Here is a 91316-nt window from a genome sequence, read left to right on the forward strand (position 1 = left end):
TAAAATCCTCCATGAACATCCTTCCTTTTGTTAATATGGCGGATTGGCGTTCAAACCTATAATAAGAGCATCCAGAAGAAAGGGGCTGCAACATCATATGACTCGGACAAAGAGACTGCACAGCGCTGAAGCAGCGGAGGGTTGGATCAAATTATGACAATGAAGACGAGGAGAAGCCTGTTTATTGCCTTATGCCTGCTGCCGGGGCTGGTCTTGTTTCTGTTGTTCAAGGTGTACCCGACGGTGCAAATTTTTCAAAAATCATTGTATCTGTGGACCGGACTCAGCGATAAGCCGAAGTTTATCGGATTGAAGAACTATGTGGACATGTTTCAGGATGACACGTTCCTGCTGTCCCTCAAAAACACCGGGCTGCTGATGCTGGTCGTACCGGTAATCACCTTGCTGATCGCCTTGGTGAATGCCTCCATTCTGACGAAATCCAAGCTGAGGGAGCGCAGCCTGTACCGCACGGTATTTTTCTTCCCGAGCATCTTATCGTTTGTGGTTATTGCCATTCTGTGGTCGTTTATTTACCATCCGACGATGGGCTTTCTGAATGCCGGACTGGAAACGGTCGGACTTGGCAAATGGGCGCTGCCCTGGCTCGGAGACCAGCGGGTCGTGCTGTGGGCGCTCGCGGTCACACTGATCTGGCAGGCGGCAGGCTATTATATGGTCATCTACATGGCCGGAATTGATGGCATTTCGCCCGATCTGTATGAAGCGGCAGAGCTTGACGGCGCCACGCGTATTCAGCAATTTTTCCATATCACCATCCCGATGCTCTGGGAGATTATCCGGGTGACGATTATTTTCAGCATTAACGGTGTGCTCAGCATCAGCTTTGTCATTGTTTCAGTCATGACTGCGGGCGGGCCGGACCACCATTCTGAGGTCGTTATGACCTACCTGTATACCCAGGCCTTCGCCAATTCGAACTTTGGTTATGCGATGGCAATCGGCGTGTTTATTTTCATCATCTCCATGATTTTGGCGTTACTTAGCAACAGGCTGACCGAAAGGGGATCGCACTAACTATGGCTGCTGAGCAGACTTTTCACCGTCCCAAAAGAACCTACGGCGCTCTTATCGGCAAAACCCTTCTCCGCCTGCTGCTCATTGTGCAAACCATCGCGGTGGTCTATCCGCTGCTGTGGAATGTGATGGCATCTTTTAAGACGAATGCGGAAATTATGGATAATCCCTGGAAGCTGCCGGGGGGCATTGAATGGATCAACTATGTGCATGCCTTTACCACTGCCAAGATCGGGGACTACATGCTGAATTCCGTGCTGGTTGTGATCCTGTCGATGTCCATCCTGCTGGCAGCCGCTGTGCCTTCAGCCTATGTGCTGGGGAGAATGCGGTTCCGCGGACGCTCCTTCTTCAATAATTTTTATATCGCCGGGCTGTTTATCGGGGGCGTGTATGTCATTGTGCCGCTGTTTATCCTGATGAACAATCTGCATATGCTGGACAACCGTTTTTGGCTGAGCGCTGTGTATGCAACCGGAAGTCTGCCTTTCTCTATTTTTCTGCTGACCGGCTTCATGAAATCCATTCCCCACGACTACGAAGAAGCGGCAATGATTGACGGCTGCGGCTATTTCAGCACCATGCTCCGCATTATTGTGCCGATGGCCCGGCCCGGGATTATTACTTTGATTGTGTTCGGCTTTTTCGATTTCTGGAACGAATATGTGATGGCAATGACTTTCATCAGTACAGATGCCAAAAAAACCATTCCGGTAGGCCTGTCCAATCTGATGCAGATTCAGCAGTATGCCACGGACTGGGGCTCCTTGTTCGCCGGTCTTGTGATCGTTCTAGCTCCGACTATCCTGATCTACGTACTGCTGCAAAAGAAGCTGACCGAGGGCATGATGCTGGGCGGGGTAAAAGGCTAGGGGGTTCAGGCTAAAGGCTAAGGGCTTCGGGCTATGCCGGTCAGGGCAATCGCTTACGGAATGAACCGCGAGATCGCGAGAGTGGATGAAGTGGAAAAAGTAAACCTAATTTGCGGATTTCACCGATTTTGTGGTGATTAGATGGAAAAAGTAGACTTAATTCTCTCCATTTCCATCCATTCAGTGATTTTGAGAGGAAATAAGTGGAGTTTTTCCCGCTAATCATCCGGGGGGACGTCAGTCAACACAATAAAGTGGAGAAATTCCACTTCGGTTATTTATTCCTGAAACTTTAAAGGCAAGGGTTTAAAAAAATCCGTAAGTGATTGTTCTGCTATACCGGTATGAGCGTTTAAGAAGTCATGCGGCGGGAGGAAGCGGAAATGAAGGTCATCAAGTGGGTGTTCTGTTTCAGTGTTCTTGCAGCAGTGATCATCATCGGGGTTATCCGGCTGCCTGCCTCATCCTCTGAATCTGATGCAGCGGCTGAACCGGGACCAGGCAAAGTTATTCTGTATGTGAATGGCGCACCTGTAACGAGGCAGGAGTTCCAATTGTATATGGACAAGGAGCGAGGCTCGGTTACCAACTATTTCAGTGTCCAGCATAACGCCGAGGACCGGGGGAACTACTGGACTACCGAGTTTGGCGGTGAGCGGCCCATCGACAGGCTGAAAAGCCGTGCCGCCGAAGAAGCGGCCAAGGGCAAGTTGCTGCAGACCCTCGCGCTGGGCAAAGGTGTGGCGAAGCATACCGAGTTCGAACAATTATTGAAGGATTGGGCAAGCGGCAACAAGCAGCGTGAGCAGGACATAAGCAGCAGCAAAGCTGTTTTCGGTCTGGGTCAATACAATTTGAGCCAGTACTATCTCTACACTCTCAGCAATCTGAAGCTTGAGCTGGAGGAGCTGCTGGGCAAGTCGGAATTACAAGTAACCGCAGATGACATTAAGAGGGTCTACCAGGCGCATGCCAAGGAATATCAGAACCGGACCCGGCTGGACATCGAGGTGCTGTCCGTTCCTTATGCTGATGCGGAGGCGAAAAGCCAGGCGCTGCAAGCCATTCAGGCTGCGCTGGAGCGGCTCAATAAAGGGGAATCGCCGGAGTCCATCAGCCAGACCAATACTCAAATCCGGCTGCTCAAGAACACGGCGGTTGTCGATGAAGGGTCTAATCCGCTATCCTCGGAAGCTGTAATTATCCAGACTGCCATGAAGCTTGAGAAGGGTGGCTACTCCACCATTGGAGACAAGGGCGACAGCTATTCCATCGTCAAGCTGGTGAATAAAACCGCGAATTATGCCGTGCCCATAGAGGAAGTGGAGAGCCAATTAAAGGCGGAAGCGTTAAGCCGGAAATTCGCGGATTACTTGGAGCAGCAATATAGCCGGAGCGACGTGAAGCTGGAGCAAGAGAATTATGATGCAATTACAGCGCCTTAATGCGGATGCGATGTGTGGTTTTTAAGCTAAAAAGGCAGGAGTGGCGGAGGGGAAGTTTGGAACTGTAGGAGCGAATGCGTCCGCCTTTATGTTTGGATTTCTACCGCGAAGAGCGGTTTCAATCAAAGAAATCCAAACATAACAGCGGCCGGAAGTCCAAACATTCCCCGCAGTCACGGCTTAGCCTTTTCATATCATCTTTTCATTTCATTTTAACAATAAGGAGAGACATAGATGACCAAGCCTAAAGGAAGAGTAACCCTGCCAAGTGAAGAAGGCTTTGCAGCAGAGACCAGGGAAATCATGCAGCGCTGGGGCGCAGATGCCATCCGCGACAGTGACGGCACCAAGCTGGATGCGGAAATTAAGTCGCTGGATGCCAAAATATATACCGCCTATTTTCCGACCAGAGGCCATAATGAGTTCATCGGGCAGCATATGGAGGAGTGTCCGCAAATCTACCTGATGTCGGATTTCACGCTGGCACGGGCGGATGAGCTTGTGATAGATTTGCTTGAGTCGTATTACAGTGAGCAACTGGATGTGGACTATATCCATGACCCCAAGCAGTATTGGCAGGTAATGGACAGAACCTCCGGAGAGCTTGTGCCGGTGGAGAATTGGGCGGTTCAGCAGCCGAATAACAAAGTAGTCATTCAAAAAACTACGCCCTGGCATGAGTACACAGTCTCTTTTCTTGCTTATATCAAATGGGACCCGGTTCAAATGTACAACCACATCACCAACAACTGGGGCGACAAGCCGCATGAGATCCCGTTCGATGTGAAGCAGCCTCACTCCAATGCGTTCATACTGGATGCCATGAAGCAGTGGCTTCGGGACAATCCCGAGGTGGATGTGGTGCGGTTCACGACCTTTTTCTATCAATTCAGTCTTGTGTTCAACCAGTACGGGAAGGAGAAATTTGTAGACTGGTTCGGCTATGGGGCAAGCGTCTCCGTGGCTATGCTTGAGGACTTCCGCAAGGAGAAGGGCTATGCCCTGACTGCGGAGGATTTTGTGGACCAGGGGTATTACAATTCCTCCTTCCGTGTGCCGACAAAATCCTATATGGAGTATGTTGACTTTGTGTCCCGGTTTGTTTCGGTAGAGACGAAGAAGCTGGTGGATCTGGTGCATCAGAGCGGCAAGGAAGCGATCATGTTCCTGGGAGATCAGTGGATTGGCGTGGAGCCTTATGGGCCTTATTTTGAATCCACCGGTTTGGATGCTGTTGTCGGCAGTGTGGGCGACGGCACGACGCTGCGGATGATTTCCGATATTCCCCATGTAAAATATACCGAAGGACGGTTTCTGCCCTACTTCTTCCCGGATGTATTCTATGAGGGCAATGATCCGGTGGTGGAAGCCAGAGAGAACTGGATCACGGCGCGCCGGGCGATTCTCCGCAAGCCGATTGACCGGATGGGCTACGGCGGCTACTTGAGTCTGGCCTACAAATTCCCGGAATTTGTAGAGTATGTGGAGCAAATTACGGATGAATTCAGAGACATCCATGAGTATATCCGTGGGACCAAGCCGTATGCGGGCCTGAAGGTGGCCGTGCTGAATTGCTGGGGAGCCTTGCGGACCTGGCAGGCTTTTACGGTAGCACATAGCTTGTATTCCAAACAGGCGTATTCCTATTATGGAATACTCGAATCGCTGAGCGGAATGAGCGTCGATGTGCAGTTTATCAGCTTCGAGGATGTTCTAAGCAAGGGGATCGACCCTTCGATTGACGTGATTATAAATGCGGGCGATGTGCATACGGCATTTTCCGGCGGAGAAGTGTGGAAAAACACCCGCTTGATCGAACTGCTGCGGAAATGGGTGTACAGCGGCGGCGGGCTGATCGGGGTCGGCGAGCCTTCAGCTGTGTCACATCAAGGCCGGTTCTTTCAATTGGCCGATTTGTTTGGGGTGGACAAAGAGCAGGGCTTCAGCCTGTCCACGGACAAGTATTTCAGCAAGCTGACGGAAGGGCATTTTATCACCCGGAATATTACGGAATTCAGCTTCGGTGAAAGCATGAAGAACGTATATGCGCTTCATGAAGGGGTGAGCATTCTGGAATATTCCAATGGCGAAATCCATCTGTCCGCCAATCAGGCGGGCGAAGGCAGAGCAGTATACATCGCCGGTTTGCCTTACACTCCGCAGAATAGCCGGCTTCTCATGAGAAGCCTGTACTACGCCGCCGGTAAGGAAGATGAGCTGCAGAAATGGTACGCCGACAATCCAGCCTGCGAGGTGCATGCATATCCCGAGAACGGCACGTATGCTATTGTCAACAATTCACATGATCCGCAATCTACCACTGTCTACGACGGCGCGGGCAACACCTCATCGGTGCAGCTTGAAGCCGGGGGCATTTTGTGGAAAGAAATGTAGGCAGCGAAGCAAAAAGATACAAAGTGAACTGGAAAGCTAATCTAAATAAATTGAACTTAAAAATATCATAAAGGTAAAAGTAACGGAGGGGATTTTGGAACTGTAGGAGCGTCAGCGTCCGCCTTTGTCTGCGGATTTCTACCGCGAAAAGCGGTTTAAATCAAGAAATCTGCAGACAACAGCGGCCGGAAGTCCAAATATCACCGCAGTTACGGCCAATACCGGAAATGAAGGCTTTTAGTTAATTTTTATACATCTTGATGAGCAAGGAGGACCGCTCAAATGAAGCAGACAGAAATTTTCAATGTGAAGCCCTCCGGCAGGCAGCTTCGTTGGCAAAAGCTGGAGTTCTACGGGTTCATTCATTTCGGCATCAATACGATGCTGGGCGTGGAGTGGGGCGCAGGGCATGAGGATATAAGCCTGTTCAATCCGGCGAAGCTCGATGCTGCGGAATGGGTCGCGATCCTGAAAAATGCGGGAATGAAGGCGGTCATTCTGACCTGCAAGCATCATGACGGCTTTTGTCTCTGGCCGAGCCGGTATTCCGGGCATACGGTAGCCAATACACCGTGGCGGGGCGGCAAGGGCGATTTGGTCAAAGACCTGTCCGAGGCCTGCCGGGAGCAGGGGCTGGTATTCGGGGTGTATCTTTCGCCGTGGGACCGGACGGAGCAAACCTATGGCGAAGGCAAGGCCTATGATGACTTCTATGTCAACCAGCTAACCGAGCTGCTCACCAATTACGGCGAGATCGGGTGCGTCTGGCTGGATGGCGCGAACGGTGAGGGCCCCAGCGGCAAAAAGCAATTTTATGACTGGGACCGTTATTATGAGACAATTCGCAGACTTCAGCCGGGGTGCGTGATCAGCGTATGCGGCCCGGATATCCGCTGGGTGGGCAATGAAGCCGGACATACCCGGGCAGAGGAATGGAGCGTAGTTCCAAGGCTGCTGCAGGACGCGGAAAAGATTGCCGAGAAGTCGCAGCACGCCGATGACAGCGGGTTCTCGCGTTCTTTGAATTCGATGGAAGAGGATTTGGGCAGCCGTGCGCTCTTCACTGCCTATGAAGGGGAGTGGGTGTGGTACCCGGCAGAGGTCAACACCTCCATCCGTCCCGGCTGGTTCTATCATGAGGAAGAGGACACTCAGGTCCGCAGCGGCAAAGAGCTGTTCGATATTTATCTCAATGCCGTAGGCGGCAACGCCACCTTCCTGCTCAATATTCCGCCGAATAAAGAAGGAGTAATTTCAGAACCGGACCGGCTGGCGCTGGCAGATTTGGGCGGCAGAATTGCGGAGCTGGAAGAGGCTTCACTAATGCGGCTGGCTGCGGTGACTGCCTCCAGCTCTGCGGATATAGCCTCGCGCCTGCCCGAAGGCGAAGACGGCCTGATCTGGAAGCCTGCGGAAGAGGATGGAGAGCCATGGATCGAAATCGCATTCCCGGAAGCCATCACCCTGAACAGTGTGATTCTGCAGGAACAGATCATGGAGGGACAGCGGGTAGAAGCGTTCGAGCTGTGGAGCGAAGATCAGCAGGAGTGGAGCAAAGCGGCCGAAGGAACAATTATCGGCTACAAAAAAATCCTCCGCCTGCCGCAGACCCGTGCAGACCGCCTCAAGCTTGTGTTCAAGCAATACCGCGGCTTTCCGACCCTGGCCCATATTCGGGTTGTGAATACAGAAGATTGAGCAGTGATGCTTGATTGCCCGCTCTAGTGGAACTTTTCCCGGCAAGGGGAAGATCCGCTAGGCGGGCATTATTTTATTCTAAGTGAAGTCTCGTATGTGTAATTTTCTTTCCGATAGGGAAGGCGGAACTGTACTTTTCGAGATTCTATATAACTAAACGTATCAGCGCAAAAAATCGCGGCCCGAAAGCCGCGAATCCTTAAGTTTGTATGGTCGAGACGACAGGATTTGAACCTGCGACCTCTTGCTCCCGAATTTAGGGTGGGACTTCTCGTTAATACGAGATGATGCTGAGAAAACTTATATATTAAGGGTTTGGGCAATATTTATTACTTGCTAGCACTCCATGATGTGGAGTGTTTTTTTCTATTCAGACACCAAATGTGACACCAATCGCAGGGGATAAATATTCTCCTTTTTGAATGATTATGAATTCATTGAATCTATTACCGACTTGGTTCAATAAAGAAGTTCTGTAACGGATTGTAAGAATGCTGAAAAATTAAACATCGACTCGGATAGAGGAGTGGTTGTACACATTTGATTCAGGGAATCCTTTATGCCAATAAATCATTATACTATAGCATTACTTTAATGATCTCAGTTATTTATAATATAAGTAATATAATTTTTCTAGGCTGAATGGTAAAATAATCAATAAAGTATTTTGTGGAATGTGGGGATTACATCAATGTCAGAACATAAAAATACAACTTCATTGTATAAAAAAAATAAAACAATTAATAATTTTCTGAAAAATGTTGATTTGATTCGTATTGAAGCGAGTGGTTTGCTGAAAGAAGAGTCCAAAGAAAAACTTGGACAATTCTTTACAAGTGTTGAAGTTGCAAAAAAATTAGTGACAATGTTCCAAATAAATGCAAAGCATTACAAAATACTGGATCCAGGTGCAGGGGTAGGAATATTGTCAGCAGTATTCATTTCAAATTTATGTAGTAAGAAAAAAGATGTGAATCAAATTGAACTAACTTTAGTAGAGAGTGATGCAAGTTTGATTCCTTTTTTACAAAGAACGATGGCTCTATGTACCAGAATATGTATGGACTTTGGCATAAATTTCACCTATAGCATAACTAACTCGGATTTTATAAGTTTGGGAACGAAATTTATTAACGAAGGAGATAACCCCGCTTTTAATTATATAATTATGAATCCACCTTATAAAAAGCTTTCTGTTAAGAGTGATCAGAGGAATTCACTGGAAAGTGTAGGTATACACAGTCCTAATTTATATACAGGTTTTCTATCTTTAAGCTTTAGGATGCTTGAATCAAATGGGCAAATTGTAGCAATTACCCCTAGAAGTTTTTGCAATGGCCCTCATTTTCAATCCTTTAGAAGAGATATGTTGGAGAGGATGACATTCAAAAAAGTTCATACTTTTGAGTCTAGAAAATGCATCTTCAAGGAAGATAGAGTGCTCCAGGAAAATATAATATTTCAATTGGTCAAGAATAAAAAAATTCGTAAGGTTTTAATCACTTCAAATTCAGGAATTAAAGAGGAAAAAACATTAAGATATAAAATTGACTTGAATCAGTTAATACACCCTAATGATCCAGAACTTTTTATCAGATTAGTTAAAGATGATAACGATTCAAATATTGTTAGGACAATGCATTCACTACCATCTTCTTTGAAAGATCTAAACATTGATGTTTCAACAGGGAAAGTTGTAGATTTCAGAAACACTGATTACACAAGTCAACATCTTACTGCTAATAACTTCCCACTAATACACCCTGGTAACATCCAAAACGGAAAACTGCAATGGCCATCATCTAAAATATCGAAGCCATTTGTAATTGAATATGCCGATAAGACGCGAAAGCTTTTATTACCAAGTGATGTTTATGTAGTAGTAAAGCGATTTACAACTAAAGAAGAGAGAAAGAGAGTTGCGTCTGCTGTTTATTACCCAAATGATTTCCCGGATTATGATAAAGTTGCATTTGAAAACAGAATTAATTATTTCCATAAAGATAATCGAGGGTTGGATTTAACATTTGCAAAAGGTTTATCTGCTTATTTAAACTCCACCTTAGTGGATTCTTATTTTAGGCAATTTAATGGGCATACCCAAGTAAATGTTGCAGATCTTAAATCAATAAAATATCCGACAGCAGAGAAAATAAATACTATAGGAGCATTAATAAGTGACGGGCATACACAACTGGAGATTGATGAACTGATTCAAAGTATCTTGTTCACTTAATAATATGGAGGTTACTATGCCTAAAAAAATTCCTTTTAAAGTTTCTGCTAGGACCGCGAGATTAATAGGAAGAGAAAATGTAAGTAATTTTGATGGTGCAATAATTGAATTGGTTAAGAACAGTTACGATGCAGGGGCAAAGATATGTCTGTTGTATTACAATAACAAGTTTAGTACAGTACCAGACAGTTTGACAGTTTCTGAATTTGAAAAATTTCAAGCTGATGATTTATTGTCTTCACTTATCCAACAAAGCTATAAATATCAATTAAAACATGATCAGTATCAATTAAACGACAATATTGATAGTGAATTATACGTTCGACTTGCGAATCAGTTTTCTAGTAAAAACGAATTATACATAATTGATAATGGCAGTGGAATGAACCAGCAGACGATTGAAAATTATTGGATGACTATTGGTACTAATAATAAAGAAATAAATTTTCTCTCTGATGATGGAAGAATTAGAGCAGGAGCAAAAGGGATTGGTAGGTTCGCACTGGATAGATTAGGTGATAAATGTTCGATGTTAACTACATCTAAAGACTACCATAAAGCTATACGTTGGAATGTTGAATGGAATCAATTCGAAAAACAAAACGCTAATATTGATGATGTATTTGCTGAAATAGAAGAAATAGATAAATCGGGGTTTAAGGGACTTGTTACTAAAATTTTGAATGGTCATAAAAAAATATTGAAGGATTACGATTTTTCAAATGGTACTATCTTTACTGTTACTGGATTGAGAGATGTATGGAATGAAACTTCAGTAGCTAATGTTTTTTCTAATCTTCAAACATTAATACCTCCGACAGAAGATAATATATTTAGTGTATATCTGTATAGTACTCTTGAACCAACAAAATACGGACAAATACGTTCTTATGTATGTGATGATTTTGATTACAAAATTCATGCAAAAGTTAAAGATGATAAAACTGTAACTGTTAATATCAGTAGAAACGAATTTAATTTTAATTTATTCGATAGGGATATATTCAAATATGAAGACATGCAAAAGAAACAATTCGATGTGAAAACATTCGAAAGAGGCTATTACCAAGAAGTTAAATCAATTAATGAAATAATGCCAGGGTATAACAGTGAAACATTATTATCAGAAATTGGTCCATTTGAGTTTACTTTATATTTTTTGAAGAGGTCCATTAGCAATAACGAAGATAAAGTAAAGTTTAAATATAAAGATATAACAACAGGAAGAGGGAAATGGCTTGAAAAGTTTGGAGGAGTAAAATTATATAGGGATTATTTTAGAATTAGACCTTATGGTGAACCAGGTGGAAGCTCATTTGACTGGCTTGAATTAGGAGAACGCGCAGATAAAAGTCCTGGAGGCCCTACTCAATCAGGAGGAGGTAGATTTAGACCTAATCAGGTAGTCGGATTAATTAAAATATCAAGATTGACAAATATTAATTTTGAAGATAAATCAAGTCGAGAAGGGCTTCAGGAGAACGGGGTTTTTATCAATTTCAAACAATTTATTATTGCACTTATCGGATTGTTGGAGGATGATAGATCAACTGTAATGACCAATTTATTAAAGTTTCACAATGAAATAAACAGAACTGAACAAAAGAAAAACGAAGGGAAGCAACTTGCACAAACAATCATTAAAGAAAAGAATAATGCAAAAAAATCTAGCAAAGTTAAAGCAAGGAATTATCAGGTCGAATTTGCGGTTACTGATGGAAGTGAGCAAAAGGAAAGAGAACTATTAGCTGATACCGTTGTTATCATTCAAGAGGAAAAAGAGCAACTTTTAACAGAAATGCAGCTAATGAGAACTATGGCTAGCACAGGATTGGTCATAACTTCTTTTGCACATGAACTTCAGAATCTGAGCGAAAAAATTTCACGACGAACAAATGATTTTAATAAAGTATTGGAACCGCTAATTGATAGAGAGGCACTTAAAGATCTTGAAGATTTTGAAGATCCCTTTGTATTAGTTGATGATATTCGGCGGCAGGATGAAAAGCTAAAATACTGGTTGGATTTTGCCTTGAATTCGATTAGAAAAGATAAGAGAGCATTGAAAAAACAAGATCTATATCCAATGATAGAGGAGATTAAAAAAACTTGGTCAACAATACTTGACTCAAAAGAAATAGTCTATAACTTTCCAGAAACAAAAAATGACCAAAAGATGCTTGTTCGTATGTTTCAAGTAGATTTGGATACTATTTTTAATAATCTTATAACTAATTCTTTGAGTGCATTTACGAGACGAGATGCTAGTGGAATTAAACAGATTGATATTGGAATGTATCAGGATAAGAATATATTGTTTTTAACATACAGTGATTCGGGGCCGGGCCTGTCTAATGATATTTCAGATCCAAATATTATTTTTAAGCCGTTTTTTACTACAAGGAAAGATGTTACAGGTAAAGAAATTGGGACTGGTCTAGGAATGTGGCTAGTAAAGTCTTCTGTTGAGTATTATCAAGGAGAAATATCAATTCAAAAAGTTAGGCCTGGGATAAGTATTAATATTAAAATTCCACTAAAAGATGATGAAGGTGTTGTAAATGAGCATCTATAAAATTGCTATAATAGATGATGAGGCAGACAGAATTAGGGCGTTTAAAAGAGACAACTCTGATTTTTTTAATGTCATCAGTATTGAATTAAAAGATTCGATTGATGAAATTATTGAAGAATTGATTGAAAATCAAATTAGGGCTTTAGTCGTTGATTTTGATTTACAAACTCATTTATATAACGGGATAGATATAATAAATGAAATTGAAAAATCGATGTCTAATTACCCATCGTTCGTTCTGACAGCGTTTGAGCTAGAAGCGGAAAATAATATCGTTGATGTGAATAAAATTTATCGCAAACAAGATGGACCAGATCAGTTAAAAAGAAGAATTAAGAAACAAATTGAAATTTATGACAAAATGATTGATGAAACAAAGAAAGAGTTATTGTATTTACATTCTAAAAAAATGGACTTAACACTTAAAGAAGAAGAAACATTACTTGAACTCGACACAATTATAGAAAGTAGCATTTTTAAAAAAACTAGTGTACCTATTGGCTTAAAGAAAAGTTTAACTTTTGATAAACGTCTTGTAGAACTTCTTGAAAATACCGAGGAGTTATTAAAAGAAGTGAAGAGAGATAAAGATGGAAAATAAACATAAAGAATATAAACCATCTAGAACATGTAATCTTAAATTTAAAAATTATAGACAATACAAAAAGCACTTGAGAGAAGACTTCAACCGTAGATGTGGATACTGCGATTCATATGATAAATGGAGTGGAGGATCTAGGTACTTCCATATTGATCATTTTAAACCCAAAAAGAATTTTCCTGAGTTAGAACAGGAATATTCAAACCTAATATATGCTTGCTCTTATTGCAATATTTTTAAGAGCGATGATTGGCCGCCTGAAGTTAAAGGAAGGTATATTGATCCTTGTAACGAGGATTATAATGATTTTTTTTTGAGAGATGAAATAGGATTAATAAAGTGTAAATCGGAACAAGCAGAATATATGTATAATAAATTGCATTTTTATCTCATCAGACATAATGTGACATGGAATTTAACGAGGGTATTTAACTTGCTTAAAGAGATTGATAAAGTACTTTTTAGTGCTAGCAAAGAAGAATGTATTAGTCCCAAAATAGTAGAATTAAAAGAAAGACAACTTCAACTAACCGGTGAGTTTCTACGTTATTTAGACCAGTTAGGAGAAGATTAAGTTTCTCCCGAAAAATAACTGATTAATTTCAATTGCAATATTATTGCCTCAATTTTTAAATTGGTTTGCCATAAAGCGTTAAATAATTCATCTATAGACACCTTTTTTAGTGAATAATTATCAATAACTTCATCGTTTTTTTTATGCGCCTCTTCTAAGTGTTGTATTACAAGCTCTATTTTATCCATAGAAGCCTCCTAAATATTGTGTGTGCTATTTGTTTTTATTGATTTCTATATGCCAGTTGTTTTATACGTAAGTCATCCACTAATAAATGTTTATGGCGGATACTATGTTTTTATTGCTATGAGTGGACTATTTAAACTAAGGAGTGATTTACTCATCATCAGGAAATAAGAACGCACCAAAATCATCGGCCAGTTCTTTCTGCTTATTAGGTAGTAAGTGGCTGTACGTATTAAGAGTCATGGTTACATCAACGCGGTCAAGTCATTCTGCCACTTTTTTGGGAAGGACACCTTGGAATAGAAAAAGGGTAGGATGTGTATGTCTTAAGTCATGTACAGTAATTTTTGGTAGCCCACTTTTTTAGTTAACACATATCCAATTATTCGATGACAATTATTGAGGTCTCGCGGAAAAGTACAGAACATAATGTCTTTCAAGAGATCATTCAGCTCGATTATGAACAAAGGGAAAAATGCTCCTAGGGTAACTCCTTAGGAGCATTTTAGCTTCAGATTTCAGATGACACTGAATAGAGAGGATTTATTAAAGTCCAACCGAGGGTTTAACCCGAATAAAAATTTTAATCAGGAAAGAGGCTACTTCTTCTATTCAAGGGCATGAGGTTAAAGTCGTGGCGATTTATTTAATGATCAGGTAGAATACATTTATATCCAAGTTGCTTTGATGCTCACTTCTATCCATAAAAAAGTTCAAAAAGCGATTTCGCTAAAAGGATGGTTACGAATGCCGAATCTTGCGAGTATTACCGATGAGCAAATATTCATTGGCGCTAGAGATTTAAAGAACGAAGTTATCAAAATCATGCCAACTTATGATTTATTTAAGGACCAGATCGAACAGATCCGAACGAATGCCAAACAAGAGAATCTTACACTTGATGACATCAGACTTGACCGACATCGCAGCAAAGATATGAATCATACTTTAGGCGTCTTCGGCGTTCGTGGGACGGGTAAAACGTCCGTTCTCCATACGATTCGAAATCACTTAAAAAGTGAAAATAGCAATGAGTACAGCCAGCATAATATCGTTCTGCCCTTCATTGAGCCGGATCAGTTTGGCGTTAATACGAAGATTATGGGGGCCATTGTAGGCTTGATTAAACAAGCCGTAGAGGATCAAATTGTTTTTATCAGAGGGACGGGTTATTTGCCTTCCGGTATAGAGAATCCGTTTCGAAGAGATGATAGCTATTATAACAAAGGGAATTATCGGTCAGATAACCCTCTGCAGACAAGCATAAACAAACTAATCGAATATCACATGTACACTTCCAACGAATATAGGAACTTACTTGTTCATCACTATGATGATCTGGCTACACATATAAAAAAATCGTCAAGGCTACTAATTCCGGATATCGAATTCAGGACTCGCTTCCATGAACTCATTACGCTAATGATTCAAAATCAGCGGCGCATTCTTGCTGCTAACAAACTGGAGTCAGTCAAGGAGCCACTGATCTTTCTGTTTATCGATGATATCGATCTAAAGATGATCCGCATTCGAGAATTGATTGATGCGTTACTCCAGTACGCCAATCATCCCAATATCGTAACGGTGTTAACTGGCGATTATGAGAATATGCAAGAGTCGCTAATGCTGGCTCTAATACAGGATGAACGATTGCAAGATAATCGGATGACTCCTTACTTCAAACCTAATGGAAGAATAGCACTGAAAGACCGAAAAAGCGAGTTGGCTCACGAATATCTGAAGAAAATAATACCATCAGCCAGAAGACATCAATTGGTTTATTGGCACAATAACATGATCCCTTATTTTGCTTTTGGTAATCGAACAATGGCGATGCAATTGAACGAATTGCTTGGTGAGAATAATGTATTTAATTTCAAAATAAATCCAATCGAATTAAGTTATAGCGTATTTGACCGCACCCCTCGAGGTATTGTTAATGTATATTACCAGATAAACGAACTTAATCAGAGATTCCCGAGAGCGAGTCGACTATCCGATGGGATGGATGAACAGTTGTTATTTAACTCGGTCAAATCGTTGACTGACACTATTATTGCCTCTTCAAGACGTTTGTTACCATATCAGAAGGATATCTTCGAGAAGTTTATTCAATGGGGTCACCGAGCGGAGAGTTCTTATCTCGATTACTCTAAAATCATTGAGATCTCACACTCTCAAGTTGAACGAAAGAATAGAACTACAGATGAATATGACGAAGAAGTGAATATAATCCAACTCTTATTATTGATTATTGGCGAGATGATTCGAAAGCTTTTGATTACTATGCGTTTGGATCAAAATGTTTATTCTCTTACGGTAAGTAGCTTTTTAAGGGAGTTATTGGAAGTAGAGTATGACAAGGAGATGCCATTATCCGAAATGGGCAATGTCACGGCTATCATTGTAAAGAACACTTCTTTTGAAAATGCATTGTTATTCAATGAACTTATTTCTCGCAGAGCGGATCTAAAAGATGCATTCAAAAAAAATGTACATTCACATATGCTTGAGCAAGAGAAATTAATGATCAAATCAATCATGGTCTTACTAAGTGAAGGAAGCCAGCCTGACTTACTCACCCATATGTACTATATTGGAAATATTCAGAGTACAAGTGAGGTCCGTAACCAATTTAGTGCATTCTTTGCATTTCTTCAGAACGCTAGTTTAACAACTGAACGATTTTCTTTCCTTGAGAGTGTTTACGGTGACGTAATTAAAAGAATTGGAGGTGCTTTCAACAAAGCATTAAAAGTTATGCGCACTGATTTAAAATTGGATGTTTTTGGGGTTAAAGGGAATGATCTGTTTGAGTTAAAATACTACCCTTTAAGGGAACTATTCATCAATATGCTAGGAAGATTACAGGCGAGTGATTTCGTTCCATTTGGTGAATCTGATCCTAGACTTGTTCGAACGTACAACATTTTAAAAAAATTTAATACGAATAAAGAACTTAGCGATGCGATAAAAGCAAAGCAAAAGCAAACCATCGATAACTTAATTCAAGAATTCTCAGACTATATCGGACAAATGTTAAGTAGATCTATCGAGCAAAAAGAAAAACAATTATCCGTTCAAATGAGTGACTCGACGGTTTATGAGAGTGCGTATGAAGTTTTTTTAAATGGCAAGAGTGGAATTTCGGGGAAATCAAAATATCGTAAGCTGATAATGGAATTACCAGGTTTGTTGCCAGTGAGATATAAAGCTCCGATTGATTTTAAAAACTATGTAATTGCTTATATCAAAATATACGAACTGAGTATTGATCCGTACATTTGGTTCGGTAGAATGAATGCTTATCGATTCCTGCAGACCATAAAAGAGCAAGCTTTTTTAAATAATGAGGAATTTGGAATTGCTAATTCAATTTTGCAAGAACTCTTCCAATTCTTGCGTTCAAATAATTCGTCTGCTCAGGAAGACGATAAATATGAGAATGTGAAATCGAGTTTACGAATAAAATTGGAAGAAGCCTTTGCGCGAGCTAGGGAATTGACTGAGACAGAATTACAAGCTATGGATCTTACGCTGGAGGATGACGAAGAAATTAGTACTACTAGGGATATGGAAAATAATTGATGTTATTTCGAGGGGTTTCGATGAATCAAAAAATGTTATTAATTCTGCATGTGGCATTTATGCCTTATAAAGATTTAACTTTTTTTCAAGACAAGTTATGGTTTGATATGCTATTTCATAATAAACGTCCAAATAGCGATCGTGAAGAAAAAATGAAAATGAGGCAAACATCGAATTCTTTACAGGATAAAATTTACCGCAATTTGTTGTCCTATTGCGAGCCTTCGAGTCTGGACGAAATCAATCTGTTACTTGAGAAGCTTCATCCTGACTATTTTTTGCCTCATTACGAAATCGACCTTTCGACTACAGGGAATGCTGAATTGGAAAGAAGCATGTATGAGCATTTTTTTAAAATTATCGAACAATTCACTCGGGCATTGCTTTCTCACCGGGACGGAGAACTCGTGTTGAAATATTGGAAACATGAACGAAAGGAAAACGAAGAGAATTACAGCGATTTGTGGGAAGCGTTTAGCGAACTTGATAAAGTTCAAATGTTCAATATGATTAGTCGATTTATTCCACTCGATATATTAGCTGCATGTCATTTCGTAGCCAACAATATTCTGGAGCCTGAGCAGCTTGAAGGCGTTTATCAACATGTCAATTTAGCAGATGCTCCTCTAAATGATGTTCTACTTCGTGGGGTTGCGGAGAATCATGTTCATGCGAGCGCAGCGTTCAGCTTCACCTATTTGTGGCAGAAGTGCATGAATTATAGCGGAAACTCGATTAAAGAGCATATTGGGCCATACCTTCATCAATTCAAACAGACCTATAACAGCTCTTCGCTACAGTTAGAACCTTATATCCTCACCGCTCAGATCATTCGAGTCGTGCTGGGAAAGTTTCTGGCGACGAACCGAACTGAATCTTTTGCAAGATGGTTGGATGGTTTGATGTCCCAAGTTAATAAGTTAAACATCATCTTTTCGGATCAAAAGCAGATAGCGACACTTGATGATATTAAAGAATGCCTCGAGGTTCTAAAGGGAGATTTGGTAGAATCGGAGGATCATAACGGCGAGGATTATATCTTTACTTTATTACGACCAAATACCTTTCTAAAGACCTATGGTGAGAATGTATTTCTTCAACAAGTGATGGGTTATAGGTCTTCGTTATCCCATATGCATGGTTCTGAAGAAGATAAATCGTACAACCTATTTTTTTGGATGTTCTTTCAGTATTTAAGAATCAAGAACGAGTTCTACCAACAAGTCAATCAATCAAATCGCTTGAAGGGACTTGATTACTTCCGTGGATACTTTAGCCGTGCAACTGATGGGTTTAAGAACGATGGACATGCCTATTATTCGGATTTACTACGATCCCTTTTTCAGAATCAATATTTGAGAAAAGTAGAGCTGCGAATGTCAATTCAGAAGGATGCGGCCAAAAACAAGAAGCATATAAGTAACCTGCTCCGAGCCTATCGGCAAGTTCTCGTTGAAGATTACAACATAAAGGAAGACAAAGCGGCCCAATTCCCACGTATAGGAATCGTCTACCATTTGATCAAGAACAAAGACAACCTTAATAAGGACTGGAAGCTTTATAAAGCGAATGATGAGAGTACTCTAAAATACTTGCATTACGGCGAACAGCAACTTAGTTATGAATGTAAAGTTAAAGTTATAACGGATCTGAGGAACACGGTGCCTTATTTAGCAAATTTTATCGTTGGTCTAGATGCCGCAAGTTTAGAAAATAATACACCTGTTCAAGTGTTCGCACCAGTATTTGAACAAGCACGCAATAGTGATCGTGACCGCTTGGCGATGGTTGATAAGGAAGGCATCGTTTTTAAACAGCAAAGCTTGTTTTTTACCTTCCATGCGGGAGAAGATTTCCGACATCTAATTTCGGGTTTAAGAAGAATAGACGAGGTCATCCATTATTGCAAGCTACATTCGGGAGATCGCATAGGTCATGGAATTGCACTGGGTGTAGATGTGGAGAAGTGGGTGGCGGCTAATCGGATTGTTCTCATCCCTCGCGGCGAGTATTTAGATAACTTGCTGTGGGTCTGGGGCGTTTATTCGCGGTTCTCTGATATTAAATTTGACACGTTCGCTTATCTGCAGCATCGAATATTGCGTGTCGCAAAGGAAGTTTTTAATGAGTCTTTTACAAGTGTTGAGATGTTGTTTGAAGTGTATAAGTGGAGATTTCAGCCTTTACATACTTGTGATTTAGATGGCACTATGAATTTGGCGATGGATGAAGATAAGAGAGAACGCGTAATTCTGCATCGAAAGTATCACGAAAAGCAATATCTAGAAAAGATGATGGAGCCCGTCTATGCTAATACCACAGGAATCGAGCGACAAATGACAATTGATATGCAACGATATTTACGTGAAAAAATCGTTATGAATGGGATCATTGTCGAAGTTAATCCTTCTTCCAATTATGCAATTGGCGGGATAGATTCCATCTTTAACAACCAGCTATTCAACATTGCGAGCGAAAACGATGCTGATAGCTCAGACATAATGATTAATATTAATTCGGATGATCCGATTGTGTTTAACACGAACGTAAGCAATGAAATCGCCTATATTTATTATGGTATGCAGCAGCGAGGATTAGGTAGAGCAGCTGCGCTTAAGTGGATCGAAAAGCTGCGGCGCGCCGGAATGGACACTTCCTTTATTCGCGACAACGTCAGCAACTATGATTACCTTCGTCAACTGGATAGCTTGATTGATTCATTAAACGATCCTCAATATTGTCTGGATTAAAGGCAGGGACAAATAAGGTCTGAAAAGAGGGACTATCAAGAACCATTAGGTTCGATTCAACATTAACTCATGTGACTCTGATACTGGATTGGCCCCGAGATGCAATGTAAATCTTAACTTTGAGGATTGTGAAGCAAAGTACTTTTGGTGCAGCAATGGTATGGTCAACACTGAGTCTTGTTAGGAAACAATCGCAATTGTGATTTGAATAATACATCCGAAGTCGCTCATTTTTGAGTGGCTTTTTGTGTTGCTTGGATCGTCAAAGAGTTGGTGGCTCATCTTTTCTTATAGCTGGAGTGGTAGGTATTTATATTTCAGGTGGAGTATAATTTCAAAGCTACCTATTAAAATCACACTGCTACTTCCCTTTCCAAAAGAATATCACTTTATTAATATGTGAGGGTTGAAATGTATAAATATACAACACCCAAAACGCTTTACTATAATAAAAGACATCAGACTGACACCAGTTTTTATGTATATCTAATTAATTTAGGGGATGGATAAAAGCACCTAACAAAAAAAACCTTATATATCAAGGGTTTTTGCGATATTAGTATGGTCGAGACGACAGGATTTGAACCTGCGACCTCTTGCTCCCGAAGCAAGCGCTCTACCAAGCTGAGCCACGTCTTAGAGAGAAGTCCTTATGTATAAAGGGTTTTGATAGATATTCTGAGTGATAAACAACAACCTGAATGAATCATTTAGATTAAGTATAGTTGTAGTCTCACAAATTGTAAAGTAGTCATAATCATGAAAAAGGTAGTGGTGTTTTTCGGTCTGACTTATACATGTGCTTATAACGTTGATACCGAAACTACATATCGTACTATTAAGTATGGTAATATAATCCTATATAACTGAATAGAAAGGGGATAGACCAACATATGACGAACAACAAATACAATCTTCTTACAGCAACTCTAGCGGCCTTATTTATCATTTATGTAATCTGGACGTTTTTGTATAACGATGCTGACTTTTCGTCTCTTACAGATATACTGGTGGATTCTGTGAAGAGGTTAACAGAATTTGTAGCGGCCTTGAAGCCTTCGTTCTAAACTACGAACGATCTTTTTTAAATAAAAAGGGAAGGGGATAGATTATGATTGAAGAAAAATGGTTTTATAAAGTAGTCATTGTATCTAATTCGCCTCATTACAGCGAAGCTGTCAATCCGGATTTTAGGTTTAATGAGAATGAAAAGGACAAGATGATGGAATTTTTATTTACTTGTTTAGAAAATGGACATGAAGTTTCAATTGTACATACAACTGATGAATTTGAAGAGAAATATAATGAATAACCATAATTGACCACTAATATAATACTCATCTCCTTGTTATGATAGTTACATTACATCATTATAAGGAGCGACGACAATATGAAAAAGTCGAAAAAAGATTTTGAGTTAGTTGTACATTATGCAAGTCCAGAAGAATCGGTTTCAAGGGAACAGTTAGAAAATGAATTTTATAATATATATAAAAATTTAGTAAAAAAATATTCAGGTAAAATCTCCTCGAATACTTTATGTGAACCACAAAAGGAAAGCCCTTGAGATCATCTCAGGGGCTTTTTTTGAGTTCTATGACGTTATGTTTTTTCCCATTAATTCTCGTGCCATACGATTCACTATGAAACTCACTGTTCGTTCTTCGTCTTCCGCTATTTCTTTTAACCATTCATGAACATCTGGATCAAAGTATATACTTTCTGGTTTCTTTTTGTCAGGGTTTTTTGGTCTAGCCATTGTACTATCTCTCCCCAATGGTTTCTTTTTCACGTTACTTATGATAAAGCCATAGTAACACATTAAACTACGTGTTGCAATTTTAAAATATTTAAAAAGTTACAAACAGTATTGCAATGTGTAAAACCATGTGATATATTTAGCACATGGAAGCCAATCAAATTAAGGGAGACGACGAAAATGGCAAAACCAATTAAGCAAGTATCGATTGAGGATGTTTTGACACACTGCGAAATATCGAAGAAGGCAATCATAGTAGTGAATGAACTTACCTTTTTCCTAAAAACTAATGAAGACAGAATGAAGTTTTTACATGAATACGAAACTCGTATGGTTTGGAGGGAAGTGAAAAAAACATTTATTATGATGAAGTTAGCAAGAGAAATCTGCTCTTTCCACTATACATATTCCAATTATTCTGAGCTTGAGCAAATGGATGTGTTTGATGCTCTAGAAAGATTATTCTTGCAGCCGATCAATTATGGTATGAGAGCACAATTCAAGGAAATCGGAGCAAGCCTGAAGGCTTTGTACGACCTCAAACAAGCAGATAAGGGATTGTGGTTCATGACAGCTTTGGCAGCGGTAAGATAGCCGCCTGATGATGGCTCAGGGGATAATGGAAGCCAAAACAGTACCGCTGAGAAGCGTGGCTGTCGTGGATATCCGCTATTGACCTTAACTGACTATTGGTGGTAAGGCCAAGAAAAGTCAAAATTATGGAGGCAGAGTTAATGAATTTAATTGAGGTTCGAAACCAAGAAGAAGCAGAATTTGTGAAAATAATCAAAAAGCAATTTGAGGAAGTGGATGTAACAGAAGGGAAGACATATCAAGTCTTTAGGACAAATAACCCTGAATTCGTGAACGGCGAAGAGTACCTTATTAACGATAAAGGCGGGGAATTCTTCGGGGTATTCAATCTTCGCGAACTGTTATGTATAAAACAACGAAATAATTTACTTGTCATCTTTACGTTTCTGTACATTTTGAATTAGAATGTACAAAGTGATATAAATTCAGAAACGAAAAATAACGCTTTACTATTATTAGTAAGCGTGTTACATTTAAGAATGATACAGTCTACATATTAACTGTAACTCTATCAACAAACAGTATTTTCTTGAAAGGATGTGGTCAATTTGCTTGTTCTACCTCTCTAAATGCATTACAACTATGGTTTCATTGCATTTAGCTTTCTCACGTACATAATATTAGCACACTTTGGTTGTGTAGCACAACTCTTTTATTAAAAACTTAAAAGGAGAAATGATTTTGGATAATAGCATATTGGAAAGTAGATTGGATTTTATTGAATTTCGGCAGGAATTACTATTTAACAACACTGAAGTAGATCGTTCCCTTTTTGAAAACAAGATAACACGTAACCAGTATCAAGAAATACTTGACCTTATGGATGAATATAGAGATTTAATCGAATCAAATAAAAAAGTAAACCATCATGGTTTTGAACAAAAAATTTACGATATTGTTCCACAATGCAATACAAATTACCACTTTGTTGAATGGTTAGTTCAAGCATTCCATAAAACTGGCCGCTATGAAGAAGTGTTTGAAACACTCTATGGAGATATGCCTAAATACCAAAGTTACTTAAATCAGTAATAACCCTGGGGAGTATTCAATCTGCGTGTCTACTCCCTCCACCACCAACCCAGCGCTCAAGCGCAGAAATGGAAGGTAATCATAATGGAAACAATTAAAATGATCTACTGCAACCAACTAAAAGGAGAAGATATCTATTACAAATGAATCAAATAAGTACCGTTGGAATGTTAATAAAAAGCATTTTCAAAAGCTGAATCCAAATTTCAAGCCTACACACGACCTTATTCAGATTGAATCACAGCAATGGATATATGTTTCTGAGGAAAATGTGCCAGAACATATAAAGAAGAAATCAGAAACACTGATTAAGCGATATACTCATAAGTCACAACTTGATCGAAACGCACTAAATAAATACTCAATAGAAAAGCAAGAACCTCAATTTCTACCTATCCCTCTCTATTACGTTCGCCAGATAATTCAAGATTTCTTGCGACACGAGGCTCAAAGAGGTATCAAAACAAAGGAAGAGCGTTTGCGGATTGTTGAACTCATTTTTGATAGACACACAACGTTTGAAAGTCTTAAGCCAGCTAACAGCAAAATAAGCAGGACTACATATGACGATTCTTATGTCGATGATTTTTTTGTGGATTACATATCGAATTACCAGTATCTGTTTTTATCAAAAAAAGGGGCTGGAAAAATGCCATCACAAAGTGAAGGTTTAAACTTGTGGGGCTATAAACATAATGGATTTACATATGCATTGCACGAAATTGCTACATATCTATTGAAAGTTATAGGTGAGGACGAAACGGAGTACGGTAATAAACAGTACAACAAATTAGTATCATCCTATGATGACATCATTGGGAAGTCGGATCTAGAAAACCCAGATTGGAGTATTGACGACTACATAAAGCCGAAGTCGGAAACGGGATCTCAAAGAGCGGATTACTGTTTCATTGAAGAAAAAAAGAGCAAACGATATCCTCTTTCTCCTTCATGGGAAAATATAAACGCGATAAAGACAGATTGCGAAGATATGCTTATTGAACAGCGGGAACTGTTCGATGAGTTGAAACAAATTCGTTCTATGGCAGGGTCATTACCAAGAGGAAGTAAACAACAACGGGAATATTATAAAATAGCTAACGAACTCCAATACAAATATACATTAATGTATGAGCCTAGAACTGTCAATTATTCTCCTAACAAAAACAGAGCTAATGACGATGAAAGTCTTGAAGTCTGTGTTGAAACAATTTTAGACATCTTGGATTATACTAATCCGCTACATATTCATGCTCTAGTTCTAAATTATCATACACTATGGACTAAATACAGATACTTAACAGACAGCCCTCTCTTTACGATTCTTAAGGAGTTTGAGGCAAATACTCAGAATGTTGAATTTAGAGATCTATCACATAGGGATATTTTAGAAGCATTTTTATATAATTCGTCTCTCTGCAAAAAGAACTCTCAATACTTGAATCTGGACACTGAAAAGATGAATCGGACACTTAAAGGCAGCATTTCAAAAAAAATTGCTACGCATTTCAAAAAACATGTCGGCTTTTAGTGTTTGCTCACCATACTATATGGAAGGGTAAAACTTCCAAGTTCAATAATGTTTTATTCATTTAATTTTAAATCCCTTATCCCCCTCGTCGGTGTTAAAAACGCCGACACCCTTTTATACGGGATTTAACAACTTAAACAAAGAAAGGAGAAAATGAAATGGAGATTACCCCTGAAATTCAAGCACATATTGATCAAGTTCTTACAGATGCTAAATCAAGTTGGGAGACAGATGTTTTGATTCCACTGACTGCGGAGCGTGATCAATTGCTTCAGTTCAAACCTGTCGATAAGTCTGATGCAGAGAAATCGTTGGAACAACGCGAAGCAGACTTGTTCAAGAAGGAAGTAGACATCGAATTAAAAGCCAACAAATTGGATGATTTCGTAGAGTTTTTGAATGCATCCAATACCCAAGAACTGAAAGACAAGGTAACACAACTAACCAAGATTCTTGATGCTCGTAAACTTAACAATGGCTATGTCCCAAGCAATCATAAACAAACTGACAAATACGAGCAAGCTCTCAAGTCAGGTAACATTACTGAAGCAATTGATGTCAAGTTGTCAAAGCTATTCAATTAATTAAGGAGAATGAAATTTGATCAAATCTAATAACTATTTTACACAACATGAGGCCATTAGCCTTTCGAAGGAAATTGTATCAATCGCCCCCACAGACACACCATTGACCTCGCTTCTACTCAATCGAGGATTAACTGAAAAAGCTTCCTCCACCATTCATACATGGAGAGAGCGTTCACTGTCTCTTGATGATGATATCAGCACAATCGAGGGAAATAAAGATATCCAAACATATCAAACAGGCAGAGCAGAACTTAACAATGTACTGGAGCTGTTCCAAAAGGGTGCAGAGGTCTCAGGTACTGCTATGGCTATGAAGTCAACAACCCTGTCCCAAGAAGTAACTGACCGCCTAACGGAACTGAAAACGAATCTCGAACGTGCCATAACTCGTTCAGTGCGCAATGATGGAAGCACAACTCCTTTCATTCGTCGTATGCAAGGATTAGAATTATGGGTTGATTCAGCCAATATCGTTCCTGCTTCAACTCCTACAATTTCAGAATCAGATGTAAAGGCTGTTGTTAAAAGGCTTTGGGATGCTGGTTTGCCAAGCGGTGAATATTTCGGCCTAGTTAATAGCGATATGAAAGAGCAAATTGACACTCTTTATAAAGATAAGTATTCATACATAGCGCAACAAAATGTGTTTGGTATTATCGTTGATACCATTCGAACAAATTATGGTAACTTGAATTTGATTTTGTCTCGTCATGCCTCCCCCGATAAGCTTACAGTTTTTGATCCGAGTTTTTTGAAAATCGCCTATCTTCGGGAACCACAGTTCGAAGCATTAGCTAAAACGGGTGATGCTGTTTCAGGAATGGTACTTGCAGAAGCAACTTTGAAAGTGGCTTCGAAAAAAGCTCTAGCTCAACTTACGATTTAAATTCACTACATAACTGAAGGGGCATAAATCCCCTTCTCTACTATATAAAAAGGAGTACACATATGAATAAGGACGAACGGATGGAATGGAAAATCCTTCGTATCCGAAAAAATATTAAGGCAAAAGACGTTGCCAATGCTATGAATATCAGTGCAGCATATGTTTCGAGATTTGAAAATGGAGCTTTTGATTGGGATCATGTCTTGATTAGAAGATATAAAAATTTCATCAATAACAATTAAAATTATAACCGGGGGAAATAAATAAATGAGTTTATGTATTTCGGCTTCAAAGCCAAATGAACACTATATTGCAGTTGATACAGCTATTAGTTTCACCTTTAACGGTATTCTATACCGTGATGTTAAAGGAACGGACAAAAAAATTATTATCATTGACAATGAAGCATACTTTTTCTCTGGCGATCTGGAATTAGTAACAAATTTACAGGAACGATTTAAGAAGCAACCTGACAGAAGTTTCGAGAAACTCACAGAGTTAGGAAGACAACTTTTTAGGCAATATGCCGATGACGGTGACGAGTTAGCTTTCAGTAAATACGGATTTGATAACAATAGCCTAGCATATAGTCAGTTCACTAATAATCACTTGAACTTTAAACCGACAGATAAATATTACGGTCACAAGAACAACTCATTTGTAGCATATGGAAAGAACATGAAAAAAGCAAGTGAACTATTTGATCTAAGAACCATTCATATCACACCTAACTTTTTTATTCCTATTTATGAAGCAGTCGCAGACGAAGGTGTTGGTGGGGAGGTTGTTATTTATCACTTAACTCCTACTAAATGGGGGAAAACTGAAAAAATCAGACTTGAAGAACCAAATACGATTAACAAACTGGATATCCAAACGATAAAAAGGCATTTTACATTTGTGGGAAGTGGTCAAGATGCTTTTCCAGTCACGATATATGGTGAAGGAGATGGGGCTACTACTTTTCCAGCAGATAATTCAATTGATCCTTTGTTTACAGGAGAAGCCATGAGTGGTAAAGGCTTTATGGCTAAACCTAATGGAAGTTTTGATATTTTATACTATTCTTCAAACTATGGAAAAGAAAGGTCTGTTCGTCTTAAGGACGATGGGATTTTCATTAAATCCGAGAATAGTAAGATACATGTGACAGCAAAAAACTATGAGATTGAAGCAGATCAAGGTGGAGCGAAAATTTCTCTCTCTAATGGAACAAGTTTTGAGTTAACACCTGATGGTGACATTATTGGTAAGGCAAGCAGAGATTTAAAACTAGAGGCTGGTCGAAACATGAGTTTTACCGCACCTAGTATTAATCTTAACTAACTACTAAGATCAATACATAGAGAATACATAAGGGGAAATGAATAAAGAATGAAATATGAACTTGGACAAATTACATATGATAAATATGGTAATAAATATAACGTTGGAGATTTTAGGAAAACAAGCAATGACAATAAAGAATTTTGGAATGGCGAAAACTGGATAGAAGATTTTTTGTGGAATAAAGATGATTATAAAGAGCCTTTCTCAGACGATTCCTTCGAGAACTGGGCCAACCAGTATCAAGATATTGACCCGGACAATCCCTTTTTTGAATCACTCCCAAGACATCAACAATTGATGAATGAGATCCGGGAATTTACCAAGATTCGGGATACTGCCGAAACAGAAATCAAAAAGCGCCAAGAAGAACTATTTCGCTTGATTGGTGGTGCTAAATTTGAATAGCAGTATCACAGACCTACAAAGTAAACTGAATAAGTTGAAGGGCAATACAAGTATCACAACTAATAAAGAATCTGAGTTAACAACGAAGGTACTCTCTCCGTACTTTGTCGATAAGAAATTCCAACACGCTAGACATAGCGAGGATATGATAGCGAGGTACAATTTTGTATATGACGCTCAAATTCTTTGGCGATATCATCCTGATGGTTATTATAAACCCGATGGCGAGGCCTATTACCGAGCTATCGGTCAAGAGCTTTTAAGTAAAAGCAGCAAACGGATATACATTAACGAGTCATTGTACTACACGCAGAACCAAAGACAATTATTAGAGGGTCAGATGATGAACCCTCCTTCCAATCTGATCAATGTTAAAAATGGAATGCTCGATCCTCTCACTGGACAATTACATCCTCATTCATCCAAATATCTGAGTACATATCAGCTACCCGTTACTTATGACCGCAATGCAAATGATCCCGTTATACATAATTTTGTTGCCAGTGTTCTACCTGAAGACAGTGAAAATTGTTTCTACGAAATGATAGGCTACATATTAACGAACGATTTACACCTGGAAAAAGCGTTTATGTTCACTGGCTCAGGCGGGAATGGCAAAAGCGCGGCTATTGATTTGATCTCTGCCTTAATCGGCAAGGAAAATGTATCAAATATCTCTCTCCAAGACCTTGACCACAGATTCAGAGTTGCAGGATTAGAGGGTAAACTCTTAAATGCATTCTCAGACTTGCCACAAAAGCCAATTGAGGATACTGGAGCATTCAAAGCAATTGTTTCCAATGAATCAATTACTATTGAGCGTAAAAACAAAGACCCCAAGTCATTTCTAGCTTCTACCAAATTACTCTTCTCCTCGAATCACATGGTCGTGACTCCCGATATGTCCGATGGCTATTTTCGTCGATGGATAATTTTTGATTTCTGTAATAAATTCACGGATGAAAATAGAGATATTAATTTGCTCAGTAAATTGACTACAGATAATGCTCTCTCAACATTGTTAAATTTGGCAATCCAAGGATTACAACGGCTTCATCAAAACAAGAAATTCACTAATGGAGAAAGTCTCACGAAGGCTATTAATCAATATCGAATCAACGCTGATTCTGTAGCTGGTTTTCTAGAAGCGAATTGTGTCCTAGAAGATGGACACACGCTCTATACAAAGGATGTTTACAGGGTATATCGACAATGGTGTGAGGATAGTGGCCTAAGACCTGTTAGCACAATTAAATTCAGTCAGCGGCTGGGACTTCAAAAAGGACGGAAATACAAGCAGCCTGAACATTGGGAAGGTATCAGATGGTCAGAGGACAGTGAATTTCCACGTTCTCCGTTTTAAAACTCATACACTACTTTTCATTTCATACACTACTCATACACCCTTTTAAAAAAGTGGTGTATGGAAAAACCCTTGATACATATAGCTTTTTTGCACTTCATTCACCCATACACTACTTTTACCGATTTTCTGAGAAAAAATTAAAATGGATAATTATAGATTGTATGAACAGTTAAGTAAAATCTATAAAAATGGGTGTATGAGTGTATACATAGTATAGTAACAACCGAGAACCCTTGATACATATGGCTTTTCTTGTTCGGAACTCATACACTACTTTTTTCAACATACACCAAAGTAGTGTATGGAATCTCAAACTGGTGTATGGGAAGGAATTGATTAAATTTGAATAACATCTATGAAGCGTTAAAAAACATACCATCGAAGAAGAGATTATACTTTTTATGGAAGCACAACCTTTCCTTCGATCAGACGAAGGCTCCAAAATCTGAAGCTGAGTTTTTGCAAACGATTGGTCTTTCTACTCTAAACACATTTATTCGATGGGAGCGTTCAGAGGAGTACAGGGCATTGCTAGCCATCCTGCTCAATACTCGTTTTGACAGTGATTTGGAGCAACTTTACAATTCACTCTCCATTAAGGCTAAAGAAGGAGATGAAAAATCAATAAAATTGCTACTTCAAATTGGAAAAGAGGTTAAAGGGTATGCCAAAGATGCAGCTAAAACGCTTATTAAGGACGATGGAATTGAAGAAGAGGATAATTTAGAGTTGTAAGATATTCTGTAAGATAAAATGTAATTCATGTATTACAAAATAAAGCTATATGCTGTATACTATAGTCAAAAGGTGTCGCAATTGCGACACGACTCCCAAAGCAATAACCACTTGAAGGGCGTTCGGTTTTATCAAAAGGAACGTGATAACAAAAAGTAGAACATTTACCTTTGGCGAGGGGTGTCTACTTTTTGTTATGAAAAGAAAGTATGAGTACAACAAGAGTTGCAAATGAAATCATTAGCGTTAATGATTGATATACTTCCACAGGCATTACCTCCCTTCCGGGAGAGTAGCCGACACGCCCTTGCAAGCTTATGCTATTGCATGTTCGATTATATCATATTTTGTAGATGAGTGGCATTTATTGCTACTCTTTTTTGCGTTGTTTTAAATTCAGAAAGGACAGTGTGAATGGCAGTTACGTTAACAAAATCTCAGAAAATCAAAAAAATAATGAGCACGTTTGAATTATTCTCCAGAAACTTCATCAAAATCACTGATAATGATGGAGAGCTTGTTCCATTTATGTTAAATGATCAGCAACAATATTACATTGATAATGCTGGTAAGTATAACTTGATTCTCAAGCCACGCCAGCTAGGTTTTACAACTGCAAGTTTGGCTTACTGTTTGTGGATGGCTGTAAATAACTCCAATACGAACTATTTGATTGTGTCCTACAAAGGGGATTCGGCAAAGGATCTATTCGCCAAACTTAAACGGATGAATCTACATCTGCCGAGATTAAAGTATGATGTCTTCCCTTCTGTTGTTCGTGATAATCGAGATGAACTGGTATTTAGTAATGGGAGTACCATTCGCAGCACGACAACAGGAAACAAAGATCTGGGTCGAGGAATGAATCTGATGTATGTCTTATTGTCCGAAGCGGCATTTTATGATGACCTTAACGGTATCTTGCTTTCCTTAGAGCCAGCACTACAGAAAACAGAACGAAGCAAGATTGTGCTTGAATCTACTGCTAACGGATTCAACGATTTTCAGAAGCTCTATGACCGCGCTAATAAAGGATTATCCAAGTACAAAGCATTCTTCTACCCCTTCTTTTCTTCCGCATATGAGAAACAATTCGCCTACGATATCCAAGAAGCAATTAAATGGTTTAAGACCAGCAATAAAGGACAACGGCTGAGCGCAAAAGATTTAAATAAAGAGCAGAAGCAACTTCATGAATCTGGCTGCAGCTTAAACATGCTGATGTGGAAAGAATACATATTGCAAGACAAGGATAAAAACCAGTTTTATCAGGAGTATCCAGCTACCGACATCCAAGCATTTATCAATACTGGACAATCCGTATTTGACCAGACGCTTATTGCAGAAGCAATAAATTACATTCTCCCTCCAAAGCCAAAAGAAGAGCTTGAGCATGTTCCTGATATTCTGAAGCAACATATCGGAAAAGGATTAGATATCTTCCGATTGCCTAAGCCGAAACAACGGATGTTCGCTGGAGTAGACGTAGCATCAGGAAGCGGCAATGATTACTCTACAATCAGTGTATTTGATGAAGATGGACAACAATATGCTTCATTTTATAGAAATGATGTTCCTGTATATAAATTCGCTTCAATAGTCCAAGAAGTTGGGTTGTTTTTTAATTATGCGTTTATAGCGATTGAACGTAACGGATTTGGAACCTCTGTTTTGGAGCGTCTAAGAGAAGGTGAAAATCCATATCTTAACCTTTTTAAACATAGGCATTTTGACAAGGGGAAATCCAGATTGCAATTAGGTTGGAGTAGTAATAGCGTCACCAAGAATAAAGCTGTGACCGATGCAAAGGAAATGTTCGAGTGTCAGTTGGTACAGATTGACTGTAAAGAAACCTTGAAGCAGATGCAGACATTCATCGAGAAGGACAACAAAATGGAAAACAAAAATCGATCCAATCATGATGATTTAGTCATATCCTTTATGCTTGCGATTCAAGCGATAAAAGCAAATAAATATTACGTTGAGGTGGCTTAATTGTACGAAAATGAAAAACCATGGTTTGTCGAGGAAGTTAACAGAGTTTCAAATCATCAGAGGATTAATGATGTCCTTAACATAAAGGAGTACCTGAGTGGCAAACACAAGATTCTGAAGAAGCCGAGTTACAATTACAATGGTCAAGTATATGAACCACGTAAAATCATTCTCCAGTATGCCAAAACAATTCTAAATTTTAGCGTTAGTTACGTTATGGCTAATCCAATTACACTAACAGGCGATAAGTCTGTTACGGACGCTTATAAGCGAGTATATAAAAGAGGGAAATACAATCAGCTTGATTATGATATCCTTGATAAGATGTCCAAGTATGGATACGTTGCAGAGTATGTTTACATAGACAATCAGCAGAAACAAATCAAATCTAAACTTCTTGACCCTGCCGACAGTTACCCAGTCTTTGATCATCACAATGAATATACGGCATTCGTTGAACATTATTGCGTTGATAACGTGAATTATTATAACGTGTACTATCCAGATAGAGTTGAAGATTATACAGATGAAGGCGGAAATTTACGGATGACAGGAAGTTTCAACAATCCTGCTGGACTGCCTGTTCTATATCATAACCAATCTGAGATCGGTAATCTTGGATGCTCTGACCTAATTGACATCCTGCCTATCTTGGATAACATGGAAGACTTGCTTAGTAAAGCTGTGGATGGCTATTATCATCATATATCTGGTATCCCGATCTTAAGGGGCCAACAGCTTAAAGGTGATGGATTACCTAAAGATATTATTGGTGGTGGTCTTGTGTTGGATGATAATGCAGAATTCTATTTTGCTAATAATGAGTTTGATCATCAGGCCTTTGAAACGTTGTATAAGACTCTGACAAGCGCTCTGCTTGATATAGCTAATGTTCCAGCCGTGAGTATGAGTAAGACGGATGTGAGCAATCTGAGCGAGGTCTCTATTCGCCTCCTCTTCTCTCTAGCGGATATGAAAGGTGCTTTGAATAGCAAGTTCCTGCGTGAAGGAATGGAACAGCGCTTTGATAAGATTAGGGAGTTATTGAGACGTAAAGGACTTGCATTTTCCGATGATGAATATGATACATTGGGCATTGTGTTCCAATTTGCAAGACCATCAAATGATAAAGAGATTGTCGATAACCTGAAGGTGCTAAAAGATATTGGTGGTATGAGTCTGGAAAGCATTGTGGAGCGCAATCCTTATGTGACCGATGTTCAAGGGGAGATGGAAAGAATTGAGAGTGTGAGTAATTCGGTATGAAAATACATAATAGTGAACATAAAACTATTCGGTGATTAATGTTAATACATAAAGGCATGTGTTTTAAAGGGTTATGCAATTTCGCGCACACATTACCGTGTATACGATATTAACAGGCTGCTATTATTAAAAAGGGACATGTGCGCGAATTTTTTTGTTAGAAAATCTCTAAATTTTTAAATTTAATATTACATATTATGTAAATTATCTAATCTGCCTACTGTAGATCACTACCTACCGTAGTTTGTAGTCTGATTTTGTCCGTTTTGGAGCCGATTTTCTGAATTTTCGGCTAGAATACGGTTTATTTGCACTATTTGTATGATTTACTGTGTTGCGGTGGACTTCAGATTGGATAAAATACCCCTAAATTGGAAAATAGTCCGCTAGCAAGGCATTTTACACACGCCCGAAAAATAAATTTCCGTTTATTCATCTGAACCTTTTAGACCATAACCTACATATTTTTCTAAATCTATAGACCTACAATGTCGATAAATGATAAGATGGTGGAAAATATTAGGGGGGATTATGTTAATGGGAAATAAGATCAAAATTGTTTCGGCTTTTCTATGTGGCGCGGTTTTTTTTAGCGGTGTATCATATGCGGCTGAGAGTTTGAAGGCAATTGCAACAAACTATAAAGTTTCAGTTAATGGTGTCACGCAAAAATTGTCAAAACCTGTTATTTCAATAGATGGTTCCACTTATCTTCCAGTGAGATCCTTGGCTGAGGCCATTGGATACAATGTGAGTCTAGATAGTGGGAATATTAATTTGATTTCCAAAGACAGTCAAAGTTCCAAGCCTTCAAGTTCTACTTCAAGTTCAAGTTCTACTTCAACGAGTTCTGTACCAGTAGCAAATACCAATAAAATTAGTGCGCCAACAACATTTAATTATAGTGTTAATTCAGCAGCTGGAGTTAAATTGACTTGGTTGGCAAATAATTTGACGGGCAAGACAATAAAGTATTATACATTAAAAATAAATACATATAATAGGGTTGGCGATCCATCATACGATCAAATTAGTGGTGAAAGTACTTTTTCTCAAAAATATGTTGGTCCGATAGAACCTAACGGTCAGTTAGGTATGTATAATTTGTTTACTTATCAATCAGCTTTACATACTATTAAAATATCTGAGATCGCTCTTGAGTATAGCGATGGAACCAAAGAAACTATTTCATATAACCACTCTACGTCAGATTCGTCTGGACTGTAGAATTATAAAAATTACGTGTCTTAGAATAGAACCTTCTTTATTGAGGGTTCTTTTTCTTATGAGAAAAAGGAGCAATCAAAATGAATTACATACAACGCCTTAAACTTGAAACACAAGGCATCACATTAGCAGAACAAGAATTAACCATCTACCTTGAAGAAGAAGGAATTGCTGTTCCAGAAGTGGATTACTCCCCTGCTTTATCCTCAGATAAACGTAGAATATACTCAGCAGCCCTATCAATCCTAAACAGTGTGGCAAACAATCCATCACTAATGAAGTCATATAAAAGTGATGACATTACTATTAGCGATTTTGCCGAGTCGATTCAGAATCGCATTGATCAGCTTGAACGAAAAATCCGTATGATGGCCTCAAACGATACTCAGGCCAGTAGCAGCACTTTTATGCTGTTTAACGGAATGTGAAACATGATTAATTTATTTGATAACAGCAACACAACCGATTTTAAATTTCTTCTCTCTCAAATGGGAAGCGAAGTATTAATAAGCGATGACGCTGAACCAGTAAAAGCTCTGATCACGAATACGAATCTGGAACAAAACTTTGATGACAAAAAGATTACCTCACTGTCGCCTCTTAATCGGGGCGATATTGTTTTGTTTCAGGACAAAAAGTATTTGATTATCTCCGAAATTACCGGACAACGTTATAACAAATTTAAAGGGATCATGCGTTATCTTCCTTATTCAATAATCGTTAATTCGGAATGCCGATTCTCCACTCTGGATTGTTATATTTCTGTAAGTAATTTAGGTGTAGCTAATGGACAGGTAGTATCTATCTCGGATGGGGATATAACTGTTTATTCTACAGATTATTATAAGGATTTGGAGCTTAGGATAGATGCTCGATTCTTACTTAACGGTCAGGCATTTAAAGTTACGGGGATAGATCGCTTTAGCAAACCTGGTATGCTTATTCTGTCATGTGAAAAAGATTCAATTAACACATCCACAGATGATTTAGTCAATGGAATTGCTGGTGGATTAGCCTGCCCTGTAGACATTGTGAGCGAATCAGTAGAACTATTTGTTGGAGCTACAACACAATTGAGCTATTCAAGCGCTAAAGACGCTCCAGTGAGATTTGAAAGTTCAGATAAAGGAATTGCTGCGGTTGACAGTAAGGGGCTTGTAACGGGCCTTAGTGAAGGAGTAGTAACGATTACCGTGCATAACGCAACGAACAAGAGGATTAGCGATACCATTGAAATGAATGTCTTAATGCCTGCTGCCACATACTCACTGAAAATAACAAGCGCATCCACAACACCAAATGAAATCAAAAGTAATCAGTCCAAAATATATAATGTCGAAGTGTATAACGGCTCGGAAATGATTACAGATACGAATGAGCTTGTAACATGGCAATTATATGCTGACGATCAAGTGAGTTCTTCAACACTTGCTAGTATCACAATTCAAAATGGAAGTTCTTGCACGGTAAAAAACAATGCTGCATCAAGCGGATATGTCCAGTTAAAAGCAACATTGAATAGCGACAATACAATAATTGCATGGATTAGAATACGGATGAGACCGTTGTTTTAAAAAATAAAGGAGTAGGAAATCCTACTCCAATGTTTACCTTAAAGGTTCAAATTATTAAGTGGGTTGTGTCGTTCATTAATCTCTGGTAGGACATGTCCAAATGCTGAGAGATAACGTTTAGTCATATCCAAGGTGCTATGTCTTAATAAGTGCTGTAAACTAATGATATCTCCACCATCACGTAGGAAGCGAAAGGCTAAAGAGTGACGGAAGGTGTGCGCTGATAAACGGACATCTTTAAAATTCATTTTTTTCTGTAGGCGTTTAAATATTAATTTAATACCATTATCGGTTAGTTGCTTATTATCGCTTGTTGAAAAAACATAAATAGGCTTTTCTCCAAAAAAACGCTCTTGAAACAGTTTCCATTCTGCAAGTTCCTTCAATAATTTATCCACTAAAGGTACGCTTTGTTGCTTGCGACCTTTACCAAAAAAGATTGCTGCTTTGTTGTCGAAATCGATTTCATTCCATTTAATATTGCTTACTTCTCCAACTCTGGCACCTGTGCTTATTAAAAAAATAATCAAAGCATAATCTCTATATGCAAAATAGGACTTTTCTCTATTCTTAAGTTGACGATAATAGGCAAGCATCTGCTGGATGTGATAATCACTATAAACTTGAATTACAATGTCTTCCTTGGCGTAGTTAACTTTTTTTGCTGCATTCTGTTGAGGAGTAATAAATTCACTTTCAAGCAGATAATTGAAAAATGTCTTAATTACTCTAAGCTTACTGTTCTTAGTGACAGTGTTATTGTTACGTTGATTTTGGCAATACAGAAGATATTTTTTTATCGTGTTACTAGATACTTCCTCAACATTGATAATCTCTTCACTAATACAGAATGAATGAAATTCACTTGTCGTTCCTACATATCTTTCCATTGTAGCAGAGGAAACATTGTTCAGTTCTTTCTCCTCCAAAAAGTTCTTGAATGCAAATTTTAGCAACATAAAAAGACAACTCCTTTCAGGATTAATAATCCATCAGGTTGTTGTCTCTAAGTTCAGAACAGTTTCTGCCCCTGACCACTAAATCTAATGATCATCAAAATGTAGGCTGAACCCTTTATTTCTATACATCTATCGAGACGACAGGATTTGAACCTGCGACCTCTTGCTCCCGAAGCAAGCGCTCTACCAAGCTGAGCCACGTCTCGTAATTACGGGTTAACCCGGTGTTAACCGCAGAATTGTTCTGAATAATCCACATTATACGCCTGTAAGTAAGCGGTGTAAATAATCTTTTGAGCTGAATTTAGAGCCGGAGTACATAGAAAATAACGGGGATAAAAGGAGAGATTTATACACGCGAATAAGTGTAAATTACAAGCCGGGTTCTCAGCCGCTTATCTCTATAATGATCCTATACACACAACCTGCAGGGTGTAATAGGAGGTAGGATCAAGATGTCTATGGCGGTCCAGCGAAGTGAAGATCGGCCGAAAAAATGGTGGAATCAACGCCGGAAAGAAGGAGTAATCGGGTGGATCTTTTTGGCACCGGAAGCGATAGGAATTATTGCATTGGCTATTTTTCCGCTTATTTTTTCTTTATTTCTCAGCTTTACCAATTGGAATCTGGTCAGCGGCTTCGAAGGCATGAAATGGGTGGGGTTTGACAATTTCATCAGACTGGCAGAAGACTCCAAGTTTCTGAAGGCATTGCAGAACAATATCTTTTTTACGGCAGTAACCGTGCCTGTGGGCTTAATGGCGGCTATGATTATGGCGGTTATTATCCATACCAAGGTGTACGCCAAGGATTTGTTCAAGGTGCTGTTTTTTATCCCCTATATCTGCTCAACGGTAGCTGTTGCAGCAGTGTGGGCAGCCTTGTACCACCCGTCGAGTGGACCAATCAATCGCTTTTTAATGCAAATAGGCCTGGATAATCCCCCGAAATGGCTGGTGGATTCACATTATGCCATCATAGCGATTATGATCATTGCGATCTGGCAGGCGTTGGGATACCAGATGATTATATTTTTGGCGGGACTGACTCAAATCTCGGAGGATCTGTATGAAGCCGCGGATATTGATGGGGCAAACGGAATGAAGAAATTCTGGTTTCTTACGATGCCTTTGCTGGCACCGACCACGCTTTTCCTGACGATTACGACCATTATCAGCTCCTTCAAGGTGTTTGATCTGATTAAATTTCTAACCGATGGAGGCCCTAACGATGCCTCTACTGTCATTGTGTACCGGATCTATGAAGAAGGCTTCGTGAACTTCAATATGGGTTATGCTTCAGCAATGTCATGGATTCTGTTCCTGCTCGTAATATTGGTAACTTCTGTAACGTGGATAGTTCAGGCGAAGGAAAAGAAAGCATAGAGAGGAGGTCTGTATCCATGAAAACTCAAAAATTGAACTGGAGCCGTACGGTATATTCTGTTGTTCTTGGCGGATTGTCGATCTTTTTTATTACCCCGCTCATCTGGATGCTCTCTGCATCTGCAAAATTTGAACGTGATGTTATGGTATATCCCATTCAGTGGATTCCAACGGATTGGAACTGGGTGAACAATTTTCAGAAGGTGTGGCTTGAGAATGTTCCATTCAGTCTATTTTATTGGAATTCTCTGAAGCTGTCTGTAATTGCTACCGTGTCTACCCTTATTTTTTCGTCCATGGCCGCGTTTTCTTTTGCCAAATTGAGAGCCCCCGGAAAAGGCCTGATGTTTGGAATGATGATGTCGTTTATGATTATTCCAGAACAAGCCACGCTGGTCCCCAGATTCATAATGATAAAATGGCTGGGCTTATATAATACACATACAGGTATTATTCTAATGCTGATGTTCTCGATGTACTTTACGTTCTTAATGCGGCAGTTTATGGCAGGTGTGCACAATGAATTTATTGAATCGGCAAAAATCGACGGTGCGGGTTATTTTCGCATCTATGCCCAAATCATGCTGCCGCTTAGCAGGCCTATTCTCGCCACCGCCGGAATTATTAAATTCATCTGGACCTGGAACGATTACCAGAACCCGCTCATCTTTCTGTTCACCAAAGAGCTGTATCCGCTTCCGCTCGGTATTCAGTTCTTCCGCCAGGAATATTCCAACAACGTGTCACTTATGATGATGGCCGCAGTGTCAGCGATCATTCCGCTTATCATCGTGTTCGTGGCGTTGCAGAAGCAGGTGATCAACGGCATTACCGTCGGTGGTGTGAAAGGCTAGAAATCAGGGTGATGGTGAAATTACACACGCAAAAGAGCACATCAGGATACACGGTAAAACGCTTTCAAATGAGTATGATTAAGATACAACACATTCTATTTATAAAGGGGATACAGCGCATGAAAAAGGCATCTCTTCTTCTGGTCCTGAGCTTTCTGCTGATTCTGGCCGGCTGCGGGAATAATTCCGCGGGTAATGCCGGAAATAGCGTAAACGCTACCAATAAGCCGGAAAATCAGGCTTCCGGTGACAATTCGGCGGGCGGCAAGGTTACGATTAAATTGTACACCAATGCCAAGGGCGATCCGGACGAACCGATGATGAAGCTGGTGAAGGCTTTTAATGAGCAGAATGATAAGATTCAAGTAGAGCATGTGGCTCTTGTGCAAAACAATGACTCCAGAGAAATGCTTCAAAAGCTTGATGTGCTCTCTGCTTCAGGAGAAGAGGTGGATGTGGTTCTTCTTAATAATGAGGGCTTTGTGCTGGAACGTGCAGGCAATGGAATGTTGTATCCTCTGGATGAATTCTTTCAGGCGAACAATATCAACCCTGAGGACGAATATTACCGTAACCCGGTTTATGAAGGCAAGCATTATGCAGCAATGACGGATGCCAGCTTCTGGTTTGTTGCTTTGAATGAGAAGCATCTGAAGGAGGCCGGTCTTAAGGTTCCGGGGTTTGACTGGACATGGGATGACTTCCGGGAATATTCCAAAAAGCTTGCAGCCAGCGGTGAGAACCGCTACGGTGCGTACTTTCATACCTTTGGCGAGTATGCCAATCTGATTGCTTATACGGATTTCAAGAATCCCCAGTTAAAAGAAGACGGAACCCTGCTCTTCAACGATCCGTCCTTTGAATATTGGTTTAATCTGCGCCGGGCAATGGAGGTGGAGGACAAGTCGGTAAAACCGCTCGCTGATGTACTCGCTGCGAAGCAGCACTGGGCTACTGATTTCATGAACGGAACTACCAGCATGCTCCCTATTGCAGGCTATGCATTGGACGAAGCCTTTTTAAACACAGCCAGCTATCCGCGGGATTTCAAGATTACCTTTGCGCCGTTGCCGCGCTCCTCTGAGAAGGCAGAACCCGGCTTGACAAGTATAAGCGGAAGCTTTCTGACTATGCACAAAAACTCCAAGCACAAGGAAGCCGCATTTGAGTTCATCAAGTTCGCAACGATGGAAGGGGCAAAGCTGTCGGGAAGAATCCCGGGCTGGAAGAAGGCGGATGGCAAAGCGGTGCTGGAGAAAATTATTGGCGACAAAACAGACTTGGTGGATAAGCAAGTACTCTCAAATGTACTGTTCGACGAACGTGTGCACACCGCAGGCTCATCGAGTGTGAGTGTATCTTACCAGCAGCAGTTGAAGAAAGTGGCTGAGGCCGGAATCAATAAATTTTTATTGGATAAATCCACCTACGAGCAGGCAGAGAAATACATGATGGATGAAGGGCAAAAAATCATTGATTCCAATCCATAACCAACGCTGCAGGGGGAGTCGGATTTGCTTCGATTTCCCTGTTTTTCTTTTGATCATCCTCGTGTAGTATCAGAAGAAAGGCAATCTTTGGGGGTATACAGCATGGGTTGGTTATATCGGATATCGTTTTACCGGAGGATTCAGGCCGCGCTGCTGCTGTTTTTGATTATTCCGCTGCTGTTCATTTCCGGTGCCTCCTATCTTGCAAACAAGCAGTCCAGCGAGGAAAACGCACATGCAAATATGAAAGGAATCACCGGCATCATGGCAAATGATCTATCCAAGACTGCAAATGATATTTTGTATACGGTAAACCAATTTGCCACGCCTCAGCCGAGCGGCATATTCCACAATTTAAGAAAGCTGAATCAGCTGCAGCATTTTGACCATTTTGAGGATTATCAAAATTATACGGCTTTAAACGAGAGCACGACTATTCTGGTCGGGAAACTCTCGCTGCTGCACGTCAATACCTTTTTTATTAATGAGGCTGACTTTCCGGTTGTGGGGACAATAACCAGCAGCGATATCAAAGGGCTGAGATCGGATAAGAATTTTGCGCATATGACTGCATCCGAGGCCGCTTCCGGGGTCGTGCAATGGTTCCGGTCAGAGCAGCCGAAGGCAGTGCAGAACCGGACGGCGGAGCGGTACTATTATTATTGCAAAAAGTCTGTCTATGATCCTGTGCAGGACAGAATTCTCGGCACCTTATTTATTGGCATTCCTGAGTCGTATTTCAACCAGCTGTTCCAAAATACAACAAACGGGAAATTCTCCCTGTATAGTGAGGATAATCTGCTGATTGCCGGGATGGAGGGGAGTGCTCCCCATCTGCCGGCTGCTGCGCACAAGGGCTGGCTGATGGAGCAGACACCAGTGTCAGGAACACCGTGGAAGCTGACTTTTGAGGTGGATAAAAAAGAGGTTACGGGTGAAATTACCCAGCGGTTTTCCTTTTTGCTCATGGGGATATTGATTGTTCTGTTCTTATTTCTATTCATGTCTATCGTAATTGCAAGGGGGCTCAACCGCCCGATAGGCAAGCTGATGCGCGTGGTTAAACAGTATGGCGAAGGGAACACCTCAGTCCGCTACAGTGTCAAGGGGCAGGATGAAATCGCTCAGCTTGGCGGTGCGGTTAATCATATGCTGAATAACATACATTCTCTAATGGCGAAGATTGAAGCAGAGCAGGAGGAGAAACGGACGATAGAATTGTATGCGCTTTTTTCGCAGATTCAACCGCATTTTCTGCTGAATACCTTAAATTCGATTAAATGCAATCTGGCTCTGGAGGGGGATGCAGCAAATAGTGAGAATATTGATTCCCTGATGATATTATTGCGTGCTCATTTGCGGGTTAACGAGCCTTTGGCTTTATATGAGGAATGTAATCTGCTGACAGAGTATATGTCCATCATGCGGCTGCGGAACCGGATCAACATCAGGCTTGAAATCGACCTTCCGGAGTCACTCCGCACCTTGATTGTGCCAAGGCTGCTGCTTCAGCCATTGGTTGAGAACAGTATTGTCCACGGAATAAAACGGAACATTGCAGACCCCTGTATTCGTGTGATTGTCGAAGCCGTTCATCAGGAGATCGAAATCCGGGTAGAGGATAATGGCAGCGGGATTAGTGAGAAGGAAGCGCAGGAGCTGAATGACAAGCTGCTTGCAGGCATGCAGCCGAAGGACGAGAAGGGCGTGGGCCTTCACAATGTGCAAAGGCGTTTATTTCTAAGCTATGGCGAAGGGACCGCGTTTACCGTTGCACCTAACTCCCCCAATGGTTTTATAGCTATTTTACGGATACCAGGAATGAATAGCTGGAAAGGAAATGTAACATGGCCAAAGTGATGCTGATTGATGACGATGTGCCTGTTGTTGAATATTTGCAGAGGCTTGTTCCCTGGGAGAATCATGGCCTGTCGGTCTGCGCCTCGGCATTTTCCGTTGACGAAGCAAAGGAAATCTTCAAGACAGAGCGCCCGGATATTCTGCTTACCGATATTGGGCTGCCTGACGGGAACGGGATTGAGCTCGCCTGTTATTTCCGCACCCTTTATCCCGAGCTGCGGGTCATTTTTTTAACTTGCCATGAGGATTTTCATTATCTGAAAGAAGCTATGAGAATTGAAGCGGATGATTACATCGTCAAAGCTGAGCTAAGCTCTAAAAAAATTATTGAGAGTGTCGGCAAAGCGGTATCCAAACTAAAATCAGCACAAACAGAGCTCGAGAAGCTTGCCTATAAAAGTGATGTGGAGCGGAACAAGGATCTGTTAATCCAGCGTTTCTTTCTTGATATTCTCAAAGCTCCGGAGCCCGCGTTATTATTGAAGCAGGGCGAAAGGCTGGGAATTGAGTGGACGCAGCCCTATTTTAAGGTGATCCTCTGCCATCTTGATATTGGCTCGCTGCTGAGCGTTTATCACCGAAACAATCTGGAATTAGTAAAATATGCAGCCTATAACATTGCCAAAGAGCTGACCGAAGGAACCGGAATTACGCCTATTCAAGCCAAAGGTCCGCAGTTATGGCTGATTGCCAACCTCCCGGGAACCGCAGCGGAAAGCTCTGTTGTCAGCGGGGTTGTAAGTGAAATTCATGATAAAATTTCGCAATTCTTGAAAATTCAATGCTGCTTCATAATCTCCCCGCAGCCGGTTGTGCTGAGTCAGCTGAAAGCCAAAGTCGATGACATTAGCAGGAGACAGCAGAGCGCGTTCTACGGAGCTTCGTGGCTGATTACACTGAAAGCACCTGGCAGCCCATCTGAAACGGGGAACGAGTTAAATATTTCGGCAATTGAAGCGTATTGTGAGAAATGGGCATCTGCATTAGGCGAGTTTAACAGGTCGCTCGTCCAAATCTATTTAAGCACTATTGAGAAGCTTATCCGTGAAAAAAAGCCTGGAGCCAGGCAGGTTCAGGACCTGCTGATCCGTATGCTGCAGCAGGCTGCATATCAGTTAGGGAGTACGATGGATGAGCGGCTGCAGAAAGAAATCAGGCAAGCGCTCAGCTTTGGAGAGGCGCTTCATATAGTCAGTGTCTTTTCAGACGATTTCTTGGAGAAGAAGCACTCCGCTTATACAGACAGCCAGAATACAAACCCGGATCTGAAATTAATTAACGCTTTTATCCATAAATATATCTACAAAAATGTAACATCCATTGATATCGCGCGATATCTTCACCTCAACCCGAACTATTTCTCACGATATTTCAAAAAGCTGGCCGGCTTGAATTTTACAGATCATGTGCATCTTCTGAAAATGGAAGAAGCCAAGCGGCTGCTGGGCGGGCAAAATGAGACGGCAGAAAATGTGGCTTACATGCTGGGATATTCAGACCGTGCGTATTTCTCCAAAGTATTTAAAAAATACACGGGCATGAGTCCAAGCGAATTCAAACAAAAATAACAGGACTTAAAGGAGGAAGCCAAAACTATGGAGAAGCCAGTCAACCCCCCAAAAGGACTGGAGTCATGGATTGCTGACCAGGGGGACGGGACATACAGAAATCCGGTTCTGCATGCCGACTATTCGGACCCCGATGTCATTCGGGTAGGTGAAGATTTCTATATGACCGCTTCAAGCTTTGGACATGTTCCGGGACTGCCCATTTTGCATTCCAGGGATCTGGTGAACTGGCGGCTGATCAATCATGCCATTCAGCAGATGCCGCTTGCGGGTTATGACATTCCCCGGCACGGGAATGGGGTATGGGCACCGAGCATCCGGTATCATGACAACCGGTACTGGATTTTTTATGGTGACCCCGATGTAGGGATTTTTATGACGACCGCCGAGGACCCCGCAGGAGAATGGTCCGAGCTTCATCTTGTTCAGGAGGGAAAAGGCCTGATTGATACTTGTCCTTTGTGGGATGACGATGGGCAGGCCTATCTGGTTCATGCATATGCCAAAAGCCGCAGTGGCCTCAAGCACCGGCTGCGTCTGTGCCCCATGTCTCCCGACGGAAAAAGCCTGCTGGGCGAAGGGAAGATTATCTACCATAATGCTGATCGGCATCACACTCTGGAAGGTCCCAAAATGTATAAGCGGCAAGGGTTTTATTATGTGTTTGCCCCTGCCGGCGGGGTGGAGAACGGGTGGCAGGCTGTATTCCGGGCCACCAGTCCTTACGGTCCGTATGAGGAGCGGATTGTGCTTGTGCAGGGAGCGTCGCCAGTCAATGGCCCACATCAGGGGGGCTGGGTAGAACTGGCATCCGGCGAATCCTGGTTTCTGCATTTTCAGGATAAAGGCGCTTACGGCAGAATTGTGCATATGCAGCCTGTTGTCTGGGTTGATGGCTGGCCGGTCATGGGGAATGCGGTGAACGGTGGCGGTTTGGGTGAACCGCTTGAAGTATGCCGCAAGCCTGATGTAGGCAAAGTGTATCCGCGCGAAGCTCCGGCTGCCTCCGATGATTTTTCAGGCTCCACTCTCGGCTTGCAGTGGCAGTGGCAGGCCAATCCGTCCGGCAGTTGGTATTCTCTCACCCAGCGGCCAGGCTGGCTGCGACTCATTGCCCAGCCACGCCTGAATATTGAAGATACATTATTTCAGGCGCCTCATTTGCTGCTGCAGAAGTTTCCTGCCCCTTCATTTAGCGCCTCTGTTTTTCTGGACACTACAGCTTCACCGGAGGGAGTTGAGGCCGGATTAATTGTGTTTGGCTACCAATATGCCGCCCTCCGGGTTTGCGGGAGCAATTCAATGAATATACGGAAGCTGCAACTGGTCTATGGCAACGACGAGCAGGAAACGGTGGTATGGGAGGCTCCCCTGGGATCAAGCCAGGTTGTGCTGCGGGCGGAGGTTCACCGCGAAGCCCGCTGCTCCTTTGGATACAGTATGGACGGGGAGCACTTCGAAGCTCTGAACGTGCCTTTATTTCAGGCAACGGTCAGCAGATGGGTTGGCGCAAAAATAGGCGTGTATGCCAAAGCGGATGCCGTCAAGGATCAGGAGACAACCCCCGCTATGGAACAGGCATTACGCGGATGGGCTGATTTTGGCTGGTTTGCACTTAGCGGCCGGGAATATGGATTTGCGCCTGTGTCCCGTCGCCCAGCTGACTCTTGAAATGAAGCCCGCGGCTACCATAGATATAACAGGCTCCAGCTCACCGCTCTGAACACCTGGAAGTAAGCGCTAAATAATATGGATCAATTTCATTTCACGGCACTGTTCGATTCATGGACGGTGCCGTTTCTGCTTGATACATACCGTTTCGCTTCAAAATAAAATTGGTATGGTACATTGGTCGGTAATTGGTAATTTATAAATAAAGTGTATATAAGGTATAATATTCCATGCAGCGCTGCAATGCAGTGAAGTGTTCTGAAGGAGGAGCAAGATGAAGCAAATTCATAACAGGAAAGTTGAGAGCAGCAGAGCGTTTAAGGTGGAATTTTCGGAGGATGTCTTTGAGGTTGCCCCTGATTTGCATGTTGGGTTGATCGCGACTTCTCATATTGCAAACTTAGACAAGGATCATGAAGTGAACGCGCTGCTCGCTCATATGGAACAGGAAATCATGAACTCAGGATTGCAGAAAGATACGATAAGTGAAATTCCGACCATTGCAGCCTGGAGAAAGGTCTATAGTCAATTTGGTGTCAAGCCCGCAAGGTATCCTTGCGCTGCAGAATCTCTCATAAGGCGTGTAGTTGAACAGGGGGCATTGGCCCGAATCAATACGCTTGTGAATTTATGCAATGCCATCTCCTTGAAATGCCGCACACCTATAGCTTCCTGTGATATCTCTGACATCCAAGAATTTGTGATTAGAAGAGCTGTGGGCAATGAACAGTTCTTGCCGATTGGAAAAGTGGATGAGTATGAGCTTCCTTCGGCCGGTGAGATTATTTATGCGGATGATTCCGGGAGAGCACACTCCCGGCGCTGGAACTGGAGGCAGAGCGATCATATTAAGACAACCGCCGAATCCTCACAAATGCTGTTTACGATTGAAGCGGTTCATAAAGAAGCTAAAGTGCTTGTAGAGGCCACTACGTTTCTTTTAAATGAATTGCTTCAGCCATTCACCGGAGCAGGGAGATCTGAATGGGCGTTTATTCATAAGGATGCTCCTGTGCATACCTTTCAATTACATACCGGGGAGGTTTTCGCGAATCGTGACAGAGCCTATGAGGCAAGTGAAGAAAGGTATCATTGACGCCGTTCCTATTGTTATCGGATATATCCCGGCATGCATTACCTTCGGCCTGGTCGGCAAAGCCCTTTCCTTAAGCGACCTGGAAGTCTTCCTTCTATCCGCTGTGGTCTACGCCGGAGCAAGCCAGTTCATCGCGGCCAAGCTGCTCGCAGTGGGAACCGCCGCCCCTATTATTTTGCTGCTTACGTTCGTCATCAATTTACGGTACTTTTTTATCAGCATGTCATTCTCTTCCAGAATGAACCGGAATACACACCCCCTGCACAAAGGGCTTGTCGGATTCGGGCTAACGGAAGAGGTGTATGCGGTCAGTATGATGTCTGACAAAAACCGCAGAGAGGCAGGGAACCATTCCCTTCCTTATTTGCTGGGGCTGGAAGTCCCGCCCTACGCCGTCACTCTAATCTCAACGTATGCAGGGATTATGCTCGCAGACTATATTCCCGCTAATATTTTGCCGGCGCTAAATACTTCCCTGTACGCTTTGCTTATTGCACTGGTAATCCCCCAGATCCGGATCAGCAAAAGAAATCTGGCGATCTGCATTTCAGCCGCTGCTTCCTCCTGGTTGCTGCAGCCATTGTTAGGAACAGCTACTGTAGTGGCTGCCATGATCATAGGAGCATGTGTCGGCGGAATATTCCCTTCTAAAGAAGAAAAGATCAGGAGTGAAGTCATGTGACAATAATTTTGATCCTGGGAATGGGCATGCTTACCTTCTTATTCCGTTTTGCACCGCTGCTGCTTGTGCGGAAGGCAGAGCTGGAGGAGCGAAAGAACTGGTTCCTGGAGAATCTTCCTCTGGCTGTACTCAGCGCTCTAATTATTCCCGGCATATTTCAGGTGGATCAAGAAGCGCCGATGGTCGGGATTGCAGCGGGTGTGGTTGCTATTGTTCTCGTGCTGGTCAAAAAAGTTCCTTTGTTTGGTGTCATTATTGCTTCTGTCGCTGTTGCTGTTCTTGTTAAAATTCTATAATCCATTAAAAGTGGGAGGATTATGCGCCTATGGATATAAAGCCGGTAGAACTGCTAGCGATATGCGGATCAACCCGCATTGGTGGGAATACAGACCAGATCCTGCAGTATAGCAAGGAAATAGCCATCCGCAGAGGAGCAAATCTTTCAGTACTTAATTTAAGAGATTTTAACATCTCATCTTCCGGGACCTGCGGGGATTGCAACTACCGGGAGAAGGCTTGCGAGCTGACGGATGATATGCCGTATATTGTGCAAATGATGCAGAAGGCTGAAGGGATTATTTATGCAGTTCCTGTTCATGGTTTTGGGATGGGGCACCTGATGCAAATATTCATAGAACGATCAGGGGTATGTTATCTCCGGTTTGAGCGGCCTCTTACGAACAAGGTCGGAGGAGCAATCATTACAGGCCGGCGCTACAATCACCAGCACGTTCATTCGCAGATTGTGAACAATATTCTGCTGAATCGCATGATCCTGGTAGGGAGCGGTTTCCCCGCTCTTCTGCACGCTGGACAAGCAAGCGAGGCATTCAGTGATTTGGAAGGGCTGGACTCTGTCCGGAGAATGATCAACCGAATGATTGATATGATTTCTGCCATGAAGCATTATTCGCAGATTACGAATCATTCCTTTTTGCAGTGCGAGGAAGAGAATGAGCGGAGAATATGTGAGAACGAGCTTCGGCGTCTGCAAGCACCGCTAGTGTAAGAGATTCACCCATAATTGGTTTTCATACAATAGAAAGTGGAGGTTGATAGCTGTGACGAATAAGGAACTGGAAGCTCTCGGAGGAATTGATTTTCCTAACATGGAATGGACAAGCTGGGAAAAGCCCGGTGCTAACGGGCGCGTGAAAATCAGTTATATCGGCAATAAGCGGCTTCGTTTGCTGGAGCTTCCTCCGGGATTCAATGAAGAGCATTGGTGCCTGAAAGGGCATGTGGGTTATGTGCTGCAGGGGGAATTCACGATACATTACGAGGACAGAAAGGTATCCTGCAGACCCGGAATGGGTTTTGTTATTCCTGATGGGGACCCGCATCGGTCACAGGGGATGGAAGGCAGCCCGACTCTAGTGTTTGTTATTGATGAAGTGGACTAAATCAGACCCGGGAGTGTGAAGAATCTTGCATCCTATTCAAGTAGATACTGAAGTGCATGATATTCCGTTTCACGATTCCTTTGAGACCTATTTATCCTTGCGGGAACATCTGGGGGAGCAGAATGCCTACCTGCTGGAAACACTATCCGGGCCTTCAAAGAGTGCGCAGAGTACTTTTATAGGGTTCAAACCACTATTTACGATTACAGCATTCGCAACAGTAATACAACTGACGGGAATAGAGTCCATTGTAGAGCGGGTAAGTCAGGGAGGGCTGAAGGCAGGGCTGCTTGTCTCCCGGGATGGGGCTTTGCATTTGCGGGACCGCAAGGGCTTGTGGGATTTCCTGCGATTCGTTCAGTCCCAGTTCACCGTTTCCGTTCCGGATCGGGGCGAAGCCTTCTATTTCGGATTTTTTGGATACTTGGGTTATGATACGGCGTGGTCTGTTGAAAGTCTGCCGAGTCATATTCCGAATGATGGAACGGTCCCGGATCTTGCCTTGTCCCTTTATCAAGGGTTAATTGAATATAATTTGATCGACAAGACCGTCCGGCTGATTCTCAACCAATCTGCTGAGGGATGGGATGACCTGTCCAAGGCGGAGATTTGCAGTATGCTTCACAAGGGTGATTTGCAGGTAAACCGGACGTTAGCAGAGGCTATAGAGCCTTTATCTGTGGAATATACGATAGATCGTCAGATGTATCAGAATAATGTGAAGAAAGCTCTCTCATATATTTCCGCCGGAGATATCTATCAAGTCCAGCTAGGCAATCAAATCAATATTGACAGCCCTATGACTCCAGTTGACGTGTATCGGAGACTAAGGGTGCGTAATCCATCGCCATATATGTATTTGGCCACTTTTGGAGGGATGACGCTGATTGGCGCCAGTCCAGAGCTGTATATTAAAATCCAGGGCGGGTACATCACGATGAGGCCTATTGCGGGTACTTGCCCTAAGGGTTCCACTCCAGAGGAAAATGAGAGACTCATAGAAGCTCTGAAGCGGGATGAAAAGGAAGTAGCGGAGCACATTATGCTGGTAGATTTATGCCGTAATGATATTGGCCGGGTCTGTCAGACAGGGACTCTGGAGGTAGAGGAACTGATGGTGATCGAGAAGTACTCGCATTTGAACCATCTGGTGTCAAGTGTAGGAGGGACGCAGAAGGTCACGAAGGACATGTATGACATTATTGCGGCTACTTTTCCGGCAGGCACAATGACTGGAGCGCCCAAGATTCGGGCTATGGAAATTATTGAAGAGCTTGAAACCACGCGCCGCGGGGCTTATGCGGGGGCTATGGGATTTATTGATTTCAACGGGTATGTAAATATGGCGCTGTGCATTCGGACAGCGGTTCACCGGAAGCCCGGTTCGTATTCCATCCGCGCCTCTGCGGGAGTGGTGGCTGATTCCGTACCGGAGAAGGAGTGGAGTGAAACTTTTCATAAAATGGGTGCATTATTCTGGGCGGTCACAGGCAGGGAGGTGCTGCATGAGAGCATTAGTCGTTGACGCATATGATAGCTTTGTATATATTATTTGCCAATATCTGATGAAAGCCGGAGTAGAGCTGGAAGTGGTGCGTAATGATCAGTTAAGCCCCGGTCTTGTGGAGCAGGTGGCTCCAAATTTTGTAGTGCTGGGTCCAGGCCCGGGCCATCCGGCTGATGCGCGGTATATCGAGCTGATCCGGCAATATGGCGTTTATCTTCCGATCCTTGGCGTATGTCTGGGTCATCAGGCGATTGGACTTGCTTTTGGCGGCAAGGTTATAGGGGCGAAACATCTGATGCATGGCAAAACCAGCGAGATTATCCACGACGGCAAAGGCTGTTTTGCAGGCCTCCATAATCCATTTCGGGCTACACGGTATCATTCCTTGATTGTGAGCCGGGAAGGGCTGCCGGATTGTCTGGAAGTCACTGCAGAATCAGCGGATGATGGATATATTATGGGAGTACGGCATAGGGAATTTCCAATCGAATCTATTCAATTTCATCCTGAAAGTGTATGCACTGAAAGCGGATTTCAAATATTTCAGAATTTCATTTCGACCTATGTACCATACTCATATGAATCTCAAATTATCTAGGGGGGATTTGTAATGCTGAAGGAGAACCTTGCGTTTCACCGTCAAGAGATTGATATCATTGACCGGCAGATTGTGGCTTTGCTCGCGGAAAGAACCTCGGTCGTTAAGAAAATTATGGTCTTGAAAACGGATGAAGAGTCCGTCCGTTCCTGTGACCGGGTCCAGCAGGTACTAGACAAGGTAGCCAAGCTTGCAGAGGATGCAGGTCTTGAACCACAGATAGCAGTGGCTACTTATAAGACTTTAATTACGGTTTTGACGGATATGCAGCTTGAATATCTGCGCAGCCGTCAGCAGTCAGACGAGCCGGCGGTGTGAGCGCAGCCGCGATTCATGATCTGAAGTCGGCGCTTATTTACCTGGAGGAACATGGTGAAGGACCCCGGCGGTATACGGTGCCTGTGGACGCTAAATATGAGTTAGCCGCTCTGTACGCAGCGCAGGGAGGCGGGGTTCCTGTCGCTTCACCAACCGGCCCCGGAGTGCCGATGTTATTCGAACAAGTGCTGCCTGTGAACAAGACGGCGCTGGCGGGGATCTTTGGAACCCGGAAACGGTGTGCAATGCTTCTCGGGGCGAATGAACAATATATGGCTGATTTCCTGCTGGATGCCGCCCAGCACCCTATTGAGCCCGTAAAATGCGAGAAGCCGCCCTGTCAGGAGGTGATCCATCAGGACGTTGACCTGGCCCGGCTGCCGATCCCTACAATGAGTGTGAAGGATGCGGGACCCTATATTACACTTGGCTTAGTAGTTGCTAAGCATCCTGTCACTGGTGACAGCAATATTTCCATTCACCGGCTATGGGTGAAGAGCAGCAACGAGCTGACGATCTGGATGGTCCCGGGCCGCCATTTGGAGGGCTTTTACCTGGCGGCACAAGAAATGGGCGTGCCGCTTCCGATCTCCATTAACATCGGGCTCGACCCTGCCATATATATTGCCTCCTGCTGCACGGGTGCTGTAGCGCCCGAGGGGTTCAATGAGCTGGCTATTGCAGGCGGATTACGGGGACAGCCAGTCAAGGTCTCCTCCTGCATATCTGTTGCTGCAGACTGCTTGTCCGAAGCGGAGTATGTACTGGAAGGCGAGATCACCCATGAGTATGCTGCTGAAGGAGAGCCTGGAGGCCATTCCATGCCGGAGTTTCTGGGATATGACGGCAAGGCTCACCCCCATTTGCCAGTCGTTAAGATTACGGGAATCACCTCCTCAGCTCATCCCATATTTCAAACCGTGATTGGTCCAGGGTATGAACAATCCAATCTTTTAGCGGTAGGGATGGAAGCCGGAGTGCTCCAGTATGTACGCAATCAAGTGACCTCCCGGATTACCAATGCCTATTGCAGCTCTGCCGGGGGAGGCCAACTGCTGTTATTTGTCCAATTTCATAAAATAGATGACGAGGACGATCTCGCTGTCAGGCGCGCCGGAACGATGATTCTTCGGTCTTTTCGAATGATCAAACAGGTAGTTCTGGTCGATGAGGATGTTAACCTGTTCAGTGAAGAGGAAGTGTGGTGGGCGATGACGACCCGTTTTCAGGCGGATGTGGACATTATTGCCTTGCCGGGGCTTGAAGGCTTCCATCTGGACCCGTCGCAAATGCCGGGAATGTCCCCGCAGATTACAAAGCCTGGCATGACCACAAAGGTCGTGTTTGATTGCACAGTACCCTATAGAATGCGGGACTCGTTTATAAGAACTTCTTTTGGCACACCTAAAAATATGTAGGGGGTTACTCTATGAGTATTATCAAGGTAACTGCGGATGGTGTATTTGGCGAAGGAGATCAGGAGAAGTTTGGCGGAAGCTACGTTCCGGAAGAGCTGAAGGCCGCGCTTCATAAACTGGATGAAGCTTTTCAGCGTTATAAGGATGACGAAGAGTTCGAGCGGGAGTTCCATTACTATCTGAATGAATATGTAGGCCGGCCGAATCCGCTGTATTATGCACAGCGGCTGACGGATCAATTGGGCGGGGCCAAAATTTATCTCAAGCGTGAGGATTTAAATCATACCGGAGCTCATAAGATCAATAATACGATCGGCCAGGTCCTGCTTGCCCATCGCATGAAGGCCAAAAGAATTATTGCAGAGACTGGTGCAGGGCAACACGGTGTAGCCACTGCTACCGTATGCGCCTTGTTCAATATCCCTTGCACCATTTATATGGGAGAGGTAGATATTGAACGGCAGGCTCTCAATGTATTCCGCATGCAGATGCTGGGAGCGGAGGTTGTGGCTGCGAAGTCCGGCAACAGGACATTGAAGGAAGCCGTGGATGAAGCGCTAAATGATTTCGCTCAGAACTATGAAGACACCTACTATCTGATTGGATCTGTTGTTGGGCCGCATCCGTTTCCCCTGATGGTCCGTCATTTTCAGGCCATCATTGGAAGAGAGGCCAAGGAGCAGATTCTGCAGAAGGAAGGGCGCCTTCCTGATCTGATTACTGCCTGTGTAGGCGGGGGTTCCAATGCGATTGGGCTGTTTCATCCCTTCGTGGATGATCCTGAAGTCACGATAGTGGGCGTAGAGCCTGCAGGAAAAGGGATCGAGACCGGCATCCATGCGGCTCCGCTTAGTACAGGCAAGCCGGATATTATTCATGGGTTCAGATGTTATGTGATGGACGATGCCGAGAATTGCCATTCCATTGCTGCAGGGTTGGATTACCCTGGTGTAGGCCCGGAGCATAGCTATTACAAGCAGATTAAGCGGGCGGAATATGTCTCAATTACTGATAAAGAAGCACTTGATGCCTTCCTGACCCTTTCCAAGACGGAGGGAATCATCCCGGCCCTGGAAAGCTCTCACGCTGTCGCCTATGCGATGAAGGTTGCAGGAGCTATGAGCAAGGATGAAATTATTGTGGTTAGTCTTTCCGGCCGCGGGGACAAGGATGTTGCTCAGGTCTATGATATGCTTAAGGAGCGCCCTGCACTGCAAGAAGTATAGGACAAGCTAATATACAGCAAGCCTTCGGTGTTTCAAAACCCGGAGGCTTAAATCCATTTATAAATTAGCCGAGAACACTCGTGATTTTAATCATGAGATGAATCGGCTTCGGACAAGGCGTGTCTTTTGACACGTCAATTGTCCGACATATGTTAACTTATCTGTTGACAAAAACACTGATATTTAGCTGTAATATCTTAAAAAATATTTGACATATGTTATCCTGTAATTGAGGTGGATAACATGGCAGAGGATATGTGTACTCTATCCAATATCATATTGTATGGTGTGTGAAATATCGCCATAAAGTGTTGCTTGGTGATATAGACATAAGGTTAAAAGAAATACTGAATCAATTTGCTACAGATAATGGTTTCACGATTTCAGAAATTGAAAGTGATTGTGATCATGTTCATCTCCTAATGGATTGTAATCCACAACATTCAATACCAAATATGATCAAAGCGTTAAAGGGTGTTTCGGCAAGGTTGCTATTTAAAGAGTTCCCCCAGTTAAAAAAGAAGCTATGGGGAGGGAATCTTTGGAATCCTTCTTACTTTGTGGCAACCGTAAGTACACACACGGAAGCGCAAATACGACAATACATCCAAAATCAGAAAGTGAGGTGAAAAGCGATGTTAGTCAATAAAGCATACAAATTCCGTATCTATCCAACCAAAGAGCAGGAAGTATTAATTGCTAAAACGATGGGTTGCAGTCGATTTGTGTTCAACCACTTCTTGGCGAAGTGGAACGAAACATACAAAGAAACAGGTAAAGGATTATCATACGGAGGATGTTCTTCCGAACTGCCGGATCTGAAAAAAGAATTACCTTGGCTAAAAGAAGTAGATAGCATTGCGATTCAATCATCCGTAAAGAACCTCGCAGACGCCTATTCACGATTCTTCAAGAAGCAGAATGATGCACCATGTTTCAAGTCAAAAAGGAATAAAGTTCAGTCGTACACAACGAAACACACAAACGGAAATATTGCGATTGAAGGAAATAAGATCAAACTCCCTAAACTTGGACGTGTTCGTTTTGCGAAATCAAGAGAAGCAAAAGGTCGTATTTTAAATGCTACGATTAGACGCAATCCTTCTGGCAAATACTTTGTTTCGTTGTTAGTAGAAACGGACGAACAATCATTGCCAAAAACAAACAGAGAAGTCGGTATTGACGTTGGATTAAAGGATTTCGCTATTCTGTCTAACGGTGAAGTGTTCGAGAATCCGAAATTCCTACGGAATATGGAACAAAAACTTGTTCGTGAACAACGTACCCTTTCCAGACGTGTGAAAGGTTCTTCAAACTGGAATAAGCAACGAATTAAAGTTGCCCGAATCCATGAACGTATCACAAATGCCCGAACAGACTACTTGCAAAAAATTTCAACGCATATTGTCAAAAACCACGACATCATTGCAATTGAAGATTTGCAGGTATCTAACATGATGAAGAACCACAAACTCGCCAAAGCGATTAGCGAAGTGTCCTGGTATCAATTCAGAACGATGCTTGAATACAAAGCAAAGTGGTATGGTCGTATTGTCGTTGCCGTAGGCAAAACCTTTGCCTCCTCTCAAATATGTTCGTGTTGTGGATACCAAAACAAAGAGGTTAAAAACCTTAACTTGCGGCAATGGAAGTGTCCTTCTTGCCATAGCGAATGGGATAGGGATGTGAACGCAAGTTTGAATATTCTTGCCGAAGGCAAAAGACTACTATCTGCATAATCGCAGTAACCGCAGGAACTGCGGGGATAGCTTGGTGGTACATCATGTACTAATTCTGCTCAGTAGAGTAGACTACCCAAGAATCTCGTGGCTTTAGCCATGAGAGGTTCAAAGAGAAAGATCTCATAGGGGCTGGGGGGCTTTACTTGGCATATGAATTGTTAATCACAATAGATAAGACATTGGATACATCCTTATCCAGACAGGTGTATGAGCAGATCCTGCAGGCTATTAACAGCGGTTGCTTAAGAAGCGGAGACCAGCTTCCTGCCACGAGATTGTTGTCTGAGCAGATTTTGGTCTCCCGCAGTGTCATTCTTCAAACCTATGAGCAGCTGCGGGCGGAAGGTTATCTGGAGATGAGGAGAGGAGCGGGAACATTTATTGCCGCTGGTGCAGCGGGCGCAGACACAGACCCCGGCAGTGTGACGGACAATTATTGTGCTGTGGCGACCAAAGCACCGAATTTCGTATCGGCTCCTCCCTCTCCGTCAGCGGTTCCTTATGATTTTCGTCATGGTGTACCAGCTTGGGATGTATTTCCGATGGACCGGTGGCAACGGGCCTTGACTGAGGTCTGCCGGAGGGCCACGCCTGACATGCTTACATACGGACCGGCGGAAGGCTCCCTGGCACTTCGGGAAGAGATTGCCCGGCTCGTGCGTTCTACCCGTTCCATTCCGGCACTTCCGGAGCAAATTGTGATTACGACAGGGGCTACACAAGCTCTTGATATTCTCGCTAGGCTCTGCCTGAGTGAAGGAGATCAGGTACTGGTTGAAGACCCAACCCATAACGTGCTCAGGGAAATATTCAGCTACTCAGGGGGTGAAGTGATTCCTGTACGAGTTGATCAGGAAGGAATATGTGTTCAGGAGATTGATGAATGTCTCGCGGTTCACAGTAAAAGAAAGTCAAAAACCCCCAAGCTGCTCTATGTAACCCCTTCGCATCAGTTTCCGATGGGTGTGACGATGTCATTTAACCGGAGAATTCAGCTTTTGGAATGGGCAAGAAGGTCAGGAGCACTCATTATTGAAGACGATTATGACAGTGAATACCGGTATGTTGGGCAAAAGGTATCAGCGCTCGCAGGGCTGGATTACTCTGGACGGGTCGTATATGTGGGAAGCTTCAGTAAAATTCTGTTTCCTGCACTGCGCATTGGCTATGCAATTCTCCCGCCTTCCTTGATAGAGCCCTTTCTGGCGATAAAATGGATTACGGACCGGATGACCCCTACGCTGGAACAGGAAGCGCTGACGGATTTCATCCAGTCAGGACAATATGCCAAGCATGTAAGCCGAATGGGAAAAATATATGCCACCCGCCGGGCCTGTCTGGTAAATGCACTGCAGCATGAGTTTGGCGAACGGGTCAAGGTTTTCGGAGACGAGGCTGGATTACATCTGCTCATTGAGCTGGATACAACGGCTGATGAGCGGTTGATTGCCGGGAAGGCTCTGGAGTATGGAGTGAAAATATATCCGGCATCCGATTATTTTCTTAACAATGTGCCTCAGAAGCCTACATTTATTTTGGGCTATTCCAATCTGTCTGAGAATCAGATCAGAATGGGCATCAAGCAGGTGGCGCTTGCCGAGAAAGAATGCCGAAGAATAAATCAGGTACCCGAGATTGACAGATATAGGAGCGCTGGCTATACTTGAAATGTCAAAATGCAAATTGTGCAAAACGTTGATGAAATGAAGTACGCCGGAGGATGGCTTGATCAGAGAAGAGGTTCCTTTACGAGATTCTTCGTAATTGGCTGTGAGAACCTTGAAGACAGGCCGGCGGAAAGCTGATTTCGGAGTGCGGGGCAATCCCGCCGGGAGGCTCCCGTTAACAGCCGCGACAAGGCGATCGTCTGCAGTTGTCCGTGATTTCACGGGTCAAGGCGATAACCAGGGTGGTACCGCGATAATCATCGTCCCTGAATTTATTCAGGGGCGTTTTTTTGTTTCCGGCAAAAGTGCCGCAATAACTATGAGACAGGGGCTGTACATGATGAAAGCAAGTGAAATCCGTTCCAAATGGCTGAAGTTTTTTGAGAGCAAAGGCCACCGAATTGAGCCGAGCGCATCGCTCGTGCCGCATAATGACCCGTCGCTGCTGTGGATCAACGCCGGGATGGCGCCGCTGAAGGCGTATTTTGACGGCCGGGAAATTCCCGAGAATCCGCGCTTGACCAACTCGCAGAAATGCATCCGCACCAATGATATCGAGAATGTGGGCAAGACGCGCCGCCACCATACGTTTTTTGAGATGCTGGGCAACTTCTCCATCGGCGATTACTTCAAGGAAGAAGCGATTACCTGGGCTTGGGAGTTCCTGACGGGCAAGGAGTGGATCGGGTTCGAGCCGGACCGCATCTCCGTTACTGTATATGCCGAGGATGAAGAAGCGTTCAAGCTGTGGAATGAAAAAGTCGGACTGCCCGCAGAGCGCATCATCAAGCTGGGCGACGACAACTTCTGGGACATCGGCGAAGGTCCTTGCGGCCCTTGCTCGGAGATTTTCTATGACCGCGGCGAAGCCTACGGCAGCGACATGTCCGATCCGGAAATGTACCCGGGCGGGGAAAATGAACGCTGGCTCGAGGTGTGGAACCTCGTGTTCTCGCAGTTCAACCACAACAAGGACGGCAGCTATACACCGCTTCCGAATAAAAATATTGATACCGGCGCAGGTCTGGAGCGTCTGGCATCCATTCTCCAGGATGTGGACTCGAACTTCGATACCGATCTGTTCCAGCCGATTATCCAGAAGACCGCAGGGCTTGCAGGCGTAACCTACAAGGACAGTCTGGAGCAGGATATCGCGTTGAAGGTAATCGCTGACCACATCCGTACGGTTACTTTTGCCGTGGGTGACGGCGTGCTTCCTTCCAATGAAGGCCGCGGCTATATTATCCGCCGTCTTCTCCGCCGCGCTGTGCGCTACGGCAAGACGCTGGGTCTTGACCGTCCGTTCCTGTTCGACCTTACCGAGACGGTGGGCGAAGTGATGGGCGTGTATTATCCGTCGGTGGTGGAGAACCGCGAATATATCGCCAAAATCATCCGCACCGAAGAGGAGCGTTTCCACGAAACGCTGTCCGACGGTCTGGCGATTCTGGGCGAGATCAGTGCCAAAGCCAAATCTGACGGGCTTAGCGCCATCGCCGGAGCAGACGCGTTCAAGCTGTATGACACGTATGGCTTCCCGTTTGACCTAACGGAGGATTTCGCTTCTGAGCAAGGCCTCAGCGTAGACCGTGAAGGCTTCGACGCCGCGATGCAGGAGCAGCGCGACCGCGCCAGAGCTGCACGCCAGGACAATGCCAGCATGAAGATTCAGGGTGGCGCGCTGGCCGAGCTGACGGTTAAAAGTGAATTTGTTGGATATAATGACACGGTAACAGAGTCGAAGGTGCTTGCCATTGTAGTTGACGGCGCGCTGGTGGATGTCGTCAGCGAAGGTGCTGAATGCCAGGTTATTCTTGAAGCTACACCGTTCTACGCTGAAAGCGGCGGTCAGGTCAGTGACACAGGTCTTCTGACAGGCGGGTCGGTTACAGCGAAAGTAACTGGACTCTTCAAGGCTCCGCACGGACAGCATGTACACCTCGTTACTGTAGAAGCCGGTGAGCTGAGAGTAGGAGACAGCGTCCGTGCCGAAGTGAACCGCGAGCAGCGCGAGGATATCGTGAAGAACCATACCGCTACCCACTTGCTGCATAAAGCGCTCAAGGAAGTGCTTGGCGGCCATGTTAATCAGGCAGGCTCTTTAGTAGAAGGCGCACGCTTGCGCTTTGACTTCTCGCACTTCGGCGCGATTACGCCGGAGGAGCTGAGCGACATTGAGCACCGGGTAAATGCGCAAATCTGGCGCGCTCTTGATGTTGTGATTGAGAACAAGCCGATTGATGAAGCTAAGGCTATGGGAGCAATGGCCCTCTTCGGTGAAAAATACGGCAACATTGTCCGTGTGGTTCAGGTTGGCGATTACAGCCTGGAGCTGTGCGGCGGTATCCATGTATCGAACACTTCACAGATCGGCATCTTCAAGCTGGTCAGCGAGAGCGGCATTGGCTCCGGGGTACGCCGGATTGAAGCGGTAACCGGACGTTATGCCTATCAGTTCACTGAAAGCCAGCTTGATCTGCTCAAGCAATCGGCAGGACTGCTGAAATCCTCGCTGAATGATGTGCCGAAGCGCATCGAGGCGCTGCATGCCCAGGTGCGTGAGCTGTCCCGCGAGAATGAATCGCTGCAATCCAAGCTGAGCGCAACCTTTGCTGCTGAGCTGACCGGCAGTGTGAAAACTGTGGGCGGCGGTACACAGCTGCTCGCGGTTCAGGTGCAGGCCGGCAATATGGACGCGCTGCGTTCTACTGCCGATGAGCTGAAATCCAAGCTGCCTGGTGCTGTGCTTGTACTTGGCGCTGCGATGGACGACAAAGTTAACTTTGTCGTGTCTGTGCCGCAGGAGCTGGTCAAAAAAGGCTTCCACGCCGGCAAGCTGGTGAAGGAAGTTGCTGCGGTATGCGGCGGCGGCGGCGGCGGACGTCCGGATATGGCGCAGGCCGGAGGCAAGGACGCCTCCAAGCTGGGCGAAGCGCTCGCGAAGGCTGAGGAGCTTGTAGCTGCTCTGGCGTAGAGCGAGGGCGGAATACATCCGGCGCAGCCGGGTGAAGTGAGGCCGTACCGGATGATGCGGTTCAAGGCCGATAAATCGGGGAATACCATTAAAGTGAAGCCGCAGCGGTACTGAGAGCTACATATCAGTACCGCTGCTTTATTCAGCATTCACTTTTGGCAACAATTGCAATAGCTTAAAAACCAAAAAAATCTCTATTTTTGTAGACAAAATGCCAAAAAAAGCGTTATCACTTGGGCAGGATTTCCTCGCAGGGCTATGAATATGTTATGATGAGGGCAGCAAGTAAGCTGTACAGCAGCAACTTTGCGAAGCCGCCCAAGAAGCGGGTGATTTTGCAGAAGGAAGGTGTCACAAATGGACTCCATGGACAAAACGGTCAAATTCAATGTGAAGGGCGACGAGAAGGAAGCTTCTTCCCAGGAAATACTGCTCGCAGTATACGATGCGCTGGTGGAGAAGGAATATCATCCCATCAACCAGATCGTAGGGTATCTTATTTCCGGAGATCCGGCTTACATTCCGCGTCACAACAATGCGAGAAGTTTGGTCCGGAGAAAAGAACGTGATGAGCTGATTGAGGAACTGGTTCGGTTCTACCTCGCTAGTCACCGGGTGGACAATCCGAAATGACGAAGAAGATGGGTCTGGATTACGGCGACCGCAGAATCGGAGTCGCCACAAGCGATATTTTTGGATGGACGGCTCAAGCTCTGGAAACGATTGAGCGGCGCGGCAACGGGAATGAATTCGAACGTATCCGCGAACTGGTCAAGGAACACGAAATTGGCGAGATTGTAGTTGGACTTCCGAAGAATATGAACGGCTCAGTAGGACCCCGTGGAGAGATCTGCATTGAATTTGCCGATCAGCTGCGGGAGCAACTGGAAATGCCCGTACACCTTTGGGATGAGCGTCTGACGACGGTATCCGCCGAGCGGATGCTGATTGAAGGGGACGTCAGCCGGAAGAAACGCAAAGGGATTGTGGATAAAATGGCCGCAGCCCTGATTTTGCAAAATTTTTTGGATGCTAACAGTAAAAGGTGAGGGGTGCGCTGAAATGACAAACGAGCAGATTGGCCAAGAAGAAGAACCGGAAATTATCTATATTCCCGACGAGGAAGGTAATGAAGAGGAATTCGAGGTCATCATGAAGTTTGAAGTCGATGGTTCGGACGCAAAGTATATGATGGTGGTTCCGCTGGATTCCGAGGATGAAGAGAGCGATGAGGTGTATGCATTCCGTTATGAAGAGGACGGCGATGATCTGCAGCTCTTTATGATCGAGAATGATGAGGAATGGGCGATTGTTGAAGAAACCTTCAATACTTTGGTAGATGAGCTGGACGGGGGAGCGGGGAATGACTGATTTTTCCGCCGAACACGTGGTTTGGACTTCAAAGCTCAAAGAGGTATATGGAGAAACAGTTGAACTGGAAGACGAGCAGGGCAAATCTTCCGTTTACGATATTATTGCCGAGTTTGAAGTCGGCGGCCGCGCCTATGCGGTGCTGGCCGGTTCCGCAAAAGGGGCCGAGCAGGAGATTCTGCGGATTACGGTTTCACCTGACGGGCTTCCCGAGCTGGAGACCATCGCTGATGACGAGGAATGGGAAGATGTCTCCGAGCTGTATGATGAGCTGACTTTTCCCGGCGAAGATAGTGAATAAGCTGGCTATATCTGCGTTAGGCACGGAAGAGGGCGGAATTTTTCCGCGCTCTTTTTGCTTGGAATTGAGCAAAATATTTTCAATAACAGCATTCTGCCGAAAATATATGTTGAATTTGAGACAATACAATTTTATACTTTATAGTCGGAAAGTGAGGAGTGACCTTTGAAAGCTGCAATCCGCACCATGCTCATTTTGTTTCTTTTGCTGGCAGCATTAGGAGGAGGAGGGGCATGGTACATTTGGAATGGCATGCAGCCGGTGGAGCCTGCAGGACCGGCAGTTACTTTTACGATAGAGAAGGGCATGGGCAGCTCGGAAATTGCCGATCTGCTTGAAGACAAGGGAATTATCCGTAAAGGATTGTTTTTTAAAGGCTATTTGAAGTGGGTCAAGGAAGGGTCCAGCTTCAAGGCAGGCACTTATACCGCGAGTCCCGGCATCACCTATGATTCACTGATTACCCGCCTGAATGCAGGCGATGTTGTGAAGAAGGATACCGTCCAGTTCACCATCCCGGAAGGGTATACGGCGAAGCAGATTGCCGGCAAGCTGGCCGCTGCCTGGAATCTCAAGGCCGATGTATTCCTTAAAATCATCGATTCGGGCGACGGATTGGCAGCGGTAGATAGGCTCGGTATCCCCAAAGACAGCAAGCTGCGGCACCGCCTGGAGGGTTATTTGTTCCCGGAGACGTATGAGCTGGTCAAAGAGAGCACGCCGGAGCAGATCATTGAAGCGATGCTGGAGCAGCTTGAGAAGAAGCTGGACAGCATTCCGGATTGGCAGGCGAAGCTGAAGGAACGCGGTTCATCCCTGCATGAGCTGCTGACGGTAGCTTCGCTGGTGGAGCGTGAGGTAGTGGTGGACAGTGAGCGTCCTATTGTGGCGGGAGTAATCTATAACAGGCTGGATAAGGGACAGAAGCTGGAGATTGATGCGACCGTGCAATATTTGCTGGATAAGCAAAAGGAGCGGCTGTATGATAAGGATCTGAAGGTGGACAGTCCGTACAATACCTATAAGAACGAGGGTCTTCCGCCTGGACCGATCAGCAGCCCGGGGCTTCCCTCTATCAAGGCTGCGCTTGAGCCGAAAGCTTCGGATTATTTCTTTTATGTAACCAAAAAAGACGGTTCTCAGGGCCATCTCTTCAGCAAAACCTACAAGGAACATTTAGCCAATATCAAAAAAAGTCAACAAAATTCGCGGTAACCGATTAAAATAGAGTGTGATGCGGTTTGAACCGCGAAGTAGGAGGGTGCAACATGAATAACAAACCGGAGCTGCTGGCGACAGCCGCTTCCTTGGAAGAAGCAGCTGATCTGCTGGAGGCCGGGGCAGATGCGCTGCTGATTGGGGATGACCGCTTCGGCATGCGTCTCGCCGGGCATTTTTCACTAGAGGATACAGCGGCAGTTGTCAAGCTGGCTCACGATAAAGGCCGCAAGGTCTACGCAGGCCTGGGCGGCCTGATGTCGAACCGGCTGCTGGACGAGCTTCCCGCATACGTGAAGGCTATCGGTGAGCTCGGTGTGGACGGCATCGAATTCGGCGATCCGGCCGTGCTGGCGGCAGTGAAGCAGGAAGCGCCTGGACTGAAGCTGCACTGGAACGCCGAGATGACCTCGACCAACTATGCAACAGCTAATTATTGGGGACGCAAAGGCGCCTCGCGGGTCGTTCTGGCCCGTGAGCTGAATATGGATGAAATGACCGAAATGGTGCCGCTGCTGGAGGTTGAAGCCCAGGTACAGGTACACGGCATGACAAATATTTATCATTCCAAGCGCAAGCTGGTGGCGAGCTACATGTCCCACCAGGGCCGTCCGAGCGATGGCGGAAGCCTTGGCAAGGAGCGGGGGCTGTTCCTGATCGAGGCGGAGCGTCCAAATGAGAAATTCCCGATTTACGAGGATGCGAACGGAACGCATATTATGAGCTCCGATGATATTTGCATCCTGGAGGATCTGCATTTCCTGCTGAAGGCCGGGGTGCACAGCCTGAAGATTGAGGGCCTGCTGAAGCCGGTTGCCTACAACGCGGCAGTGGTCAAGGCTTACCGTCATGCGATTGACCTGTATGCCGCCGATCCGGAGGGCTACGCCTTCCAGGAGGAGTGGATGGACAGCATCCGTGCGCTGCAGGACCCTGAGCGCGAGCTGTCCTTCGGATTCTTCTACAAGGAACAGGTGTATTAATTAAAATAAAAATAAGCAATGGCTCACCTTTTTAAAATAAGTTGATTAGGCGACATTAAGGTGTAGCGGCGGAGGGGAAGTTTGGAACTGGAGGAGCGGTAGCGTCCGCCTTTAGGTTTGGATTTCTACCGCGACAGCGGACTAAAATCAGGAAATCCAAACCTAACAGCGGCCGGAAGTCCAAACATTCCCCGCAGCTGCGTTTAACACCTAAATGTAAGACTTTCAGGTTGTTTTAACTGGTGAGGACAATGGAGGGGAGAACAGGAATGGGAACCATGACAAAGCCGAAATACAAAGGCAAACGTTACCGTCTGGACAAACCGGAGCTCCTTGCTCCGGCGGGTAATCTGGAGAAATTGAAATTCGCCGTGCACTATGGTGCGGATGCAGTATATATCGGAGGCCAGAAATACGGCCTGCGCTCGGGAGCGGATAATTTCAGCTTCGAGGAAATGCGCGAGGGCGTCGAATTCGCCAAAAAATACGGCGCCAAGGTGTTTGTCGCCACGAACATCTATGCTCACAATGAAGATATCGCCGGGATTGAAGAATACCTGCGCAGCCTGTATGAAGCAGGCATTGCCGCCATCATCGTAGCCGATCCTGCCATCGTCGATACCGCCCGCCGCCTGGTGCCGGGGCTTGAGGTGCATCTCAGCACCCAGCAGTCCACGCTGAACTGGCAAGCCGTGTCCTTCTGGAAGGAAGAGGGGCTGCCGCGCGTCGTGCTGGGCCGTGAAACGAGCCTGGAGGAGATTGCCGAGATCAAGCAGCATGTCGATATTGAGATCGAGAGCTTTATCCACGGGGCAATGTGCTCGTCGTACTCCGGCCGCTGTGTGCTGTCCAACCACTTTACGGACCGTGATTCGAACCGTGGCGGCTGCTGCCAGTCCTGCCGCTGGAAATACGACCTGTTCGAGGATGCCCGTCCCGAAGGTACATGGGTCTCCGAGGAAGAGCAGGCCATGACGCCGCTTCCGCTGCAGCCTGGGGTGACCCAGCTTCCGCTGCATCAGCCGGAGGATAACCAGTTCTCGATGGGCTCGAAGGATCTGTGCATGCTGGAGAGCATTCCCGACCTGATCGAAGCCGGTATTGACAGCTTCAAGATCGAGGGCCGGATGAAGTCCATCCACTATGTGGCGACGGTCGTCAATGCTTACCGCAAGGCTATCGACGCTTATATGGCTGATCCGGAAGGATATGTGCTGAAGCCGGAATGGCTGGAAGAGCTGCAGAAGGCGGCGAACCGTCCGCTGAATACCGGATTCTTCTATGATACGCCGGATCACGAGGATCATATTTACGAGCCGGAGGAAAAGGCCGCTCCTTATGATTTTGCCGGACTGGTGCTTGAGTATGATGCCGTGAACGGAACAGCGCTCATCCAGCAGCGCAATCACTTCAAGCCGGGACAGGAAGTTGAATTTTTCGGACCGGACAATACGTTCTTCAAACAAACCGTAGGCGAGCTATGGGACGAGGCAGGCCAGCCGCTTGATGCCGCCCGCCATCCGCTGCAGAAGGTGCGCATGAAGGTGGATCAGCCTGTTGCCTATTTCGACATGATGCGGAAGAAAAAATAAATATTTTCAAAAAAACTCACCAACCCATTGTGGATTCGGTGAGTTTTTCTTTTACCCTTATTCCTATTCCCTGCTCAAGGACTGGTGTTTCTCTTCAATCGTCTCCAGCAAACCAAACAGCAGCTCATTCGATTGGCTTAACAATGTTCCGCCCTGCGCCAGCATTTCCGCCGGTTTCTGAACGTATATGCCTTCTTCGAGATCATCTTCCCCATGCTTGATTAATTGTTGAATGCTCTCTCTGCTAGATTCCAGATGAAATTGCAAACCAATTACATGCCCGGCATAGACATAAGCTTGATTGGCGCACCCCAGGCTTAAAGCCGTCTTCTGCGCTTCCGCAGGCAAACGGAACGTATCCCCGTGCCAGTGAAAGGGGGTGAACTCCTGTGGAAAGTGGCGGAAAAAAGCCGATTCACCGGCACAATCCGTTAACTTAACCGGAAACCAGCCGATCTCCTTCAGATCATTTTTGTACACCTCGCCTCCGATTGCCTCTGCAATCAGTTGAGCACCCAGACAGATTCCAAGTACTAGCTTCCGGGCTTTGATTGCTTCCTTGATAAATTGCTTTTCCACCTTAAGCCAAGGATAATCGCTCTCTTCGTAGACTCCCATCGGACCGCCCAGGACAACAAGTAAATCGAATTCTGAAAGGGAGGGAAGGCGCGGCTGATCGTAGAGCATCGTGATTGCCTGTTCGTGGCTGTTTTTGCGTGCCCATTCGTCAATTCGCCCCGGTCCTTCAAAATGAACATGCTGTAAATAATGAATTCTCATATTTTCACCCCCGTTGTATTACGAACCATACTTTGTTAGTATATCAATCATTGGAATGCTGGAAAATATCCATCTGTCATATTATAGAGCAATCCATATTATTTGGGGGATGTAACCCTGGGGGTAAGCGGAGTGTTGACAATCAATCGTAATGATGAACGGCCCATATGGCAGCAATTGCTTGACCAGGCGATTCATAATATCACAACCGGGAATTGGCCTCCGGGTGAATTGCTGCTTCCGTCGCGGGAGCTTGCACAACTGGTGGGGGTCTCGCGTTCAACCATTCAAATCGTCTATGAGGAGCTGTTCAGCCGCGGCTATACCGTGACCTCCCGGCGTGGAGGAACGCGGGTGAGTGAGTGGAACCACGTCACAAGCTCTGCACAAGATGTTACGGCACAAGGGCCGTTGCCGCCCGAGCTTCCTTTATTAAATGCCGCCGTTGATCAATTGCAGGATTGGTTTAGAGGCAAGGAGCATCAAAGCGTGGAGATTGATTTTAGTCCTCATGAGCCTTATTTGGACGAGCATTTTCAAAAGAATTGGCGAAGGTCGTTTTTGCAGGCTTCAGCAATGATGGATTTGAGCAGTTGGTCGTACGGCGATGCTTATGGTTTCGAACCACTCAGGGAACAGATCCAGCGTTATTTATCGCTTGAACGGGGCATTCATGTGCAAACGAACCAAATATTGCTTACTTCAGGGGCTCAGCATAGTATTGACTTAATCGCGCAGTCGCTTTTAAGAGAAGGGGATACCGTAGCCGTTGAAGATCCCGGCTTTCCTGCTGCCTGGATGGCGATGAACTATCGGGGTATGAATGTTATCCCTGTTCCTGTGGATGAGCACGGACTGCAAGATGAGCATATCCCTCCAGAGTCCAGACTGGTTTTTGTTACGCCTTCTCACCAGTGCGCGGTTGGAGTCATCATGCCGGAATCACGCAGGCAGCAGTTGCTGCATCTGGCCGTTCAGAATCAGGCGTGGATTGTAGAGGACGATTACGACAGTGAATTCCGGTATCACGGGGGGCCGCTTCCAACTCTGTTTAGCCAGCAACCCCGGAACACTTTGTACATGATGAGCTTTTCCAAAATGATTGCCCCCGGCATTCGGCTGTCAGCCATTATCGGTTCAGTTGAGGCGATTGCCCAGCTTGCCCGGGTACAGGAGTTGACTTACCGCCATTTGCCGATTATGGAGCAGCTAACGCTTGCCCACTTCATCGCACATGGCCATTTCATGCACCATATGAGAAGGGTCCGAAATGTATACCGCCGCAGGCACGAAGCCATGACGAAAGCCATCATGACGAGCGGTCTGGGCGACCGGTTCACACTCAGTGGCGTGGAAACCGGACTGCATATGCTGCTTGAAGCCGGGGAAACGTTCGATGAGCACGCTGCAACTTTCCGGGCGCTTGAACAAGGGATCCGTGTGTACCCGCTTAGCTCCTATTGTTATAAAAGCAACCGTAAAGGATGGGTGCTGGGCTTTGCCAAAGTAGATGAAGCTGCGATTCAGCAGGGGATTTACCGGCTTGCTGAGGTATTAGCACCTTAGCAGGGCCGGCATCCTTTGGTCTATTCCTCTTGGTTCGCTTTTTCATTCCAATAATAGCTATCCGGCAAATAACGCTCGCCAAATACTCTTGTTCCTACCCGTATAATTGTAGCCCCTTCTTCGATTGCGACCTTGAAATCTCCGGACATTCCCATGGAGAGGATGTCCATTTCCACACCTGGAAAGCTTCTTTCAATTATTTGTGCCTGAATTTGTTTCAATAACCGAAAACAATGCCGGGTCTCGTCGTTAGTCGCATTCAGCTTGCCGATGGTCATCAGGCCTTTTATCCTCAAGGTTTCGAACTGGGATAACTGCTGGACCAGCTCCAGCGCTGCTTCCGGTGGAGCGCCAAATTTGCTTTCTTCGTAAGAGGTATTGATCTGAACAAGAATGTCCATGGTCTTGTTTTCCTTCATCAGTTGATTATGCAAGGCCTGGCCCAATTTCAAGCGGTCTACAGAGTGGATTAAGGTTACATATTTGACAACGTCTTTTACCTTATTTGTCTGGAGATGTCCGATAAAATGCCATTCCACTTGGTTGTATTGCTGCATAAGCGGAAACTTATCCCTAAGCTCTTGCGCTTTGTTCTCACCGAATAAAGTCTCTCCTGCTCTCATTGCCAGCTGCAGCTTTTCAAGCGGAACTGTTTTGGTAGCCAGCAGCAGCTTCACTTCTTCTTTCTTTCGCCCCGCCGCCTGGCAAGCTTGCTCCATTTGTTCATGCACCTCTTTAAGATTTTCTTCGACTAAATGGCTCATTTCTTCCCTCTTCCTCCTTTTTTTATCCAGGAACATGATTTAGCTTAATGTAATTTGGATTGCAATAAAATATCCAAAAAACATATTTTACAAGGTCCATAATGGATGGACATCATCGTTTTATTTCGCTGAAGATCAAAAAGCTGCTGCTATATTTGGGTTTATATGGGAATTGACTAAAAAATATAAAGAATCAGAGGTAATTTCTAAAGAAAACTAAGTAATTGGACCCATACTGCCGATATATAAAGAGTGAACGCTTACATATTTCTTCTAATCTAACTGGCAGGTGATTGTGATGGGAGCTCCGAAAAAGGAGAACGATGGAGAAAAGCAGAAAGAGAGAAGGATGAACGTGAAAAAGAAGAATAAAAGCAATAAAATGCCACCGCTCGTCCAAAAAGCAGAAACAGACCTCTCCGAAGATGCACAGACAACTGGCAAAGGTGAGGTTAAGAAGAGCAGCAAGTTATCCGGCTTGACCCTAAAGGGTGCGCTACATAGTTCGGTACGTCAGGTAAAGAGAGTCAACCCGATGAAATCGGTTGGCGTTAAGCTGTTCCTTATTTTCTTATCCTCAATCATAGTGGTGGTACTGGCACTAGGGTTGCTGTCCTTTAATAAGGCCAAGAATACCATCAAGGCTAATGTATCGGAAGCGAATCGCCAGACGATTATTCAGGTTTCGGAGAAGCTGGATATTACCTTGAAGCAATATGAGAATTTGGCGCTGCAGCTGTTTTTTGATACGCAGATGCAAAGCACCATTACACAGCTGGCAACTGCAGAATCCAGTTATGACAAGTTTGTTGCGACAGATGTCATCAGCAAGAAGCTTTCCAGCCAGACGACTACGGACTCTAACATTGTCGCCATTTCCCTGATTCCGACTTCGCCTGATTATGATGTTATCACAAGCGGAAGCTCCGGACTGAAGATGGACGGCATAAGAGATCAGGCATGGTTCAAAACGGTAGTTGCCAATGCTGAAAAATATCAGTCCCACTATTCCAAGGAAGAGAAGACTGCGCAGAATTACTGGTTCCCTACAGCCGTATCAGGCAACAACGGGAAGAATATCGCGATGGTAAGATCGCTCAAGAATCTTTCGGCTGATTCAGGATATGTGATCATGCTTGAGCTAAAGAATACGCTCCTGGAGGATTCGTTCAAGAGTGTTATGCTCGGAACCGGTTCACGGATTCAGCTCGTTTCACCGGAAGGTACTGTTGTAGCTTCTTCCATCCCTGAAGAGGACGGCAAGTTATCGGAGCTTTCTTTTATTAAAGAGAGCAAGGACAGCAAGGAAAGCCAGGAGGCCAAATTTCCAAATGGCGATGATGTGCTGGCTGTCTACAATCCAATGGCGAATGCGGACTGGAAGCTGGCGGGTGTTGTTCCGACCGGTTCACTGGTAGAAGCAGCTACTCCAATTCTGTTTACCACCTTCCTAGCTGCTGTAGTGGCGGCTCTGCTTGCCGTTGTTCTCGGCGTCTGGATGGTGCGCATGATTGCCAATCCTCTGGCCCGCCTGAAGGATCTTATGATTGTAGGCGCAAAGGGCGATTTAAGCGTACGTACCGAATATGTATCGCGCGATGAAATTGGACAATTGTCCGCATCGTTCAATACGATGATGGAGCGGATTACCGAGCTGGTTGCCCAGACAACGGATACAGCCCGTGAAGTGCTGGGTACGGCAGGCGAGCTTGGGGAGGCTTCCCGCAAGACTGCTATTTCCGCGAAGGAAATTGCTGCGGCTACGGAAGAAATCGCCGGTGGCGCTGGAAGTCTTGCTCAGGAGGCTGAACGCGGAAATGAGCTGACTGATTTGATCGCTACGCAAATGCAGAGTGTTATTGCTGCAAATGCCGAAATGGATGAGGCTGCACGCGGAGTTGGTGAAGCCAGTGGACATGGAGCGAAGCAATTGGAAGAATTGCTGAAGCAGACCAGCCGTACCGGAGAGATGACTACAGCGCTGGTCGACCGGGTCAACAACCTGAAAGATACGGTATTCTCGGTTATCAAGGTGCTGGATGTGATGAAGAACATCACGCAGCAGACGAACATTCTGTCGCTGAATGCGACCATTGAGGCGGCAAGAGCAGGCGAAGCGGGACGCGGCTTCATGGTGGTTGCCGATGAAGTCCGGCAGCTTGCTGAACAGTCCAAGGAGTCGATTGCCCTTGTAGCCGGAATTACGGATAAGATTATTACAGAGATGAATGAAACTGTAGCGGTATTGTCTGAAGTTGCACCGCTCTTTAAAGAGCAGATGAGCTCTGTAAAAAGCACCTCTGATATCTTTGTATCCGTGAAGGGACAAATGGAGGACTTTATTACCAGTCTGGAGTCGGTTACTGGAGCCATTAACACCTTGAACCATTCTCAGGGCGTCTTGTCGGATGCGATGGGCAACGTGAGTGCAGTAGCGCAGCAATCGTCAGCCACCTCGGAAGAGGTAGCTTCACTGAGCAACGAGCAGCAGAATGTGAGCGATCAGCTCGTTGCATTGTCGGGCAAGCTGGAGAGCGTGTCTACTCAGTTGAAGGACAAGCTTTCGCTGTTCACGATTAAATAAAGCGTCAAATAGTAGCGTTATCTTCTTCAGAGGCGTTCTGCAGCCATGCAATTGGCTGCGGGGCGCCTTTTTGCTGTGGGGGCGTAGCTGGAGAACACGAAGTAATTTCCTTGTGCAACGGCACACTAACACGTATAATAATTTTGTTAGGTAATTGTTATGATGAAGGAAATTGTTAGGTAAAGCTGAGCCAAGGAGAAGGACCGGATGAAAGCAAAACGCAGCCACAACTGGTGGTCCTACATTGGGGACATGAGCATGGAACGCAAGCTGCTCTTAGTGTTCCTGATTATCATTACACTGCCGCTTTCTTTTATCAGTGTGATCAGCTTCAAGAGTTATTCTGAATCCATACAGGCTAACACGGTTGCCTACTCGGAAAAGCTGATTGATCAAATGATGGATTCCATTGATGACTACATAGAGGATATGAAGCGGATTTCTTCCATGCCCGCCTATGTAAACGATATCAAACAGAATCTGATCCGCTCTAACCGGTATTATGAACAAAAAAAGATGATGGAGAGCAAGGGGAACAGCCCGGGGCCTGCTCCCGGCGACTTCGATCTGCTGCTGTCCATTCAGCGGGGGATTGAAGGGAATATCTCCTTCATTAACAACATCAAGCGGGGGACGAACTCTGTCTATATATTCGACGGCTACGGCAACGGATATTATTCCGCCAAGGATGGCGGCGTCCGCCTGGACCTTGCGCAGAGCTACAAGTTCTGGAGCGAGCAGTCCAAGGATTCGAGCGGAGAGGCGCTGCTCTTCGGTACTCAGGCGTATACAAGCAATCTGCAGAGCACTCGCTACGCATTCACGGTTGTCCGGAGGATTGTCGACGGCTTGTGGAATCCGATCGGACTGATTGCGGTGGAAGCCAACGTCAGCAATCTGGAGAACCAGGTAGCCGAGCTGGACAAGGTAACCCACGGCAAGTCGGTGATTGTCGATGCGGACGGCAAAGTCATTTATGACAGCGACCAGAAGCTGCTGACCACGGATATTTCCCATTCTACGCTGTTCCGCCAGGCCGAGGGAAGTGCCGGAAGCTTTTATGATACCGTGTCGGGCAAGGAGCGGCTTAATATTTATTCAAGCTCTGCCAAGACGAACTGGAAGGTCATTATTTCGATTCCTGTCGATGAATTGACCCGTGGGGTACAGCTTACCCGTAATGCGACTATCGTTGCAACACTGATTATTATCGTGCTGGCGCTGATCATCTCGATCATTTTGTCTTTTGCCCTGACCAAGCCGCTGAAGCAAATGATTCAATTGATGAAAAAGGTGCAGAACGGCGATCTGGATGTGAACTTCCGGGTACAACGCCGGGATGAGATCGGCTTGCTTGGCCATCAGTTCAACCGGATGCTGGGCCGCATCAGGCAGTTGATCCAGGATATTTACCGGATTGAGGAGCAGAAGAAGGAGGCGGAGCTGCAGGCGCTGCAGAGCCAGATCAACCCGCATTTTATCTACAACACGCTGGAATCCATCCGCATGACCGCGGAGATTAACGACGATGTAGAAGCTGCTGACATGATCTCCATTCTGGGCAAGCTTCTGCGCTACAGCACCAGTGAGCTGTCCGGCACAACCACCATGAAGCAGGAGCTGCTGTATGTAAGCAACTATGTCGAGCTGCTCGGCTGCCGTTATCCAGGCAGATTCGTGCTGCAGATCGACGTTCCAGAGGAGCTTGACAACTACTCCATGATTAAGCTGGTTTTTCAGCCGATTATTGAGAATGCCGCCTATCACGGGCTGGATGATACCAAACCCCAAATGCATCTCAGCATCAAATGCGAGATTGCGGAGCAGAAGCTGCTGTTCCACATTCGCGATGACGGCTGCGGGATGGATAAGGCCACTCTGGATAAGCTTAATGACAGCCTGAAGCATGAAATGCCGCCCAAGAAAAGCATCAACGGAGGCATCGGCATGAAAAATGTGCATCAGCGGGTACAACTGCATTATGGTGCGGCTTATGGCATCGAGGTTTTCAGTGAACCCGGGGAGGGGACGGATGTTATATTATCCCTGCCGCTGCCAGGACCGCAAGGTTTCGGAAAAGAATGGAAGAGAACAGAGGGGGAATCCGCTTGAAACGGATGAAGTTACGTTGGTCCATGCATATCATCCTGCTGCTGTTCCTGCTCCTGCTGTCTGCCGGCTGTAAGAACCGCAGCAATAATGGAGCACTGCCGCCGCCTTCGCCTGCGGGAGAGGAGGGCATATCCAGCCTGTCCGGCACAGTTGTTATGCTGACGAACCGGATTGACCTGATTGAGAATGGCACTTTCAAAGGTTATGCGGAGCAGTTCAAGAAAAAATATCCGCAGGCGAATGTGGAGTTCGAGGGCTTGTCCAATTACGCCACCGATATTCTGGTCCGCTTGTCCACCAAGGATGCCGGGGATGTGCTCCTGCTGCCGGTCAACCTGCCGGCGAAGGAGCTGGGCAATTTTTTTGAACCGCTGGATAAGGCGTTGTCTGCACAGGAAAGGTTCACTACATTTTCAACGTATGACGGTAAAAGATACGGGCTGTCCACGGGCACGACTACAAGCGGAATCGTCTATAACAAGCGGGCTTTTGAAAAAGCGGGTATTACAGAGGTTCCACGGACGCTCGATGAATTCTACGCAGCCAGCGCCAAGCTGAAGCGGGCGGGGATTACGCCGCTCTACATGAATTATGGCGCGGTCTGGCCGCTGCGGGAATGGGGCAACAATCTGGTCAATTATATGACAGGCAATCCCGATTATATGAACAACATGGTTCAGGAGGACAACCCCTGGAAGACCAGCAATGAATGGGGAAAGGCGCTTGAAATTGCCAGAACCATGATTGCCAAAGGGTATGTGGAGGAAGAGCTGTTCTCGAACAATTGGGAGATTTCCAAGACCAAGCTGGCAAAAGGAGAGGCTGGCATGTATCTCCAGGGAAACTGGACGATCCGCCAGATTCTGGATGCCGGAGCATCGTCCGATGATATCGGATTTTTCCCGTTTCCCTACGACAATAGCAGCACGCGCTACGCGCCGCTCAATCCCGATTGGTTCATAGGGGTCAGCAAGTTCAGCAAGAACAAGGAGCTGGCGATGGCATGGATGAAATTCTTTTTGAAGGATACTTCGTATGTAGCGGATTGGGGATTCCTGCCCCCGGATGGCTCAGAGGAGCCCACTATGCCGCAGTACCGCGAGTTCCTCTCCTACAATCCCAAGCTGGTAGAGGCTACAGTGCAGACTGATGCTTTTATTGATATGGCGAACCGGTCGAAGCTGAGCTTCTGGTCGGGCGATTATATTCAGGAGCTGATTGCCGCGCCAGATTTGCAGAAGTCCTTTGATGAATTAAATAGGAAATGGAAGGAAGCGCGGTCAGGACAGCAGGCATCACCCCAGCCGTAGGGAATCAATACAGAGTCAAGATAATTTTTGTGGAGGTATTATATATGGCTAAAAAGGTTACTATGCAAAAAATCGCCGATCATCTCGGTGTGTCCAAGTTCGTCGTTTCCAAATCGCTCTCCGGCAAAGGCGGCGTCAACGAAACCACCCGGGAGCGGGTGATTCAGGCGGCATCACAGCTGGGATATTTTACACAGAAAAATGCCTATGTGCAAAATGTCAAACGTCCCTCCCAGGCAGCGGGCAGTGACCGGAACAAGCAATCTGTCCTCGTGCTGATGCCGAATATCCGCTCACAAACCCAGGATTCGCTCTATTGGGGCAAAATTGTCGATGGAATCGCGCTCGCCCTGGATCAGGAGGGCCTTGGGATGGTTATTGTGTCTGAGCACCGTGCCGATAATTTCATCAATGTCCTCAACCCTAGCGGCCTGCTCGGCCTTATCGGTGTGGGACAGATTCCCACTTCACAATTGTTGGAGGTGCATCGTATCGGCCTGCCGATGGTGCTGATAGATCATGAGGACCCGCTAATTCCAAGCGATACGGTGTTCGCGGGCAACATCGACTCCATGACCCGGCTCAGCAATCATCTGATGGGGATCGGCCATACTTTGTTTCATTTTATCGGCAATATCCGCTATTCCCGCAGCTTCCGCGACCGCTGGATCGGCTTCCGCAGCGCGCTGGAGGAGAGCGACATGAAAACTCCTGCCGGCAATGACGAGATGCTGCTGCTGGAAGGGATGGATGACGGCAGTTTCCGTGAAGAGTTCAAGCTCTGGATGATCAAACGCAAAAAGAACAAAACCTTGCCGACCGCCCTCCTCTGCGCAAATGACTCCACTGCGCTTACAGTCTGTGAGGTGCTGCGGGAAGAAGGGCTTGCCATCCCGGCTGACATTTCGGTGACGGGCTTTGATAATATAGAGGATGCTGCGCGGGGCGTGCCGCCGCTCACCACCGTGCATGTGCCCAAGGAAGCTATGGGCCGGGCCGCAGTAGAAAAGCTGCTGAACCGTATCCATAACCCGTCTACGCCGCTGGAGAAAATCCTGATCTCCGCTGATATCGTCCATCGGGATTCTGTGGCGGGGCCTCGGGGGTAGCATCCATGAGCTATGATGTACATATCACAAGGGCGGATCATTGGAGCAATAGTGAGAGCAAGCCGATTTCTTTGGAGGAAGCCAAGGTTTATTTTGCCGCAACAACCGGTTTTGAGTATACGAATGAACTCTCTCACCAGACCCCATTTGGAACTTTGACCATAGGCGGTGAATTTTTCATCTGGAGTGATGGGAATAAGAAGATTCCTTTCCGCTATCATGAGGGACGAATCACAGTTTCTGGAGCGGATGATTTTGCAATTTGCAGGATGAAGAAAGTGGCTCAAGCGCTTGCAGCGGTCGTTCAGGGCGACGAGGGGGAGATTTACTAATTTGGCTAATTTTATGGACACAGGAGATGATCTATTGAGCGCTGTATTGACAGACCCGACGACACATAAGGATTGGATTGTGCCGCATTCGTTTCAGTGGTATGCCGGACTGGGGAGCCTGACCGGGAAATACGCTTATCCTTGGAAGTCGACGGTTGCGGGACCGGATGCGGAGGAGATTTTTGCCCAGGAGGTTGCCGGACTGGTTCCAGGAAAAAGAGTGCTCGACATCGGCTGTGGTCATGGAGATTTTACCATTCAGTGGAGCCCTGTCGTACAGCACATTGTCGGACTCGATGTCACTGCGGATTTTATTCATACTGCGAGCAGAACGGCTCTTGCCAATGTGTCATTTGTGACGGCTAACACCAAGCACAGGCTCCCTTTTGAGAGCGATGAGTTTGATTGCGCCTATAACCGCAAAGGCCCTGCCTCCGGGTACCCTGAGCTTACCAGGATCATCAAAAAGGGCGGCCGGCTAATCGCTCTTCACCCCGGCGACAGGCAGTCGCCTGAATTGTCACTGCTTTTTCCGGGTCTTTTTGGTCCGCAACAGGAGGGGACTCCGGGATTGGATAAGATTGAGCAGTATGTAAAAGCAAGCGGGTTCGCCGCAGCTAACATCGAGACGGTCACCGGCACATATTATTTGCACGAACCAATCGACGTTGTACGCATGCGCTGCTTCGGGCAGACATCTGCGGTGCATGAAATGGTGATAAGGGACAACATGCCCGAGATCAACCGGATCTTTGCCCGGCATCAGACCGATCAAGGCTTGCCAACCACAGCAGACTATTACATACTCCGCGCAACAGTTTAAGCTAAAGAAAGGCGGCCCCAGTGAAATTCCACTAGGGCCGCCTTTCTTTCTGCTAACTCTCCCACAAAATGAACTTGAGAAACAACACCATTAAGGGTGAAGTGACGGAGGGGAGGTTTGGAACTGAGGAGCGGTAGCGTCCGAAAGTCCAAACACTTCCCGCAGTTACGCCTACCACCCAAAATGCACGGCCCTCAATTCCATCCTGCCAACACCCCACAAAATGAACTTGAGAACCCCCATTAAGGGTGAAGAAACGGAGGGGAGGTTTGGAACTGTAGGAGCGAACGCGTCCGCCTTTGTATTCAGATGTTATCCGCTAAGCGATATAATAAAAACATCTGAATACAACAGCGGCCGGAAGTCCAAACACTCCCCGCAGTTACGCCACCACCCCAAATGCAGCTCCCTCTCAAGTTCACCTTAACCCTACTTTAGATTCCGCTCAATCAAAGCAATCCGCTGCTGCACGCAGGCGTAAGAGCGAAGCGGGTCCTCAGGTGTGTTCAGCACATAATCAAGCATCTGGTCAACCGTTGTAGTTGCCACATGGATGCGGGTGTCGGAGGAAGCGTAGTAAATATAGATGTCTCCATTGTCACGGGCGATTACGCCGTTGCAGAAGACTACGTTGGATACGTCACCGATGCGTTCTTCACCGTCTGGAGCGATAAAATGTCCGCCCGGAGCATGGGTTACTTTATTAGGCTCTTCCAGGTCGGACAGGAAGGCATACAGCACATAACGCAGTCCGGCAGCAGTGTTGCGCACGCCGTGGGCGATGTGCAGCCAGCCGCGTGGTGTTTGGATAGGTGCCGGGCCTTGGCCGTTCTTCACTTCTTTAATGGTGTGGTAATAGCGCTGGTCCATGATGGTCTCGCTGGTGATTACAGCATTCTCGATGGTATCGGACAAGCCCCAGCCGATGCCGCCGCCGGAGCCGGCGTCGATGAAGCCGTCCTGCGGACGGGTGTAGAAGGCATATTTGCCGTCGACGAACTCAGGGTGCAGCACAACATTGCGCTGCTGGGCGGAGCCGGTTTTCAGGTCGGCGAGACGTTCCCAGGTTTTCAGATCCTTGGTGCGGGTAATGCCGCATTGGGCAACAGCGCTGGAGAGATCGCCATGAGGAGCATCGGGATCTTTGCGTTCGGTGCAGAACAGGCCGTAAATCCAGCCGTCGGCATGTTTTACCAGACGCATGTCATAGACGTTGATGTCCGGATCTTCGGTCTCAGGCAGCACGACAGGGTGATCCCAGAAGCGGAAGCCGTCCACACCGCTGTCGCTTTCGGCTACGGCGAAGAAGGATTTGCGGTCATTGCCTTCCACGCGGGCGACAATATAGAATTTGCCGTCCAATTCGATTGCGCCCGGGTTGAAAATACCGTTCACTCCGATTCTTTCCATGAAATAAGGGTTAGTCTCCGGGTTGAAGTCATACCGCCAGATAAGCGGCGCGTGCTCCGCTGTAAGCAGCGGGTATTGATAGCGGTCATAGATGCCGTTGCCGTAGGGGGCTTTCTCATTTTTACGTGCGATCAGCGCCTCATAACGTTCTGTTAATTGCTGTTTGCGTTCCTCAAAGCGTGTTGTCATTATTTTGTCTCCTTTATAGTTAGTGTAAGCCGTCCAATCATTTCGAAGCAGGCTCTGCTGTTATGATAAGGACATTTCCATGCGCTGACCTTCGGCTCGTGAACCAAAGGCTGCAACGTTTCGTCAACGCCCCAGTACCATTCGCCCAGCTTGTGGTCGACGATATATTTATTGGTAAAATTCCAGGAGTTGCTGGCAGCTTCCAGAAAGCGCACATCGCCGGTCATCTGATAGGCATTGTAAAAGCCGACAATGGCCTCAGCCTGCGGCCACCAGTCTCTGGATTTTTCGATCAGGCCTTTGCTGTCAGCCTCATTCCAGATTCCGCCGTCCCCGGCGATTCCTTCGGCAAGCGTAGCTTCGGCCATCGAGACAGCTACTTTGCGCACCCGCTGGAGCAGCGCCTCATCCCCAAGCACTTCAGCCGCTTCAACCAGCAGCCAACTGCCTTCAATGTCATGCCCGTAAGAGATACGTTCTGATTTTACATGCCACTCTTCATCAAGGAACAGGTGGAAATGTTTTCCTTCGTCGTCAATAATGTGGTCCAGCATCGTTGCAATCAGCTCGGCCAGCTTGCCCTTCAGCTCATCCGATTTCCATACCCGGTACAGTCCGGTGTAGCCTTCCAGCACATGCAGATGGGTGTTCATGGACTTCTTCTCGTTCATATCCTTGGTGCTGAGCGTGAGATCGTCAGTCATCTGCCATTCCTGGGACAAAGCTTCAATATAACCCCTATAAAGGGGATCATAGCCGTACTTCTCAACCAGATGGAACAGCTCCACAGCTTTATCCAGCACATCCTTACGTCCGGTAGCATGGTGGAATTCCGACAGGGCATAGATGGCGAAAGCCTGCCCGTAAATTTGTTTTTTGGGCTGGGAAGCTGCACCTTTCGCATCGACCATCCAGTAGAAACCGCCATACTCTTTGTCCGTGAAATACTGGAGCAGATAGTCGTAGGCACGTTCGGCCATCGCAAGATACTCATCTGTGCCGTATAGGCGGTAAGCGCTCGCAAATGTCCACAGAATCCGCGCATTCAGCACAAGACTTTTCTCTGCACCGGCTACGACATTCAATTGGCTGTCGATTTCACCGGCAAAACCGCCATGCTCTTCGTCCAACGTGTGCTCCATCCAGAAGCCCAAAATGTTGTTCTTCAGCTCATTCTCCATTTCTTGCAGCCAAACTTCAGGTGAATTGCTCATATGCTTCGGTTCACTCCCTTATTACAATATTGGTCTTGGAGCTGTAATACTCCCTAACAACGCCCGCAGCCGTTTTGCCGTACATGCAGTAGTCGTCGTTGCCAGCCGCCGCTTCCAGCGGATAAAGTCGCGCGGGCCAATCCCAGAGCATAAAGCCCTGAACCCAATCCCGGCCTTCACAGCTACGGAACATTGCCTGGTAATACCGGCGCTGCTCTTCCTCACAGGGTTCACCCTTTAAGGACCAGTCATTGGGGATGGCGGCGCTGCCTGTACGGCTGGGGCAACCCGCTTCCATGAAGAAGAAGGGCTTGTTATACTGCTTCACCACGGCTTCGATCCGGTCAAGCTGCGCTTCCCAGTCATGCTCGGGATAATAGCCGCTAGAGGAGATCACATCCAGGTCATCCCACCAGGTCACGTTGTCCTCTTGATATTTGTCGCAATTATAAGTGAGGATTCCGCTGTACAGCTTGCGGACTTCGGCAATCAGGGCCCGCCATTCATCCGCCCGCCTGTCTGACATCACCAACTCACAGCCGATGCAGAACATCTCGCAACCGCTTTCTTCAGCAATCGCAGCATAATGCAGGATGAAGTCAGTATAAGAGCGGAACCATTCCGACCATTTGGGCTCGCAGGGAACATCCTTGTCGAAAAAGTTGATGTGGGCCCGCCAGGTGCCGTCTGCACAATTTACAATAGGCTTCAGGCAAACCTTGAGCTCAAGCGACTTCGCCTTGCGGATCGCCCATAGCACCTCTTCGTCGGTAACCGTCGGCTTCTCCCAGTAAGGGATTTCAGTGGATTGTGCAGTGGCCTGAATTGCGCTGAAGGCAATGGCCGTCCAATTCGCACCGGTTACAGATTTCATAAGCTCCATAGAGGTCTCAGCCTCTTCATTTGCCCAAGTGCCGCGTTTCCCCATGAAACCCCAGGTTACGCCTCCGACATATTCGTTCTCTAGTAGCATACTCAGACAACCTCGCTTTATAGAATAGTAGGAGAAAGATCATAGAAACATTTTAGATAATTTGTTATATTGTTATTATTATTTTGTTAGTTATTAATAACAATACAGATTAGTTATAACCCTTTTTATGAAGGATTTCAAGGGTAAAATGAGCAAAGTAAAGAGAAGACTATAAAAGAGCAACACAGCACATTTGCTACCTGAGAAATTGCGCATATAATTGATAATGATAGCGCAATCATTACGGGCGGAAACATAACTGGAGGCGATTAGCTAGTGATCAAGGTTATGATTGCGGATGACGAGGAAGTAATCCGGCGCGGGCTTGAAAAGATTACTTCCAGAATGGATTTGGAAGTTAAGGTTATCGGCTCCTATGGCAATGGGGCGGAAGCCTGGAATCATCTCCGGGAGCTCACCTTGGAGGATATAGACCTTCTAATTACGGACATTAAGATGCCTCGGATGGATGGCTTCGGGCTGATTGAGGAGGCCAGGGGGCATTTGAAGGAGCTGCCCATCGCCGTACTCAGCGGGTTCAGTGAATTCGAATATGCCCGCAAGGCTATGCGGCACGGAGTGCTTGATTATTTGCTTAAGCCGATTGAAAAAGCTCAATTGTACGATTTACTCAAAAGTGTCGCGGACAACAAGAAACTGAAGGAAGCGGCATCCGAGCCGGAAGAAATACCGCATGGCGGGGAGCATTATGTTGTTGAGCAAACCAAGAGCATTCTGGAAAAGGAATACGGCCAGAATTTTGAATTAGAGCGTTTGGCGGAGACGGTAGGCATGAATGCGAGCTATATCAGCCGTTTGTTCAAATATAAGACAGGCCAGACGATTACGGATTATCTGATCGGCATCCGGATCGCCAAAGCCAAGGAGCTGCTGACCGGACAGCCTGATCTGAAAAATTACGAAATCGCCGAGCGGGTCGGCTACAGTGATCCTGTCTATTTCAACAAGCTGTTCAAGAAAATGTGCGGCATGACCCCTAAGGATTACAAAAGCGGTTACAGAGTCCCTAGAGGCTAGCTTCAATTGCAAGCTATATTATAGGAAAAGATTTTCTGCGGAGGGTAACGAACCCTCCTTTTTTTGCTGTCTTTTTCATAAAAATAGATAACAAATTAAAATAACAGAAAACAAAAATAACAAATAGAAGACCAGAAAAAACAATTGAAACCATCGTTTTGATTTTGAAAACGATTTATAATGTGTTTGTAAGCGATAACATCATTACTTTTCAGACGAAGCAGAGAATACATTGATTTTTTCTGGAATTCATTCGTCAAGTTGTGATGATTATTGTTAGTGTTTTGTTATTATCAACGCCAGGAGTCAAAATGAAGAGAGGGGTCAACAAAACTATGAAGAAAACCAAAGCAGTTACAAGTTTGGCAGCGCTGACGCTGATGGCCGGTTTGTTTGCAGGTTGTTCATCGAACAACAATAACACGGACAATGCAGCAGCAACGAACGCAGGAAATACAGGAACTAACACTGAGGCGACAGCCGCTCCAGAGGGCGATGCGGCAGCTAAGGATATCAAAGGCGATATCACGGTAATCACACAGAGAACGGACATTGTTGATACCGTATTCAAAGATTACGCAGCAAAGTTCAATGAGAAATATCCGAATGTCAAAGTAAACTTCGAAGCGTTGTCCAGCTATGAAGATCAAATCAAAATCCGCATGAGCACCAGCGATTACGGTGATGTGCTGCTGCTGCCAACCAGCGTAGCGATTAAAGACCTGCCGGACTTTTTTGAGCCGCTGGGCAAAATGGCCGATCTGGAGAAGCAATATACCGGTCTGGAGGAACGCAGTGTAAACGGCATTTCTTACGGTATTCCGATTACAGTTAACTTCTCCGGTGTCATTTACAACAAACAAGTATTCAAGGATGCGGGAATCACTGAGGTTCCTAGAACCTTCGACCAGTTCATGACCGCTCTGAAAAATATTAAGGAAAAGACCAAAGCGGTTCCGCTCTATACAAACTATGCTGCCGGATGGACATTGACCCAGTGGGAAGCTGATCTGGCAACCGTTGCCGGCGACCGTGATTACGTGAACATCGGCCAAGTGGCTTCTGACGACAACTTCGTTAAGGGACAACCGCACTATGACCTGTACAAACTGATGTATGACGCAGCCAAGAATGGCCTGATCGAAGAAGACCCGACAACAACAGATTGGGAATCCTCCAAGGCTGATCTGGCGAACGGTAAAATCGGTACAATGATGCTCGGATCTTGGGCGATTGGCCAGATCAAAGGGGTTGCTACCAACCCTGACGATGTCGGCTTCATGCCTTTCCCTACCAACGCCAGCAAAGTTCTGGTTCCGCTGTCCGATGACTACAACCTGGGCATCAGCATTCACAGCCAGAATAAAGAAGCGGCAAGAGCATGGGTGGACTGGTTCATCAACGAATCCGGCTATCCTACCACTGAAGGCGGCGGCATGAGCCCGGTTAAAGGCTCTGCACTTCCGGAAATCCTCAAGCAATTTGATGGCACAGACGTAACCTTTGATACGATTGCTCCTGCAAAAGCCGGCCAAGAGGGCTGGGTGGATGCCATCGACAAGGAAGCTGAAATCGGCCTCTGGCAGCCTGACTTCAAGAAGGTCATCATCGAAGCTGCAATCGGCAACAGAAAAGATTCCTTCGACGATATCATGAAAGGCCTGAACGATAAATGGAAAGCGGCAAGAGCTAAAGTTACTGCCGGAAAATAAGTCAGCACTAGACTAGACGCAGGAGTGAAGACAGATTCAAGAGAACGGGAAGATGCCGGAAGGGGCATTTTCCCCTTCACTTTTGCGGATTGGAGCAGGATTTGGAGTCGTAAGCATGTGTTCTTATAGGAGGTGTGGAGAGTGCCCAAATTGTCCAACATGAGCTATAAAAATCAGCGGATTTTGATCATCATTTTATTTTCCTTGGTTCCGGTAGTTTTGCTGCTGACCTTCTCATATTTGCCTGTGTTCAAAATGTTCCAGTACAGCTTCACAAGCTGGGACGGCTTTAGCAAGCATATGGAATATGTCGGGTTCGACAATTACAAGACGATTTTCACCAAACCGGAGTATTTCGCCGTATTTAAAGTCAGCTTGTACTACTTCTTTGCCACCTTTGTCCAGATGGGGCTGGCGCTTTATTTTGCCACAATTCTAAGCTTTAATGTCCGTTTAAAGAACTGGTTCAAAGGAATTCTGTTCTTCCCAACACTCTTGAATGGTGTAGCCATCGGTTTCATCTTCCTGTTCTTCTTCAAGCCGGAAGGAACCCTGAATACCATCCTTGATCTCGTCGGGCTTGGAGCCTTGCAGCAGAAGTGGCTGCTGAATCCTCACCTGATCAATATTTCCCTTGCTTTTGCATCGGTATGGAGATATATGGGGATGAACTTTATTATTTTCCTTGGAGCGATTTCCTCCATCGGCAATGACATTTACGAGGCTTCGGAAATTGACGGCGCCAACCGCTGGCACCAGTTCCGGCACATTATCCTTCCGAGCATCAAACGTATTTTGCAGCTCAATCTGATCCTCGCCGTAAGCGGAGCGATCGGTGTATTCGAAATTCCGTATGTCATGACCGGCGGTTCCAATGGCAGCGGCACGTTTGTCATCCAGACCGTCGATGTGGCCTTCAAATACAGCAAGCTGGGCCTCGCTTCGGCAATGGCCGTTGTGCTTCTGGGTATTGTTGTTCTTGTTACTATTCTGCAGCGTGTTCTGATAAAGGAGGAGAAGTAAGAACTATGCATACTTTTAAATATACCGCAGCTTCTTTCTTCAAATACCTCACTTTAGTTCTGGGAGCGCTGATGGCGCTGATTCCAATCGTCGTGGTCTTCTTCGCCTCCCTGAAAACAAATGCCGAGTACGCCTCGACAGGTCCGCTTACTCTGCCGGAGAACTGGCTGAATTTCTCCAACTACACCAAAGCCTTTGTAGATGGCAACATGCTGCGCGGCTTTATGAATACTATTATTATTGTGCTGATCTCCATTGCCGGAGCTACACTTACCGGTTCGATGATGGCGTACATTCTGGCCCGTTTCAGATTCAAGGGCAGCAAGCTGCTTATGGGAGCTTTTCTGCTCGCAACGCTGATTCCAGGGGTAACGACCCAAGTGGCTACCTTCCAGATCATCAACTCGCTGGAATTGTTCAATACCCGCTGGGCGCCGATCCTGATGTACCTGGGTACGGATATTATCGCCGTCTATATTTTCATGCAATTCCTGGACTCCATTTCCGAATCGCTGGATGAATCGGCGATGCTGGACGGAGCTTCGTATTGGACGATTTACTGGAGAATTATTTTACCGCTGCTGAGTCCCGCGATTGTAACGGTGATTATTGTGAAGGGCGTCAACATCTACAACGATTTCTATACGCCTTTCCTCTATATGCCAAAAAGCAGTCTGCAGGTCGTATCCACCGCGCTGTTCAAATTCAAGGGGCCATACGGCTCACAGTGGGAGGTTATCTGCGCCGCGATTATGATTGCAATCATTCCGACGCTCATAGCATTCGTAGCTTTGCAAAAGTACATTTATAACGGTTTTGCGCAAGGGTCGGTAAAATAAAACCCGGTAAGAGCAAACACCCGCTAAAGATTCTAGCACGCGTAACAATAATCGCAGCCGCTGCTGCGCTAAATCTGGAGGGATTTTATTTATGAAAGAAGTTAAGCTGATTGGATGTAAAAATGTGCCGAACATGCCTTGGCAGGACCGACCTGCCGGAAACGACAATCCGGTCTGGAGACATGACAGCAACCCGGTTATTAAAAGAAATCCGGCGAAAGGCGTTGCGCGCATCTTCAACAGCGCCGTTGTCGCTTATGAAGGCAGCTTCCTCGGCGTATTCCGTGTAGAAGACAACACTACCCGCCCTCACCTGCGGATGGGCTACAGCGCTGACGGTCTGGACTGGAAAATTGACGATAGCCCGATTCAATTTGTGGACGAAGCAGGCAATCCATATATGCCGCGCTATGCTTACGACCCGCGCCTGGTTAAAGTTGAAGATACCTACTACATCATCTGGTGTACAGATTTCTACGGTGCAGCTATCGGCGTAGCCAAAACTCAGGACTTCAAAACCTTCATCAGCCTGGAAAATCCGTTCCTGCCGTTCAACCGCAATGGCGTGCTGTTCCCGAAAAAAATCAACGGCAATTTTGTGATGCTGTCCCGTCCGAGCGATAGTGGACATACGCCTTTTGGCGATGTGTTCCTGAGCGAAAGCCCTGACTTCGTGTACTGGGGCAAACACCGCCATGTTATGACCAAAGGCGGCCAAGGCTGGTGGCAAAGTGTCAAAATCGGCGGCGGCCCTGCGCCAATCGAAACCACCGAAGGCTGGCTGATGTTCTACCACGGCGTTACCGGAACCTGCAACGGTCTCGTGTACAGCATGGGCGCAGTAATCCTGGACAAGGATGAGCCGTCGAGAGTAAAATACCGCTCCAAAAACTTCGTGCTTACACCGGAAGAATGGTATGAGGAAAGAGGCTTTGTGAACAACGTGCTCTTCCCTTGCGCCACCCTGAATGACGCCGAAACCGGCCGCATCGCCATCTACTACGGCGCAGCCGACACCTATGTAGGCGTGGCTTACACCACTGTGCAAGACATCGTGAACTACGTGATCGAGACCCATGAAGAGGTCGGCGACGATGCCGGTCTGGGTAAGATCTAGGACGGTAGCGGGGCCTGTCTCCTGCTTACTGAGCTGAGGGGCACTCTATTGCAGAATGTACAGCAGATAGTTGCTTTTTCACTCGAAAAACTGAATCTGTTGCACTTCCTGCAGCAGATTCAGCCCAAAAGTAACTATATCGTCCTTTCTTGCGATTTCTACTGTACAAAGTGCAACAGAAATCCCGTTTACCTTGTTTGCAGGCGATTCTGTTGTATAGACTGCAATAAAATTGAACGAGGATACTGGTCCTGAGTATTCAGTTTCCAGCAGTTGACCTTGTCTGTAAGTGTTCTGCAGCGAGTGGCGGCCATCTTGGTGGCCTGCCACGTTGCTGCATCAGCCGAAAACCCATGCGTAATGGGTTTTTCGTTCTGTTTTGTTTTTGAAGTGATGCTGCACCGCTCTGAGCACCAGCTAATTGTATTTGCTGCAACTAAAAAGATCAGCAAACCCGTTTTTTTAACGATAAATGTATTCTGTACAGTTAAAAATGGCGGAAATGCTTCTTTAGCTCAATTGCGGTCAAGCTAAGTGTACAGAGTGCAACTAAATCCGTTTCAGTGCAAAAATAGGCTTCTTTAGTTGTATGAAATACAGCTAGAGCTTGGGCGACGAAACTAAATGAAGCGGTTTATGCAGTTGTTTTCAGGTTAAATCCGAGTTATTGGATTTACTTGTTCTTGCAAACCCTGTGGTGAGTGAAACGGAACGGAGGGGAATGTTGAGTGGAGAAGCGTAGCGTTCGCCTGAAAGCTTTCCGAAGGAAAGCTCGCTTCGGAAGCATATGCTGTTCCCGGATTTCTACCGCCCAGCGGTATAAATCAGGAAATCCGGGAACAACAGCGATCGGAACCAACATTCCCCGCAGTGACCCACACTCACCCCCCATTTTGCCCAACACATTCAATCCCAACCCTAAGGAGGATTCACTATGACAAGCGAAAGATCCCTGCCCCAGCTAAAAGCCTACGAAGGCAGCAGCCCAAAACCGGCGGATTTTGATCAATTCTGGGACCGCGCCCTGCGCGAGCTCGATGCCCAGCCGCTGGACTATGAACTGGTGCCGGCGGAATTCACCAGTGAGCTGGCGGAATGCTTTCATCTATATTTTACCGGAGTGGGCGGAGCCAGAGTTCACTGCAAATATGCAAGACCGAAGAAAGCGGCGCAGGAAAAAGGCCGGGGTATTGTAATCTTCCACGGTTATTCCTGCGATAGCGGTGATTGGATGGAGAAGGTCGCGTATGCTGCGCACGGAATCAGCGTGCTGGCGATGGACTGCCGGGGGCAGGGAGGATTGTCCGAGGATAATCTGACCGTACAAGGCACAACCATCCGCGGCCACATCATCCGGGGGCTTGACGACCCGAATCCGGACAACCTGTATTACCGCAACGTGTTTCTGGATACCGCCCAGACGGCGCGGATTCTGATGAGCATGCCGGAAGTGGACCCTGCACGGGTGGGGGCTTACGGTTGCTCCCAAGGGGGAGCTCTGACCGTTGCCTGCGCCGCGCTTGAGCCGCGTATCTCTATGGCGGTCCCGGTCTATCCGTTCCTCTCTGACTACAAACGGGCCTGGGAGCTGGATATCACCACCTCGGCTTATGAGGAGATCAATTATTACTTCCGCTTTTTTGATCCGCATCATGAACGGGAGGAAGAGATTTTTAACCGGCTGGGTTATATTGATATTCAGAATTTGGCAAGCCGAATCCAGGCCAAGGTGTTATGGGTGACCGGACTTGCGGATACGATCTGCCCGCCTTCAACGCAATTTGCCGCATACAACAAAATCACAGCACCAAAAGATCTGATGGTCTATTACGAATACGGTCATGAGTATCTTCCATATCTTGCTGATCGAACGCTGCAGACATTCATGACCTTGTAACGGGTATCTGTGCAAGAAGACAGTGAATCTGACAGTGATTTTTTGAGCAAACAAGCAGCAGGAAATAAAGGTTATCTTACCCGGCTGCATCCCTCCAAGTCGCTAGGGATGCGGCTTTTTCCCGTCTTTTTCATTGCAGAGATGGCGATAACTCTAAGGTTAGACGAATTCACAATCAGCAGGACATCCCAGGTTCCCGAAAACTTTACGCGCGGCAGCATCGACCGGCAGGAAAACCTCAATTTGCGGATATACACGGCTACCTGCAGAAATCGAAACCTGTCTGTAGCGAATGGGAACAAGCTCGCCGGAGCTTTCCATTCTGGCTAATATGGTTTGTGTATGATCAACCTTTTCCTCTGCATCCTGCACATTCAGATATTCGTCCACGTTATATTTCTGGAATCTATGAAACAATTTTTGATACCACGCATCATAACGGGAGAGCATGTGCTCCCTCTTGATCGCGTGTATCCCGTTTATGGCGTGTGCCTTCCACTGCTCGAACGACGCTTTGTCGAAAGTGGAGCGGGGCCGGATAGGCAAATCGGAATTAAAATGAAAATCGACCCTGTTCATTAAGCCATCGTACGAACGGTCGAGCGGGATATCGAACAAACGGCGAAACGGCTCGTTAACCCCCTTGATGTCCTGTGTGTGTGTTACGATCATGGCGGGAAAGGGAATGCCTCTCATCGTTTGATGCGCCCACTCCAATGCATGCTCCAGTGCCCGTCCCTCCAATTCAGTCTGGATCGGAAGATAACCTGCTGCCAAAAGCAGATCGTTACGCTCGTCAAAAGTGCATTCAAGATATTCAGCAATATGGATGATCGTCTGACGATCCGGTATGCGGCGGGAACGCCCAACCAGCAGATTTTTATACGAAGGAAAGGCCTCGTCGTTCAGCTCCTGTTGGGTAAATCGTTTCAAGGACGGGTGAGGCCGATCGGCAAGCATGTGCTGGCGTTTCATCCGCAACGCTTCAATCTCGCCCAATACGATTTTAAGTCTGGAATTCTCTGTATGTATGTCCATCTTCTCTTCCCTTCTTTTACGAAGTGTAGTTCTGCACTTGGGCCGATCATTGATTTAAAGTATACTCCTCAATGAAATCGAAAGTCATCTAATGACACACAACCAATCCATGGAGGAGATACAATATGATTCGTGCCATTGTAGTTGATCCGCTTGCTCCGTCACATTTGGCGTTCAAGGAAGTTGATGCACCACAGGCCCAGCCCTGGGAAGCTCTCGTGCAAGTGAAGACCGTCTCTCTCAATCGCGGTGAAGTGATAGACGCCAAGGATCAGGAAGTATCAAGCAGACCCGGCTGGGATTTCGCCGGAATTGTCATCGAGCCGGCCAAGAGCGGCGCAGGTCCGCAAAAAGGGGCTCGGGTTGCCGGTTTGCTCCCGAAGGGGGCGTGGAGCGAGCAGATTGCCGCCCCTGTATCGATGCTGTCCGAAATCCCGGACAAGCTCACTTTTACGGAGGCGGCGACCTTACCCGTAGCCGGCCTGACGGCGCTTAATGCACTCCGAAAAGGCGGCATGCTGCTCGGCAAGCGCATTTTCATTACAGGCTCTACCGGCGGAGTTGGGCTGTTCACCCATCAGCTTGCGGCCCAGTCCGGCGCATTCGTCGTAGGTACGGCCAGCACGGAAGAGAAGGCCGTGCTTGTTCGAGAGGCTGGAGCCGACGAAGTGGTCATTGGATATTCAGCAATTTCATCAGCCCGCAAATTCGGGCCGTACGATCTGATCATTGATTCGGTAGGCGGCGATACACTGGCGGCGTTGCTGCCGCAGCTTGCGCCACAAGGCATTTGCGTTGCGGTAGGATTTTCCTCTTCGAATACGGCGACGATCGATATGATGAATCTGGTGACCAGCGGAGGAAGAACCTTGTACAGCTTCTTTCTTGGAGAGGAGCTCACTCGTCAATCAGCCGCGAACGATCTGAGCTTGCTGGCCCGGCTGACCGCAGACGGGCGGTTAACGCCCCGGATCGAAGTGGAGGCGCCTTGGACCGAAATTGACACCGTCGCCCGCAATCTGATGGAGCGGAAATTCTCCGGAAAAGCCGTGCTTCACTTAGGTTGATTGTAAAGATAAGTCTTAGGCATTATCTCCGCAGCCGCTTCTTCCATTTGGAAGGAGCGGTTTTTTATCGAAATATAAGATTTTATATGTTTCACACCATAAATTATCCTTATATTTCTCGCTGAAACGGAAACCGTCCTTATAAGGACGGCCAGGCTGTCGAGAAAGTCTCGACGGCCTTCTTTATGTGATCTTGATTTCACACGACACCGCGTTAATGTTATATAATATAGGTAACTATTTATAGAACGGATGGTGTGTCAGCATGCTGCGTTCCAATCGAGAAAAACAAC

82 protein-coding genes and 2 tRNA genes are annotated in these 91316 nt (G+C 45.4%); 71 read left to right on the forward strand and 13 right to left on the reverse strand.

Annotated features, from left to right (window positions below):
• The first annotated feature begins 153 nt into the window (after window positions 1-153).
• The 9 genes from AC0LWN_RS10180 to AC0LWN_RS10220 all read left to right on the forward strand — a co-directional run bounded on the left by AC0LWN_RS10180 (window position 154) and on the right by AC0LWN_RS10220 (window position 13433).
• Window positions 154-1038 (forward strand): carbohydrate ABC transporter permease, encoded by an 885-nt coding sequence (locus AC0LWN_RS10180; RefSeq protein ID WP_474664837.1) that lies wholly within the window; start codon window positions 154-156, stop codon window positions 1036-1038.
• 2 nt (window positions 1039-1040) lie between these two features.
• Window positions 1041-1910, forward strand: a complete 870-nt coding sequence (locus tag AC0LWN_RS10185) for a carbohydrate ABC transporter permease (RefSeq protein WP_474664839.1) — start codon at window positions 1041-1043, stop codon at window positions 1908-1910.
• A 383-nt stretch (window positions 1911-2293) separates the two neighbouring features.
• Window positions 2294-3355, forward strand: coding sequence for a peptidyl-prolyl cis-trans isomerase (locus AC0LWN_RS10190; protein WP_474664841.1), 1062 nt, complete (start codon window positions 2294-2296; stop codon window positions 3353-3355).
• Between the two features lie 234 nt (window positions 3356-3589).
• Window positions 3590-5749, forward strand: a complete 2160-nt coding sequence (gene gnpA, locus AC0LWN_RS10195) for a 1,3-beta-galactosyl-N-acetylhexosamine phosphorylase (RefSeq protein WP_474664843.1) — start codon at window positions 3590-3592, stop codon at window positions 5747-5749.
• Between the two features lie 282 nt (window positions 5750-6031).
• Window positions 6032-7447 carry an alpha-L-fucosidase gene (locus tag AC0LWN_RS10200; RefSeq protein WP_474664845.1) on the forward strand — a complete coding sequence of 472 codons (1416 nt, stop codon included), beginning with the start codon at window positions 6032-6034 and terminating at the stop codon, window positions 7445-7447.
• A gap of 691 nt (window positions 7448-8138) precedes the next feature.
• On the forward strand, window positions 8139-9683 hold the full coding sequence (locus AC0LWN_RS10205) for an Eco57I restriction-modification methylase domain-containing protein (protein ID WP_474664847.1): 1545 nt from the start codon (window positions 8139-8141) through the stop codon (window positions 9681-9683).
• 16 nt (window positions 9684-9699) lie between these two features.
• Window positions 9700-12258: an ATP-binding protein gene (locus tag AC0LWN_RS10210; RefSeq protein WP_474664849.1), complete on the forward strand. Its 2559-nt coding sequence runs from the start codon at window positions 9700-9702 to the stop codon at window positions 12256-12258.
• Entirely contained in the window at window positions 12245-12859 is a 615-nt protein-coding gene (locus tag AC0LWN_RS10215; RefSeq protein ID WP_474664851.1) for a hypothetical protein, read from the forward strand. Before AC0LWN_RS10210 ends, AC0LWN_RS10215 begins: the two co-directional genes overlap by 14 nt.
• Window positions 12849-13433, forward strand: a complete 585-nt coding sequence (locus tag AC0LWN_RS10220) for an HNH endonuclease (protein WP_474664853.1) — start codon at window positions 12849-12851, stop codon at window positions 13431-13433. The genes AC0LWN_RS10215 and AC0LWN_RS10220 overlap by 11 nt, the downstream gene beginning before the upstream one ends.
• On the opposite strand, the gene AC0LWN_RS10225 is transcribed toward AC0LWN_RS10220, so the two are convergent.
• Window positions 13430-13621 carry a hypothetical protein gene (locus AC0LWN_RS10225; protein WP_474664855.1) on the reverse strand — a complete coding sequence of 64 codons (192 nt, stop codon included), beginning with the start codon at window positions 13619-13621 and terminating at the stop codon, window positions 13430-13432. The two genes, AC0LWN_RS10220 and AC0LWN_RS10225, sit on opposite strands and share 4 nt — an antisense overlap.
• A 745-nt stretch (window positions 13622-14366) precedes the next feature.
• Here AC0LWN_RS10225 and AC0LWN_RS10230 point away from each other — a divergent pair.
• Together AC0LWN_RS10230 and AC0LWN_RS10235 are read left to right on the forward strand one after the other, a co-directional pair.
• On the forward strand, window positions 14367-17207 hold the full coding sequence (locus AC0LWN_RS10230; protein ID WP_474664857.1) for a hypothetical protein: 2841 nt from the start codon (window positions 14367-14369) through the stop codon (window positions 17205-17207).
• A 20-nt stretch (window positions 17208-17227) separates the two neighbouring features.
• A complete protein-coding gene (locus tag AC0LWN_RS10235) occupies window positions 17228-19957 on the forward strand; it encodes a hypothetical protein (RefSeq protein WP_474664859.1) in 2730 nt (909 codons plus the stop codon).
• A gap of 562 nt (window positions 19958-20519) precedes the next feature.
• Here the strand turns inward: AC0LWN_RS10235 and AC0LWN_RS10240 are convergent.
• Window positions 20520-20596, reverse strand: a tRNA-Pro gene (locus AC0LWN_RS10240).
• Between the two features lie 254 nt (window positions 20597-20850).
• Between AC0LWN_RS10240 and AC0LWN_RS10245 the strand changes: the two genes are divergently transcribed.
• From AC0LWN_RS10245 to AC0LWN_RS10255, 3 genes are all read left to right on the forward strand, one after another.
• Window positions 20851-21024, forward strand: a complete 174-nt coding sequence (locus AC0LWN_RS10245; protein WP_474664861.1) for a hypothetical protein — start codon at window positions 20851-20853, stop codon at window positions 21022-21024.
• Between the two features lie 44 nt (window positions 21025-21068).
• Window positions 21069-21269 carry a hypothetical protein gene (locus AC0LWN_RS10250; protein ID WP_474664863.1) on the forward strand — a complete coding sequence of 67 codons (201 nt, stop codon included), beginning with the start codon at window positions 21069-21071 and terminating at the stop codon, window positions 21267-21269.
• A gap of 78 nt (window positions 21270-21347) precedes the next feature.
• Window positions 21348-21524, forward strand: coding sequence for a hypothetical protein (locus tag AC0LWN_RS10255; RefSeq protein WP_474664865.1), 177 nt, complete (start codon window positions 21348-21350; stop codon window positions 21522-21524).
• A gap of 27 nt (window positions 21525-21551) precedes the next feature.
• Here the strand turns inward: AC0LWN_RS10255 and AC0LWN_RS10260 are convergent, their stop codons facing one another.
• Window positions 21552-21716: a hypothetical protein gene (locus tag AC0LWN_RS10260; RefSeq protein WP_474664867.1), complete on the reverse strand. Its 165-nt coding sequence runs from the start codon at window positions 21714-21716 to the stop codon at window positions 21552-21554.
• 180 nt (window positions 21717-21896) lie between these two features.
• On the opposite strand from AC0LWN_RS10260, the gene AC0LWN_RS10265 reads away from it, so the two are divergent.
• The 11 genes from AC0LWN_RS10265 to AC0LWN_RS10315 all read left to right on the forward strand — a co-directional run bounded on the left by AC0LWN_RS10265 (window position 21897) and on the right by AC0LWN_RS10315 (window position 30181).
• Entirely contained in the window at window positions 21897-22310 is a 414-nt protein-coding gene (locus AC0LWN_RS10265; RefSeq protein WP_474664869.1) for a hypothetical protein, read from the forward strand.
• Window positions 22311-22450: 140 nt separating this feature from the next.
• Entirely contained in the window at window positions 22451-22714 is a 264-nt protein-coding gene (locus AC0LWN_RS10270; RefSeq protein ID WP_474664871.1) for a hypothetical protein, read from the forward strand.
• A gap of 277 nt (window positions 22715-22991) precedes the next feature.
• A complete protein-coding gene (locus AC0LWN_RS10275) occupies window positions 22992-23342 on the forward strand; it encodes a DUF1878 domain-containing protein (protein WP_474664873.1) in 351 nt (116 codons plus the stop codon).
• 271 nt (window positions 23343-23613) lie between these two features.
• On the forward strand, window positions 23614-24873 hold the full coding sequence (locus AC0LWN_RS10280; protein WP_474664875.1) for a hypothetical protein: 1260 nt from the start codon (window positions 23614-23616) through the stop codon (window positions 24871-24873).
• A gap of 158 nt (window positions 24874-25031) precedes the next feature.
• The gene (locus tag AC0LWN_RS10285) at window positions 25032-25457 is read left to right on the forward strand and encodes a hypothetical protein (protein WP_474664877.1); all 426 of its coding nucleotides are present in this window, start codon (window positions 25032-25034) and stop codon (window positions 25455-25457) included.
• A 16-nt stretch (window positions 25458-25473) separates the two neighbouring features.
• Entirely contained in the window at window positions 25474-26346 is an 873-nt protein-coding gene (locus AC0LWN_RS10290) for an SU10 major capsid protein (RefSeq protein WP_474664879.1), read from the forward strand.
• 62 nt (window positions 26347-26408) lie between these two features.
• Window positions 26409-26588, forward strand: coding sequence for a helix-turn-helix domain-containing protein (locus AC0LWN_RS10295; protein ID WP_474664881.1), 180 nt, complete (start codon window positions 26409-26411; stop codon window positions 26586-26588).
• 25 nt (window positions 26589-26613) lie between these two features.
• Complete coding sequence (locus AC0LWN_RS10300) at window positions 26614-27672, forward strand: hypothetical protein (RefSeq protein ID WP_474664883.1); 1059 nt, start codon at window positions 26614-26616, stop codon at window positions 27670-27672.
• Window positions 27673-27720: 48 nt separating this feature from the next.
• Complete coding sequence (locus tag AC0LWN_RS10305; protein ID WP_474664885.1) at window positions 27721-28080, forward strand: hypothetical protein; 360 nt, start codon at window positions 27721-27723, stop codon at window positions 28078-28080.
• On the forward strand, window positions 28073-29443 hold the full coding sequence (locus AC0LWN_RS10310) for a DNA primase family protein (RefSeq protein ID WP_474664887.1): 1371 nt from the start codon (window positions 28073-28075) through the stop codon (window positions 29441-29443). Before AC0LWN_RS10305 ends, AC0LWN_RS10310 begins: the two co-directional genes overlap by 8 nt.
• Before the next feature lie 345 nt (window positions 29444-29788).
• The gene (locus AC0LWN_RS10315) at window positions 29789-30181 is read left to right on the forward strand and encodes a hypothetical protein (RefSeq protein WP_474664889.1); all 393 of its coding nucleotides are present in this window, start codon (window positions 29789-29791) and stop codon (window positions 30179-30181) included.
• A gap of 184 nt (window positions 30182-30365) precedes the next feature.
• Here the strand turns inward: AC0LWN_RS10315 and AC0LWN_RS10320 are convergent, their stop codons facing one another.
• Complete coding sequence (locus AC0LWN_RS10320) at window positions 30366-30455, reverse strand: putative holin-like toxin (RefSeq protein WP_222860704.1); 90 nt, start codon at window positions 30453-30455, stop codon at window positions 30366-30368.
• A 140-nt stretch (window positions 30456-30595) separates the two neighbouring features.
• On the opposite strand from AC0LWN_RS10320, the gene AC0LWN_RS10325 reads away from it, so the two are divergent.
• From AC0LWN_RS10325 to AC0LWN_RS10345, 5 genes are all read left to right on the forward strand, one after another.
• Entirely contained in the window at window positions 30596-32176 is a 1581-nt protein-coding gene (locus tag AC0LWN_RS10325; RefSeq protein ID WP_474664891.1) for a terminase large subunit, read from the forward strand.
• On the forward strand, window positions 32177-33442 hold the full coding sequence (locus AC0LWN_RS10330) for a phage portal protein (protein ID WP_474664893.1): 1266 nt from the start codon (window positions 32177-32179) through the stop codon (window positions 33440-33442). It begins immediately after the preceding gene.
• 537 nt (window positions 33443-33979) lie between these two features.
• Window positions 33980-34669 (forward strand): stalk domain-containing protein, encoded by a 690-nt coding sequence (locus tag AC0LWN_RS10335; protein WP_474664895.1) that lies wholly within the window; start codon window positions 33980-33982, stop codon window positions 34667-34669.
• 80 nt (window positions 34670-34749) lie between these two features.
• Window positions 34750-35097 carry a hypothetical protein gene (locus tag AC0LWN_RS10340; RefSeq protein WP_474664897.1) on the forward strand — a complete coding sequence of 116 codons (348 nt, stop codon included), beginning with the start codon at window positions 34750-34752 and terminating at the stop codon, window positions 35095-35097.
• Between the two features lie 3 nt (window positions 35098-35100).
• Window positions 35101-36243, forward strand: coding sequence for an Ig-like domain-containing protein (locus tag AC0LWN_RS10345; RefSeq protein ID WP_474664899.1), 1143 nt, complete (start codon window positions 35101-35103; stop codon window positions 36241-36243).
• Between the two features lie 38 nt (window positions 36244-36281).
• Here the strand turns inward: AC0LWN_RS10345 and AC0LWN_RS10350 are convergent, their stop codons facing one another.
• Together AC0LWN_RS10350 and AC0LWN_RS10355 are read right to left on the reverse strand one after the other, a co-directional pair.
• Window positions 36282-37202 (reverse strand): tyrosine-type recombinase/integrase, encoded by a 921-nt coding sequence (locus tag AC0LWN_RS10350; RefSeq protein ID WP_474664901.1) that lies wholly within the window; start codon window positions 37200-37202, stop codon window positions 36282-36284.
• A 132-nt stretch (window positions 37203-37334) separates the two neighbouring features.
• Window positions 37335-37408, reverse strand: a tRNA-Pro gene (locus AC0LWN_RS10355).
• Between the two features lie 249 nt (window positions 37409-37657).
• On the opposite strand from AC0LWN_RS10355, the gene AC0LWN_RS10360 reads away from it, so the two are divergent.
• The 27 genes from AC0LWN_RS10360 to AC0LWN_RS10490 all read left to right on the forward strand — a co-directional run bounded on the left by AC0LWN_RS10360 (window position 37658) and on the right by AC0LWN_RS10490 (window position 66126).
• Window positions 37658-38587 carry a carbohydrate ABC transporter permease gene (locus AC0LWN_RS10360; RefSeq protein WP_474664903.1) on the forward strand — a complete coding sequence of 310 codons (930 nt, stop codon included), beginning with the start codon at window positions 37658-37660 and terminating at the stop codon, window positions 38585-38587.
• A 17-nt stretch (window positions 38588-38604) separates the two neighbouring features.
• Window positions 38605-39441, forward strand: a complete 837-nt coding sequence (locus tag AC0LWN_RS10365; protein ID WP_474664905.1) for a carbohydrate ABC transporter permease — start codon at window positions 38605-38607, stop codon at window positions 39439-39441.
• 119 nt (window positions 39442-39560) lie between these two features.
• Window positions 39561-40931: an ABC transporter substrate-binding protein gene (locus tag AC0LWN_RS10370; protein ID WP_474664907.1), complete on the forward strand. Its 1371-nt coding sequence runs from the start codon at window positions 39561-39563 to the stop codon at window positions 40929-40931.
• 102 nt (window positions 40932-41033) lie between these two features.
• Entirely contained in the window at window positions 41034-42791 is a 1758-nt protein-coding gene (locus tag AC0LWN_RS10375) for a sensor histidine kinase (RefSeq protein ID WP_474664909.1), read from the forward strand.
• Window positions 42779-44359 carry a response regulator transcription factor gene (locus AC0LWN_RS10380; protein WP_474664911.1) on the forward strand — a complete coding sequence of 527 codons (1581 nt, stop codon included), beginning with the start codon at window positions 42779-42781 and terminating at the stop codon, window positions 44357-44359. Before AC0LWN_RS10375 ends, AC0LWN_RS10380 begins: the two co-directional genes overlap by 13 nt.
• Window positions 44360-44386: 27 nt before the next feature.
• Window positions 44387-46030 (forward strand): glycoside hydrolase family 43 protein, encoded by a 1644-nt coding sequence (locus tag AC0LWN_RS10385; protein WP_474664913.1) that lies wholly within the window; start codon window positions 44387-44389, stop codon window positions 46028-46030.
• Window positions 46031-46304: 274 nt separating this feature from the next.
• A complete protein-coding gene (locus AC0LWN_RS10390) occupies window positions 46305-47126 on the forward strand; it encodes a B3/B4 domain-containing protein (protein WP_474664915.1) in 822 nt (273 codons plus the stop codon).
• Window positions 47086-47808: an AzlC family ABC transporter permease gene (locus AC0LWN_RS10395; RefSeq protein WP_474664917.1), complete on the forward strand. Its 723-nt coding sequence runs from the start codon at window positions 47086-47088 to the stop codon at window positions 47806-47808. The genes AC0LWN_RS10390 and AC0LWN_RS10395 overlap by 41 nt, the downstream gene beginning before the upstream one ends.
• The gene (locus tag AC0LWN_RS10400; RefSeq protein ID WP_474664919.1) at window positions 47805-48104 is read left to right on the forward strand and encodes an AzlD domain-containing protein; all 300 of its coding nucleotides are present in this window, start codon (window positions 47805-47807) and stop codon (window positions 48102-48104) included. The genes AC0LWN_RS10395 and AC0LWN_RS10400 overlap by 4 nt, the downstream gene beginning before the upstream one ends.
• A 29-nt stretch (window positions 48105-48133) precedes the next feature.
• Window positions 48134-48817 (forward strand): flavodoxin family protein, encoded by a 684-nt coding sequence (locus AC0LWN_RS10405; protein ID WP_474664921.1) that lies wholly within the window; start codon window positions 48134-48136, stop codon window positions 48815-48817.
• A 52-nt stretch (window positions 48818-48869) separates the two neighbouring features.
• Window positions 48870-49211, forward strand: a complete 342-nt coding sequence (locus tag AC0LWN_RS10410; protein WP_474664923.1) for a cupin domain-containing protein — start codon at window positions 48870-48872, stop codon at window positions 49209-49211.
• Between the two features lie 25 nt (window positions 49212-49236).
• Window positions 49237-50736 (forward strand): anthranilate synthase component I family protein, encoded by a 1500-nt coding sequence (locus AC0LWN_RS10415; protein ID WP_474664925.1) that lies wholly within the window; start codon window positions 49237-49239, stop codon window positions 50734-50736.
• On the forward strand, window positions 50717-51316 hold the full coding sequence (locus AC0LWN_RS10420) for an anthranilate synthase component II (RefSeq protein WP_474664927.1): 600 nt from the start codon (window positions 50717-50719) through the stop codon (window positions 51314-51316). The genes AC0LWN_RS10415 and AC0LWN_RS10420 overlap by 20 nt, the downstream gene beginning before the upstream one ends.
• 12 nt (window positions 51317-51328) lie before the next feature.
• Window positions 51329-51634, forward strand: a complete 306-nt coding sequence (locus AC0LWN_RS10425; protein WP_474664929.1) for a chorismate mutase — start codon at window positions 51329-51331, stop codon at window positions 51632-51634.
• Window positions 51631-53052, forward strand: a complete 1422-nt coding sequence (locus tag AC0LWN_RS10430) for a UbiD family decarboxylase (RefSeq protein WP_474664931.1) — start codon at window positions 51631-51633, stop codon at window positions 53050-53052. The genes AC0LWN_RS10425 and AC0LWN_RS10430 overlap by 4 nt, the downstream gene beginning before the upstream one ends.
• An 11-nt stretch (window positions 53053-53063) precedes the next feature.
• On the forward strand, window positions 53064-54278 hold the full coding sequence (trpB, locus tag AC0LWN_RS10435) for a tryptophan synthase subunit beta (RefSeq protein WP_474664933.1): 1215 nt from the start codon (window positions 53064-53066) through the stop codon (window positions 54276-54278).
• 257 nt (window positions 54279-54535) lie between these two features.
• Window positions 54536-54907, forward strand: a complete 372-nt coding sequence (tnpA, locus tag AC0LWN_RS10440) for an IS200/IS605 family transposase (protein ID WP_474664935.1) — start codon at window positions 54536-54538, stop codon at window positions 54905-54907.
• A 6-nt stretch (window positions 54908-54913) separates the two neighbouring features.
• Window positions 54914-56017: an IS200/IS605 family element RNA-guided endonuclease TnpB gene (tnpB, locus tag AC0LWN_RS10445; protein ID WP_474664937.1), complete on the forward strand. Its 1104-nt coding sequence runs from the start codon at window positions 54914-54916 to the stop codon at window positions 56015-56017.
• A gap of 146 nt (window positions 56018-56163) precedes the next feature.
• Window positions 56164-57687, forward strand: a complete 1524-nt coding sequence (pdxR, locus tag AC0LWN_RS10450; protein WP_474664939.1) for a MocR-like pyridoxine biosynthesis transcription factor PdxR — start codon at window positions 56164-56166, stop codon at window positions 57685-57687.
• A 340-nt stretch (window positions 57688-58027) separates the two neighbouring features.
• Window positions 58028-60661 (forward strand): alanine--tRNA ligase, encoded by a 2634-nt coding sequence (gene alaS, locus AC0LWN_RS10455; protein ID WP_474665010.1) that lies wholly within the window; start codon window positions 58028-58030, stop codon window positions 60659-60661.
• Between the two features lie 357 nt (window positions 60662-61018).
• Window positions 61019-61294 carry an IreB family regulatory phosphoprotein gene (locus tag AC0LWN_RS10460; RefSeq protein ID WP_458964771.1) on the forward strand — a complete coding sequence of 92 codons (276 nt, stop codon included), beginning with the start codon at window positions 61019-61021 and terminating at the stop codon, window positions 61292-61294.
• On the forward strand, window positions 61291-61710 hold the full coding sequence (gene ruvX / locus AC0LWN_RS10465) for a Holliday junction resolvase RuvX (RefSeq protein WP_458964772.1): 420 nt from the start codon (window positions 61291-61293) through the stop codon (window positions 61708-61710). The genes AC0LWN_RS10460 and ruvX overlap by 4 nt, the downstream gene beginning before the upstream one ends.
• 13 nt (window positions 61711-61723) lie before the next feature.
• Entirely contained in the window at window positions 61724-62032 is a 309-nt protein-coding gene (locus tag AC0LWN_RS10470; RefSeq protein ID WP_019912423.1) for a DUF1292 domain-containing protein, read from the forward strand.
• A complete protein-coding gene (locus AC0LWN_RS10475) occupies window positions 62025-62333 on the forward strand; it encodes a DUF1292 domain-containing protein (protein ID WP_474664942.1) in 309 nt (102 codons plus the stop codon). Before AC0LWN_RS10470 ends, AC0LWN_RS10475 begins: the two co-directional genes overlap by 8 nt.
• Window positions 62334-62519: 186 nt before the next feature.
• Window positions 62520-63548, forward strand: coding sequence for an endolytic transglycosylase MltG (gene mltG, locus AC0LWN_RS10480; protein ID WP_474665012.1), 1029 nt, complete (start codon window positions 62520-62522; stop codon window positions 63546-63548).
• A 53-nt stretch (window positions 63549-63601) separates the two neighbouring features.
• A complete protein-coding gene (locus tag AC0LWN_RS10485; RefSeq protein WP_474664944.1) occupies window positions 63602-64534 on the forward strand; it encodes a peptidase U32 family protein in 933 nt (310 codons plus the stop codon).
• 269 nt (window positions 64535-64803) lie between these two features.
• Window positions 64804-66126, forward strand: coding sequence for a peptidase U32 family protein (locus AC0LWN_RS10490; protein ID WP_474664946.1), 1323 nt, complete (start codon window positions 64804-64806; stop codon window positions 66124-66126).
• A gap of 63 nt (window positions 66127-66189) precedes the next feature.
• Here AC0LWN_RS10490 and AC0LWN_RS10495 read toward each other — a convergent pair whose 3' ends face one another.
• Window positions 66190-66906: a type 1 glutamine amidotransferase gene (locus AC0LWN_RS10495; RefSeq protein WP_474664948.1), complete on the reverse strand. Its 717-nt coding sequence runs from the start codon at window positions 66904-66906 to the stop codon at window positions 66190-66192.
• 132 nt (window positions 66907-67038) lie between these two features.
• Here AC0LWN_RS10495 and pdxR (AC0LWN_RS10500) point away from each other — a divergent pair, with 132 nt between their 5' ends.
• On the forward strand, window positions 67039-68472 hold the full coding sequence (pdxR, locus tag AC0LWN_RS10500; protein ID WP_474664950.1) for a MocR-like pyridoxine biosynthesis transcription factor PdxR: 1434 nt from the start codon (window positions 67039-67041) through the stop codon (window positions 68470-68472).
• 20 nt (window positions 68473-68492) lie between these two features.
• On the opposite strand, the gene AC0LWN_RS10505 is transcribed toward pdxR (AC0LWN_RS10500), so the two are convergent.
• Complete coding sequence (locus AC0LWN_RS10505; protein ID WP_474664952.1) at window positions 68493-69236, reverse strand: YggS family pyridoxal phosphate-dependent enzyme; 744 nt, start codon at window positions 69234-69236, stop codon at window positions 68493-68495.
• 349 nt (window positions 69237-69585) lie between these two features.
• Here AC0LWN_RS10505 and AC0LWN_RS10510 point away from each other — a divergent pair, with 349 nt between their 5' ends.
• The 6 genes from AC0LWN_RS10510 to AC0LWN_RS10535 all read left to right on the forward strand — a co-directional run bounded on the left by AC0LWN_RS10510 (window position 69586) and on the right by AC0LWN_RS10535 (window position 77506).
• On the forward strand, window positions 69586-71820 hold the full coding sequence (locus tag AC0LWN_RS10510; RefSeq protein ID WP_474665014.1) for a methyl-accepting chemotaxis protein: 2235 nt from the start codon (window positions 69586-69588) through the stop codon (window positions 71818-71820).
• Window positions 71821-72027: 207 nt separating this feature from the next.
• On the forward strand, window positions 72028-73932 hold the full coding sequence (locus tag AC0LWN_RS10515; RefSeq protein WP_474664954.1) for a cache domain-containing sensor histidine kinase: 1905 nt from the start codon (window positions 72028-72030) through the stop codon (window positions 73930-73932).
• Between the two features lie 5 nt (window positions 73933-73937).
• Window positions 73938-75242 (forward strand): ABC transporter substrate-binding protein, encoded by a 1305-nt coding sequence (locus AC0LWN_RS10520; RefSeq protein WP_474665016.1) that lies wholly within the window; start codon window positions 73938-73940, stop codon window positions 75240-75242.
• A gap of 44 nt (window positions 75243-75286) precedes the next feature.
• Complete coding sequence (locus tag AC0LWN_RS10525) at window positions 75287-76351, forward strand: substrate-binding domain-containing protein (RefSeq protein ID WP_474664956.1); 1065 nt, start codon at window positions 75287-75289, stop codon at window positions 76349-76351.
• Window positions 76352-76356: 5 nt separating this feature from the next.
• On the forward strand, window positions 76357-76683 hold the full coding sequence (locus AC0LWN_RS10530) for a hypothetical protein (protein WP_474664958.1): 327 nt from the start codon (window positions 76357-76359) through the stop codon (window positions 76681-76683).
• A gap of 34 nt (window positions 76684-76717) precedes the next feature.
• Window positions 76718-77506, forward strand: a complete 789-nt coding sequence (locus AC0LWN_RS10535; RefSeq protein ID WP_474664960.1) for a class I SAM-dependent methyltransferase — start codon at window positions 76718-76720, stop codon at window positions 77504-77506.
• A gap of 429 nt (window positions 77507-77935) precedes the next feature.
• Here the strand turns inward: AC0LWN_RS10535 and AC0LWN_RS10540 are convergent, their stop codons facing one another.
• Genes AC0LWN_RS10540 through AC0LWN_RS10550 form a run of 3 tightly spaced genes read right to left on the reverse strand, consistent with a single transcriptional unit; the run spans window position 77936 to window position 81292 of the window.
• Window positions 77936-79105 (reverse strand): glycoside hydrolase family 130 protein, encoded by a 1170-nt coding sequence (locus AC0LWN_RS10540; RefSeq protein WP_474664962.1) that lies wholly within the window; start codon window positions 79103-79105, stop codon window positions 77936-77938.
• Window positions 79105-80319: an AGE family epimerase/isomerase gene (locus tag AC0LWN_RS10545; RefSeq protein WP_474664965.1), complete on the reverse strand. Its 1215-nt coding sequence runs from the start codon at window positions 80317-80319 to the stop codon at window positions 79105-79107. Before AC0LWN_RS10545 ends, AC0LWN_RS10540 begins: the two co-directional genes overlap by 1 nt.
• 10 nt (window positions 80320-80329) lie before the next feature.
• A complete protein-coding gene (locus AC0LWN_RS10550; protein ID WP_474664967.1) occupies window positions 80330-81292 on the reverse strand; it encodes a glycoside hydrolase family 113 in 963 nt (320 codons plus the stop codon).
• 276 nt (window positions 81293-81568) lie between these two features.
• Between AC0LWN_RS10550 and AC0LWN_RS10555 the strand changes: the two genes are divergently transcribed.
• From AC0LWN_RS10555 to AC0LWN_RS10575, 5 genes are all read left to right on the forward strand, one after another.
• Window positions 81569-82330 carry a response regulator transcription factor gene (locus AC0LWN_RS10555; protein WP_474664969.1) on the forward strand — a complete coding sequence of 254 codons (762 nt, stop codon included), beginning with the start codon at window positions 81569-81571 and terminating at the stop codon, window positions 82328-82330.
• 335 nt (window positions 82331-82665) lie between these two features.
• The gene (locus AC0LWN_RS10560; RefSeq protein WP_474664971.1) at window positions 82666-84042 is read left to right on the forward strand and encodes an ABC transporter substrate-binding protein; all 1377 of its coding nucleotides are present in this window, start codon (window positions 82666-82668) and stop codon (window positions 84040-84042) included.
• A gap of 141 nt (window positions 84043-84183) precedes the next feature.
• The gene (locus tag AC0LWN_RS10565; protein ID WP_474664973.1) at window positions 84184-85065 is read left to right on the forward strand and encodes a carbohydrate ABC transporter permease; all 882 of its coding nucleotides are present in this window, start codon (window positions 84184-84186) and stop codon (window positions 85063-85065) included.
• A gap of 5 nt (window positions 85066-85070) precedes the next feature.
• A complete protein-coding gene (locus tag AC0LWN_RS10570) occupies window positions 85071-85904 on the forward strand; it encodes a carbohydrate ABC transporter permease (RefSeq protein ID WP_474664975.1) in 834 nt (277 codons plus the stop codon).
• A 91-nt stretch (window positions 85905-85995) separates the two neighbouring features.
• The gene (locus AC0LWN_RS10575) at window positions 85996-87021 is read left to right on the forward strand and encodes a glycoside hydrolase family 130 protein (protein ID WP_474664976.1); all 1026 of its coding nucleotides are present in this window, start codon (window positions 85996-85998) and stop codon (window positions 87019-87021) included.
• Window positions 87022-87099: 78 nt separating this feature from the next.
• Here AC0LWN_RS10575 and AC0LWN_RS10580 read toward each other — a convergent pair whose 3' ends face one another.
• Window positions 87100-87351: a hypothetical protein gene (locus tag AC0LWN_RS10580; protein ID WP_474664978.1), complete on the reverse strand. Its 252-nt coding sequence runs from the start codon at window positions 87349-87351 to the stop codon at window positions 87100-87102.
• A 604-nt stretch (window positions 87352-87955) separates the two neighbouring features.
• Between AC0LWN_RS10580 and AC0LWN_RS10585 the strand changes: the two genes are divergently transcribed.
• On the forward strand, window positions 87956-88918 hold the full coding sequence (locus AC0LWN_RS10585; protein WP_474664980.1) for an acetylxylan esterase: 963 nt from the start codon (window positions 87956-87958) through the stop codon (window positions 88916-88918).
• 159 nt (window positions 88919-89077) lie between these two features.
• Here the strand turns inward: AC0LWN_RS10585 and AC0LWN_RS10590 are convergent, their stop codons facing one another.
• Entirely contained in the window at window positions 89078-89956 is an 879-nt protein-coding gene (locus tag AC0LWN_RS10590; RefSeq protein WP_474664982.1) for a hypothetical protein, read from the reverse strand.
• A gap of 125 nt (window positions 89957-90081) precedes the next feature.
• Between AC0LWN_RS10590 and AC0LWN_RS10595 the strand changes: the two genes are divergently transcribed.
• Window positions 90082-91023 carry a zinc-binding dehydrogenase gene (locus AC0LWN_RS10595; protein ID WP_474664984.1) on the forward strand — a complete coding sequence of 314 codons (942 nt, stop codon included), beginning with the start codon at window positions 90082-90084 and terminating at the stop codon, window positions 91021-91023.
• Window positions 91024-91316: the final 293 nt, after the last annotated feature.

The sequence above is a fragment of the Paenibacillus sp. sgz302115 genome (assembly GCF_056120445.1).

Excerpts from the sequence above, each read along its gene's own strand:
- AC0LWN_RS10200 (WP_474664845.1), top strand. The coding sequence starts at position 6,032 with ATGAAGCAGACAGAAATTTTCAATGTGAAGCCCTCCGGCAGGCAGCTT.
- AC0LWN_RS10495 (WP_474664948.1), bottom strand. The coding sequence starts at position 66,906 with ATGAGAATTCATTATTTACAGCATGTTCATTTTGAAGGACCGGGGCGA.
- AC0LWN_RS10525 (WP_474664956.1), top strand. The coding sequence starts at position 75,287 with ATGGCTAAAAAGGTTACTATGCAAAAAATCGCCGATCATCTCGGTGTG.
- ruvX (WP_458964772.1), top strand. The coding sequence starts at position 61,291 with ATGACGAAGAAGATGGGTCTGGATTACGGCGACCGCAGAATCGGAGTC.
- gnpA (WP_474664843.1), top strand. The coding sequence starts at position 3,590 with ATGACCAAGCCTAAAGGAAGAGTAACCCTGCCAAGTGAAGAAGGCTTT.
- AC0LWN_RS10300 (WP_474664883.1), top strand. The coding sequence starts at position 26,614 with ATGAGTTTATGTATTTCGGCTTCAAAGCCAAATGAACACTATATTGCA.
- AC0LWN_RS10215 (WP_474664851.1), top strand. The coding sequence starts at position 12,245 with ATGAGCATCTATAAAATTGCTATAATAGATGATGAGGCAGACAGAATT.
- AC0LWN_RS10205 (WP_474664847.1), top strand. The coding sequence starts at position 8,139 with ATGTCAGAACATAAAAATACAACTTCATTGTATAAAAAAAATAAAACA.
- AC0LWN_RS10470 (WP_019912423.1), top strand. The coding sequence starts at position 61,724 with ATGACAAACGAGCAGATTGGCCAAGAAGAAGAACCGGAAATTATCTAT.
- AC0LWN_RS10345 (WP_474664899.1), top strand. The coding sequence starts at position 35,101 with ATGATTAATTTATTTGATAACAGCAACACAACCGATTTTAAATTTCTT.
- AC0LWN_RS10505 (WP_474664952.1), bottom strand. The coding sequence starts at position 69,236 with ATGAGCCATTTAGTCGAAGAAAATCTTAAAGAGGTGCATGAACAAATG.
- mltG (WP_474665012.1), top strand. The coding sequence starts at position 62,520 with ATGCTCATTTTGTTTCTTTTGCTGGCAGCATTAGGAGGAGGAGGGGCA.
- AC0LWN_RS10285 (WP_474664877.1), top strand. The coding sequence starts at position 25,032 with ATGGAGATTACCCCTGAAATTCAAGCACATATTGATCAAGTTCTTACA.
- AC0LWN_RS10545 (WP_474664965.1), bottom strand. The coding sequence starts at position 80,319 with ATGAGCAATTCACCTGAAGTTTGGCTGCAAGAAATGGAGAATGAGCTG.
- AC0LWN_RS10320 (WP_222860704.1), bottom strand. The coding sequence starts at position 30,455 with ATGCCTGTGGAAGTATATCAATCATTAACGCTAATGATTTCATTTGCA.
- AC0LWN_RS10575 (WP_474664976.1), top strand. The coding sequence starts at position 85,996 with ATGAAAGAAGTTAAGCTGATTGGATGTAAAAATGTGCCGAACATGCCT.
- AC0LWN_RS10490 (WP_474664946.1), top strand. The coding sequence starts at position 64,804 with ATGGGAACCATGACAAAGCCGAAATACAAAGGCAAACGTTACCGTCTG.
- AC0LWN_RS10235 (WP_474664859.1), top strand. The coding sequence starts at position 17,228 with ATGAATCAAAAAATGTTATTAATTCTGCATGTGGCATTTATGCCTTAT.
- AC0LWN_RS10460 (WP_458964771.1), top strand. The coding sequence starts at position 61,019 with ATGGACTCCATGGACAAAACGGTCAAATTCAATGTGAAGGGCGACGAG.
- AC0LWN_RS10350 (WP_474664901.1), bottom strand. The coding sequence starts at position 37,202 with ATGTTGCTAAAATTTGCATTCAAGAACTTTTTGGAGGAGAAAGAACTG.
- AC0LWN_RS10190 (WP_474664841.1), top strand. The coding sequence starts at position 2,294 with ATGAAGGTCATCAAGTGGGTGTTCTGTTTCAGTGTTCTTGCAGCAGTG.
- AC0LWN_RS10180 (WP_474664837.1), top strand. The coding sequence starts at position 154 with ATGACAATGAAGACGAGGAGAAGCCTGTTTATTGCCTTATGCCTGCTG.
- AC0LWN_RS10520 (WP_474665016.1), top strand. The coding sequence starts at position 73,938 with ATGAAGTTACGTTGGTCCATGCATATCATCCTGCTGCTGTTCCTGCTC.
- AC0LWN_RS10225 (WP_474664855.1), bottom strand. The coding sequence starts at position 13,621 with ATGGATAAAATAGAGCTTGTAATACAACACTTAGAAGAGGCGCATAAA.
- AC0LWN_RS10475 (WP_474664942.1), top strand. The coding sequence starts at position 62,025 with ATGACTGATTTTTCCGCCGAACACGTGGTTTGGACTTCAAAGCTCAAA.
- AC0LWN_RS10230 (WP_474664857.1), top strand. The coding sequence starts at position 14,367 with ATGCCGAATCTTGCGAGTATTACCGATGAGCAAATATTCATTGGCGCT.
- AC0LWN_RS10270 (WP_474664871.1), top strand. The coding sequence starts at position 22,451 with ATGAATTTAATTGAGGTTCGAAACCAAGAAGAAGCAGAATTTGTGAAA.
- AC0LWN_RS10380 (WP_474664911.1), top strand. The coding sequence starts at position 42,779 with ATGGCCAAAGTGATGCTGATTGATGACGATGTGCCTGTTGTTGAATAT.
- AC0LWN_RS10385 (WP_474664913.1), top strand. The coding sequence starts at position 44,387 with ATGGAGAAGCCAGTCAACCCCCCAAAAGGACTGGAGTCATGGATTGCT.
- AC0LWN_RS10210 (WP_474664849.1), top strand. The coding sequence starts at position 9,700 with ATGCCTAAAAAAATTCCTTTTAAAGTTTCTGCTAGGACCGCGAGATTA.
- AC0LWN_RS10390 (WP_474664915.1), top strand. The coding sequence starts at position 46,305 with ATGAAGCAAATTCATAACAGGAAAGTTGAGAGCAGCAGAGCGTTTAAG.
- AC0LWN_RS10265 (WP_474664869.1), top strand. The coding sequence starts at position 21,897 with ATGGCAAAACCAATTAAGCAAGTATCGATTGAGGATGTTTTGACACAC.
- AC0LWN_RS10425 (WP_474664929.1), top strand. The coding sequence starts at position 51,329 with ATGCTGAAGGAGAACCTTGCGTTTCACCGTCAAGAGATTGATATCATT.
- AC0LWN_RS10375 (WP_474664909.1), top strand. The coding sequence starts at position 41,034 with ATGGGTTGGTTATATCGGATATCGTTTTACCGGAGGATTCAGGCCGCG.
- tnpB (WP_474664937.1), top strand. The coding sequence starts at position 54,914 with ATGTTAGTCAATAAAGCATACAAATTCCGTATCTATCCAACCAAAGAG.
- AC0LWN_RS10540 (WP_474664962.1), bottom strand. The coding sequence starts at position 79,105 with ATGACAACACGCTTTGAGGAACGCAAACAGCAATTAACAGAACGTTAT.
- AC0LWN_RS10530 (WP_474664958.1), top strand. The coding sequence starts at position 76,357 with ATGAGCTATGATGTACATATCACAAGGGCGGATCATTGGAGCAATAGT.
- AC0LWN_RS10515 (WP_474664954.1), top strand. The coding sequence starts at position 72,028 with ATGAAAGCAAAACGCAGCCACAACTGGTGGTCCTACATTGGGGACATG.
- AC0LWN_RS10245 (WP_474664861.1), top strand. The coding sequence starts at position 20,851 with ATGACGAACAACAAATACAATCTTCTTACAGCAACTCTAGCGGCCTTA.
- AC0LWN_RS10335 (WP_474664895.1), top strand. The coding sequence starts at position 33,980 with ATGGGAAATAAGATCAAAATTGTTTCGGCTTTTCTATGTGGCGCGGTT.
- AC0LWN_RS10560 (WP_474664971.1), top strand. The coding sequence starts at position 82,666 with ATGAAGAAAACCAAAGCAGTTACAAGTTTGGCAGCGCTGACGCTGATG.
- AC0LWN_RS10305 (WP_474664885.1), top strand. The coding sequence starts at position 27,721 with ATGAAATATGAACTTGGACAAATTACATATGATAAATATGGTAATAAA.
- AC0LWN_RS10250 (WP_474664863.1), top strand. The coding sequence starts at position 21,069 with ATGATTGAAGAAAAATGGTTTTATAAAGTAGTCATTGTATCTAATTCG.
- AC0LWN_RS10590 (WP_474664982.1), bottom strand. The coding sequence starts at position 89,956 with ATGGACATACATACAGAGAATTCCAGACTTAAAATCGTATTGGGCGAG.
- AC0LWN_RS10340 (WP_474664897.1), top strand. The coding sequence starts at position 34,750 with ATGAATTACATACAACGCCTTAAACTTGAAACACAAGGCATCACATTA.
- AC0LWN_RS10370 (WP_474664907.1), top strand. The coding sequence starts at position 39,561 with ATGAAAAAGGCATCTCTTCTTCTGGTCCTGAGCTTTCTGCTGATTCTG.
- AC0LWN_RS10365 (WP_474664905.1), top strand. The coding sequence starts at position 38,605 with ATGAAAACTCAAAAATTGAACTGGAGCCGTACGGTATATTCTGTTGTT.
- AC0LWN_RS10485 (WP_474664944.1), top strand. The coding sequence starts at position 63,602 with ATGAATAACAAACCGGAGCTGCTGGCGACAGCCGCTTCCTTGGAAGAA.
- AC0LWN_RS10585 (WP_474664980.1), top strand. The coding sequence starts at position 87,956 with ATGACAAGCGAAAGATCCCTGCCCCAGCTAAAAGCCTACGAAGGCAGC.
- AC0LWN_RS10510 (WP_474665014.1), top strand. The coding sequence starts at position 69,586 with ATGAACGTGAAAAAGAAGAATAAAAGCAATAAAATGCCACCGCTCGTC.
- AC0LWN_RS10595 (WP_474664984.1), top strand. The coding sequence starts at position 90,082 with ATGATTCGTGCCATTGTAGTTGATCCGCTTGCTCCGTCACATTTGGCG.
- AC0LWN_RS10550 (WP_474664967.1), bottom strand. The coding sequence starts at position 81,292 with ATGCTACTAGAGAACGAATATGTCGGAGGCGTAACCTGGGGTTTCATG.
- trpB (WP_474664933.1), top strand. The coding sequence starts at position 53,064 with ATGAGTATTATCAAGGTAACTGCGGATGGTGTATTTGGCGAAGGAGAT.
- alaS (WP_474665010.1), top strand. The coding sequence starts at position 58,028 with ATGAAAGCAAGTGAAATCCGTTCCAAATGGCTGAAGTTTTTTGAGAGC.
- AC0LWN_RS10325 (WP_474664891.1), top strand. The coding sequence starts at position 30,596 with ATGGCAGTTACGTTAACAAAATCTCAGAAAATCAAAAAAATAATGAGC.
- AC0LWN_RS10420 (WP_474664927.1), top strand. The coding sequence starts at position 50,717 with ATGAGAGCATTAGTCGTTGACGCATATGATAGCTTTGTATATATTATT.
- AC0LWN_RS10185 (WP_474664839.1), top strand. The coding sequence starts at position 1,041 with ATGGCTGCTGAGCAGACTTTTCACCGTCCCAAAAGAACCTACGGCGCT.
- AC0LWN_RS10570 (WP_474664975.1), top strand. The coding sequence starts at position 85,071 with ATGCATACTTTTAAATATACCGCAGCTTCTTTCTTCAAATACCTCACT.
- AC0LWN_RS10295 (WP_474664881.1), top strand. The coding sequence starts at position 26,409 with ATGAATAAGGACGAACGGATGGAATGGAAAATCCTTCGTATCCGAAAA.
- AC0LWN_RS10255 (WP_474664865.1), top strand. The coding sequence starts at position 21,348 with ATGAAAAAGTCGAAAAAAGATTTTGAGTTAGTTGTACATTATGCAAGT.
- AC0LWN_RS10360 (WP_474664903.1), top strand. The coding sequence starts at position 37,658 with ATGTCTATGGCGGTCCAGCGAAGTGAAGATCGGCCGAAAAAATGGTGG.
- AC0LWN_RS10405 (WP_474664921.1), top strand. The coding sequence starts at position 48,134 with ATGGATATAAAGCCGGTAGAACTGCTAGCGATATGCGGATCAACCCGC.
- AC0LWN_RS10260 (WP_474664867.1), bottom strand. The coding sequence starts at position 21,716 with ATGGCTAGACCAAAAAACCCTGACAAAAAGAAACCAGAAAGTATATAC.
- AC0LWN_RS10220 (WP_474664853.1), top strand. The coding sequence starts at position 12,849 with ATGGAAAATAAACATAAAGAATATAAACCATCTAGAACATGTAATCTT.